Annotated in this window: 101 protein-coding genes and 2 pseudogenes (1 of these 103 running past the window's edge); 39 read left to right on the top strand and 64 right to left on the bottom strand. The window is 72.3% G+C overall.

Features of this window, described 5'->3' with window-relative positions; genetic code table 11:
- The 3 genes from EAO73_RS16285 to EAO73_RS16275 form a co-directional block, all read right to left on the bottom strand.
- Nucleotides 1–364, bottom strand: the 5' end (the start) of a protein-coding gene (locus tag EAO73_RS16285; RefSeq protein WP_191134105.1) for a carboxylesterase/lipase family protein. The gene continues 1121 nt to the left of window position 1, outside the view; only the first 364 of its 1485 coding nucleotides appear in the window; it begins with the start codon at nucleotides 362–364; the stop codon falls past the left edge of the window.
- Nucleotides 365–500: 136 nt separating this feature from the next.
- Entirely contained in the window at nucleotides 501–770 is a 270-nt protein-coding gene (locus EAO73_RS16280; RefSeq protein WP_147972269.1) for a hypothetical protein, read from the bottom strand.
- Between the two features lie 35 nt (nucleotides 771–805).
- The gene (locus tag EAO73_RS16275; protein ID WP_147972268.1) at nucleotides 806–1267 is read right to left on the bottom strand and encodes a MarR family winged helix-turn-helix transcriptional regulator; all 462 of its coding nucleotides are present in this window, start codon (nucleotides 1265–1267) and stop codon (nucleotides 806–808) included.
- Nucleotides 1268–1323: 56 nt separating this feature from the next.
- Here EAO73_RS16275 and EAO73_RS16270 point away from each other — a divergent pair, with 56 nt between their 5' ends.
- Nucleotides 1324–1731, top strand: coding sequence for a glyoxalase/bleomycin resistance/extradiol dioxygenase family protein (locus EAO73_RS16270; RefSeq protein ID WP_147972267.1), 408 nt, complete (start codon nucleotides 1324–1326; stop codon nucleotides 1729–1731).
- Between the two features lie 16 nt (nucleotides 1732–1747).
- On the opposite strand, the gene EAO73_RS16265 is transcribed toward EAO73_RS16270, so the two are convergent.
- Together EAO73_RS16265 and EAO73_RS16260 are read right to left on the bottom strand one after the other, a co-directional pair.
- Nucleotides 1748–2299 (bottom strand): glycoside hydrolase family 25 protein, encoded by a 552-nt coding sequence (locus EAO73_RS16265; RefSeq protein ID WP_147972266.1) that lies wholly within the window; start codon nucleotides 2297–2299, stop codon nucleotides 1748–1750.
- Between the two features lie 147 nt (nucleotides 2300–2446).
- A complete protein-coding gene (locus tag EAO73_RS16260; protein ID WP_147972265.1) occupies nucleotides 2447–3319 on the bottom strand; it encodes an oxidoreductase in 873 nt (290 codons plus the stop codon).
- 115 nt (nucleotides 3320–3434) lie between these two features.
- On the opposite strand from EAO73_RS16260, the gene EAO73_RS16255 reads away from it, so the two are divergent.
- A complete protein-coding gene (locus tag EAO73_RS16255) occupies nucleotides 3435–4319 on the top strand; it encodes a LysR family transcriptional regulator (RefSeq protein WP_147972264.1) in 885 nt (294 codons plus the stop codon).
- 3 nt (nucleotides 4320–4322) lie between these two features.
- On the opposite strand, the gene EAO73_RS16250 is transcribed toward EAO73_RS16255, so the two are convergent.
- Nucleotides 4323–5690, bottom strand: coding sequence for a radical SAM protein (locus tag EAO73_RS16250; RefSeq protein WP_147972263.1), 1368 nt, complete (start codon nucleotides 5688–5690; stop codon nucleotides 4323–4325).
- 220 nt (nucleotides 5691–5910) lie between these two features.
- Here EAO73_RS16250 and EAO73_RS16245 point away from each other — a divergent pair, with 220 nt between their 5' ends.
- Entirely contained in the window at nucleotides 5911–6426 is a 516-nt protein-coding gene (locus tag EAO73_RS16245; RefSeq protein ID WP_147972262.1) for an SRPBCC family protein, read from the top strand.
- A gap of 4 nt (nucleotides 6427–6430) precedes the next feature.
- Here EAO73_RS16245 and EAO73_RS16240 read toward each other — a convergent pair whose 3' ends face one another.
- Entirely contained in the window at nucleotides 6431–7303 is an 873-nt protein-coding gene (locus EAO73_RS16240) for a pentapeptide repeat-containing protein (protein ID WP_147972350.1), read from the bottom strand.
- A gap of 136 nt (nucleotides 7304–7439) precedes the next feature.
- Between EAO73_RS16240 and EAO73_RS16235 the strand changes: the two genes are divergently transcribed.
- Both EAO73_RS16235 and EAO73_RS16230 read left to right on the top strand, forming a co-directional pair.
- On the top strand, nucleotides 7440–7928 hold the full coding sequence (locus EAO73_RS16235) for a hypothetical protein (protein WP_147972349.1): 489 nt from the start codon (nucleotides 7440–7442) through the stop codon (nucleotides 7926–7928).
- 89 nt (nucleotides 7929–8017) lie between these two features.
- Entirely contained in the window at nucleotides 8018–8245 is a 228-nt protein-coding gene (locus EAO73_RS16230) for a hypothetical protein (protein WP_147972261.1), read from the top strand.
- Nucleotides 8246–8291: 46 nt separating this feature from the next.
- Here EAO73_RS16230 and EAO73_RS16225 read toward each other — a convergent pair whose 3' ends face one another.
- Nucleotides 8292–9362, bottom strand: coding sequence for an enoyl-CoA hydratase/isomerase family protein (locus EAO73_RS16225; RefSeq protein WP_147972260.1), 1071 nt, complete (start codon nucleotides 9360–9362; stop codon nucleotides 8292–8294).
- Between the two features lie 211 nt (nucleotides 9363–9573).
- On the opposite strand from EAO73_RS16225, the gene EAO73_RS16220 reads away from it, so the two are divergent.
- Nucleotides 9574–11757 (top strand): SpoIIE family protein phosphatase, encoded by a 2184-nt coding sequence (locus EAO73_RS16220; protein ID WP_224756340.1) that lies wholly within the window; start codon nucleotides 9574–9576, stop codon nucleotides 11755–11757.
- An 86-nt stretch (nucleotides 11758–11843) separates the two neighbouring features.
- Here EAO73_RS16220 and EAO73_RS16215 read toward each other — a convergent pair whose 3' ends face one another.
- The 5 genes from EAO73_RS16215 to EAO73_RS16195 form a co-directional block, all read right to left on the bottom strand.
- On the bottom strand, nucleotides 11844–12476 hold the full coding sequence (locus EAO73_RS16215; protein WP_191134101.1) for an LAETG motif-containing sortase-dependent surface protein: 633 nt from the start codon (nucleotides 12474–12476) through the stop codon (nucleotides 11844–11846).
- 200 nt (nucleotides 12477–12676) lie between these two features.
- Nucleotides 12677–13165, bottom strand: coding sequence for a GNAT family N-acetyltransferase (locus EAO73_RS16210; RefSeq protein ID WP_147972259.1), 489 nt, complete (start codon nucleotides 13163–13165; stop codon nucleotides 12677–12679).
- 30 nt (nucleotides 13166–13195) lie between these two features.
- Nucleotides 13196–14254 carry a DUF6397 family protein gene (locus tag EAO73_RS16205; RefSeq protein ID WP_412074603.1) on the bottom strand — a complete coding sequence of 353 codons (1059 nt, stop codon included), beginning with the start codon at nucleotides 14252–14254 and terminating at the stop codon, nucleotides 13196–13198.
- Between the two features lie 199 nt (nucleotides 14255–14453).
- Nucleotides 14454–14867: a roadblock/LC7 domain-containing protein gene (locus EAO73_RS16200; protein ID WP_147972257.1), complete on the bottom strand. Its 414-nt coding sequence runs from the start codon at nucleotides 14865–14867 to the stop codon at nucleotides 14454–14456.
- 116 nt (nucleotides 14868–14983) lie between these two features.
- Nucleotides 14984–16384, bottom strand: coding sequence for an LCP family protein (locus EAO73_RS16195; protein WP_147972256.1), 1401 nt, complete (start codon nucleotides 16382–16384; stop codon nucleotides 14984–14986).
- A gap of 445 nt (nucleotides 16385–16829) precedes the next feature.
- On the opposite strand from EAO73_RS16195, the gene EAO73_RS16190 reads away from it, so the two are divergent.
- Complete coding sequence (locus tag EAO73_RS16190; protein ID WP_147972255.1) at nucleotides 16830–17405, top strand: TerD family protein; 576 nt, start codon at nucleotides 16830–16832, stop codon at nucleotides 17403–17405.
- A 58-nt stretch (nucleotides 17406–17463) separates the two neighbouring features.
- Here the strand turns inward: EAO73_RS16190 and EAO73_RS16185 are convergent, their stop codons facing one another.
- A complete protein-coding gene (locus EAO73_RS16185; protein WP_147972254.1) occupies nucleotides 17464–19575 on the bottom strand; it encodes an MMPL family transporter in 2112 nt (703 codons plus the stop codon).
- Nucleotides 19576–19666: 91 nt separating this feature from the next.
- Between EAO73_RS16185 and EAO73_RS16180 the strand changes: the two genes are divergently transcribed.
- Nucleotides 19667–20176, top strand: a complete 510-nt coding sequence (locus EAO73_RS16180; protein WP_147972253.1) for a MarR family winged helix-turn-helix transcriptional regulator — start codon at nucleotides 19667–19669, stop codon at nucleotides 20174–20176.
- 25 nt (nucleotides 20177–20201) lie between these two features.
- Here EAO73_RS16180 and EAO73_RS16175 read toward each other — a convergent pair whose 3' ends face one another.
- The gene (locus EAO73_RS16175; protein ID WP_147972252.1) at nucleotides 20202–21104 is read right to left on the bottom strand and encodes an oxygenase MpaB family protein; all 903 of its coding nucleotides are present in this window, start codon (nucleotides 21102–21104) and stop codon (nucleotides 20202–20204) included.
- A gap of 109 nt (nucleotides 21105–21213) precedes the next feature.
- Here EAO73_RS16175 and EAO73_RS16170 point away from each other — a divergent pair, with 109 nt between their 5' ends.
- Both EAO73_RS16170 and EAO73_RS16165 read left to right on the top strand, forming a co-directional pair.
- Nucleotides 21214–21519 carry a hypothetical protein gene (locus EAO73_RS16170; protein ID WP_191134099.1) on the top strand — a complete coding sequence of 102 codons (306 nt, stop codon included), beginning with the start codon at nucleotides 21214–21216 and terminating at the stop codon, nucleotides 21517–21519.
- 117 nt (nucleotides 21520–21636) lie between these two features.
- Nucleotides 21637–22653, top strand: a complete 1017-nt coding sequence (locus EAO73_RS16165; protein ID WP_147972346.1) for a hypothetical protein — start codon at nucleotides 21637–21639, stop codon at nucleotides 22651–22653.
- Nucleotides 22654–22665: 12 nt separating this feature from the next.
- Here EAO73_RS16165 and EAO73_RS16160 read toward each other — a convergent pair whose 3' ends face one another.
- The 3 genes from EAO73_RS16160 to EAO73_RS16150 form a co-directional block, all read right to left on the bottom strand.
- On the bottom strand, nucleotides 22666–23196 hold the full coding sequence (locus EAO73_RS16160) for an MOSC domain-containing protein (protein WP_147972345.1): 531 nt from the start codon (nucleotides 23194–23196) through the stop codon (nucleotides 22666–22668).
- A 41-nt stretch (nucleotides 23197–23237) separates the two neighbouring features.
- Complete coding sequence (locus tag EAO73_RS16155; RefSeq protein ID WP_018105018.1) at nucleotides 23238–23420, bottom strand: hypothetical protein; 183 nt, start codon at nucleotides 23418–23420, stop codon at nucleotides 23238–23240.
- Between the two features lie 102 nt (nucleotides 23421–23522).
- Entirely contained in the window at nucleotides 23523–24566 is a 1044-nt protein-coding gene (locus EAO73_RS16150) for a fatty acid desaturase family protein (RefSeq protein WP_147972251.1), read from the bottom strand.
- A 255-nt stretch (nucleotides 24567–24821) separates the two neighbouring features.
- Here EAO73_RS16150 and EAO73_RS16145 point away from each other — a divergent pair, with 255 nt between their 5' ends.
- The 3 genes from EAO73_RS16145 (at nucleotide 24822) to EAO73_RS16135 (ending at nucleotide 29855) form a co-directional block, all read left to right on the top strand.
- Nucleotides 24822–27707 carry a DEAD/DEAH box helicase gene (locus EAO73_RS16145; protein ID WP_147972250.1) on the top strand — a complete coding sequence of 962 codons (2886 nt, stop codon included), beginning with the start codon at nucleotides 24822–24824 and terminating at the stop codon, nucleotides 27705–27707.
- Entirely contained in the window at nucleotides 27704–29041 is a 1338-nt protein-coding gene (locus EAO73_RS16140; RefSeq protein ID WP_147972249.1) for an SWF or SNF family helicase, read from the top strand. Before EAO73_RS16145 ends, EAO73_RS16140 begins: the two co-directional genes overlap by 4 nt.
- 229 nt (nucleotides 29042–29270) lie before the next feature.
- Nucleotides 29271–29855 carry an N-acetylmuramoyl-L-alanine amidase gene (locus EAO73_RS16135; RefSeq protein ID WP_147972248.1) on the top strand — a complete coding sequence of 195 codons (585 nt, stop codon included), beginning with the start codon at nucleotides 29271–29273 and terminating at the stop codon, nucleotides 29853–29855.
- A 27-nt stretch (nucleotides 29856–29882) separates the two neighbouring features.
- Here the strand turns inward: EAO73_RS16135 and EAO73_RS16130 are convergent, their stop codons facing one another.
- A complete protein-coding gene (locus tag EAO73_RS16130; protein WP_147972247.1) occupies nucleotides 29883–30440 on the bottom strand; it encodes a helix-turn-helix domain-containing protein in 558 nt (185 codons plus the stop codon).
- A gap of 113 nt (nucleotides 30441–30553) precedes the next feature.
- On the opposite strand from EAO73_RS16130, the gene EAO73_RS16125 reads away from it, so the two are divergent.
- Together EAO73_RS16125 and EAO73_RS16120 are read left to right on the top strand one after the other, a co-directional pair.
- A complete protein-coding gene (locus EAO73_RS16125; protein WP_147972246.1) occupies nucleotides 30554–31783 on the top strand; it encodes a benzoate/H(+) symporter BenE family transporter in 1230 nt (409 codons plus the stop codon).
- Nucleotides 31784–31866: 83 nt separating this feature from the next.
- Nucleotides 31867–33657, top strand: coding sequence for an ABC transporter ATP-binding protein (locus tag EAO73_RS16120; RefSeq protein WP_147972245.1), 1791 nt, complete (start codon nucleotides 31867–31869; stop codon nucleotides 33655–33657).
- A 43-nt stretch (nucleotides 33658–33700) separates the two neighbouring features.
- Here the strand turns inward: EAO73_RS16120 and manD are convergent, their stop codons facing one another.
- Complete coding sequence (manD, locus tag EAO73_RS16115) at nucleotides 33701–34915, bottom strand: D-mannonate dehydratase ManD (RefSeq protein WP_147972244.1); 1215 nt, start codon at nucleotides 34913–34915, stop codon at nucleotides 33701–33703.
- 81 nt (nucleotides 34916–34996) lie between these two features.
- On the opposite strand from manD, the gene EAO73_RS16110 reads away from it, so the two are divergent.
- Together EAO73_RS16110 and EAO73_RS16105 are read left to right on the top strand one after the other, a co-directional pair.
- Nucleotides 34997–36199, top strand: a complete 1203-nt coding sequence (locus EAO73_RS16110) for an MFS transporter (RefSeq protein ID WP_147972344.1) — start codon at nucleotides 34997–34999, stop codon at nucleotides 36197–36199.
- A 124-nt stretch (nucleotides 36200–36323) separates the two neighbouring features.
- Nucleotides 36324–36722 carry a YXWGXW repeat-containing protein gene (locus tag EAO73_RS16105; protein ID WP_147972243.1) on the top strand — a complete coding sequence of 133 codons (399 nt, stop codon included), beginning with the start codon at nucleotides 36324–36326 and terminating at the stop codon, nucleotides 36720–36722.
- 6 nt (nucleotides 36723–36728) lie between these two features.
- Here EAO73_RS16105 and EAO73_RS16100 read toward each other — a convergent pair whose 3' ends face one another.
- On the bottom strand, nucleotides 36729–39035 hold the full coding sequence (locus EAO73_RS16100) for a glycoside hydrolase family 9 protein (RefSeq protein WP_224756337.1): 2307 nt from the start codon (nucleotides 39033–39035) through the stop codon (nucleotides 36729–36731).
- 297 nt (nucleotides 39036–39332) lie between these two features.
- Here EAO73_RS16100 and EAO73_RS37110 point away from each other — a divergent pair, with 297 nt between their 5' ends.
- On the top strand, nucleotides 39333–39458 hold the full coding sequence (locus tag EAO73_RS37110) for a hypothetical protein (RefSeq protein ID WP_263576305.1): 126 nt from the start codon (nucleotides 39333–39335) through the stop codon (nucleotides 39456–39458).
- A 25-nt stretch (nucleotides 39459–39483) separates the two neighbouring features.
- Here EAO73_RS37110 and EAO73_RS16090 read toward each other — a convergent pair whose 3' ends face one another.
- The gene (locus EAO73_RS16090; protein WP_147972343.1) at nucleotides 39484–41319 is read right to left on the bottom strand and encodes a SpoIIE family protein phosphatase; all 1836 of its coding nucleotides are present in this window, start codon (nucleotides 41317–41319) and stop codon (nucleotides 39484–39486) included.
- 205 nt (nucleotides 41320–41524) lie between these two features.
- On the bottom strand, nucleotides 41525–41686 hold the full coding sequence (locus EAO73_RS35995) for a hypothetical protein (RefSeq protein WP_191134108.1): 162 nt from the start codon (nucleotides 41684–41686) through the stop codon (nucleotides 41525–41527).
- 200 nt (nucleotides 41687–41886) lie between these two features.
- Here EAO73_RS35995 and EAO73_RS16085 point away from each other — a divergent pair, with 200 nt between their 5' ends.
- The gene (locus EAO73_RS16085; protein ID WP_147972241.1) at nucleotides 41887–43788 is read left to right on the top strand and encodes an ABC transporter ATP-binding protein; all 1902 of its coding nucleotides are present in this window, start codon (nucleotides 41887–41889) and stop codon (nucleotides 43786–43788) included.
- Between the two features lie 52 nt (nucleotides 43789–43840).
- Here EAO73_RS16085 and EAO73_RS16080 read toward each other — a convergent pair whose 3' ends face one another.
- Entirely contained in the window at nucleotides 43841–44650 is an 810-nt protein-coding gene (locus EAO73_RS16080; protein ID WP_147972240.1) for a PepSY domain-containing protein, read from the bottom strand.
- A 202-nt stretch (nucleotides 44651–44852) separates the two neighbouring features.
- On the opposite strand from EAO73_RS16080, the gene EAO73_RS16075 reads away from it, so the two are divergent.
- Nucleotides 44853–45170 (top strand): hypothetical protein, encoded by a 318-nt coding sequence (locus tag EAO73_RS16075; protein WP_147972239.1) that lies wholly within the window; start codon nucleotides 44853–44855, stop codon nucleotides 45168–45170.
- 54 nt (nucleotides 45171–45224) lie between these two features.
- Here EAO73_RS16075 and EAO73_RS16070 read toward each other — a convergent pair whose 3' ends face one another.
- The 6 genes from EAO73_RS16070 to EAO73_RS16045 form a co-directional block, all read right to left on the bottom strand.
- Entirely contained in the window at nucleotides 45225–45419 is a 195-nt protein-coding gene (locus tag EAO73_RS16070; RefSeq protein ID WP_093703508.1) for a hypothetical protein, read from the bottom strand.
- Between the two features lie 197 nt (nucleotides 45420–45616).
- Nucleotides 45617–46735, bottom strand: a complete 1119-nt coding sequence (locus EAO73_RS16065; protein ID WP_147972238.1) for an acyl-CoA dehydrogenase family protein — start codon at nucleotides 46733–46735, stop codon at nucleotides 45617–45619.
- Nucleotides 46732–47919: an acyl-CoA dehydrogenase family protein gene (locus tag EAO73_RS16060; protein ID WP_147972237.1), complete on the bottom strand. Its 1188-nt coding sequence runs from the start codon at nucleotides 47917–47919 to the stop codon at nucleotides 46732–46734. Before EAO73_RS16060 ends, EAO73_RS16065 begins: the two co-directional genes overlap by 4 nt.
- Complete coding sequence (locus EAO73_RS16055; protein ID WP_147972236.1) at nucleotides 47916–48884, bottom strand: NADPH:quinone oxidoreductase family protein; 969 nt, start codon at nucleotides 48882–48884, stop codon at nucleotides 47916–47918. The genes EAO73_RS16060 and EAO73_RS16055 overlap by 4 nt, the downstream gene beginning before the upstream one ends.
- Before the next feature lie 176 nt (nucleotides 48885–49060).
- Nucleotides 49061–51724 carry a beta-N-acetylglucosaminidase domain-containing protein gene (locus EAO73_RS16050; RefSeq protein WP_147972235.1) on the bottom strand — a complete coding sequence of 888 codons (2664 nt, stop codon included), beginning with the start codon at nucleotides 51722–51724 and terminating at the stop codon, nucleotides 49061–49063.
- A gap of 174 nt (nucleotides 51725–51898) precedes the next feature.
- On the bottom strand, nucleotides 51899–52630 hold the full coding sequence (locus EAO73_RS16045; RefSeq protein ID WP_147972234.1) for a PIG-L deacetylase family protein: 732 nt from the start codon (nucleotides 52628–52630) through the stop codon (nucleotides 51899–51901).
- A gap of 136 nt (nucleotides 52631–52766) precedes the next feature.
- On the opposite strand from EAO73_RS16045, the gene EAO73_RS16040 reads away from it, so the two are divergent.
- Nucleotides 52767–53339 carry a rhodanese-like domain-containing protein gene (locus tag EAO73_RS16040; protein WP_147972233.1) on the top strand — a complete coding sequence of 191 codons (573 nt, stop codon included), beginning with the start codon at nucleotides 52767–52769 and terminating at the stop codon, nucleotides 53337–53339.
- 71 nt (nucleotides 53340–53410) lie between these two features.
- Here the strand turns inward: EAO73_RS16040 and EAO73_RS16035 are convergent, their stop codons facing one another.
- Entirely contained in the window at nucleotides 53411–54706 is a 1296-nt protein-coding gene (locus EAO73_RS16035) for an alpha/beta fold hydrolase (RefSeq protein ID WP_147972232.1), read from the bottom strand.
- Nucleotides 54707–54812: 106 nt separating this feature from the next.
- Between EAO73_RS16035 and EAO73_RS16030 the strand changes: the two genes are divergently transcribed.
- Entirely contained in the window at nucleotides 54813–55976 is a 1164-nt protein-coding gene (locus EAO73_RS16030; protein ID WP_147972231.1) for an ABC transporter ATP-binding protein, read from the top strand.
- Nucleotides 55977–56002: 26 nt separating this feature from the next.
- Here the strand turns inward: EAO73_RS16030 and EAO73_RS16025 are convergent, their stop codons facing one another.
- From EAO73_RS16025 to EAO73_RS16000, 6 genes are all read right to left on the bottom strand, one after another.
- On the bottom strand, nucleotides 56003–57151 hold the full coding sequence (locus tag EAO73_RS16025) for a serine hydrolase domain-containing protein (protein ID WP_147972230.1): 1149 nt from the start codon (nucleotides 57149–57151) through the stop codon (nucleotides 56003–56005).
- Nucleotides 57152–57237: 86 nt separating this feature from the next.
- Complete coding sequence (locus EAO73_RS16020; RefSeq protein WP_147972229.1) at nucleotides 57238–58209, bottom strand: ABC transporter substrate-binding protein; 972 nt, start codon at nucleotides 58207–58209, stop codon at nucleotides 57238–57240.
- Entirely contained in the window at nucleotides 58206–58889 is a 684-nt protein-coding gene (locus tag EAO73_RS16015; protein WP_147972228.1) for an ABC transporter permease, read from the bottom strand. The genes EAO73_RS16020 and EAO73_RS16015 overlap by 4 nt, the downstream gene beginning before the upstream one ends.
- Entirely contained in the window at nucleotides 58886–59563 is a 678-nt protein-coding gene (locus EAO73_RS16010; RefSeq protein ID WP_147972227.1) for an ABC transporter permease, read from the bottom strand. The genes EAO73_RS16015 and EAO73_RS16010 overlap by 4 nt, the downstream gene beginning before the upstream one ends.
- 76 nt (nucleotides 59564–59639) lie before the next feature.
- On the bottom strand, nucleotides 59640–60338 hold the full coding sequence (locus EAO73_RS16005; RefSeq protein ID WP_191134098.1) for an alpha/beta fold hydrolase: 699 nt from the start codon (nucleotides 60336–60338) through the stop codon (nucleotides 59640–59642).
- 35 nt (nucleotides 60339–60373) lie between these two features.
- Nucleotides 60374–60958 carry a PadR family transcriptional regulator gene (locus EAO73_RS16000; protein ID WP_147972226.1) on the bottom strand — a complete coding sequence of 195 codons (585 nt, stop codon included), beginning with the start codon at nucleotides 60956–60958 and terminating at the stop codon, nucleotides 60374–60376.
- Between the two features lie 70 nt (nucleotides 60959–61028).
- Between EAO73_RS16000 and EAO73_RS15995 the strand changes: the two genes are divergently transcribed.
- Nucleotides 61029–61418 carry a nuclear transport factor 2 family protein gene (locus tag EAO73_RS15995; protein WP_147972225.1) on the top strand — a complete coding sequence of 130 codons (390 nt, stop codon included), beginning with the start codon at nucleotides 61029–61031 and terminating at the stop codon, nucleotides 61416–61418.
- A 99-nt stretch (nucleotides 61419–61517) separates the two neighbouring features.
- Nucleotides 61518–63650 (top strand): SpoIIE family protein phosphatase, encoded by a 2133-nt coding sequence (locus tag EAO73_RS15990; RefSeq protein WP_147972224.1) that lies wholly within the window; start codon nucleotides 61518–61520, stop codon nucleotides 63648–63650.
- Between the two features lie 29 nt (nucleotides 63651–63679).
- Here the strand turns inward: EAO73_RS15990 and EAO73_RS15985 are convergent, their stop codons facing one another.
- The 10 genes from EAO73_RS15985 to EAO73_RS15940 all read right to left on the bottom strand — a co-directional run bounded on the left by EAO73_RS15985 (nucleotide 63680) and on the right by EAO73_RS15940 (nucleotide 74997).
- A complete protein-coding gene (locus EAO73_RS15985) occupies nucleotides 63680–65188 on the bottom strand; it encodes an ABC transporter ATP-binding protein (protein ID WP_147972223.1) in 1509 nt (502 codons plus the stop codon).
- Nucleotides 65185–66057, bottom strand: a complete 873-nt coding sequence (locus tag EAO73_RS15980) for an ABC transporter permease subunit (protein WP_147972222.1) — start codon at nucleotides 66055–66057, stop codon at nucleotides 65185–65187. Before EAO73_RS15980 ends, EAO73_RS15985 begins: the two co-directional genes overlap by 4 nt.
- The gene (locus tag EAO73_RS15975; RefSeq protein WP_412074602.1) at nucleotides 66057–67010 is read right to left on the bottom strand and encodes an ABC transporter permease; all 954 of its coding nucleotides are present in this window, start codon (nucleotides 67008–67010) and stop codon (nucleotides 66057–66059) included. Before EAO73_RS15975 ends, EAO73_RS15980 begins: the two co-directional genes overlap by 1 nt.
- Nucleotides 67007–68599: an ABC transporter substrate-binding protein gene (locus EAO73_RS15970; RefSeq protein WP_147972220.1), complete on the bottom strand. Its 1593-nt coding sequence runs from the start codon at nucleotides 68597–68599 to the stop codon at nucleotides 67007–67009. Before EAO73_RS15970 ends, EAO73_RS15975 begins: the two co-directional genes overlap by 4 nt.
- A gap of 62 nt (nucleotides 68600–68661) precedes the next feature.
- The gene (locus tag EAO73_RS15965) at nucleotides 68662–69456 is read right to left on the bottom strand and encodes a class I SAM-dependent methyltransferase (protein WP_147972219.1); all 795 of its coding nucleotides are present in this window, start codon (nucleotides 69454–69456) and stop codon (nucleotides 68662–68664) included.
- A gap of 10 nt (nucleotides 69457–69466) precedes the next feature.
- A complete protein-coding gene (locus tag EAO73_RS15960) occupies nucleotides 69467–70729 on the bottom strand; it encodes an MFS transporter (RefSeq protein WP_147972218.1) in 1263 nt (420 codons plus the stop codon).
- Nucleotides 70726–71805: an enolase C-terminal domain-like protein gene (locus EAO73_RS15955; RefSeq protein WP_147972217.1), complete on the bottom strand. Its 1080-nt coding sequence runs from the start codon at nucleotides 71803–71805 to the stop codon at nucleotides 70726–70728. The genes EAO73_RS15960 and EAO73_RS15955 overlap by 4 nt, the downstream gene beginning before the upstream one ends.
- On the bottom strand, nucleotides 71802–72914 hold the full coding sequence (locus EAO73_RS15950) for a PLP-dependent cysteine synthase family protein (protein ID WP_147972216.1): 1113 nt from the start codon (nucleotides 72912–72914) through the stop codon (nucleotides 71802–71804). Before EAO73_RS15950 ends, EAO73_RS15955 begins: the two co-directional genes overlap by 4 nt.
- Nucleotides 72911–73744 carry a Rossmann-like domain-containing protein gene (locus tag EAO73_RS15945; protein ID WP_147972215.1) on the bottom strand — a complete coding sequence of 278 codons (834 nt, stop codon included), beginning with the start codon at nucleotides 73742–73744 and terminating at the stop codon, nucleotides 72911–72913. The genes EAO73_RS15950 and EAO73_RS15945 overlap by 4 nt, the downstream gene beginning before the upstream one ends.
- On the bottom strand, nucleotides 73741–74997 hold the full coding sequence (locus EAO73_RS15940) for an ATP-grasp domain-containing protein (protein ID WP_147972214.1): 1257 nt from the start codon (nucleotides 74995–74997) through the stop codon (nucleotides 73741–73743). Before EAO73_RS15940 ends, EAO73_RS15945 begins: the two co-directional genes overlap by 4 nt.
- 250 nt (nucleotides 74998–75247) lie before the next feature.
- On the opposite strand from EAO73_RS15940, the gene EAO73_RS15935 reads away from it, so the two are divergent.
- The 3 genes from EAO73_RS15935 (at nucleotide 75248) to EAO73_RS15925 (ending at nucleotide 78867) form a co-directional block, all read left to right on the top strand.
- On the top strand, nucleotides 75248–76537 hold the full coding sequence (locus tag EAO73_RS15935) for a phosphoribosyltransferase (RefSeq protein WP_147972213.1): 1290 nt from the start codon (nucleotides 75248–75250) through the stop codon (nucleotides 76535–76537).
- A 222-nt stretch (nucleotides 76538–76759) separates the two neighbouring features.
- Complete coding sequence (locus tag EAO73_RS15930; RefSeq protein ID WP_147972212.1) at nucleotides 76760–77824, top strand: tetratricopeptide repeat protein; 1065 nt, start codon at nucleotides 76760–76762, stop codon at nucleotides 77822–77824.
- Nucleotides 77821–78867 carry a polyprenyl synthetase family protein gene (locus EAO73_RS15925; protein WP_147972211.1) on the top strand — a complete coding sequence of 349 codons (1047 nt, stop codon included), beginning with the start codon at nucleotides 77821–77823 and terminating at the stop codon, nucleotides 78865–78867. Before EAO73_RS15930 ends, EAO73_RS15925 begins: the two co-directional genes overlap by 4 nt.
- Before the next feature lie 45 nt (nucleotides 78868–78912).
- Here EAO73_RS15925 and EAO73_RS15920 read toward each other — a convergent pair whose 3' ends face one another.
- Nucleotides 78913–79353 (bottom strand): DUF2000 domain-containing protein, encoded by a 441-nt coding sequence (locus tag EAO73_RS15920; RefSeq protein ID WP_147972210.1) that lies wholly within the window; start codon nucleotides 79351–79353, stop codon nucleotides 78913–78915.
- Between the two features lie 89 nt (nucleotides 79354–79442).
- On the opposite strand from EAO73_RS15920, the gene EAO73_RS15915 reads away from it, so the two are divergent.
- Nucleotides 79443–80246, top strand: a complete 804-nt coding sequence (locus tag EAO73_RS15915; protein WP_147972209.1) for an AraC family transcriptional regulator — start codon at nucleotides 79443–79445, stop codon at nucleotides 80244–80246.
- Between the two features lie 10 nt (nucleotides 80247–80256).
- Here EAO73_RS15915 and EAO73_RS15910 read toward each other — a convergent pair whose 3' ends face one another.
- The 4 genes from EAO73_RS15910 to EAO73_RS15895 form a co-directional block, all read right to left on the bottom strand.
- Entirely contained in the window at nucleotides 80257–80766 is a 510-nt protein-coding gene (locus EAO73_RS15910; RefSeq protein WP_147972208.1) for a mycothiol transferase, read from the bottom strand.
- Nucleotides 80767–80863: 97 nt separating this feature from the next.
- A complete protein-coding gene (locus EAO73_RS15905; protein WP_147972207.1) occupies nucleotides 80864–83041 on the bottom strand; it encodes a discoidin domain-containing protein in 2178 nt (725 codons plus the stop codon).
- A gap of 136 nt (nucleotides 83042–83177) precedes the next feature.
- Nucleotides 83178–83498 (bottom strand): YkvA family protein, encoded by a 321-nt coding sequence (locus EAO73_RS15900; RefSeq protein ID WP_147972206.1) that lies wholly within the window; start codon nucleotides 83496–83498, stop codon nucleotides 83178–83180.
- 86 nt (nucleotides 83499–83584) lie between these two features.
- A complete protein-coding gene (locus tag EAO73_RS15895; RefSeq protein ID WP_147972205.1) occupies nucleotides 83585–83839 on the bottom strand; it encodes a WhiB family transcriptional regulator in 255 nt (84 codons plus the stop codon).
- 221 nt (nucleotides 83840–84060) lie between these two features.
- Between EAO73_RS15895 and EAO73_RS15890 the strand changes: the two genes are divergently transcribed.
- Nucleotides 84061–86118, top strand: coding sequence for a SpoIIE family protein phosphatase (locus tag EAO73_RS15890; RefSeq protein WP_147972341.1), 2058 nt, complete (start codon nucleotides 84061–84063; stop codon nucleotides 86116–86118).
- A gap of 45 nt (nucleotides 86119–86163) precedes the next feature.
- Here EAO73_RS15890 and EAO73_RS15885 read toward each other — a convergent pair whose 3' ends face one another.
- The gene (locus EAO73_RS15885) at nucleotides 86164–86625 is read right to left on the bottom strand and encodes a hypothetical protein (protein WP_147972204.1); all 462 of its coding nucleotides are present in this window, start codon (nucleotides 86623–86625) and stop codon (nucleotides 86164–86166) included.
- Nucleotides 86626–86753: 128 nt separating this feature from the next.
- Here EAO73_RS15885 and EAO73_RS15880 point away from each other — a divergent pair, with 128 nt between their 5' ends.
- On the top strand, nucleotides 86754–87656 hold the full coding sequence (locus EAO73_RS15880; protein ID WP_147972203.1) for a carbohydrate kinase family protein: 903 nt from the start codon (nucleotides 86754–86756) through the stop codon (nucleotides 87654–87656).
- A gap of 44 nt (nucleotides 87657–87700) precedes the next feature.
- On the opposite strand, the gene EAO73_RS15875 is transcribed toward EAO73_RS15880, so the two are convergent.
- Nucleotides 87701–90700 (bottom strand): carbohydrate binding domain-containing protein, encoded by a 3000-nt coding sequence (locus tag EAO73_RS15875; protein ID WP_147972202.1) that lies wholly within the window; start codon nucleotides 90698–90700, stop codon nucleotides 87701–87703.
- Between the two features lie 233 nt (nucleotides 90701–90933).
- A complete protein-coding gene (locus EAO73_RS15870; RefSeq protein WP_147972201.1) occupies nucleotides 90934–91533 on the bottom strand; it encodes a TetR/AcrR family transcriptional regulator in 600 nt (199 codons plus the stop codon).
- A 157-nt stretch (nucleotides 91534–91690) separates the two neighbouring features.
- Between EAO73_RS15870 and EAO73_RS15865 the strand changes: the two genes are divergently transcribed.
- Entirely contained in the window at nucleotides 91691–93982 is a 2292-nt protein-coding gene (locus tag EAO73_RS15865; protein ID WP_147972200.1) for a glycoside hydrolase family 3 N-terminal domain-containing protein, read from the top strand.
- A 27-nt stretch (nucleotides 93983–94009) separates the two neighbouring features.
- On the opposite strand, the gene EAO73_RS15860 is transcribed toward EAO73_RS15865, so the two are convergent.
- The 6 genes and pseudogenes from EAO73_RS15860 to EAO73_RS15835 all read right to left on the bottom strand — a co-directional run bounded on the left by EAO73_RS15860 (nucleotide 94010) and on the right by EAO73_RS15835 (nucleotide 101611).
- Entirely contained in the window at nucleotides 94010–95554 is a 1545-nt protein-coding gene (locus EAO73_RS15860) for an MFS transporter (RefSeq protein ID WP_147972199.1), read from the bottom strand.
- Between the two features lie 112 nt (nucleotides 95555–95666).
- The gene (locus tag EAO73_RS15855) at nucleotides 95667–97982 is read right to left on the bottom strand and encodes an arylsulfatase (protein ID WP_147972198.1); all 2316 of its coding nucleotides are present in this window, start codon (nucleotides 97980–97982) and stop codon (nucleotides 95667–95669) included.
- Nucleotides 97979–98911, bottom strand: coding sequence for a formylglycine-generating enzyme family protein (locus EAO73_RS15850; protein WP_412074601.1), 933 nt, complete (start codon nucleotides 98909–98911; stop codon nucleotides 97979–97981). The genes EAO73_RS15855 and EAO73_RS15850 overlap by 4 nt, the downstream gene beginning before the upstream one ends.
- Nucleotides 98908–99747 (bottom strand): annotated as a pseudogene (locus tag EAO73_RS15845) (ATP-binding cassette domain-containing protein); the annotation flags it as partial. The gene EAO73_RS15850 and the pseudogene EAO73_RS15845, both read right to left, overlap by 4 nt.
- Before the next feature lie 32 nt (nucleotides 99748–99779).
- Nucleotides 99780–100628, bottom strand: a pseudogene (locus tag EAO73_RS15840) (FUSC family protein); the annotation flags it as partial.
- 119 nt (nucleotides 100629–100747) lie between these two features.
- The gene (locus EAO73_RS15835; RefSeq protein WP_147972197.1) at nucleotides 100748–101611 is read right to left on the bottom strand and encodes a phospholipid scramblase-related protein; all 864 of its coding nucleotides are present in this window, start codon (nucleotides 101609–101611) and stop codon (nucleotides 100748–100750) included.
- A 115-nt stretch (nucleotides 101612–101726) separates the two neighbouring features.
- On the opposite strand from EAO73_RS15835, the gene EAO73_RS15830 reads away from it, so the two are divergent.
- The 4 genes from EAO73_RS15830 to EAO73_RS15815 all read left to right on the top strand — a co-directional run bounded on the left by EAO73_RS15830 (nucleotide 101727) and on the right by EAO73_RS15815 (nucleotide 104858).
- Nucleotides 101727–102146 carry a hypothetical protein gene (locus tag EAO73_RS15830; protein ID WP_147972196.1) on the top strand — a complete coding sequence of 140 codons (420 nt, stop codon included), beginning with the start codon at nucleotides 101727–101729 and terminating at the stop codon, nucleotides 102144–102146.
- Between the two features lie 95 nt (nucleotides 102147–102241).
- Nucleotides 102242–102892 carry a DUF3105 domain-containing protein gene (locus tag EAO73_RS15825; RefSeq protein WP_147972195.1) on the top strand — a complete coding sequence of 217 codons (651 nt, stop codon included), beginning with the start codon at nucleotides 102242–102244 and terminating at the stop codon, nucleotides 102890–102892.
- Nucleotides 102889–103539: a DUF305 domain-containing protein gene (locus tag EAO73_RS15820; protein WP_147972194.1), complete on the top strand. Its 651-nt coding sequence runs from the start codon at nucleotides 102889–102891 to the stop codon at nucleotides 103537–103539. Before EAO73_RS15825 ends, EAO73_RS15820 begins: the two co-directional genes overlap by 4 nt.
- A gap of 74 nt (nucleotides 103540–103613) precedes the next feature.
- Entirely contained in the window at nucleotides 103614–104858 is a 1245-nt protein-coding gene (locus tag EAO73_RS15815; protein ID WP_147972193.1) for an ROK family protein, read from the top strand.
- 70 nt (nucleotides 104859–104928) lie between these two features.
- Here EAO73_RS15815 and xylA read toward each other — a convergent pair whose 3' ends face one another.
- Nucleotides 104929–106098 (bottom strand): xylose isomerase, encoded by a 1170-nt coding sequence (gene xylA / locus EAO73_RS15810; RefSeq protein WP_147972192.1) that lies wholly within the window; start codon nucleotides 106096–106098, stop codon nucleotides 104929–104931.
- 229 nt (nucleotides 106099–106327) lie between these two features.
- Between xylA and xylB the strand changes: the two genes are divergently transcribed.
- The 3 genes from xylB (at nucleotide 106328) to EAO73_RS15795 (ending at nucleotide 110014) form a co-directional block, all read left to right on the top strand.
- Complete coding sequence (gene xylB, locus EAO73_RS15805; protein ID WP_147972191.1) at nucleotides 106328–107818, top strand: xylulokinase; 1491 nt, start codon at nucleotides 106328–106330, stop codon at nucleotides 107816–107818.
- 94 nt (nucleotides 107819–107912) lie between these two features.
- A complete protein-coding gene (locus EAO73_RS15800) occupies nucleotides 107913–109181 on the top strand; it encodes a VWA domain-containing protein (RefSeq protein ID WP_147972190.1) in 1269 nt (422 codons plus the stop codon).
- The gene (locus tag EAO73_RS15795) at nucleotides 109181–110014 is read left to right on the top strand and encodes a hypothetical protein (RefSeq protein WP_147972189.1); all 834 of its coding nucleotides are present in this window, start codon (nucleotides 109181–109183) and stop codon (nucleotides 110012–110014) included. The genes EAO73_RS15800 and EAO73_RS15795 overlap by 1 nt, the downstream gene beginning before the upstream one ends.
- Nucleotides 110015–110143: 129 nt before the next feature.
- Here the strand turns inward: EAO73_RS15795 and EAO73_RS15790 are convergent, their stop codons facing one another.
- Complete coding sequence (locus EAO73_RS15790) at nucleotides 110144–111331, bottom strand: GDSL-type esterase/lipase family protein (RefSeq protein WP_147972188.1); 1188 nt, start codon at nucleotides 111329–111331, stop codon at nucleotides 110144–110146.
- Nucleotides 111332–111382: 51 nt separating this feature from the next.
- Nucleotides 111383–111961, bottom strand: coding sequence for a TetR/AcrR family transcriptional regulator (locus EAO73_RS15785; protein WP_147972187.1), 579 nt, complete (start codon nucleotides 111959–111961; stop codon nucleotides 111383–111385).
- Nucleotides 111962–112161: 200 nt separating this feature from the next.
- Between EAO73_RS15785 and EAO73_RS15780 the strand changes: the two genes are divergently transcribed.
- Nucleotides 112162–112857 carry a DUF4232 domain-containing protein gene (locus EAO73_RS15780; protein WP_224756336.1) on the top strand — a complete coding sequence of 232 codons (696 nt, stop codon included), beginning with the start codon at nucleotides 112162–112164 and terminating at the stop codon, nucleotides 112855–112857.
- Nucleotides 112858–112877: the final 20 nt, after the last annotated feature.

The raw sequence follows: 112877 nt of genomic DNA, 5'->3' as shown, positions 1-112877 counted from the left end.
CGACGAGGCCGGTGCGGGCGAGCGCCGTCCCGTCGAAGTCCGGCTGGGCGCTCGATCCGAAGGTATAGGCACCGCCGTGGATCCAGACCAGCACCGGCAGGGGGCCGGTCGCACCGGCGGGGGTCCAGACGTTGAGACTCAGGACGTCCTCGTCGCCGGGCGACCAGGAGGGGGCGCCCGGGAGTTCGGCCGACTGCGGCGGGATCGGGCCGAACTCCGTGCAGTCGCGGACCCCGGACCACGGGGTGCGCGGGCGGGGGGCCCGGAAACGGCCGGCTCCGAACGGCGGCTCGGCGTAGGGGATTCCGAGGACGGCGACGACGTCCCCGGCCGGGGCCCGTCCGCGTACGTGCCCGCTCGCCATCTCGTACACACCGCTGTTCCTCAACGCGTTCCCACTGCCCTTCGCTCACCGCTCCCGGGCGCGGGAGCGGTGATCAGGATGGCTCACTCCGGATGCCTGCGCGAAGGGAATTCGCCGGGAGTGATCGCGGAGGCGGTCAGCCGGCCTGGCCGATGGCGCCGCGGAGCATGGCCACAGTGGTCGCCGCCGCCGCCCGTTCCGCTTCGTCGTCGGTGGCGCGCACCCGCTCCTCCAGCAGCACGACCGCCGCTTGGAGTACGCCGACGCGCACCGGAACGGACTGCATGGCCGTCAGTACGGCGGCGGCCTGTTCGGCAGGCGTGGCGGGCGCGGCCTGCGGAATGAGGGTGGAGATACCGCGCCCGAGCGCACGGTCACGAGGCGGCTGGGCCGCGGCTGTGGTCACCGGAGAAGTCTGCCGCACCCGGCGCGCCGAATCGGTCAGCGACCTGGCCGCACCTGGCCGGTCTCCCGCAGCCCTTCGTGCACGCGGAGCAACAGGGCGGTCAACTGGGCGCGTTCGCGGGCGTTCAGCGGCGTCAGCACCTCCTCCTGCACGGCCACCGCCTCGGATTCGAGGTCTTCCAGCAGCGCACGGCCCGCCGGGGTGACCGTGACCGTGACACGGCGCCGGTCGGCGGTGTCACGGGCGCGCTCCACCAGGCCGGCCGCACCGAGCCCGTCCACGATCTTCACGACGTCGCTGCGGTCGATCGAGAGCCGCGCGGCGATCTCCCGCTGCACATGCGGGCCGAAGTCGGCCAGGGCGGCGAGGACCGCCATGTGCCAGAGCCGAAGACCTCGTTCGGCCAGCCGGTCCGCGAGCCGGCCGCGAGCCGCCTTGCCGGTCTTGGACATGAGGTAGGTCGTCATTCCCAGGAGGCTGGGCGGAGTCTCGTTCATCGTGTATATCGTAGGGCCAACCCAATGATGGGTGTACACCTACTGAAGGACTCGTTGTGGACGCCTTGCACCCCCGCCTGCTGGTCGACCGGTTCGCCGACTGCTTCCGCTTCTACGACGCCGTGCTGCCGCCGCTGATCGGAGCCGTACGCGCCAGTGGCGGGGCGTCGGGCCCGTACGCCCACTGGGACGTCGAAGGCCAGGGCGTGCTGGTGCTGTTCGACCGGCGCGCCATGGCGGCGGTCGCCGGGACGGACCATCTGCCCGCTCAGGCGCCGCCGGTTCAGGACCGCTCGATGTTCGTGTGCCGCGTGGACGACGTCGACGCGGGGCTGGCGCTCTGCCTCACGCAGGGGGCCGAGTTGGCCGCAGCCGCCTGCGACCGGCCGGAGTGGGGGCCCGGACTGCGCACCGCCCATGTACGCGACCCGGAGGGCAACCTCGTGGAGTTGCAGTCGTACTGACCGGTGCGCGGAGCGGTCACTTCCGCGCCCAGGCGCGCATGGCCGAGCGCGAGGAGAAGTCGGCGACGTCCTTGTCGAGCGGCTGGTCGGTGTACTGGTGAATGCGCCAGGCCGCCTTGATGCGCGGCTTGCCGGCCTTCACGTAGTCGGCGATCCACAGGCCGTCCCCGGCGTACGACGTGGTGTCGTGGTTCAGCCAGAAGTAGCGGTTGCAGTAGAGCAGGACGCGATGGTGCGGCCGCAGCCGTTTGACCTCGCGGATGAAACGGTCCTTCTCCGCGTTGCTCGGCCGGGTGCCCTCGCCGTTCTGTTCCCAGTCCACGGCGAGAAGGTCACCGGCCTTCTCGGGGGCCTTGCTCAGGAAGTACTCGGCCTGCGCCGCGATGTTGCCCGGCCACAGGAAGTGGTAGAAGCCGACGACACAGTCCGCGTCGCGAGCCCGTTTGGTCTGGTCGGTCAGGCGTGGGTTGACGTACGACCGGCCCTCGGTCGCCTTGATGAAGACGAAGTCGAGTCCGTCCGCGTCGAACGAGGACTGATGGGCGCTGACATCGACACCGTGCAGCATGGGCACCGCCTTTACAAATGGCTGGCTCTCTTCCGCTTACCTTCCCCTCCCGCATGCGTTCCACCCCCATCGGAAGCACGAATGCGCGTGTGTGCCGGGGCGCGCGCTCCGGCACACACACGCAGATCCGTACGCGCCCGCGGCGGGTCAGTCGTCGAATCCGGTGGAGCGGCTGACCTTCTCCCAGGCCAGCACTTCGGCGCGCGAGGCGTCGAGCGCGCCCAGCACGGCGTCCGTCGCGTCGTTGCCGAGCGGCAGCCGCAGCGGGGTGTCCTCGGCGGCCAGCGCGGTGAGGATGGCAGCCGCGGCCTTGTCGGGGTCGCCCTCCTGCTTGCCGTCCGAGTCGGGCAGGCCGCTGCGGACCGGGCCGACGCTGTCCGCGTAGGCGTCCAGCGGCGCGGACTGCCGCAGGGCGCCGCCGCCCGCGAAGCCGGTGCGGAAGGAGCCGGGTTCGACGATGAGGACCTTGATGCCGTGCGGGGCCACCTCGGCGGCCAGCGCCTCGGACAGGCCCTCCAGGGCGAACTTCGTCGCCGAGTAGCCCCCGACGCCGGGGAACGTGAACCGGCCGCCCATGCTGCTCATCTGGACCACGGCGCCCGAGCCGTTGCGGCGCATGTGCGGCAGCACGGCCCGCACGAGCGCCGCGGGCCCGAAGAAGTGCAGGTCCATCAGGTCGCGCAGCTCGCGGTCGCTGGTCTCCTCGACCGCGCCGACGAGCCCCATGCCGGCGTTGTTCACGACCACGTCGATCCGTCCGTACCAGAGCACGGTGTCCGCCACAACGTCCGCGATGCGGGCGGTGTCGGTGACGTCGAGCTGGACGGCGACGGCGCGGTCGGGGTGGGCGGCGACAAGGTCGTCGAGCGCCTCGGGCCGGCGGGCCGTGGCGACGACGGTGTCCCCGGCGGCGAGGGCGGCCGCGGCAATGGAGCGGCCGAAGCCGGAGGAGGCTCCGGTGATCAGCCAGACGCGGCCCTGGGCGTTGTCACGGGCGGGGGCGGTGGGTGCGGTGTTCATGTCCAACTCCGTCTTTTCGTCGGCGCGTTGCGGTGATCCATTTATGTCACCCGCGCACATGAACGGTCCAAGACATGGATTCTTCGGAGCGATAAAGACGACTTATGATCGGGCCATGGAACTGCGTCAGCTGCACTACCTCACGGTGATAGCGGAGGAGGAGAACCTGGGCCGGGCCGCCCGCAGGCTGTTCGTCAGCCAGCCCGCTCTCTCGTACGCCCTCAAGGGTCTGGAGTCCGAACTCGGGGTGAAGCTCTTCGACCGCCATGCGGGCGGGGTGTCGGCCACCCCTGCGGGGCGCGATGTGATCGCCGAGGCGCTGCTCACCGTGCGCCAGGCCGAGCGGGTCACCGCGGCGGCCGAACGGCACACACGGGGAGAGACCGGCGTGCTGCGCGTGGGGTTCGAGGCGAGTGGGGCGGGCGAACTGACCACCCGCGCCCGTGCGGAGTTCGCCCGCCGTCATCCGGCTGTACGGGTGGCGCCCAAGCGCTACGACTGGGGCCAGGAGGCCGACGCCCTGCGCGACGGCCTGGCCGACGTGGCGTTCGTATGGCTGCCCAACGACCTGACGGGGCTGGCATACGAGCCGGTGCACACCGAGTCCCGCGTCGTCGGACTGCCCCCCGGGCACCCGCTGGCCTCCCGCTCCGGCATCTCCGTGCTGGAGGTCCGGGACGAACCCCTGCTGTGGACGCGGCGGGCGCCCCGCGCGTGGGTGGACTGGTGGGCCGTCAACCCGCGCCCCGACGGGTCGGCCCCGGTATGGGGGCCGACCAACGACAACGTCGAGGAGATGCTGGAGCAGGTGGCGCAGGGATCCGCCATCTGCTTCGCACCCGAGAGCATGGCCCGCTACTACGCGCGCCCCGACCTGGCCTGGGTGCCGCTCACCGACGTCGAACCCCTGCGCGTGGTCCTGGCCTGGGCCGACGGCGCCGACACCGCACTGGTACGGGGCTTCGCCCGCGTGGTGCGCGAACTCGCCTCGGAGGCGTAGCACTCACCCCGCTTCGGGAGCGTCCTCCGGGGCTGCCGGCAGGCTGTCCATGAAGGAACTCACGGAGAACACGGCGTTGCCGGCGCCGGGAGGACCGTAGCCGGGAGGCGAGCTGAGCCCGAACTCCTCCATCGTCGCCCGGTAGGACTCCAGCAGCCGGATGTGGTACTCCAGCGGCGCCCCGTCCGGGTTGGTCTTTCCGAGCGGAGTCGTCGGCTCCGGGCACCAGGTGGTGAAGCGCGGGGTGATGCCGTGCGACATGAAGAAGCGCAGGCCCTCGGTGGTGGAGTCGATGGCCTCCTTCACCGTGGTGAAGCCGAACGGCTCGGCCATCTCCACGCCGGCCACGAAGTTGGGGATCACGTTGCGGGCGCCGAAGACGTCGGCGGAGTCCAGGATGCGGCGGTGCCACTCGTCCCGGCCGACATAACGCTCCTTGCCGGGGCAGTACAGCTCGAACAGCCGCCGGTCCCACACCTCGTAGTTGGGGTGGTAGATCTGCACCCCGTAGTCGTGGAAGCGCTGGACGTCGTCCTTGGGCAGGGCCTGGGCGACGACCTTGCCGATCCAGCGGCCCGGGAAGCGGTCCTCGATGGCCTTGGCGTACTGGCCGTAGAAGTCCGCCTCGTCCCGGCCCCCGATGTGCGAGGTGATGGCGCCGCCGGTCAGCGTGTACGCGGTGGAGGTCTTCGCCGTGTCGTACCGGTCGATGATCTCCAGCGCCTCCAGCACCTCCTCGACGGGCTTGACCCCGGTGTACGGGCGGCCCGCCGCCTTGTGCTGGCGCCAGTTGTGGTTGATGTCGCAGTACTGGCACTCCTCCTTCGCACCGAAGTACTGGCAGACGCGGAAGACGGTGAGGTAGACGAGGTAGCCCCACTGGATGGTCGGGGCGACCTCCATCACGGACTTCCCGTTGGCCAGGGTGTGCCGGTAGTAGTCCGGCATGGGCGGCAGGCCCACGTCGGAGATCCGACGGCCGTCGAGGTAGAGCCCGAGCATCCCGTCCGCGTCCGCCGCGACCCGGTACGGGGACGCGGGATTGACGCGGACCGAGACGACGGTGCGGCGCAGCTCGTACGGACCGCCGGTGAGCACGATCTCCTCCGGCGGGCGGCGCAGCGCGGCCGCTCCCAGCTCGGGCAGGGTGCCGTGGTCGAACGAGAAGATGAAGTACGACTTCGGTTTGACGTCGCCGTCCTCGTTGTCGCTGAGCGCCGACTCGTCGAAGGCCAGGCCGCCGCGCAGCAGGTCCTCCTTGATGACGGCCTCCCGCGGCACGTGCGGGAACTGCTCCATCAGCCGTTCGATGAGCCGGGTGCGGTCTCCGGTGCCGGGCTCGGTGCGGCTGGGGTCGGTACGGCTGGGCATGTGCGGGCTCCTCGGTCGGTCGTCGGCGTGTTCCGGATGCGACGTCTGTGCAACGAACCACGGCCGCGGGGCGTTCTCGTCCCGGCTGCCGGATGCGTCACTCCCCGGTTCCGGATCCTATGTGACCCGTCAGTAAGGTGTGGGTGCGGGAGCCCGTCGGCCGTGCGGCCGGCCCGGCGCCCAGCGGTGACAACAGCCGGCCGAGGAACGGAAGTGCCCCATGCCCCGCACCCCCCGCACCATGTCCGTGTCGGACAGCATCGTCGTGTTCGCCGATCCGTCCCAGGTGTACGAACGGTTGAGCGACCCGACGGCGATGGGCCGCTGGAGCCCGGAGAACCTGGGCGCGCGGGTGCGGGGGGAGCGCCGGGAGGCGTACGTGGGCATGGTCTTCGACGGCCGCAACAAGCGCGGGCCGGTGAGCTGGACGACCCGGTGCACGGTAACGGCGGCCGATCCGGGGCGGCGCTTCGCGTTCCGGGTCCACGCGATCGGTGCGCGGCGGCCGTTGCTGCGCGGGCCGATCGCCACCTGGGAGTACCGCTTCGAGGCGGTGGAGGGCGGCACCCGGGTCACGGAGACCTGGACCGACGACCGCCGGGCCTGGCCGGACGTCGTGGCGAATGCCTTCGACCGGCTGGCCACCCGGGGCCACACCTTCGCCGTGTTCCAGCGTCGCAACATCCACACCACGCTCGAACGCCTCAAGGCCGCGCTGGAGACGCCGGACGGCTGACGGATCAGCTCGCCCAGTGGGCGGGGCGGCCGAGCGACGCCGGGAGCCGGGTGGAGCCGCTCCCCTTGGCGGCGTTCACCTGGGCCTGCGTCAGGAACAGCGCCCCGGTCAGGTCGGCGCCCGACAGGTCCGCGTCCCGGAAGTCGGCGCCGATGAGGTCGGCCAGGCGCAGGTCGGCGCCGCTGAGGTCCGCCGCGATGAGGTAGGCGCCGCGCAGGTCGGCGCCCCGCAGGTCGGCGCCCTTGAGGCGGGCACCGATGAGGTCGCCGCCTCGGTGGTTGCGCTTCTTGCGGCCGGGTGCCGTGGCGCGTACGAGTTCGCTCACGCGTCCCAGCAGCACGGCGACCCCGCCCCGGTGTGCCGCCACGTCCAGGCCGGACAGGGCGGAGGCGTCGAGGCGCGTCAGGGCCTCGGTCGCGTCGAGGGTCTTCCGTATCTCGCCGCTCAGAGGGCGGGCCGGGGTCAGAGCGGCCGCCTCCGTGAGATACCAGAGCAGTTCGTGGAGCTGCCGGACGACCGGGAAGACCTGGAACATCTCCTGCGCGGTCTCCGGGTCTCCGCGCCAGTCGCGGCCGCCGTAGATCTCCACCGACACCTTCTGGCCGGCCCCGAAGCAGTCGTAGACGGTGCAGCCGGGGAAGCCCTCGATGCGCAGCCGGGAGTGGATGCCGCAGCGGAAGTCGTCCTGGAGGTTGCGGCAGGGCGTGCCGGCCGCCTTGTTGACGGCGAAGTCCGCGGAACGTGTCAGCGTGAGCGCGACGCAGCACAGGGCGAAGCAGTTGCCGCAGTCGGCACGCAGGGCTGCCCGGCCGTCTCCGTCCCGGACGGGGGTGCCGTGCGCCCGGTCGTTTCCGTGCGGGCGGTCGTTGTCGGGCACGGTGCGGGGATCCTCCGGGAGCGCGGTGTTCGTGAGCAGCACCGGAGCCTACCGGCTCCACGCGCGGCTCCCGTTGTCGGTGGGGCGGCGCACACTGGCAGCAGTGCGGTACGGCGATGTGACGGAGGGGCTGCGGATGGGCGGCGAGGAGGAGCGCGGGTTCGAGCCGGCCACCGGGGACGGGCCGTCGGACCCCGGGCAGGTGCGGGGGCGCGCCGCTTCGGTCAGGTCGGCGTTCGCCGGGCTGCTGCAGATCCGGCGCCTGACGAATGGCGGGGCCGCCCCGGAGTCCGTGCCCGCGCCCTGGGAACTGCACCGTCCGGTACGGGCCGTGGCGCTGGCGCTGGAAGCAGCCGGGCTGCCCGCCTCGGCCGTCGGCCCGTCAGGGGGCCGGACGGAGAAGGGATACCGGGTGGCGGCCGGGACTTCGCGGGGCACGGTTCGGGTGGAGTGGCTGGGGCCGTCCGGCAGCGGGGCGGCGTACGAGGAGGAGAGCGAACTGCCCCGGTGCGCGGCGGCCCTGCGGGAGTTGGGCTGGACCGCTCTGCTGTACCGGGGACCGCGCGGCCGCCGGTTCCTTGAGGTCGAGCCGCCTGCGGGCGGGGGTCGGCCGGACGGCCGATAGATGCCGTGCCGCGCCCGTCGCCGGCGGCCACTGTCAGACCCATGAGGGATGCTGGTGGGTCCGCAATCCTCTGACCTGGAGATGCTGAGATGCGCAAGGACGAACTCGCCGCGGCACAGGCGTATGTCCGTTTACTGGAGGCCACCCGGGCGGCTCTCTCCGACCCGGACGACGCCCCGCTGTATCTGCCGTTGCTCACCTCGCCCATGGAGGAGGCCGACGGCGCACTGCGGCGCGCGGGGCTCTCGGGCAACGAGACGCGGCTCTTCGAGCTGGTCGGCTCGCTCCGGCCGAGTCTGACGCGCAGCGGCCACTGAGGCGGTCGCGGCAACGGCCCCGGACGGCCCGGCGGCCGTCCGGGCCTCAGCCGGCCTCCGGGAGCGGTGCGAGGCCGAGTTCGCGGTCGCCCAGGGGCGTGAAGTGCCTGATCACATCCTCGTCGGTGACCTGGGAGAGCTCCGCGGGCTGCCAGCGGGGCGAGCGGTCCTTGTCCACGATCTGGGCCCGCACGCCTTCCACCAGGTCGGGCCCGGCGAAGGCGGCGGTCGAGACGCGGTACTCCTGGTCGAGGACGGCTTCGAGGCCGCCGAGACGGCGCGCCCGGCGCACGGATGCGAGGGTCACCTTGAGCGAGGTGGGTGCCTTGGCGAGGATGGTCGCCGCGGCCTGCTTGGCGGCGGGGTCTCCATGCCCGGCGAGGCGGTCGACGATCTCCTCGACCGTGTCAGCCGTGTAGCAGGAGTCGATCCAGCCGCGGTGGGTGGCGAGCAGACCGGCGGGAGCGGGGCGGGCATGCCGCTCGGCCGTCGCCGTGACGGCCTCGGGGGTCGTGCAGCCGGCCAGCTCGGTGACCAGGGCGGCGAGGCCGTCGGCGGGCACGAAGTGGTCGGCGAGTCCGCAGAGCAGTGCGTCGGCGGCGCCGACCGGCTCTCCGGTGAGGGCCAGGTGCGTACCGAGTTCACCGGGCGCGTTCCCCAGCAGGTGCGTTCCGCCGACGTCGGGGACGAATCCGATCCCGGTCTCCGGCATGGCGACGCGGGAGCGCTCGGTGACGACGCGGAGGGAGCCGTGGGCGGAGACGCCCACGCCGCCGCCCATGACGATGCCGTCCATCAGCGCGACATACGGCTTGGGGAAGCGGGCGATCCGTGCGTTGAGGTGGTACTCGTCCCGCCAGAAGTCCAGTGAGGCGCTACCGCCGGCGAGGGCGTCGTCGCGCACGGCGCGGATGTCGCCGCCCGCGCACAGGCCACGCTCCCCCGCCCCGGTGAGCAGCACGGCGACGACCGCGTCGTCGTGCTCCGCCGCGTCGAGCGCGTCGGCCATGAGCCGCACCATGGCGTGGTTCAGCGCGTTCAGGGCGCGGGGCCGGTTGAGCGTGAGGTGGCGGACGCGTCCCTCGGTGTGCGTCAGGACGGGGTCCTCGTGGTTCATGCGCGCGCTCCGGTCAGCCCTGGTGCCGTACCGTCCGCCGGTCGGGGGACGGTCTTCCCGCTGCCATTGTGCGCGGCGTCCCCGGGAGCGGGCCGAGGGGGTGGGGGCGCGCGGTAGGCGGGCAGGTCTCCGCTGTGGCAGGCGTGCCGGACGGGCCGGACAATTGAGGCACGCCGTACGGCGGACCCGCCGGACGATCCTCGGAGCTGGAATGACCGATCAGAACCGGCCGCCGGTCGTTCCCGGGCCGCCCGGCCGGCCGGGCGGCCCGACGCCCGTCGGCGAGACCGGTACGGCGGAGCGGCTTGCCCTGAACCGGACCGGCAGTTTCGAGTGGGACCTCGATGCCCGGACGCTGGACATCGACGAGGCGGGCCTGCTGGTCTTCGGCCTGGACCCGGCCTCCTTCGACGCACGTCCGGATTCGCTGGCCGCGCTCCTCGACCCCGAGGAGCGCGCCCGCCTGAACGTGGCGACGGACGAAGCGTTCCGGAGCGGGGACAGCTCGTACAGTGTCCACTTCCGGATTCCGCTGGCCGACGGCCGGGACCAGTGGACGCACATCCAGGGGCGCATCCTGCGCAGCGAGGACGGCAGGGCGCGCCGGGTGATCGGTCTGGTGCGGGACGCGACGGCCGAGGTCACCCATTCGGCCTTCGTGCTGGAACTGGAAAAGCGCCGTCAGCGACAGACCGACATCGTTGAACGAACAACGAGCGCCCTGTCGCGGGCCGTCACGGTGGACGACGTGACCGCCGTCCTGACGGGGCCCGGCGGACTGGCCCGGCTGGGTGCGGACGGGCTGGCGCTCGGGCTGCTGGACAACGCGGCGCTGAACGTCATCGCGGTGAGCGGCGAGTCCCTGGAGGTCATCGACGAGCTGGGGTCGGGCCGCCTCGACCCGAAGCTGCCGCTGGCCGACACCGTGCTGAGCGGGCGGCCACGGTTCGTGAGTTCCCTGGCGGCGCTGACCCGACGCTACCCGGCGCTGGAGCCGTATGTCGGACGCATGGAGTTCCAGGCGGCGGCCTATCTGCCGCTGGTGGCGCAGGCGCGGTCGCTCGGCGGGCTGGCCCTCTTCTATCGCGAGCGCACCGCTTTCACTCCCGACGAGCGCATTCTCTGCCTGGGGCTCGCCGCGATCGTCGCCCAGTCGCTGCAGCGGGCGAAGCTGTTCGACGAGGAGCGCGAGTTCGCCACCGGGCTCCAGTCCGCGATGCTGCCGCGCCGCATCCTCGACATCGAGGGGGGCGAGATCGCCGTCCGCTACCACGCGGCGTGGAGCGGGCGCCAGGTCGGCGGTGACTGGTACGACGTGATCGCCCTGCCGAACGACCGCGTCGGGATCATGGTGGGCGACGTCCAGGGCCACGACACGCACGCGGCGGCGATCATGGGACAGCTCCGGATCGCGCTGCGCGCCTACGCCTCCGAGGGCCATCCGCCCTCGACGGTACTGGCCCGTGCCTCCCGGTTCCTGACCGAACTCGACACGGACCGGTTCGCCACCTGCACATACGCCCAGGTCGACCTGGGGACCGGGACCGTGCGGGTCGTACGGGCCGGCCATTTCGGGCCACTGATCCGGCACATGGACGGCAGGGTCGGCAGCCCACGGGTGCGTGGCGGCATGCCCCTGGGCATCTCCACCGACTTCGGTGACGAGGAGTATCCGGAGACCCGCCTCGACCTGGTTCCGGGCGAGACGCTGGTCCTGTACACCGATGGTCTGGTGGAGGAGCCGGGCGCCGACATCGACGCGGGGGTGCGCACCCTCATCACCGAGGTCAGCGCGGGTCCGGCGGGCGCCGAGGCGCTGGCCGACCATCTGTCCGACCGGCTGTGGGAGCGCTGGGGCTCCGGGGACGACGTCGCGCTGCTGGTGCTGCGCCGCAGCCCGGATCCGGGTTCGCCCCGGGCGCCGCGGCTGCACCAGTACATCCATCAGGCGGACCCGGAAGGGCTGTCCGAGGCACGGACCATCGTGCGCCAGGCCCTGACCGACTGGGACATGGCCGAACTCGCCGACGACGCCGAGCTGGTGACCGGAGAGCTGCTGGTGAACGTGCTGCTCCACACGGAGGGCGGCGCCGTGCTCACCCTGGAGGTGCTGCCGGAACCGGTGCGCCGGGTGCGGCTGTCCGTGCAGGACCGCTCCAGCGCCTGGCCCCGACGCCGCTCACCGGGCGAGACCGCGACCTCGGGCCGGGGGCTGCTGCTCCTGGACGCCGTCGCCACGCGGTGGGGCATCGAGCCCCGGGGAGAGGGCAAGGCCGTCTGGTGCGAGATCGGACCGGCGACACCGCCCACCACGCCCCCCGCGCACCGGCGCACCGGGCAGCGGTCCGGGGCCGCCCCCGACAGCGCTCCGCGAAGCGGGGACGCACAACGGTGAGGGGCGCACCACCACGCCGTGCGTGGTGGTGCGCCCCTCCGCCCCGCCTCCCCGGGCGCGGTGCGCGCCCGGGGAACGGAACTACGTCAGTGCTGCGCGGTACGGCGCTTGCGCACCGACCACATGATGCCGCCACCGGCCAGCAGGACGGCAACGGCCGCGCCACCGATGATCGGCGTGGCGGACGAGGAACCGGTCTCGGCCAGATCCGGCGAGCTGGGGCTCGGCGTGGCTGCGGCGGGCGCAGACGGCGAAGCGGACTCGCTCGGCGTGTCGGACGGGCTGGGAGACGCGGTGGTGGGCGTCTCGGACGGCTTCGTCTCGGTCGGAGTCGGCGTGGGCGTCGCCGGCGGCGTGGTCTTCTCGCAGACCGGCGCCTGCTTGGTGTCGTCCTTCGAGTAGCGCTCGCCGTCACCGGCCTTGACGACCAGGCGCACCGTGAGGGGCTGGTCGTGGTCCGGCAGGGCGATCGTCTTGTCGAACTCCTTGCCGAACGTCTCCGTCGGCAGCAGGTCCTTGCCGTCGACGGTGACGGTCACCTCGTTGGTGACGCCGGCGTTGTACTGGGTGAGGTGCAGGCTCACTTCGTCACAGGTCACGTCCCAGGTGGGGGTGTGAGCTGCGGCCGGACCGGCGGTGAGGACCGCGCCGGACAGGCCGACCACCGCGGCAGCGGCGAGAGTTCCCGCAGCGCGCCACGATCTCCTGGGTATGGTCATGGATTTTTCCTCCGCAGATGTTTCGCGCCCGAATGGGCGGTGCAGCGCACAGTACTGCCCGCATCCCCGATGTGTGCACCCACCCCACAACCGATTCTGTGTCACAACCACCCCCACATCATCACTGGTTGGGGCATGCCGGACATCGGGCTGCGCGGGGCGGCCGCCGGACCGTGGCGCGAAGTGAGCGCCCCGCGCCGTCAGAGGCGGCGGTGCATGATGTGGATGCCTACGAAGCCCTTGGCCGGGTGGTTGAAGCCCTCGGGCAGGGTGCCCAGGATCTCGAAGCCGAGCGAGCGGTACAGCTTGACCGCCGCGATGTTGCTCTCCACCACCGCGTTGAACTGCATGGCCCGGTACCCGGCCGTGCGCGCCCAGTCGATGGTGTACTCGCACAGCGCCCGTCCGACGCCCTGCCCGGAGTGCTTGGGGTCGACCATGTAGCTGGCGCTGGCGATGTGGGATCCGTTGCCCATGTGGTTCTTGTTCATCTTCGCCGTGCCGAGGACGGTCCCGTCGTCGGCGACCGCGACCACGGTCCGGTTGGGCGGCTTCAGGAGCCACCAGTCGGCGGCGTCCTCGTCCTGGAGGTCGAGGGGGTAGGTGAAGGTCTCGCCGGCGGCGACGATTTCGTGGAAGAACGGCCAGATGGCGGGCCAGTCCTGGGGGGTGGCTTCCCTGATCAACATGGCGCACAGAATGCCTGGTCGGCCCGTGGATCACCAACCCTTATCCGGGCCGCCCCGCCGCGGTCGCGTCCTGGGGGCCGCCGCACGGTGCCGTGGACGGCGCAGCCCGAGCCCCCTGGCCGCACCCAGCCGAAGCCGGGCCAGCAGGCCCGCCGGGGCTCCGGGAGAGGCGTGGTGGGCGGGCGCGGGTGGCACGACGGGACTTTGAGACTCCTCGGTCAGGGAGGTCTCTCCCGGCCCGGACGGCGGTTGGGCCCTCGCGGGCCCGGAGAGCCTTGCCGAGGCGGTGGGCACGGCAGGTGCGCCCACCGGCTCCGGCCACCGCGCCTCTCCCGGTCGTGGTGCCGGGCGCAGCTCGCGGGCGGCGTCCAGCTCCGCGATCAGGCTGATCCGGCGCCAGAGGATCTCGTCCGGCCCGTCGGCGATCATCAGCCGCGCCATCGCCTCGCGCCCGGCGACCGATCCCCTCCGGCCGGACTCGGCCGCCCGCCCGACCCTGGCGAAGTGGACCCGCTCATAGGGGTCGTCCACCACCTCGGCCAACTGGACGGGGTCCAGGCTCTGGGCCACGATCGCCACACGCAGCCAGGGGTCCTCGGTGAGCGCCAGCAGGCGTTCGATCCGGCGCGAGCGCCAGTTGCGCGGCCGCCAGTCGCCCCCGGTCTCCAGCCGGTCGCGCATCCAGGGCGGGCTGTTGCCCACCAGCAGCTCCGGCGACCGGACCACCAGCGCCTCGACCTCCCGCGCGAGGTAGACCCACACCACCGCCCGGTAGCGGTTCAGGTAGAAGGCAACCGGTGTCAGGCATCCGGCGCGCGCCAGCCGGGTGAAACGGACCGGGCTGATCCCCAGCAGCCGGGCACCTTCGGCCGTACCCACCGTTCTCACCAGTTCGCGGAGCTCGTCGGGGAAGCCGTCCCGGGCCCGCAGGCGGTCCATCTCCTCCCGGTGGACCTTGGGCCGCCCGTCCGGTCCGCTCCGCACCCTGACCGCCCCCAGGTGCACCGCCAGATCGAACTCCCTCCGCTTGAGCCCCAGTTCCGTCGCGGCGCGGCTCGGGGCGACAGCGGACGCGACACTGTCACGCACAGTGTCGACCTCGGGCACCGCATCCACGCGCGATTCGACCATAAATGCCTTGCCTGCAGATACTTTCGGCGTCGCCATGACGTCACTCCCCCACAAAGCGCGAATACTCTCTGTGATCAGAGTACTGCGGGAAAGTCAACCGCCGCCGGGCCTGTGGACAACTCCACGGGCCCGGCGGCGGCGGTCGCTCCCGGTCTTGTCAGAGCCGGTTGACTCCCCCGCTCCCGTCCTGCCGCGAATCCACACCGAGATGCTGTCCCACCCGGTTGACCAGAAGCGTCATCTCGTACGCCACCTGACCGACGTCCGACTCCGCCTCACTCAGCACGCACAGGCAGCTGCCCTCCCCCGCCGCCGTCACGAAGAGCAGTGCCTCGTCGAACTCCACCATGGTCTGCCGCGCCTTTCCGGCACGGAAGTGCCGGCCCGACCCGCGGGCCAGGCTGTGCAGTCCCGACGAGACGGCCGCCAGGTGTTCGGCGTCCTCACGGGCGAGCCCGGCGCTCGCGCCGGTCACCAGGCCGTCGTTCGACAACACCAAGGCGTGCCGTATGTGCTCCACCCGGCTGGTGAGATCGTCAAGGAGCCAGTCGAGTCCCCTGTCCAGCGCCATTCTGTTTCCTCCCCGTTCACGCGTTCCCCGTTCCTCACTCGTGTGCAAGCCTTGCGCACGGGTCACGTACGGGCAAGCACCCCTCTCCCCCACCGGCCGGGAAGCGGCCGCCGCGCTCAGCCGTAGGAGAGGTTCTCGCAGGGGTCGTCGTCGGCCGAGCGGGCTCCTTCGGCGATGTCGGCCGGTACACCTGCCGCCGGTGCGGCGGTGTCCTGTGCGGCCGAAGGCTCGTCCGCGTAGTCCTGACCGACGGTCACCTGGATTCCCGTTCCCGCGCCGGCGGACTCGGTGATGCGTGCGCCCGGGAAGAGCTTCGCGGTCGTACGGGCCTCCTCACGCAGGCCGGGGCCGTACGTGACGACCGTTCCGGAGCGGCTCTGGTCCTGCGCGGTGGCCGTGCCGGTGACGGTGAAGTCGTGTGCGCGCAGGAGCTCGGCGGCCCTGGCCGCGAGTCCGGTCACCGTGGTGCCGTTGTAGACGGCGACCTCGATGCCCGTACCCGCGACGGGGGACTCGGAGGTCTTGGGTGCCCCGGCGTCCTTCGCCTTGGCGTCGAGGGGCCGGTCGGCCTTCAGTGCCGCCCACAGCGCGTCGGCGTCGGGTTCCACGACGGCGACGCGTTCGCCCTCGTAGCGCCAGGGGACGGTCACGAACTTGGTGTTGTGCAGGTCGATGTTCTTCATCGACAGCCCGAAGGAGAGCAGCTTGTCGGCCGATCCGAGTCCGGGGTCCACCGTCATGGCGTCGGTCGCGGCATTGGCCAGCGGCAGCAGGGTGGTGGGGTTCATGCCGCGGGACTTGATCTTCTTCACCAGGGCGGCGACGAAGGCCTGCTGCCTCTTGATCCGCCCCAGGTCGGAGCCGTCGCCGATGCCGTGGCGCAACCGTACGTAGTCGAGTGCGCGTTGTCCCGAGACGTTGTGCGGGCCCTTGGCGAGGACGAGGGAGCCCCGGGTCGTGCGCTTCGGGTTCAGATCGCGCTGGTACACGTCCTGCGGGACACAGACCGGGACTCCGCCGACGGCCGAGGTCAGGGCGGAGAAGCCGGCGAAGTCGATGACGACCGTGTGGTCGACGCGCAGCCCGGTCAGATGCTCGACGGTGTTCTGGGTACAGGCCGGGTTGCCCTCGGTCGTCTCCCCCACCGAGAACGCCCCGTTGAACTGGCTGTGGTGCTGCGGTGCGGTCCAACTGCCGTCGGGCTTCCGGCAGGTGGGGATGTCGACCATCGCGTCCCGGGGCACGGAAACGGCGACGGCGTGTTCACGGTCGGCGTAGACGTGAAGAAGCAGCACGGTGTCCGAGCGGCCGACCGCCCCCGTTCCGCCACCGAGCCCCTTGTTGTTCCCCGAGCGCGTGTCCGAGCCGATGACGAGGACGTTCTGCCCGCCGGACGAGCCCGGCGGCCGGTCACCGGAGACGCCGTCGGAGCTGAACGTGTCGATGCTGCCGGTCAGTTTCAGGTAGCCCCAGCCGACCCCGGCGACCAGCAGGACGAGGAAGGACAGTGCGGACACCGCCGTCCGCCGCAGGCGGCTTCCCCTCCCACCCGTCCCTGTCCCTCTGTTCCTGCTTGCCATGGGCCACCCCGTTCGTACGGCTGCCGTGCGGGGGCGGCCTCCCGGCCGCCCCCGCACGGTCGTGCGGTTGTGCGGTTTTCTGGTCGTGACGTGCGGTGGCGTGCTGCGCCACCACACGTCACCATCGTCGATCCGATCCCCTGTCCTCACAGGACCACGGGAAACATTGACCGGAAGAGACCGGCTCAGGACGAAGTACGGGTGTCTTCCCCGAGTGCCGGCCGGGCAATCGGGCCGGAGACCGCTCACGCCCTGGGCAAATCCTCGCGATTCCGGAAGAGTGAGGCACAGCCGCCGTCCGTTCCGGGCGACGGCCGGACCGTCGCCCGCCGGGAACGCGCGAGCACCGGTCGGTGAACCACTGGATCATTGGAGGAAGTTCATGGGTGTGACCCTGGCCAAGGGCGGCAACGTCTCCTTGTCGAAGGAGGCGCCCGGCCTGACCGCGGTGACGGTCGGCCTGGGCTGGGACGTGCGGACGACGACGGGTGCCGACCACGACCTCGACGCCAGTGCGCTGCTGTGCGGGGAGCACGGCAAGGTTGTCTCCGATCTGCATTTCGTCTTCTACAACAACCTCAACAGCCCGGACGGCTCCGTCCAGCACACCGGGGACAACCTGACGGGTGAGGGCGAGGGCGACGACGAGTCCATCAATGTGAATCTGTCGGCGGTTCCCGTCGAGGTCGCGAAGATAGTCTTCCCGGTCTCCATCCATGACGCGCAGAGCCGGGGGCAGAGTTTCGGCCAGGTGCGCAACGCGTTCATCCGTGTCGTGAACCAGGCCAACGGTGTGGAGCTCGCCCGGTACGACCTCAGCGAGGACGCGTCGACGGAGACCGCGATGGTGTTCGGCGAGCTGTACCGGCACGGTGGCGAGTGGAAGTTCCGCGCGGTCGGCCAGGGATACGCCTCCGGCCTGGCGGGTATCGCGAAGGACTACGGCGTCAACGTCTGAGAACGACCGGCCCGGCCCCGTCTCCACGGTGGCCGGGCCGGCTCCGTTTCCACAGCCGTCAGCTGGAGACCGACGGCTCCGTATCCCGTGAGGTGCGGCTGATGGCGCTCGGCCACCAGGCCTTGGGCCCGATGTCCACGACCAGCGCCGGGGCCAGCAGCGACCGCACCACCAGCGTGTCCAGCAGGACGCCGAAGGCCACGATGAACGCGATCTGCGCGAGGAAAGCGAGCGGGATGACGATCAGCGCGGCGAAGGTGGCGGCCAGCACCACGCCCGCCGATGTGATGACACCGCCGGTGCTGACCAGGCCCCTCAGCATGCCCTGGCGCGCCCCGTGTTCCAGCGCCTCCTCGCGGACCCGCGACATCAGGAAGATGTTGTAGTCGACGCCGAGGGCCACCAGGAAGACGAATCCGTACAGGGGCACCGAGGCATCCGTGCCGCTGAAACCGAAGGCGTGCTCGAAGACCAGCGCCGAGACCCCGAGGGTCGCGAGGAAGTTGAGGCCGACGGTGGCCACCAGCAGCACCGGCACCAGGACGGACCTCAACAGGCCCATGAGGATCAGCAGGATGATGACGAGCACCACCGGGACGATGATCGAGCGGTCGCGCTCGGCCGTGCGCTGGGTGTCGTACTGCTGCGCCGTGTAGCCGCCGACAAGTGCGTCCGCGCCGGGCACGGCGTGGACCGCGGTACGCAGGCGCTTGACGGTCCCGGTGGCCGCGTCGCTGTCCGCCGCGTCCTTCAGGGTGACGTCGACGCGCACCCGGCCGTCCACGACGAGCGGCTTCCCCCCGCCGGGCCGGCCGGACGCCGTGACGGGCGCGGCGGACGCCACACCGGGGGTCGCCTCGGCGGCGGCGGTCACCTCGTCGGCCCGGCCGGCCGAGGCGACGACGACGGCCGGGTTGCCCGAGCCGCCCGGGAAGTGCTTGCCGAGCGTGGCCTGCGCGGAGACGGACGGGGCGTCGTTCACGAAGATCTCGTCCAGCGGAACGCCCTGCGACTTCAAGGTGGGCGCGAACGCGGCGCAGGCCACCAGGACCACCATGCAGGACATCCACACCTTGCGCGGGGACCCGTCGACGCGCGCGGCGATCCGGCGCCAGATGCCGTGCCCGCCGGTCGCCTCGTCGACGGCACGCGGCTTGGCCGGCCAGTACGCCGCGCGGCCGCACAGCACCAGCACGGCGGGCAAAAACGTCATCGTGCTCAGCACCGCGCAGACGATGCCGATGGCACCGACCGGTCCCAGGGCGCGGTTGTTCGTCAGGTCGCTGAGCAGCAGTGCGAGCAGCCCGAGGGCCACCGTGGCGGCACTCGCCGTGATCGCGCCGAAGGAGCGGCGGAGCGCGGAGAGAGCGGCGGTCGTCCGGTCGCCGTGAGCTGCCAGCTCCTCCCGGAAACGCGCGGTGAGCAGGAGGGCGTAGTCGGTGGCCGCCCCGATCACCAGGATCGACAGGATGCCCTGGACCTGGCCGTCCACGAGGACGACGTCGTGGTCCGCGAGGACGTAGACAATCGCACAGGCCAGGGCGAGCGCGAAGACTGCGCTGATGATGATCAGGAAGGGCAGCAGCACACTGCGGTAGACCAGCAGCAGGATCACGAGCACGGCGGCCAGCGCCACCCCCAGCAGGAGCCCGTCGATTCCGGCGAACGCGTCCTTGAGGTCGGCCTGGGTGGCGGCGGGTCCGGCGATCTCGGCGGTCGTGCCCGTCACCGACCGGGCCGCGTCACGCACCCGGTCGAGCGTGTCCGGCAGTTCGTCGCCCAAGTCGGAGCGCAGCTGCACGACGCCCGACAGGGCCTCGCCGTCCTCGGACGGCAGCGCGGGCGAGGGCGTGCCGACCACGCCGGGCTTTCCGGACAGGGAGGCGAGTGCCTCGGTCGCCGACGCCCTGGCATCACCTGGGAGTCCGTCCGTGCCGCCCGTCCATACGACGATCGCGGGCACGGTCCCGGACCGCTGGAAGGCCTTCTGTTCGTCCGCGACCCGGGTCGACTCGGCGCTGCGCGGCAGGAACGCCGCCCGGTCGTTGGTCGCGACCTCGCCGAGCTTCCCGGCGAAGGGACCGAGGGCCCCTCCGATGCCGAGCCAGACGACCAGGAGCGCTACAGGTACCAGCCATCGGACGACGCGGTGCCTCGGTGGGGGCTTCATTGCTTCCTCAGGGGTCGACACATGACACACATGGCCCGAAATCTCTCGGTCATTCATTATCTCAATGATTGAGAGATATTACTGTAGGGGCATGCGCACCGCAGACGAAGGCCCGGACAGAGGCGCGGACGGCGGGCCCACGGGCCTCCAGTCGTTCGCCGTGCTGCTGCGCCGCATGAACAGCGAGTTCAACCGCATCACGCACGAGTTCGCGCAGAGCCAGGGACTGCATCCGACGGATGTGCAGGCCCTCGTCGCCATCCTCGACGCGGACCGGGGCGAGGAGGGGCGCGCCATGACGCCGGGGCGGCTGCGCGAGCAGCTGGATCTCACCTCGGGGGCGGTGACCGCGTGTCTGGACCGGCTGGAACGCGCGGGGCACATCCGCCGGGTGCGGGACGGGGGCGACCGGCGGGTGGTGCATCTTCACTACGCGGCGGCGGCGAAACACGTGGCGCGGGACTTCTTCAAGCCGCTGGCGGCGGGCACGGAGGCGGCACGCCGGCAGTTCGACGAGGACGAACTCCTCGTCGTGATCCGGTTCCTGCGGGCGATGAACGAGGAGCTGGGGCAGCTGCGCCGCACGGAACCCCGGCCGTAGGGCGGGGCTCCGTGCGGCTCCCACTTCACTCCGCCGGGGTCTCCGAGCCGGCGAGATCGCGGACCGGGCAGCCGCGGACGCCGGGGGTGGGGTACGTGCCGAGCGCGGCCACCTCGTAGCCGCCCGGGTACCCCTTGATCTCCGGGTTCTGCCGTGCGTAGTGCGGCTTGGTGCGCGGCGGCAGGAGGCGTACGGCGCGGGCGCGCAGCCGCAGCGCGCCCCGGGTGATGTTCCGGGCAACCGGTGCCGGGCGCTCGTAGCGGAAGGCGCGCAGCAGCGAGTCGTCCAGGAGCGAGAGGCTCGCGCCGCGCACGAGCGGCGCGAGGGCTCGGGGGTACCAGGAGGCCATCAGTTCCAGCGTGGCGTCCGAGACCGCACGCGCACCCTCGTCCCAGCCGAAGTGCGTGTCCTCGTAGGTGTCGAGGGTGCGCTCGAAGTCCTCGTACGTCTGAGGAAGGTCCTTGATGCCCATGCGCGCGCCGAGCGTCCTGTAGTACGCCGCGAACGCCCGCAGTTCGTGGTCGCAGAGCCGGCGCCAGCCGTAGGCGTCGAGCCACCGCTTCGGGGTGACGACGAAGGTGCACAGGACATAGCGCATGTCGTCGTTGCTGATGTCGTAGGCGGCGTGCATCCGGTTGATCCGGCGCAGGGCCGTGCGCCCCGGATCGCTGTCGAAGCCGCGCTCGACGACGGTGTCGAGGAGCAGCGCGGTGTCGTCGTACCGCTTCTGCGAACGGTCCGTCAGCTCGGCTGTCTCGGCGAGCAGTCGGCCGATGCTCGGGACGGCATAGGTGCGGTACAGGGCAAGTTCGAGGGCGCGGGTGATGTCCCATGGGAACTCGTAGGTCACGGTGATCCGGTAGATCTCCAGGAAGTCCCGCTCCGGATCGAGGCGTTGGATCTCCTTCAGCCAGTCGTAGCGCTTCACCGCACTGTCTCCCTTGTCCAGGTCGAGTGTCCCAGCGTACGTCCGGGGGCAGGACGGTGAGTACGAGCGACGCAGGCGCGTCGACGCGTTGACGGAAGGCGGTTCCCCCATGACCGAGATATTCGGTGCCCTGCGCAGAGCAGTGGCCCCGGGCCGCAAGAACGGTCGTACGGCGGTGCCGCCGGTCGCCGTGCGCCGGCAGCACAATCTCTTCGAAGCGGCGGCCGTCTTCGTCGCGGCGTCGGCCGAGGACGACGAGGAACGGATGGACGAGGCGAGCGGCTGGGTGTCGCCCGAGCAGCTGTCCTTCGGTGTCGGTGAGCTGGCCTGCCGGGCGGTGATCGCACTCGCCAGGGAGCGGGGAGAGTCCCCGCAGACGGTGGCGCGGGAGCTGTTGGGGCTGTCCGACGGCTGAGGCACGCGCGGAGGAGCCGTCCCGGGCGGGCAGTCCTGCCTTGTCAGGGCCTCGACGAGGGGGTTACCCACTGGTTAGGGTGCGCCGACGGAATCCATGACGGACGAGGAGGGTGCAGTGGCCGGGACGGACGACACAGTCGCCGACGACGACGCACTGTATGTGCTGACCGCGGTCCTGCTGACCCCCGCGCAGTTCCCCAGCGTGCTCGGTGACGACTATCCGGCGGCGTGCGCGGCACTGCGGCTGGAGCCGTACGCGGAGGGGTACGGGCTGGTCCTGGGCCAGGACGGCGACGGCTCCCGCTGGACCGTCGTCGTCGACGACGTGTCCCTGGTCGCGGTGGCCATCGCGTCCTGGGACTGCGGCATGGAGTACGACCTGTCGCCGGACGACCGCTCGGTGGTCTGCGCGCTGCCCGGCTGGCCCCTCGCCGTCGCCGTCGCCGCGCCGGGGGTGCCCGCGCCGCACGACCCCGTGCACGATCCGGAGACGGACGGCGTGGAGGCGGTGGTTCCGCTGTCGCCGCCGGACACCGAGGCGTGGGGACCGGCCCAGCGCCGCCTGGGAGCGGATGCCATCGCCTCGCAGTGGGCCGACTGGCGCGGCCAGATGGACGACGAGCAGGATCCCGAACCGGCGAGCGGGTCGGACGGGTCGCCCGCGGCGACGGAGACCGGGGGCGACGCGGAGGCCGACGGGGACGGCGGGGCATCCGGGACCGCGGGCGCGAAAGCCGGCGACGAGAGCGCGCCGGCCGCCGTGAACGGTGACGACGGCGAGGGCTCCGGCTCAGCCGCCACCGACGCCGACCGCACCCCCGACGGCGCCCCGCAGGAACCGGACGCCGAAGGTTCTTCCAGTGCGCACCCCGGCATCCGGCGGGCGCTGGCCGAAGCCCGCGGCTACCTGGACGATCCGCCGCCGCCCGGCCGTGTCCGGTCCTCCTTCGCGCCCGGGGATGCCCGGATGATCCGGGCCGACGGGCCCGGCTGGTCGCTGGTGGCCAGGACCGACGACATCGCCTTCCTGCTCCTGGACGAGGCTCCGGGCGAGATCCTGCCGGTCGGGCGCGGACCGAAACTGCCGGGGCTCCTCATGTCGCTGGAGGCGATGGCCGTACGGCCGTCGTGACCGTCGGCGGCTTCAGACGCGTTCGAGCGGACGGTGGGGTCCGGCGGGGAGTTCTGCCCTGACCGCGTCGCCGGGTCCCACTGTGCCGCCCACGACGACGACGCTCATGATTCCGGCTTTGCGCACGACCTTGCCCGCCTCGTCCCGGCCGACGACCTGCTTGAGAAGACCGCCCTGGAAGGTGTCGATCTGCAGGCACGGGTTGCGCAGCCCGGTGACCTCGACGACCGCCTCGTCACCGAGATGCAGCCGGGTGCCGACGGGCAGGGCGAGCAGATCGATGCCGCGCGTCGTGATGTTCTCCCCGAGCTCGCCGGGCGCGACCTCGAAGCCCGCCGCGCGGACCTCGTCGAACAGCTCCTCGTGGATCAGGTGGACCTGGCGCAGATTCGGCTGTGTGGGGTCCTGGGCCATCCTGGAGCGGTGCTTGACCGTCACGCCGGCGTGCACGTCGCCCTCCACGCCGAGGCCGGCCAGCAGCGTCACGCTGTCCCGGTTCGGCTTGGTGAAGGTGTAGGTCTCGTTCCTGCTGACGGCGGACACGGTGCCACCCACGGCGGGACTCCCCTCTCAGCGGCCGGCCATCAGCGGCCGATCTCCTTGCGCGTGATCCTACGGAGCCGCCGGCGCTGGGCCGGGTCCAGGGCGAGATAGGCGAGCGTGGGTACTCCGACGAGCACCAGCAGGGACAGCCAGAACCCGATGAACGGCATCAGGACGACTGCGACGACGACTCCCCCGATGGCTACCTTCGCGCTGTTCGACATCGCCATGCCTCCTTCGCGGCCCGTGGCCGCCTCTGATGGAGAGAACGTCTGCGCGTCCTCATCGGTTCCTGGTTTCCGCTTCCTCGTGTGTGGCGCGGCCGGTCACCGCAGCGGCGCACCGACCTCGTGCATATGGGCGAGCGCCTGCCGGTAGGACTCGACGAGTCCGGTCTCCGCGTACGGCAGGCCGAGCGCTTCGCAGTGAGCCCTGACCAGGGACTGGGCCAGGCGCAGGTGCGGGCGGGGCATGGACGGGAAGAGGTGGTGTTCGATCTGGTAGTTGAGGCCGCCGAGGAACCAGTCGGTGAGGGCCGCGCCCCGTACGTTGCGCGAGGTGAGGACCTGGCGCCGCAGGTGGTCCCAGCGGTCCTCGTCGGGGTCGGGCATCTCCATGCCCTTGTGGTTCGGCGCGAAGGCCATGCCGAGGTGGAGGCCGAAGAGCGCGTGGTGCACCAGGGCGAAGACGACCGCCTTGCCCGGGGACATCACGGTGAACAGCAGAGCGGCGTAGAGGCCGAGGTGGGCGGTGAGCAGGAAGGCGGAGAGGACGCGCTCGCGTGCGGGCTGCTGCTTGAGGTACTGGAATCCGGAGATCTTGAGGGCGATGCCTTCGAGGAGCAGCATCGGGAAGAACAGCCGGGCCTGATTGCGGGTGAGCCAGCGCGCGAAGCCCTCGCGCTGCGCGGCCTGCTTCTGGGTCCAGACGAGGGCGCCCACGCCGACGTCGGGGTCCTTGTCGACGTGGTTCGGGTTGGCGTGGTGGCGTACGTGCTTGTCGTTCCACCAGGCCTCGTTCATGCCGAGCAGCAGGTTGGCATGGACCAGGCCGATGACGCGGCTCGCCCGGCGGTTGCCGGATATCTGCGCGTGCCCGGCATCGTGGCCGACGAACGCGGTGCGGGCCCAGACGAGGGCCAGGGGCAGGGCGAGCGCCAGGACCCACCAGGTGTTGCCCAGGAGGACGATGCCGGTGACCACGGCCGCCAGTGCGAGCAGGTTGACGGTGATGCCCGCGGCGTACCAGCCGGTGCGCCGTTCGAGGAGTCCTCGCGCCTTGACCGCGCGCAGCAGGGGCGCGAAGTCGCTTCCTGGTTTTCCGGCTCCGTCGCGCGTTCGTTCCGCGACGGCAAGGGTGGCCTGGGGCATGGTGTCTCCGGTCTCGAATCCGCTCCGACCTCAGGAAACGTACGGTGGGAGAGGTCTGGGGAACCATGGCGCCACCACCCGGGGTGGGGTGGTGCCAGCCCCCTGCCGGCCCGGGGGTCCACCCGTACCGGCACGCACCACCACGGCGCCATCGAGTGGCACAGGTCACAGATGAAGGAAGCCCCTCGCTGTGCGAGTTGGGGTACCCTCGGCGACCTCGGCCGACTAGTCAAATTTGAGGACTCTGACATCGCTGTGCACAGCCTCTCCCCCGCTTCGCTCTCCGAGATCTCCGCACTCGCCGGCTGTTCCGCGGTCTTCCTGCCCTCGGACCCCTCCCGCACCGGCCGCCTCGCCTTCTGGCACCCCGACGGCAGCAACCCGCCCGACGGCCCCGGCGAAACGGCCGGTCTGACGGTGGCCGGTGCCGATGCCCTGCCGTACGAAGTTCCGGCGCGGCTGCTGTCGGTGGGTGAGGCGCTGCCCGTGCTGACGCGTGCGCGAGCAGCGGCCCACGCCTCCGAAGCCGTCGCGTTCTGGGGCGCGGCAGGGCTCCTGGCCCTTCAGTTCGCCGCCCGGGGTCTGCTCCTGCCGGGCCTGAGCGCGACGGACCACGACACCTGGCGGGCCGCGCCCCTGACCGCGGGCGACCTCGCGCGCATCCGCGACCTGGCCGCCTCCATGCCGCCCACGGCCCACGCCGTGCCCCTGGACGCGGCGGCCCGCCCGCTGCTCCTGCCCGAACCCGAGCGGCTGGTACGGGCGTTCCTCGACGCGGTCGCCGACTGCCTGCCCCGGAGCCCCGCCGCGCCGCTCGCCGCGGGCTCCGACGCGTTCACCGCACCGGAGCCGCAGCGGCTGCCCGGCCACCGTGCCTGGGCCGCCGACGTCGCGGCCGGCCATGACGCGGGCGTACGCCTGTCGCTGCGCGTCGAGGTGCGGGGACTCGACCGGGACGACGAGGGGCAGGCCCTGCCTTCGTTCCGCGTGGTTCCGCAGATCCACAGCGTCAGCGATCCGGCCGTGGTCGCCGACGCCGCCGAGATCTGGGCGGGCGGCGGTCCGGCAGCGGCGGCCTTCGGCCCGCGTGCCCGGATGGACGCCCTGCTGATGCTGCGCCGGGCGGCCCGCGCCTGGCCGCCGCTGACCCCGCTGCTGTCGGCGGCCGTGCCCGACGCGGTGGAGCCGGCCGACGAGGAGATCACCGAACTGCTGGGCGGCGCCGCGCGGGCGCTCTCCGCGACGGGGGTCCAGGTCCACTGGCCCCGGGAGCTGACTGCCCGCAAGCTCACGGCGCGCGCGGTGATCGGACCGGACGGCGAGGAGGAGGACGGGGGGGCGCCCCGGGGCCTGGCGCGGACCGCGTCGGACGCGGCGCCGCTGCTCTCGTCCGATGCCCTGCTGACCTTCAACTGGTGGTTCGCGCTCGGGGACCACCAGCTCAGCCGTGAGGAGCTGGACCGGCTGGCCGAGGCGGGAAGGCCGCTCGTACGGCTGCGCGACCAGTGGGTGCTCATCGATCCCGACGAGGCGCGGCGCGCCCGGGAGACCCAGGACCGCAAGGTCGCCCCGATCGACGCGCTGGGCGCGGCCCTGACGGGATCCGCCGAGGTGGACGGCCGACGGGTCGAGGTCCGGGCGACGGGCTGGCTGGAACAGCTGCGCGAGCGGGTCGCCGACCCCGCCGCCCGGCGCGAGGACGAGCCGGCGGTCGGTCAGCCGGCCGCGCTGACGGCGACCCTGCGGGACTATCAGCTCCGCGGTCTGAACTGGCTGCACACCATGACCTCGCTCGGACTGGGCGGCTGCCTCGCCGACGACATGGGGCTCGGCAAGACGATCACCCTGATCGCCTTGCACCTGCACCGCCAGACCCTCGAAGGCGGCGCCGGGCCCACCCTCGTGGTCTGCCCGACCTCGTTGATGGGCAACTGGCAGCGCGAGATCGAGAAGTTCGCCCCCGGCACCCCGGTACGCCGCTTCCACGGCGCCTCCCGCAGCCTGGAGGACCTCGCGGAGAACGGCTTCGTCCTCACCACGTACGGCACGATGCGGCTGGACGCGCCGAGGCTCACCGCGGCGCGCTGGGGCATGGTCGTCGCGGACGAGGCGCAGCACGTGAAGAACCCGTACTCGGCGACGGCCCGCGCGCTGCGTACCATCGGCGCCGGGGCGCGGGTGGCCCTGACCGGCACCCCGGTCGAGAACAACCTGTCCGAGCTGTGGGCGATCCTCGACTGGACCACGCCCGGACTGCTGGGCCGGCTCGGCACGTTCCGCACCCGGTACGCCCGTGCGGTGGAGGGCGGCGACCCGGCGGCGGCCGAGCGGCTCGGCGCGCTGGTGCGTCCGTTCCTGTTGCGCCGGCGCAAGTCCGACCCCGGCATCGCCCCGGAGCTGCCGCCGAAGACGGAGACGGACCGGGCGGTGTCGCTGACGCCGGAGCAGGCGGGGCTCTACGAGGCGGTGGTGCGCGAGACGCTGGCGGCGATCGCGGAGTCCGACGGCATGGCCAGGCGCGGCCTCGTGGTGAAGCTGCTGACCTCGCTCAAGCAGATCTGCAATCACCCTGCGCAGTACCTCAAGGAGGAGGAGCCGCGCATCACAGGCCGTTCCGGGAAGCTGGAACTGCTCGACGAACTGCTCGACACCATGGTGGCCGAAGGCGCCGGAGTCCTTGTGTTCACGCAGTACGTCGCGATGGCCCGGCTGCTGGAGAGGCATCTGGCGGTGCGCGGCATCGGGACGCAGTTCCTGCACGGCGGCACACCGGTCGCCGCGCGGGAGGCGATGGTGAACCGGTTCCAGGCGGGTGAGGCGCCCGTGTTCCTGCTGTCGCTGAAGGCCGCGGGCACGGGGCTCAACCTGACCCGGGCGGGCCATGTGGTGCACTTCGACCGCTGGTGGAACCCGGCGGTCGAGGCGCAGGCCACCGACCGCGCGTACCGGATCGGGCAGACGCAGCCGGTGCAGGTCCACCGGCTGATCGCCGAGGGGACGATCGAGGACCGGATCGCGGACATGCTCGCACGCAAGCAGGGGCTGGCGGATGCCGTGCTGGGGTCCGGCGAGAGCGCGCTGACCGAGCTGAGCGACGCAGAACTGGCCGATCTGGTGGAGCTTCGAGGGGGGACGCGATGAGGGACGGATACGAGGCCGACGATTTCGCCGACGGCGGCGAGGAGCGGGAGAACGCGGTATCCGAGCAGGAGCGGACCTTTGCCGCCCTGCCCCCGGCCCCGGGCCGTGGTTTCGCCACTTCGTGGTGGGGCAGGGCGTGGCTGAAGGCGCTGGAGGACACCGCTCTGGACCTCCAGCAGCTGAAGGAGGGGCGCAGGCTCGCCCGCGAGGGCCGCGTCGGCGCCGTTTCGGTGCGTCCCGGCCGGATCACGGCCGTGGTGAGCGGCCGGGACGGGAGCACGTACCGCAGCGATGTGCTGCTCCAGGAGCTGGACGGGCAGGAGTGGGACCGCTTCCTGGGCATGGCGGCCGAGCGGGCGGGGCACATCGCGGCGCTGCTCGACCGGGAGATGCCACCGCATCTGGTCGAGGACGCCGCGGCGGCCGGGATGGATCTGCTCCCGGGCATCGGTGACCTCGAACCGGAGTGCACGTGCGAGGCGTGGGACCACTGCCCGCACACCGCCGCCCTGTGCTACCAGGTCGCGCGGCTGCTCGACCAGGACCCGTTCGTGCTGCTGCTGATGCGGGGACGCGGTGAGCGCAGGCTGCTGGACGAGCTGCAGGAGCGGATCGCGGCACCGGCCGGGGCGCAGGACGACACGGACGGTGCCGATGAGCGGGCGACGGTCCCGGAGGCGACCGGCGTACCGGCGGCGCAGGCGTACGCCACAGGCGGCATCCTGCCCGCGCTGCCCGCGCCTCCGGAGCTTCCCGCGGCACCGGGCGCGGCCCCTTCGCTCGACACGGAGACCGAGCCCGGGTCGGGCGTGGACCCGACCGCGCTGGAGATGCTGGCGAGGGACGCGGCGGCCCGCGCCCACCGGATGCTGGCCGAGGCGCTGGCACCGGGCCACGGACAGCGGCCGGTGGCCGAGGGGCTGACCGTGCGCCAGGACGCGGTCCGGCTCGCCGCGGACGCCCGTCCCGAACCGTGGATAGTGAACCGGCTGGCGACCGGCTCCGGGCGTGCGCGCGCCGGGCTCCCGGCCGCCGTCGCGGCCTGGCGGTACGGCGGCGCGACCGCGCTGTCCGTGCTCGACGAGGACCGGCCCCTGGAGGGCGAGGCCCTGGCGCGGGCCAGGACGCGGCTGGCCGCGGCGTGGGAGGAGGACGAGGCGCCCCGGCTGCGGGCCGAGCACAACCGCTGGACCTCCGCGGACGGCGGCCTCCAGCTGCGGTACGGCCCGGACGGGCGCTGGTACCCGTACCGGAGGGAGAGCGGTCAGTGGTTCCCGGCGGGGCCGGCGGACGACGACCCGGCGGCCGCGTGGGCGGAGGCGGAAGGCGTCTGACGGCGGGAGGACGGTGCTCCGACACCCCGTCACATCCCTTTCCATGAACAGGATTTGGGTATCCTGCCGTCTTCCGTGACATGCGGGCCGCCCGTACGGTGGGCCCCGCACAGGACTCGGCCGCACTTCGGACAGCCCGTTCCGGTCACCGGACGGGCCGCCCGGCGGCCGTACACGGCACCGCACCATCCGTATCCCCCTGCCCGCCCCACCCCCCACAGGAGTACGCATGGAACGCAGACGAATCCTCCAGGGCGCCGTGGTCGCCGCGGCCGGAGCGCTGCTCCCCGCCCCCGTCCGGGCCACCGCCGCGACGACGGCCGCGACGGACTACCCGGCGGCGCACTGGGTTCCCGCTTCGACGTCCAACTACACGGCGTCCTCCCGGCCCTCGGCGTACCCCGTCCAGTTCGTCATCATCCATGTCACCCAGGAGACGTTCTCCGAGACGGTGTCGATCTTCCAGAACCCGGCGAAGCAGGTCTCGGCGCACTACGTGGTGCGTTCGGGCGACGGTTACATCGACCAGTGCGTACGGGAGAAGGACGTCGCCTGGCACGCGGGGAACTGGGACTACAACACCCGCAGCATCGGTATCGAGCACGAGGGGTGGGTGGACCAGCCCTCGTACTTCACCAACGCCATGTACGAGCAGTCGGCGCTGCTGACGGCCAACATCTGCAACCGGTACAAGATCCCCAAGGACCGTGCCCACATTCTCGGGCACGTCGAGGTGCCGGGCACCGACCACACCGACCCCGGTCCGAACTGGGACTGGGTCCGCTACATCCGCCTGGTCAACCTGCTCGGCTGAGCGGCGCTCCGGCGGGGGCGACGGCGGTCACTTCCGCCGCTCCCCCGCCACCGGGCTGCGCACGAAGAGGATGCCCTGCACGTCACCGTCGGGCGCGCTGTAGACATGGGGTGCGTCGGCTTCCCACCGCGCCGAGTCCCCGGGCCCGACCGTGCCGAGGCCGCCGGGCAGCCCGACGACCGCGGTGCCCGCCAGCACCATCAGGCTCTCGGTCGTGCCCGGCACATGGGCCTCCGACTCCTGGACCGCACCGGCGCGAATGGTCACCCGGAACACGTCGGTGACCGCCTCCCCCTCCTCGTACCGTTCCAGCAGGACCGCCGTGACGGCGCTGCCCGAGACGCCCGGCCGGTTCTCGACGGGGGCACCGCCGGGCAGCGGGTCGCTCAGCACGGCGCTGAGGGGGCGGCCGAGGGCGGTGGTGAGGGCGTACAGGGTCTCCAGCGTGGGGTTGCGCCGGCCGCCCTCCAGCTCGGAGAGCGTGCCCTTGCCGACTCCGGAGCGCCTGGCCAGCTCCGACAGCGACACGTCCATGCCGTTCCGCAGCGCCCGCAGCCTGCGTCCGACGTCTTCGTTCAGCCCCATCGCCGCCCGCTCGCTTTCGTGGTTGACGGGCACCGGCCCGCATCTCTAGTGTTCCACATACAGAACGTTCCGTATACGGAACACCGCATCGCATTTCCGGAAGTGGCTCACTCATGTCCGCGTTGACCCGTATACGTTCGGCCGCGCCTCCCTCCGCCGTAGCCGCCGGGCTGATCGCCGTCATGGTCGGGGTCACGAGTTCGGCGGCGCTGGTGTTCACCGCCGCGAAGGCGGCGGGGGCCGACGCGCGGGAGATCTCCTCCTGGATGCTCGCGCTCGGCCTCGGCCTGGCCTGCACCTGCGCCGGCCTGTCGCTGCGGTACCGGGCGCCGGTGGTGACGGCGTGGTCGACGCCGGGCGCGGCCCTTCTGACGACGGGTCTGGCCGGGGTGTCCATGCCGCAGGCCGTCGGTGCGTTCATCTTCTCGGCGGTGCTGATCCTGGTGAGCGGTGTCACGGGGTGGTTCGCCCGGGTCATGAGCCGCATCCCCGTGCCGCTGGCCGCAGCCCTGCTCGCCGGAGTGCTGCTGCGGTTCGGCATGGGCCTGTTCAGCACCATGCACGACAGCTTCGCGGTCGCCTTCCCGATGTTCGTCGTCTATCTGCTGGGCCGCCGTCTGCAGCCGCGCTACGCAGTGCTGCTGGCCCTCGCCGTCGGGGTGGTGGCCACGCTGTTCACCGGTGGCTGGCAGCCGGACCGGGTCCAGCTCTCCCTGGCCACCCCGGTCTTCACGGCGCCCGAGTTCGACTGGAAGGTGCTCGTCAGTGTCGGGGCTCCGCTGTTCGTCGTCACCATGGCCTCGCAGAACCTGCCCGGTGTCGCCGTGCTGCGCGGTTCCGGTTACGACGTGCCGGTGTCACCGCTGATGACCTGGACCGGAGCGGCCAACGCGGTGCTGGCGCCCTTCGGCGCGTTCGGGCTCAACCTCGCCGCCATCACGGCAGCGATCTGCACGGGTGACGAGGCCCACCCCGACCGGGACAAGCGCTATCTGGCGGCGATGTGGGCCGGGTTCTTCTATCTCTGCGTGGGGCTGCTCGGGGCGACCGTCGCCTCACTCCTCACGGCCATGCCGCACGAACTCGTCCTGGCGATCGCGGGGATCGGGCTGCTCGCGACGATCGAGTCCTCGCTGGCCTCGGCGCTCGCGGAGAAGGAGTCACGCGAGGCGGCCGTGGTCACCTTCCTCGCCACCGCCTCGGGTGTGACGCTGCTGGGCATCGGCTCGGCGTTCTGGGGCCTGCTGGCCGGCCTCGTCACCAGCGCGATCGCCTCCGTGGGACGCCCCGGCCGTACCGCCCCTGCGCCGGAGGAACAGCCCCGCGAACTCCCTGTCCGCTGACGGTTTCCCAACCCCCACGCGCCCCGTGTCCTGTCCGTGGAACACGGTTGCCCCGGGCATCGGTCGCGCGGTGGGATGGTTCCATGCAGAAAGCGGTATCCCCACCCTCCGCCGAATCCCTGGCGCCCTTCGACCACCTGGACCACCGCTACCGCGGCGAACACCCGGTCCGCACGCTCGCCCTCCTCCTCCGCCCGGACCGCGGCCGTCTGGCCCTCGCCGTCGTCCTCTTCACCGTGAAGCACAGCCCCATATGGCTGCTGCCGCTGATCACCGCGACCGTGCTGGACGTGGTGGTCCAGCACGGCCCGGAGTCCGAGCTCTGGAAGGCGACCGGGCTCCTCCTGTTCATCCTCGTCCTCAACTACCCCCTGCATCAGTGGTACGTACGGTGCCTCGGCGGCAGCATCCGCCGCATGGGCATCACCCTGCGCTCGGCCCTGTGCCGCCGGATGCAGCAACTGTCCGTCGGCTACCACGCCCGGGTCAGCTCCAGCGTGCTGCAGGCCAAGGTGGTCCGCGACGTCGAAGCCGTGGAGCAGATGGTGCAGCAGAGCGCCGACATGGGGCTCGGCGCCGTCGTGACCCTGGTCGGCGGGCTCGTGGTCATCGGTCTGCGGGTGCCGTCCTTCCTGCCCGTCTTCCTGGTCGTCGTCCCCGCCGCCGGGTTCCTCGTGATGAGGCTGCGCGGCCGGCTCCGCAGCCACAACGAGTCCTTCCGCCGCGAGGTCGAGCAGTTGTCCTCCCGCGTCGGCGAGATGACCACCCTCATCCCCATCACCCGCGCCCACGGCCTGGAGCGGACCGCGCTGGGGCGCGTGGACGGCTCGCTGCGTCAGGTGTTCGCCGCCGGGCTGCGCCTGGACATGCTCAACGGCCGCTTCGGCTCACTGGCCTGGGTGCTCCTCAATACCCTCGGCGTGCTCTGCCTGACCGGGTCCGCGCTGGTCGCGTACCACGGCTGGATGCCGGTCACCGCCGGTGACGTCGTCATGCTGAGCGCCTTCTTCACCGTGCTGACCGGCTCGGTGACCACCCTTCTCGGGCTCGCCCCCATCCTCACCAAGGGGCTGGAGTCGGTGCGTTCGGCGGGCGAGGTGCTCCAGGCGCCCGACCTGGAGCACAACGCGGGCAAGGCGCAGGTGGAGCGGGTCACCGGCCGCATCGACTTCGAGGACGTGGCCTTCGCGTACGACGACGCCCCCGCCGTCGACGGGTTCACGCTGTCCGCGCGGCCGGGCGAGACGATCGCCCTGGTCGGCGCCTCGGGGGCGGGCAAGTCGACCGTCCTCAACCTCCTGATCGGGTTCATCCGGCCGACCTCCGGCCGCATCCTGCTCGACGGCACCGACATGGCCGGGCTCGACCTGCGCAGCTACCGCCGGTTCCTCTCGGTGGTGCCTCAGGAGTCGATCCTCTTCGAGGGCAGCATCCGCGACAACGTCACCTATGGTCTGGGGCACACCGACGACGCGACCCTGCTGAGCGCGCTGGAGGACGCCAACGCCATGGAGTTCGTGCGCCGCCTGCCCCAGGGCCTGGACACGGTGGTCGGTGAGCGCGGCGCCCGGCTCTCCGGCGGCCAGAAGCAGCGGCTCGCCATCGCCAGGGCGCTGATCCGCGATCCGAGAGTCCTGGTGCTCGACGAGGCGACCTCGGCGCTGGACAACCGTTCCGAGGCGCTGGTGCAGGAGGCGCTGTCCCGGCTGGTGCACGGCCGGACCGTCTTCGTGGTCGCCCACCGCCTCTCCACCATCCAGGGCGCCGACCGCATCGTGGTCATGGAGGGCGGCCGGATCGCGGAGGTCGGTACGCACGAGGAGCTGCTGGGCCGTCACGGGGTGTACGCGGGCCTCCAGCCCGCCTTCCCGTAGAACACGGAGGGGGCCCCGGACATCCCGGGGCCCCCTCCCCCGGTCACCAGTCGTGCACGGTGCCGTCGCGGAGCCGGTTGACGGGCAGATAGGTCTGCTCGTACGGGTGCGCCGCGGCGAGTTCCTCGTCGAGCTCGACACCGATGCCGGGCTCGTCTCCGGGGTGCAGGTGCCCGTCGGTGAAGGTGTACGCGTGCCGGAACACCTCCCGGGTGAGGGCGTTGTGCCCCGAGTACTCCTGGATGCCGAGGTTGTGGACGGCGAGATCGAGGTGGACGGCCGCGGCCATCCCGACCGGCGAGATGTCCTCCGGACCGTGGATGGCGCTCTTGATCTGGTACTGCGCGGCGAAGTCGAAGAGCTTGCGCAGCGGGGTGACCCCGCCGAAGTGGGTGACCGCGGAGCGCACGTAGTCGATCAGCTGCTCGGTGATCAGCGTCTGGTAGTCGTACACCGTGTTGAAGACCTCGCCGGTCGCGAGCGGCGTCGTGGTGTGCCGGCGGATCAGCCGCAGCGCCTCCTGGTTCTCGGCGGGTGTGCAGTCCTCCAGCCAGAAGGGGCGGTAGGGCTCCAGGTCCTTGCCGAGGCGGGCCGCCTGAATGGGCGTGAGCCGGTGGTGCGCGTCGTGGAGCAGCGGTATCTCCGCCCCGAACTCCGCGCGTACCGCCTCGAACACGCTGGGGGTGTGCCGCAGGTAGGCGTCCGTGTCCCAGTCCTCGACCAGGGGCCGGGTCTGCTGGTGGAGGACGCGCGCACCCTGCTCGTCGGTGGTGTGCACCCCGTAGACGGCCTTGAGGCCCGGGATGCCCGTCTGGATGCGGACGGCGGGGTAGCCCTCGGCCAGCCGCGCCCGTACGGAGTCGAGGAGTTCGGGGATGTCCCGCCCGTTGGCGTGGCCGTAGGTGGCGACGCGGTCGCGGGAGGCGCCGCCGAGCAGCTGGTAGAGCGGCAGGCCCGCGGCCTTCGCCTTGATGTCCCAGAGCGCGACGTCCACGGCGGCGATGGCCGCCATCGTGACCGGGCCGCGCCGCCAGTACGCGCCCCGGTAGAGGTACTGCCAGGTGTCCTCGATCCGGTGCGGGTCCAGACCGATGAGCAGGGGCGCCACATGGTCGGTGAGGTAGCTGACGACGGCGAGCTCCCGGCCGTTGAGCGTGGCGTCGCCGAGGCCGGTGATGCCTTCGTCCGTCGTCAGTTTCAGCGTCACGAAGTTGCGGCCGGGGCTGGTGACGACGACCTTCGCGTCGACGATCCTCATGGTGGCTCTCTTTCGGGCTGCGGCGCGCGGCAGCCCGTCGCTCCGACCGGGGGCCGCCCGCTGCATAGAGTGGCGTGCGTGATGGTGCGTGAGGATACGGGACGGGTGAACGGACGCCGGGCGGGGTATGCGGCGGCGGCCGTCGTGTTCGCCATCGGCATGGCCGGCACCACACTGCCGACCCCTTTGTACGGGCTCTACCAGAAGGAGATCGGTTTCTCCGAGCTGATGGTGACCGTGGTCTTCGCCGTGTACGCGGTCGCGGTCATCTCCGTGCTCCTGGTGGCGGGCAACTACTCGGACAAGGTGGGCCGCAGACCCGTCCTGCTGGCCGCCATGGCGCTGTCCGCCGCGAGTGCGGGCTGCTTCCTGCTGGAGAGCGGGCTGCCCCTGCTCTTCGCCGGCCGTGTGCTGTCCGGAGGCGCGGCCGGACTGCTGAGCGGCGCGGCGACGGCGGCGGTCATCGAACTGGCGGGCCCCGGGCAGCGGGCGCGTGCCGGATTCGCCGCCACGGCCGCGAACATGGGCGGCCTGGGCTGTGGCCCGCTGCTCTCGGGTGTGCTGGCCGAGTACACGCCCTGGCCGCTGTCCCTGCCGTTCTGGGTCCACCTGGGTCTGGTCGCCGTGGCGTGCCTCATCACCTGGCGGCTGGCGGAGACGGTGGCCGAGCCGCGCCGGTGGCCCCGCCTCGAACCGCAGGGTGTCAGGGTGCCCGCGGAGGTGAAGGGCGTGTTCGTACCGGCCGGGCTGGCCGCCTTCGCAGGGTTCGCGCTGCTCGGCCTGTTCACCGCGGTGGCGCCGAGCTTCGCGGCCACGACGCTGGGCGTGCACAACCTGGCGGTCACAGGCGCGGTGGTGTTCTCGGTGTTCTGCGCCTCGACGATCGGGCAGTCGCTGGCTCCGCGTATCGGGGCGCGTCGTGCGCTGCCCATCGGGTGCGCCGTGCTGATCGTGGGGCTCGTGCTGGTGGCGTCGTCGTTGCTCGCGAAGTCGCTGCCGCTGCTCGTGCTCGGCGCGGTGTGCGGAGGCATCGGGCAGGGGCTCGCGTTCCGGGCCGCCCTCACCCTGGTCGGCGAGGCCGCTCCCGCCGAGCACCGGGGCGGCACCATCTCGGCGTTCTTCGTCGTCGCGTACACGGGGATCTCCGTGCCCGTGGTGGGCGTGGGCGCGCTGGCCACGGCGGTGGGACTGCGCGATGCCGGGCTGGTCTTCACCGGGTGCGTGATCCTGCTGGCGGCGGTCTCGGGAACGTACGCGGCGCTCAGGACACCGACCCGTTCGTGACCGCCGGAGCGTGACCCATTCGGGCGTAAGGGCCACATTCCCCCATTCGGGCTATATTTATGTCTTCGCGACTTTGTCTTCGCAGGGCTCGGGGGTCCGCTCCGATACGAGGAAGGTGTGTCCGATGACCGCTTCCATCCGAGTCCGCCGCCTGCTGGCCGGCGCCGCCGCGACCGGTCTGCTCGCCGGCGGGGCCGCCCTGGGCACCGCCGGGGCTGCCGAAGCCGCCCCGGCCCCGGCCGCAGCGTCCGCCGTCACCACCCACCACCACGACCACTGCACCTGGCAGCCGGGCCACTGGCAGAAGCAGTGGGTCAAGGGCCACTGGGCGAAGCACTGGGTCAAGGGCCATTACGCCGACCAGAAGGTGTGGCACCCCGGGCACTACGACCGGCACGGCCACTGGCAGCCCGGCCACTGGACCCACCACCCCCAGTGGGTCAAGGGTCACTGGACCAAGGTCCACGTCCCCGGCCACTGGGACACCCACTGGGTGAAGGGGCACTGGAGCTGCCACCGCTGAGCGGACTCAGCCGCAGTCCTTCCCGTTGAGCGTGAAGGAGTGTGGGGCCGCGCCCGGCGCGCCGTTCGCCTGGAAGCCGAACGAGGCACTGCCGCCCGCCGGGACGGAGCCGTTGTGGCCGGCGTTCTTGACGGTGACCCGGGTGCCGCTCTGCGTGGCGGTCGCGTTCCAGGCGTTGCTGACGCTCTCGGCGCCCTGGAAGTCGAAGGCCAGCTGCCAGCCGTCGAGCGGGGTCGGCCCCGTGTTCTTCACCGTCACGTCGGCGGTGAAACCGCTGCCCCACGCCTGGCTGACCCGGTAGGTGACGTCACAGGCCCCCGGTTCGGGAGCGGGCGTGTCCGTCGGGTCGGGCGTCGGGGACGGCTCGGGGGTCGTCGTCGGGGCGGGAGTGGTCGCCGGGTCGGAGTCCGTGCCGTCCGGTGCGCTCCCCCACTGCGGCGCCGAGCCCTCCAGGAGGACCATGTGCGGGGCGTCGACCGGCGTGCCGCCCGGGGTCGTCGCCGTAGACGGGTAGGACCAGTCGTTCGACGGGTCCCAGGCACCGGCCGAGCTGATCCGGAACTGCACCTCCTTGCGGTACGCGGACTGGCCGGCCGGCGCGATGTCCGTACCGGAGCAGTCCACCGTCGCGTAGTAGACGTCACCCGTCAGATGCGTCGGGCCCGTCACCTCGCCGCACTGGTTGTAGTTGGTGGTGAAACCGATGTCGCCGGGTGCGACGCCCGGCTCCAGCGTGAAGTAGTAGCGCATCGAGGCGTCGGTGAGGGCGCGGGCGGGCCACGCGGAACGGTTGATCAGGTACGCCTTGATCTCGGTGAAGTTCGCCCCGGCCGCGTTCACCGACGCCTGGACGGACATCTCCGGCCCGTCCGGCTCCTCCGGCTGCGGGAAGCCGGCGAGCGGGCTCCCCCCGTACTCGGCGTAGAGCCGGGCCAGCGCCCCGGTGAAGGCGGCGTTGTAGTCGGTCGCGACCTCGTTGTTGACGTAGTTGCCGCGGTCGTCGGTGTACGTGTCGTCGGGTGCGCTCGGACCGCCCACCAGCGCCCCGTACAGCGTGTGCCGTGTCTCCACCGGGTTGGTCATCTGGTCGGTCCACGAGCCGTGGGCCGTGCGGTGGTGCGGCTTGGTCGGCGGGTTCTCGCCGAAGCCGACGACATAGCTGGACCCGCGCGGGTTGTCGCCGAGCGCGTAGTCGATCTGACGGACCGCGAAGTCGTGGTAGCGAGCCTTGCGGATGGCGTCACCGGTCAGCCAGTCGGAATAACTCAGCGCGGCGAAGGCGGTGTTCGCGGCGTACCTGAGGGAGCCCCAGCTGTCCAGCACAGCCTGGCCGCCGGGTGAGTACGGCACCCGCTGCCCGTTGACGCCGACCGTCCACCAGTCCAGCCAGCGGTTCGCGTCGTCGATGTACTTCTGCTTGCCCGTCAGCTGGGCGAGCAGCACGTAGGCCCCGTAGGAGGTGTCGTCCCAGGAGAGCGTCCAGCGGTAGGAGCGGGTGGTGGTCTGCGGCTCGGTGGAGAGATTGTCGTAGTACGACTCGGCCTTGGCGAGGTACGAGGTGTCGCCCGTCGCCTTGTACAGCCAGATGGCACCCCAGACGAGCTCGTCGTTGTACCCGCTCCAGGAGTTGTAGTAGCTCTGCGCGTCGGTGATGCAGTCGCTGTACTTGCCCCGGTAGGTGTCGGCGAAGGTGTACAGCTGCTTCGCGTGGGTGATGAGCTTCGCCGCGTACGCCGGGTCGCTGTCGGAGAACACCATCGAGGAGGAGGCCAGGGCCGCGGCCGTCTGGCCCGCCAGGTCGCTTCCGGGGCAGGAGGTATCGATCTTGTACGCCGGGCGCTTCATCGGCATCACCTCGGCGGGGCCCCACCACTTGTGGTCGTCGCCGCCGTTGCCGACCTGGCCGTACAGCACATCGGGCGAGGGGTGGGCCTTCAGGAGGTAGTCGTCCACGAAGCGCAGGTTGTTCCGCAGGTAGGGAAGCTGGCCCGACGCCTCGTAAGCCGCCCTCTGCTCTGTACCGCCCCAGGCGAGCATCGTCGCCGAGTAGGCCATGGGGAGGCCGAACTTCACATGGTCCCCGGCGTCGTACCAGCCGCCCGTCAGGTCCAGGCCGGCGTCCTTGCCGTCGTCCAGTGCGGAGTCACCGCGCCAGGAGACGCGGTTGGTGTCGGGCAGCTTCCCGGACTGCTGGGCCTCGTAGAAGAGGACGGACTTCTGCAGCGCCTCGCCGTAATCGAACGCGGGGGCGGCCGCGGCTCCGGCCGGCAGGGACAGCGGGACCAGCAGGCCGGCGCCGACGGCGAGTGCCAACGCGACGGCTGCTACGGGACCTGGCCTTCGGGACCGCCTTCGCAGGGCGGTGAGGATGAGCGAGCGCAACGGACTTTCCCTTCGTCACGTCGGTGGGGATGCCGGGTGTGTGCGGGGGTGCGTGCGTGACCCCCGGAAGCATGGGAGCGCTCCCAAAGGCGTTGCTCATGAAGCCAGTTCCCGGGAGAGCTGTCAACGGTTGCGGCACAGGCTCTTCAGCGCGATGTCCACCCGTAAACGCCGTATCAGCCACCCGTTCGGGTGGCCCCGCGCGCGGACACGCGCAATCCCGCGGCCTTGGCGGGCGGGTACGCGATCGAGGGCTTCCGCGACCTCACGGAGCTGATCACCCTGGTGACCGCCATCGGCACCGGGCTGCTCCTGGGCGCGGTCCTGGCGCAGCGGCCGGGCGACAGCGCCTGACCCTCCGGGCCGGTCGCCCCCGCTCTCAGATGCTCGGCGCGTCCACGCCGTCGGCCGGGGCCGCCTCGTTGAGCGCGAACCAGGCGGTCTTCCCCTCGGGCTCGGGCCGTACGCCCCACTGGTCGGCGAGGATGTCCAGCAGGAGCAGTCCGCGGCCCGAGGAGGCGAGTTCGCCCGGGGTCCGCTGATGGGGCAGTTCGTCGCCCCGGTCCATGACCTCGACGAGCAGCCGGCGGGTGCCGGTCTCACCGGAGACCGTGGCGTTCAGGGCGCCGTCCTGGTCGGTGTGCACGAGGACGTTGCCGAGGAGTTCGGTGGCCAGGAGCACCGCCGTGTCGACCTGGTCCGGGCGCGCCCAGTCGTGCAGCAGCGCCTTAAGTTCGGCGCGGGCCTCGGCCAGGCCCTCGCCCTGGTCCTGGCCCACGGTCAGCATCAGCCGGCGCTGGCTGACCTCGGCGCGGGCGTGAATGGCGTCGCGGCGCAGGAGCAGCAGGGCGATGTCGTCGCCGTCGCGTGCGACGGCGTCCTCGCGGGCGTCCGGACCGGGGCTGAGGACGGCCGCCATGAGCCGGTCGGCGATGCCCTCCAGGTCATCGGTGGGGCCGGGCGAGAACGCGTCGCGCACCCGCACCCAGCCGGTGTACATGTCGTGGCCGCCGTTCTCGATGAAGCCGTCGGTGCAGAGCATGAGGATCTCGCCCTCGTGCAGGCGCACGGTGTCGACGGGATAGTCCTCCTCGCCGGGCATCAGTCCGAGCGGCAGCCCGCCGCTGACGTGCTTGAGCATGCAGGTGCCGTCCGGCATCCGCAGGACGGGGTGCGGGTGTCCCGCGCGCGCGATGTGCAGGTCGCCGGTGGACGGGTCGGCCTCGATGTAGAGGCAGGTCGCGAAACGGTCCTCGTCGAGGGTGGTCAGGAAGCGGGAGGCCCGTGCCAGCACGGCGTCCGGGCCGTGCCCCTCGGCGGCGTACGCGTGCACGGCGGTGCGCAGCTGGGCCATGAGCCCCGCGGCGTGCACGTCGTGCCCCTGGACGTCGCCGATGACGACGGCCATCCGCCCGTTCGGGAGGTCGATGCTGTCGTACCAGTCCCCGCCGACCATGAGGCCGCCGCCGGTGGGCACGTAGCGGGTGGCGACGGTCAGGCCGGTCGGGGCGGCGCCCGCGGTGTGCATGCTGCGGCGCAGGCCCCGGGACAGTTCCAGCTCGGCGCGACTGGCGCGGGCCCGTTCGAGCACCTGGACGATCATGCGTCCGGTCACGGTGAGCAGGGCGCGCTCGCTGGCCGTGAAGTCCATCCCCGTGCGGAAGGCGGCCAGCCAGACCCCGACGACCCGGCCGGCGGTCACCAACGGCAGGAAGGCCCATGACTCGCGTCCCTTGCGGGCGGACATGTGCCAGGTGGCCGGGAAGCGGCGCTGGTACTCGTCCGTGGAGCCGAGGTAGACGGCGCGCCCGGTCCGGGCCACCTCCGCGGCCGGGTAGCCGGTGTTCATGGGCATCCTGAATCCGCGGCCCGCGCCGCCGGGCCGGAATCCGTACTGGCCGAGCGCCGTGAGGTTGCCGTCGGCGACGCCGAAGACGCACTGGCCGTCCAGCGGGAAGTCCGGGGCGTACAGGCCGGCGACGAGCCGCAGGGCCTCGTCGAGGGTGTCGGCGGCGGCCACCGCGTGTCCGGCCGAGAGCAGCAGGGAGTCCCGGCGCCGGGACTCTTCCGGTGTGCCGGCGGACCGGGTCCCGTTCTCCGGTCCCGGGGGCACCGCGGGGTCGTGGCCGGGCGCCTGCATCCGGTTCAGCGCTTCGATCTGGTCCAGCTCGGCCTCGAACGCGTCGGTCGGTGGCTCATGCCGTTCACCACCCATCCGGCTTCCCTTCGTCCCGAAGTCGTCGGCGACTGTTCGTTCCATGCTCCGACGGGAGAGCCGGGTCCGCAGTGCGAGACGTCACCGAAAAGCCGCCCGGGTGTGCCGGACGAGGGAGGGGGCGGGCCGTCCGCGCGGGCCGGTCCGGGGTCACCGGAGGCTCGGCGGGCGGTCGGGCGCAGGCCCCGGCAGAGGACCTCGGGGATTACCGGTAAGCCGCCGACCTGCGGATATCGCTGAAGTCCACGGCCAGGTCGGCCTCGCGCATGGTCTCTTCAGCCACCCGGCGCACCTCGGCCATCACATCGCCGTGCTCCTCCACGAGACCGGCGTAGATCGGTGCTTCGGAACTGTCTGTGAAACTCACGTCGAACTGCCTCAATCGGTCGTGTCTGCCGTCGTCCGGCCGGAAACAGGGGCCGATTCTACGCAGGTCCGACTCCGGGCCCGCACGGGGCCCGGAGTTTGACCTCAAGTTCGCTTGAGCTTCTAGCGTTCTGTTCCGCGCCCCGATCCCGTACCGGCCGTCGGGGGCCGTACCGATCCGTCCTGCCCGGGAGGCACCGCATGAGCATGGAAGTCACCGCCTGGTCGTCGCTGCAGAGCGCGATCCACGCACAGGCGGACCGCAGACCGTTCTCCCGGGCCACCTTGCGCCGGATCGCCTCCTTCGCCCGGCCGCGCCGCCGGCAGCTCTACAGGTTCCTGCTCCTCAGCGTGGTCACGGCGATGCTGGCCGTGGCGACACCGATGCTGGCGGGCCGGGTGGTCGACACGATCGTGCAGGGGAAGGAGAGCGGCACCGTCGTCCGTCTCGCCCTGCTGATCGCGGTGATCGCCGTGGCGGAGGCCGGTCTCGGGCTGCTGATCCGGCTGCTGTCGGCGACGCTCGGCGAGGGCCTGATCCTGGACCTGCGCACCGCGGTGTTCGACCACGTGCAGCGGATGCCGGTCGCCTTCTTCACCCGGACCCGCACCGGGGCGCTGGTGAGCCGGCTCAACAACGACGTCATCGGTGCGCAGCGGGCGTTCAGCAACACCCTGTCCGGGGTGGTCTCCAACGTGGTGACGCTGTTGCTGACACTCGCGGTGATGCTGACCATCTCCTGGCGGATCACCCTGCTCGCCCTGGCGCTGCTCCCGGTGTTCGTGGTGCCGGCCCGCCGGATGGGCTCGCGCATGGCCCGCATGCAGCGCGAGGCGGCCGCGCACAACGCGGCGATGAGCACACAGATGACGGAGCGGTTCTCGGCGCCCGGCGCCACCCTGGTCAAGCTCTTCGGCCGGCCAGCCGACGAGTCCGCCGAGTTCGCGGCGCGGGCCGGGCGGGTACGGGACATCGGCATCCGTACGGCGATGGCGCAGTCCACGTTCATCACGGCGCTGACCCTGGTCTCCGCGCTGGCCTTGGCTCTCGTCTACGGGCTGGGTGGCTTCTACGCGTTGCGCGGCAGCCTGGAGCCGGGCGCGGTGGTGACGCTGGCTCTGCTGCTCACCCGGCTCTACGCCCCGCTCACGGCCCTGGCCGGCGCCCGGGTCGAGGTGATGAGCGCGCTGGTGAGCTTCGAGCGGGTCTTCGAGATCCTGGACCTGAATCCGCTGATCGCGGAGAAGCCGGACGCCCGCACGGTGCCGGAGGGTCCGGTGTCCGTGGAGTTCGACGGGGTCTCCTTCGGCTACCCGTCCGCCGACAAGGTCTCCCTGGCCTCGCTGGAGGAGGTCGCGACGCTGGACTCCCGGGGCGGTACGCGCGTGCTGCACGGCGTCTCCTTCCGGGCCGAGCCCGGCCGGATGGTCGCCCTGGTCGGATCGTCGGGCGCCGGCAAGTCGACGATCGCCCAACTGCTGCCCCGGCTCTACGACACCGACGAGGGAGCGGTCCGGCTGAACGGCATCGACGTACGCGATCTGACCGCCGAGTCGATCCGTGACACGCTCGGCATGGTCACCCAGGACGGCCACCTCTTCCACGAATCGGTGCGCGCCAACCTCCTGCTGGCCAGGCCGGGCGCATCCGAGGACGAGATCTGGGACGCGCTGCGGCGCTCCCGTCTCGACGGCCTGGTGGCCTCGCTGCCCGACGGGCTCGACACGGTCGTGGGCGAGCGCGGCTACCGCCTCTCCGGCGGTGAACGCCAGCGGCTGACCATCGCCCGGCTGCTCCTCGCCCGGCAGCGCGTGGTCATCCTGGACGAGGCGACCGCGCACCTCGACTCCACCTCGGAGGCTGTCGTGCAGGAGGCCCTGGCCGAGGCGCTGGAGGGGCGCACCGCCGTGGTGATCGCGCACCGGCTGTCGACGGTGCGGGCCGCCGATCTGATCCTGGTCGTCGAGGAGGGCCGGGTGGTGGAGCGGGGCACGCACACCGAACTGCTGGCGGTGGGCGGGCGGTACGAGGAGCTGTACCGGACGCAGTTCTCCGCACCGGACGCGCCGGAGGGGCGGCAGGAGTCCGTGCGGTCCGCCTGACGCGGGCGACCCCCGGTCCGTACGGACCGGGGGTCGCCGGGAGCGGGGCCGCTCAGTCGCTGTCGGTCTCCTGATGGGTGACCGAGCCGTTGGACGCGTCGATGTCGAAGGTCGTCTTCTTCCAGTCCTTGGTGACGACATCGGTCTTCCAGACGAGGACGTCCTTGTCGTTGTCGTCCAGGTCGAGGGAGGTCACCGTGCCCTTCTGCTTCGCCAAAGCGGCCTTCGCGGCCTGCTGCGGCGTCTGCTTGGCATCCGTCAGCCGCTTGGCCGTCTTGGCCTTGCCGGCGGTGTCCTGGCCGGACTCCTCGGCGGAGCTGATGACCTTGCCGGAGACGGCGTCGATGTGCACCTTGCTCTTCGTGCCGGTCTTGGTGGCGACGGTCGCGACCCACTGCGGCGCGGAGCCGGGCGTGGGGCTGCCGGTCGGCGAGGGGCTGCCGGTGGGGGAAGGGCTGCCCGTCGGCGAGGGGCTGGGGCTCGCGCTCTCGTCGTCGGCCGCGTCCTCGGCGCTCTTGAGTTCGAGCTCGATGACCTTGCTGTTCTTCACCGCACCCTCGGCCGTGGTGATGGCCGTGTCGTAGGTGACCTTGGTGGCGGAGATCAGCTCCTTGCGTTCCTTCTGGTCCTCGGTCATCTGGCCGGGCGAGGCGCTCTCGCTCCCGGTGGGGGACGGACTCTTCGTCGCCTCGGGCACGGCGCGGGCGGCCTCCGAGGTCTTCGTGGCCGTGGAGGTGCTGCCGCTGTCCTGGCCGCAGCCGGTCAGCAGGGCCGCGCTGATCGCGACGCAGGCGACTCCCGCCGCGCGCAGGCGGTGGGCACGGAGGAATCCGGTGTTCTTGGAGCGGGAATCATGTGTCATGCCCGCATGCTTAACCGGCGCGCGGCTCCGGCATGTGGACCGACCGGGCAGTGTCACCCGATCGACCGCGATCCCGCCCCGGCCCGCGCGGCGGGACGGGGAATCCGGGGAATGTGTGTACGGCGGGCGAAGATGCGACGACAGTCCGAATTCCCTGCTCACGCGGCTCGCGATCCGGCCGCTTTGGTGCGAGCCTGAAAGCATGACTTGGGCGTCCTGGACAACACGCGGAGTGTATTCGGGGCACGGCGGCGTGCTCACCGAAGAGGTCGGGCCGCTGTCCGGTGACCTGACCGTCCACACCACTTGGGCCGAGGGCACGGCGCAGGTCACCGTGCAGTACACCGACGCGGCCGACTGGTTCACCATGGCGGGCAGCCCCGTGCCCTGTCCGTCGGAGGAAGCGAGCCGTGCGCTGCACGCGGCCGCCGTGGAGGCGGTACGGCAGGGCTCCGCGGCCACGGTTCCCCAATCGCTGCCCGGCCCCGAACACGCCGCGGGCGAAGCCGCCGCCGAGTGACACGGGCCCCTTCCCGTACGGGCCCGGTCACCGAACAGGCCTGCGCGCGGGCGGTCAGGGCCTGATGCTGCTCACCACGTCGGCGGTGGCCATGATGCCGTCCTGGATGGTGGGGGCCATGCTCGTGCCGGCCAGGAAGAATCCGAGCAGTCCGCACACCAGCGCGTGGGAGATCTTCAGTCCTCCGTTGCGGAGGAAGATCACCGCGAGAATCAGCAGAAGCAGCACCACTGAGATCGAAATAGCCATGGCCACCCTCCTCCGCCGCGCCCGATGTGCGGCATTCGGCGTCAGTGTGGCGTAGCCCGGCGGCCGTCCGGCGCATCGGCGTGTGCGCCAAACGGGTAGGCCTTGAGTCGAACCCCGTGAAGCGGGGAACGTGTGCGGCGCTCACGTGGCAGGGGGTGGGGGTGCCTGTTCGTTGCCCCACCCCCTGCGCCGAAACCTCAGGGGGCCGGCAACTCCATCAGCGCTGCGACGGTTTCGCGGTGCCGTCCCGCCGTGCCGTACGCGGTGGCGTCGGCCTTGGCCCGCTTCAGGTAGAGGTGGGCGGGGTGCTCCCACGTCATCCCGATCCCGCCGTGCAACTGCACGCACTCCTCGGCGGCGTGGACCGCGACCTTGGAGCAGTACGCCTGCGCGACGGCCACGGCCAACGGCGTGTCGGGGCTGCCGGTGGCCAGGGCGTCGGCGGCGTTTCGCGCGGCGGCCCTGGCCGAGACGACCTCCAGCCAGAGCTGCGCCATGCGGTGCTTCAGTGCCTGGAAGGAGCCGATCGGCCGGTTGAACTGGTGGCGCTCGCGGGTGTGTCGCACCGTCTCGGTGAGGCACCACTCGGCGAGTCCCAGCTGCTCGGACGCGAGCAGACCGGCGCCGGCGAGCAGCCCTCGCTCCACCGCGCGCCTCGACGTCCCGGCGTCCGCGAGACGGGTTCCTGACGCGCCGTCCAGCGTGACGGTGGCGAGCGGGCGGGTGAGGTCGAGTGCGACGAGCGGTTCGATGCCGACCCCGGGCGCGTCGGTGGCGACGGCATGGAGCCCGTCGGCGGCGGGCACCAGGAGGACGTCGGCGGCCGCCGCGTCGGCGACCGGGCCGAGCACCGCGTCCAGGGCGCCGGCGCCGGCCGGTGCACCGGCCGGCGCGGCGGAGAACGGGACGGCGAGCACCGCGACCTTGCGCCCCTCGGCAAGCCCGGCGAGGAGTTCGCCGGCCGGCCCGTCCGGTGCGCCCAGCGCCAGCAGCGTCTCGGTGGCGACGACGGAGCTGGTCAGGTACGGCGCGGGCGCCACACTGCGGCCCAGCTCCTCCAGGACGACGGCGGCCTCGCGGTGCGTGGCGCCCTGGCCGCCCAGTTCCTCGGGCACCAGGAGCCCGGTGGCGCCGATGCCGGTGGCGAGCGCCTTCCACAGCTGCGGGTCGTACGGCGTGTCGGACTCGGTGCGGGCGATCACCGACGGCGCGTCGGCCCGGTCGGACAGCAGGGAGCGGACGGCGGCGCGCAGGTCCTCCTCGGCCTCGGAGTACAGGAGATCGGGCGCCCCGCCCGCTTCGGTCTGTGCGGTCATCGGGAGAGGTCCTTCCAGGCGACGTCCTTGTCGTTGCGCGGCTCGGAGGGCAGACCGAGGACGCGTTCGGCGACGATGTTGAGCAGTACCTCGCTGGTGCCACCCTCGATGGAGTTGCCCTTGGAGCGGAGGTAGCGGTAGCCGGCGTCGCGGCCGGTGAAGTCGACGAGTTCGGGGCGCCGCATCGTCCAGTCGCTGTAGAGCAGGCCCTCGTCGCCGAGGAGTTCGACTTCGAGGCCGCTGATCTCCTGGTTGAGCCGGGCGAAGGCGAGCTTCATGCCGGAGCCCTCGGGGCCGGGCTGTCCGGCGACGAGCTGCTGGCGCAGCCGCTCACCGGTGAGGCGGGCGACCTCCGCCTCGACCCAGAGGGTCAGCAGGCGCTGGTGCAGGTCGTGGGTGCGCAGTTCGGGGCGTTCGCGCCAGGTCCGGGCGACCGGGCCGATCATGCCGCCCTCACGGGGGATGCGGGAGCCGCCGATGGAGACGCGTTCGTTCATGAGGGTGGTCTGCGCGACCTTCCAGCCCTCGCCGACGGGCCCGAGCCTGCGGCTGTCGGGGATGCGCACGCCGGTGAGGAAGACCTCGTTGAACTCGGCCTCACCGGTGATCTGGCGCAGCGGCCGGACCTCGACGCCGGGGTCGGTCATGTCGCAGATGAAGTAGCTGATGCCCCGGTGCTTGGGCACGTCGGGGTCGGTACGGGCGATGAGGATCGCCCAGCGCGCGAGGTGGGCGCTGGAGGTCCACACCTTCTGCCCGTCGACCACCCAGTCCTCGCCGTCGCGCACCGCGCGCGTACCGAGGGCGGCGAGGTCGGAGCCGGCACCGGGTTCGCTGAACAGCTGGCACCAGACCTCCTCCCCCACCCACAGGGGCCTCAGGAACCGCTGTTTCTGTTCGTCGGTGCCGAAGCCGAGGATGGTCGGAGCGGCCATGCCGAGGCCGATGCCGATGCGGCGGGGGTCGTTGTCCGGGGCGTCGGCGGCGGCGAGTTCGGCGTCGACGACGGGCTGGAGCGAGCGCGGGGCGTCCAGGCCGCCGAGCCCCACCGGGTAGTGCACCCAGGCGAGTCCGGCGTCGAAGCGGGCCTTGAGGAATTCGGTGCGGCCGGTGCTCGCCGGCGGGTGAGCGGCGAGCAGTTCACGGGTGCGGCGGCGCAGGCCGGCCGCGTCGGGTGCGGTCATCGGGCGGCTCCTGACGGGAGGACGACGATGCGGCCGGTGCTGGTGCCGTCGGCGACGCGCTGGGCGGCGGCCGCCGCCCCGTCCATCGCGACCCGCTCGCTGATGAGCGGCTTGATGACGCCCTCTGCGGAGAGCCGGGTCAGCTCCTGGTGGCAGTCCCGTACCGCCTGCGGGTCCTTGGTGTTGTACAGGCCCCAGTGGAGTCCGAGGACGGAGTAGTTCTTCACGAGGGCGTGGTTGAGGGCGGGCGCGGGAATCGTGCCCGAGGCGAAGCCGACGACCACGATCCGCCCCTCGAAGGCGATGCACTTCACGGACTTGGCGTACGCGTCGCCGCCGACCGGGTCGTAGACGACGTCGGCACCGCGGCCCCCGGTGAACTCCTTGACCGCGGCCACGATGTCCTCGGTGCGCCGGTCGATGACCAGGTCGCATCCGAGCGCGGCGGCGGTCTTCGCCTTTTCGGGTCCGCCGACGACGCCGATGACGGTGGCACCGGCGGCCTTGCCGAGCTGGACGGCGGCGCTGCCGACCCCGCCGGCGGCGGCGTGCACGAGCAGGGTCTCGCCCGCCTTCAGGTGCGCGCGGCGGTGGAGTCCGAACCAGCCGGTCTGGTAGCCGATGTGCAGCGCGGCGGCCTCCGCGTCGTCGAGGGCTTCCGGGGCCGGCAGCAGGGCGGCCTCGTCGGCGACGACGTACTGGGCGAAGCCGCCGTGCGGCAGGGCGGGGGTCGCGAGCACCCGGCGCCCGTCCTCGGTGCGCCCGCAGATCTCGACGCCGGGGGTGAACGGCAGCGGGGGCCGCACCTGGTACTGGCCCCGGCAGAGCAGCGCGTCGGGGAAGTTGATGTTCGCCGCGAGCACTTCGACGACCACCTGCCCGTCGCCGGGCACCGGCCGGTCCGTCTCCTCCAGCCGCATCACCTCGCTCGGCTCGCCGTTCCGGTGCACTCGCCATGCCTGCATGAGGGGCCTCCACAACACTGTCGGCATTACCACTGCTCCGGCGCATACTAAGCGGTCGCTTGCCTCTGTGGGAACAACCCCGGGGCGATGGTTTCGGCCGGCCCGGCAGACGCCCGTGCGCCCGGCCCCGCACGCGGAGGTCGCGGGGGCGCCGGGCGCACGGATATACGGCGGGGCTACCTGCCGACCACCACCTCGGCGACCTGCGGCGCAGCCTCCCCGGCCCGCCAGGCGAGGCGCACCGCGTCGGCGGTCCGCCCGGCCGTGTCGATGGCGGTGTAGGCGCCGCGCAGCCTGCCGACGGTGCGCCAGGTCCCGTCCGCCGTGCGCAGCTGGACGTCGGCGGTGCCCTCGGAGCCCTCGGGCCGCAGTACGGTCACCGAACCGACCGGGCGCTCGGCGATGAGGTCCACCTCCAGCGACTCGCCGTTCCCGGCCGCACGCGCTGCCCGGTACACGGTGCCCGGATCGCCGTCGGCGGCGGCACGCAGCGAGGAGCCGGTGGCGGCGGGCGGGTTCCCGGTGACCGCGCCGTCCGTGGTCGTGACCTGGAACTCGCGGACGACGACCCAGCTGTTCTGCCCGGCGGTCGCGCGGGCACGCACATAGCGGGCCTTCGTACCGGCGGGCGGGGTCGCCGTGACATCGGGCCTGCCGGAGAAGTCCGCGAGCTTCTGCCAGCTGCTGCCGTCGGCCGAGTACTCCAGGACGCCCTCGTGGAGGTAGTCGTCGGTGCTGCCCGGCTTGGCCATGGCGAGGGTGACGTCACCGATGGCCCGGGACTCGCCGAGGTCGACGGTCAGCTGATCCCCGGCGGCGGGCGCGCCGTCGCTCCAGAAGTAGGTCGAGTCGTCGCCGTCGAGCACCCGGGCGACGGTGTTGCTCTGGTACGTGCCCAGGCTCGTGGAGGCCGTGGGCCTGCCGCTCACACCGAGCAGCCGGTCGTACTCGGCGGTGGCCGCATCGACGAACCCGTCCAGCTGCCCGTCCCCGACCAGGACCGGCACCTTGCGGCCGTCGAGCCCGGTGTACGTGAACGAGGCGGCGCGCTCGACCTGCGCGGGCAGCTGCTGCCGGAGCTTCCATGCCTGGGCGCCCTTCCCCGCGCGGGCCGCCTCGACCATGCGCAGCGCGGTACGCGTCGCGGTCGCCCAGGATGCGGTGGCGTCCAGCCAGGGGCCCGAGTCCTCGATGAAGCCCCGGTCGGGGAGTGCCGCGCGCAGCCGGGCGGGGGCCGCGCCCAGCGAGGCCAGGACGGAGTCGAGCCGCCTCGCGTCCCCGGACTCCCAGTACCGGGTGAACGCGGCGGACAGCTCGGGCGCCTTGTCGGTGTTGAGCGCGGAGCTGTAGTTGACGTCGGCGAAGGCCCGCAGCGCCTTCGCGGTCCGGGCGTCGCCGCCCGCGTACTCCTCGATGCCCTTGCCCCAGGAGGCGCGCGGGTCGTAGGCGGCGTCGTTCCAGGCGTAATCCGCGACGGTGTAGAGGGAGAGCTTGGAAGCGTACGACTGGATCATCGGATTGGCGGTGATCCCGGCGAGGCGACCGGGGAGGCCCTTCTCGCGGCCGTTGAACGGGCCGAGGAGGAGGCGGTCGGTGGCGTAGTCGTTGACCGGGTAGTTGTCCCAGGTCAGGATCGGGTGGCCGAACACCTTCCGCGCGGCGTCCGCCTGAGCGACCGTCATGGTGGGGGCGACGACACCGACGCCGGTCCACTCGACGAGCACATTCGGGTCGAGCTGTTCGGACAGGGCCGTCTTGTACGCCGACGAGCTGACGTTGTAGTACTCGGTGGGCACCATCTGGAGCGGCTGGGCGCCGGGGTGGGTGGCGATGAACTCCTGGTTGACCCGGTTGAGCAGATGGGCCTGGGCGGCGCCCGCCGCACCGCCGCCGGTCCCCCACTTCGCCTTGTCGGCGTCGCAGTTCCAGTCGGTGTAGCTGATGTCGTCGAGGGGGACCGCGAACGTGCGCACGCCGATGTCCCACATCGTCCGGAACTTCTCGATGAGCGCCTTCACGTCCGCGTCGGAGCTGTAGCACACCGACAGGCCGGGCGAGAGCGCGTACGTGAACTCGACGTGCCGCAGTGCCGCCCGGTCGGCCAGGTCCTTGATCTGCGCCAGCCGGTCGGCGGGGTACGGGTCGCGCCATTTGGCGCGGAGGTAGTCGTCGTCCTTGGGCGAGTACACGTAGATGTTCATCTTGTGCTCGCCGTAGTAGTCGAGCTGGTCGAGGCGGGCCTCGTGCGACCACGGGGTGCCGTAGAACCCCTCGATGACCCCGCGCAGCGCGGTGCCGGGCCAGTCGCGCACGGCGAGTCCGGCGACCTTGCCGCCGGGCTGCCCACGGTGCGGCAGGGCCTGACGGAGGGTCTGGGCCGCGTAGTAGGTGCCGGTGGTGTCCTTGCCGGCGAGGACGATGCGGCCGGCGCCGATCCCGAGGACGTAGCCCTCGGCGGGCAGTGCGGCGGGCCCTTCGAGCTTCTGGGCGTCCAGGGCGGCACTGTCACCGGCGTACACGGTGAGTCTGCCGGGTGCGGGCCGGTCCGCGCGGACGACGTGGCGGGCGCCGGCCTTGCGCAGGGCCGTCTCCACCACGTCGAGCGTGGGTCCGTCGGCGGTCTCTCCGGCGACGAGGGTGACGGTGGGGGTGATGGTCACCCGGTCCGGGCGGTTCTCGACCGACTGCGGGGTCGGGGTGATGGCGGGGGTGTCCTGGGCCTTGGCAGGTGCGGGCGGGGCACCTGCCGCCTCGGCGGACGGTCCGGCGGCGAGCATGCCGCCGGCGAGCAAGGTCGCCGCGGCGGTGAGTGCGGTGATGCGGGGCGGGCGAGGCGTCACAGATCCTCCATTGGTCACTCAAGTCACCAGAGTCGCGCAACACAACGAGACTGAATTCAACATCCTGGCGCTTGCATGTCAATGGTCTGGACAACATCAATGCGCGGACCTGCGGTTATGTCGCCAGAAACCGCAGTTATGCATCACTCAGGGGCGGCCACCACCCCCGCACGGCTATCGGGCGAAGAGTTCGAACGGAACGGCCGGACGCCCGCCGAAGCGGTCCGCGGCCGCCTCCGCGTTGCCGGTGAGGAAGGAGCGGCAGTACGTCTCGGGGTCCTCGTCCGTGAGGACTTCGATGTACGTGCGGTGGGCCAGGAGGGACCGCACGGACCGTTCGAGTCCGGCGGTCGCGTCCACCGCGTGCGTGGGCGTGGACGAGCCCGCCACAGCCACCCAGCGCACCCCGTCCCACGGTTCGAGGCCCTGCTCCTTCAGCTCCGGGAAGATCCAGCGGTTGCCCGCGTCGGCCGCCGCGTCGAGGGTGGCGCGGCCGACCGCGCGATGGTCGGGCGTGTTCCAGGCGACCCCGCCCCAGGTGTCCCGGTGGTTGAGCGTGATCACCAGCTCGGGCCGGTGCCGGCGGATGGCCGCCGCGATGTCGCGGCGCAGCGGGATGCCGTACTCGATCACCCCGTCACGATGGTCCAGGAACTCGACGCGGGAGACGCCGACGGCCTCCGCGCTCGCGCGCTGTTCCCGCTCGCGCAGCGGCCCGCACGCCTCCGGTTCCAGCGTGTCGATGCCGGCCTCGCCCCGGGTGGCGAGCAGATACGTGACGTCGCGTCCGCCGTCGGTCCACCCGGCCACCGCTGCCGCGCAGCCGTACTCCAGATCGTCGGGGTGGGCGACGACGGCGAGCGCGCGCCGCCAGTCCTCGGGCATGGGCTTCAGCTGCTCGGTCATGTTCGCAGGCTAACGGGCAAGGCGGTGGGGAGACCCGTGACACGACGGGCCTTCATACCCAGGGGGGTATCCTGGGCCGTCCGGGGCAGGAGAGCCGAGACCCGCCCCGTACCGGTGAACGAAAGGACCACACCTCGTGACCAGCCCCGTAATCCTCTCCCCCGCCCAGGCCGCCGCCCGGCTCGCGGAGTTCACCGTGATCGACGTGCGGGGACCCGGCGAGTACGCCGCAGGACATGTGCCGGGGGCGCTGAACATACCGCTCGACCGCCTCGACGACGCGCTGCCCGCCCTGAAGTCCGCGTCGGCACGCGGCGCGCTGCTCATGGTCTGCGCCTCGGGCGTCCGCTCGACGCGCGCCTGCGACATCCTCTCGGCGGCCGACATCGACGCGGCGACGCTGAGCGGCGGCACCTCGGCCTGGGAGAGCGCGGGCCACAGCCTGGAGCGCCCGGAGGGTGCGCGGGCCGTCTGGCCCATGGAGCGCCAGGTCCGACTGGCGGCGGGGTCGCTCGTCGCGGCCGGGGTGCTCGCGGGCGTCCGGTTCCCCGCGGCGCGCTGGGTGTCGGCCGGTGTGGGCGCCGGTCTCGTCTTCTCCGCCGTCACCAACACCTGCGGCATGGCGGCCGTCCTGTCGAAGCTCCCGCACAACCGTACGCCGCACTCGGCGGCGGACCTGGACGCGACGCTGGAAACGCTCCAGGCCTGAGCGACAGCACGCCTGGGACGGCACGACGCGCGGGGCCGGCCGCTGATCCGCAGCCGGCCCCGGGCGCTGTGTCACACCTCGTCGCGGACCAGCGCGAGCAGCCGGTCCAGGACGCGCGGTCCCCCGGCGCGCAGCCCGTCGTGCTCGAACTCGTCGGTCACCCAGGTGCGCAGGCCGCGGATCGCGGACGCGGTGCGCAGGGCGTGGGCGGTGTCCACGTACATGTCGTCGTGGTAGACGGCGGCGGCCACCGGCACCTCGTTGGCGGCCAGGCGCTCGGGGTCGTACAGCGGCTCCCAGTCGGTGCGGTCCGCGAGGAGCGCGGCCGTCTCGCGCAGCGGGCGCAGGGCGGGGTCCACCTCGAAGTGCCAGGGGTGGATCGTCTCGCCCGTGAACAGGACCGGGCCCTCGCCCGCCAGCGCCGTCGCGGCGTCGAACTGCGGGAACTCCGCGCGGACCCGCTCGGCCGCCCAGGAGGTGGCGCGCCTGCCCTGGCCGTAGATGGCCTCGTGCAGGAGGGCGTACAGGGGGTGACCGGCGAAGGAGGTCGCGGTGCGCACGGCCTCCTGGAAGGTGTCGGAGAGCTCGGTGCCGTGCGGGGTGCGGACGAAGGCGTTCTCCAGGAGGTAGTGCAGCTGGTGGCTGCCGCTGCCGCCGCCGAGCAGGATGCCGAGGGACTGGAAACTCTCGGGTGTCAGCCGGTGCCCGGCACTCTCGGGACGGTGCTCCGCGAGGTGAGCGGTGATCTCCCGGACACGTTCCACGTCCTGCGGGTAGCGGGCGTAGTGCGCGGCGACCTTGCGCTCGATCCTGGGGTACGCGGCCCGGTAGACGTCGTCCGCGTGGGCGTCCAGGGAGGGCAGCCCGCCGGTGATCAGGACGGTGCTCAGGCCCTCGGGCGCGGCCGAGAGGTAGCGCACGGCACAGAAGCCGCCGAAGGACTGGCCGAGGACCGTCCAGGGAGCTCCGCCGGTCAGCTGCGGGCGGATGAACTCGCAGTCGCGCACGATGCTGTCCGCACGGAAGTGCGCGAGGTAGCCGGCCTGCTCGCGCGGCCCGCCGCGCAGCGGCAGGGTCTGGCGGTTGGCCGGGGTGGACAGGCCGGTGCCGCGCTGGTCGAGCAGGAGCACCCGGAACTCGCGCACCGCCCGGCCGAGCCATGCCTCCGGGCCGGTGAAGCGCCGGGCACCGAATCCGGGGCCGCCCTCCAGGTAGAGCAGCCAGGGCAGCTCCTGGCCGGCCTTGGACGCGGACACGATCTCCCGGCCGAAGATCTCGATCTGCTCACCGCCGGGGTCGGCGTGGTCGAGCGGGACGGTGAAGCGGTGGTCGGTGAGGACGAGGCCGGGCTGCCGGTAGCTGTTCAAGGGTGCTCCTGGATCGGACGGTTCCCGGACAGTTCAGCACACCGGTGTGCCCCGGACGGTCGCGGCCCGTGTGCGCCCGGGGCGTCCTGCTCCTACCGTGCAGTGCATGATCCGGTTCGAGCAGGTCGGCAAGGTCTATCCGGACGGCACGACCGCGGTCGACGAGCTGTCCTTCGAGGTCGGCGAGGGGGAACTGGTTACCCTGGTGGGCCCATCGGGCTGCGGCAAGACCACCACGATGATGATGGTGAACCGGCTGATCGAACCGACCTCGGGCCGCATCCTGGTCGACGGCCGGGACATCATGAGGACCGACCCGGTGAAGCTTCGGCGCGGCATCGGCTACGTCATCCAGCAGGTGGGGCTCTTCCCGCACCGGACCGTCCTCGACAACACGGCGACCGTGCCGTCCCTGGTCGGCTGGAAGCGGTCCAGGGCCCGGGAGCGGGCGGCCGAGCTGCTCGACCTGGTGGGCCTGGACCCGTCGACGTACGGCTCCCGCTACCCCGCGCAGCTCTCCGGCGGTCAGCGTCAGCGCGTCGGCGTGGCGCGGGCGCTGGCGGCCGACCCGCCGGTGCTCCTGATGGACGAGCCGTTCGGCGCGGTGGACCCGGTGGTGCGGGAGCGGCTGCAGAACGAGTTCCTGAAGCTCCAGTCGAGGGTGAGGAAGACGGTTCTGATGGTCACCCATGACATCGAGGAGGCGGTGCGGATGGGTGACCGGATCGCGGTGTACGGCCAGGGGCGCATCGAGCAGTTCGACACACCGGGCGCGGTGCTCGGCTCACCCGCGACGCCGTACGTGGCGCAGTTCGTCGGCGCCGACCGGGGGCTCAAGCGGCTGTCGGTCACCGCGATCGAGCCGGACGATCTGGAGCAGCCACCGCAGGCACGGCTGGACGAACCGGCCGGGGTGGCGGCGGCGCGGCTGGCCGCGGCCGGTGCGCGGTGGGCGGTCGTGCTGAACGAGGAGGGCGAGCTGCACGGCTGGGTGTCGGCGGACGCGCTCCGGATCGCCGGGGACCAGGGCACCGTGGGTGAGCTGGCCCGCCGGATGGACGCGTGGGTGCCGGTCGGCGCGCCGTTGAAGCGGGCGTTCAGCGAGATGCTCCAGCACGACGCGGGGTGGATCGCGGTGCTGGACGGGGCGCGTTTCCTCGGGGTGCTGACGCCGGCGAAGCTCCATGAGGCGCTGCGGCGTTCGGTGGACGCGGACGCGCAGGGCGTGGGGCGCGACGAGGTGCGGTTCGACTCGGTGGCGGACGCCTGAGGGGAACGGCCGGCTCCGGCCGCCGGTCAGGCGTCCGCGGCGTACTGCCAGAAGTCGCGCATCGGCCGCGGCGGGGTGGGGCCGGTCAGCTCCACCTGGCTGAGCATGATCGCGGCCGTGCCGGTGGCCGGGACGATGTGCGCCGTGGTGCCGGTGCCGCCGACCCAGCCGTAGCGCCCCGGCACGTTCCACGGGGCGGTCCTGTCGATGTCCACCGAGCCTCCGAAACCCCAGCCCTGTCCCTCGGTGAACAGTCCGCTGGCCTCGCGCTGCGCGGGGGTCAGGTGGTCCGTCGTCATCTGCCGCACCGACGCGGACGTCAGGAGGCGCTTGCCGCCCGCCGTGCCCTCGTCGAGCAGCATGCGGGCGAAGGCGTACAGGTCGTCCACGGTGGAGACCAGGCCGCCGGCTCCGGACGGGAAGTCCGGCATACCGCTCCACTGCCCGGCCGGGGTGTCGATCAGCTCCAGGCCGCCGTCCGCCGTGGGCCTGTACAGCGCGGTGAAGCGGCCGAGCTTCTCCGCCGGGACCGCGAAGCCGGTGTCGCTCATGCCGAGCGGGGCGAAGATCCTTTCGGCGAAGAACTCCGGCAGCGGCTGCCCGGCGACCCGGGCGATGAGCACGCCCAGGATGTCGGAGCAGGTGTTGTACAGCCACTCCCGGCCCGGCTGGGAGAGCAGCGGGATGCGCGAGAGCGCCTCCATCCAGGCGTCCGGGGGAAGGACGCCGCTCTGCAGCGGTGAGCCCTGTTTCAGCTCACCGGACAGGAGCGCGACGGCGGGCAGCGAGAAGTCGGACGGGAATCCGTACCCGGCGCGCGACGTCATGAGATCGAGGAGGGTGATGGCGCGGGACGCCGGGACCACGTCGTCCACCGGGCTCTCCGGGGTGCGCACGACGACGGGTGCCGCCAGCTCGGGCAGCCAGGGGGCGACCGGGTCGTCCAGCGCGATCCGGCCGTCCTCGACCAGCATCATGACCGCGGCGGCCGTGACCGGTTTGGTGACCGAGGCGATCCTGAAGAGCGAGTCGCGGGCCATCGGGGTGCTGTCGTCCGTGCCCGCGCTGCCCGCTGCCGCCACGTCCACGTGCCGGCCGCGCGCCACCAGGCCCACGGCGCCGGGGACCGATCCGTCGCGGACCTGCTTCTCGAGAACTTCGCGCAAGGTGCTCATCGCTCCGCCTTCTCCGGTGGTGTCGACATACTGACTGGGGCCGCGGCGCGGACTCATCGGTCCGCACCGGGACGGGCTTCGCGGTCTCAGCCCTTCGCTTCGGGGACGAGGTGTTCGGAGCGGAGGTAGGCGCGGGCCACGTCCTCGGGGAGCCGTCGCCAGCTGTCGACCTGTTCGTTCAGCCGGGCCAGGTCCGCCGTGGTGAGGACGGTGTTCAGCTTGCCCAGCGCCTTGCGCACGCCCTCGCCGCCGGCCCGGGAGCGGTTGACGACGGGGACGAGGTAGTCGGCGTTCTGGAGGTGCTCGTCGTCGGCGAGCAGGACGAGCCCGAAGTCGTCCAGGGTCGCGTCGGTGGTGGTGGTCAGCACCATCTGGTCCCGGCCGCTCTGCACGGCCTGCTTGGCCTGGGTGGTGCCCACACCCTTGGGGTCCACCGCGGTGATGTCGATGCCGTACGTCTTCTTCAGGCCGGGTGCGCAGTACGGGCGCTGCACGCACTCGTCGCCGGCCGCGAGCCGTACGGGCAGTCCGGAGCGGCCGAGGTCGCTGAGGGTCTTCAGGTGGTGTTCGCGGGCGTAGGCGGCGGTGACGGCGAACGCGTTCTGGTCGACGGCCTTTCCGGGGTCCAGGACGGTGAGGCCGCGGGGTGCGGCGAGGGTGCGCAGGGCCTTCATCGTGGCGGCGAGGTCGGGTGAGCCGACGGGGGTCGCGTCGGCGCCGTGCTCCTTGGCGTTCAGCCAGTCGGCGAAGGTCGCCGCGTACTCCGGGACGACGTCGATCTGGCCGTTCTCCAGCGCGGGTTCGTAGATCTCCCGGTTGGTGACGGAGATGATCTTCGTGGAGTATCCGGCGCGGCCGAGCAGCAGGGCGTACATCTGGGCGAGCAGGTCGCTCTCGGTGAAGCCCGCGGAGCCGATGGTCAGGTGCTTGCTGTCGCCCGGCGGGGCGGTGACCTCGCCCTGGTTCTCCAGACTGGGCCCGGTACCGCAGGCGGTGGCCGCCAGCAGCAGGAGTACGGCGAGCGGGCGGCCGGCCCGTACGCGGGGTCCCGCCCTCACGCGGTGTCCCCCACGCGCAGTCCGAGGCGGCTGGGCGCGAGCCGCTGTGCCGTCTCGAACAGGCCCTCGACGATCAGCGCGAACGCGGCGACGAGGACCGCTCCGGCGACCACCTGCGCGGTGGAGGCGAGGTTGAACCCGGCGGTGATGATGTGGCCGAGGCCGCCGCCGCCCGCGAGGGCCGCGATGGTGGCCGTGGCCACGAGCTGGACGGCCGCGATGCGCACACCGGTGAGGATGAGGGGCAGGGCGAGCGGTACTTCGACGCGCAGGAGCAGCTGCCGGCCCGTCATCCCCATGCCCCGGGCGGCCCGGACGACGTCCTGGTCGACCTCGCGCATGCCGACGTAGGCATTGGTGAGCAGCGGGGGCACGGCGAACAGGACGAGCGCCACGATGGTCGGCCCCTCGCCCCAGCGGCCGACCGGGGTGAGCAGGAGCAGGACCAGGACGGCGAAGGTGGGCACGGCCCGTCCGACGTTGGAGATGTTGACGGCGAGCGCCCCGCCCTTGCCGATGTGGCCGAGGAACAGGGCGACGGGCAGCGCGATGAGGCAGCTGATCAGGAGGCAGACGACGGTGAGGTAGAGGTGCTGGCCGAGCCGGGTCCAGATGCCGTCCTGGCCGTGCCAGTGCGCCGAGGTCGTGAGCCAGGACCAGGCGTCCGTCAGGGTGTTCACGACCGGCTCCTGGTCCACGGGGTCAGCAGGCGTTGCAGCAGCAGGAGGAGCAGGTCGGCGGCGACGGCGATGACGACGCACAGCACGGACGCCGTGAGCACCTGGGCCTTGAAGTAGGTGTTCATCCCGGCGTAGATGAGGTTGCCGAGTCCGCCGTAGCCGACGATCGCGCCGATGGTGACCAGGGAGACCGCGGAGACGGTGGCGATGCGCAGCCCGGCCATGGCGGCGGGCAGGGCGAGCGGGAGCTCCACGGCCACGAGCAGCCGTACGGGGCCGTAGCCCATGCCCCGGGCGGCCTGCCGGGTCTCCTCGGGCACGGCACGCAGCCCGGCGAGGATGTTGCGCACGAGCAGGGTCAGCGAGTACAGGACGAGTCCGGCGACGACGAGCGAGGCGGAGAGCCCGTACACCGGCAGCAGCAGCGAGAACATGGCGAGCGACGGGATGGTGTACAGGATCGTCGTCACGCCGAGCACGGGTCCGGCCGCCCACTGCCAGCGGCGGGCGGCGAGGGCGAGCGGCAGTGCGAGGACGAGGCCGATGAGCACGGCGACCGCGGTCAGCTGCACATGCTGCAGGGCCGCGTCCCAGAGGATGTGCCGGCGGCTGCTCAGATAGGCGCCGCAGACCCACTCGTTGCGCGCGAGGCAGTCGTCGGGGGGCGCGGTCACCCGTCCATTGCAGCCCGTACGGCGCGGGGGCGCGCGCCCTGATCGTCCGATCGGGCCGCCGCGCCCCCCTGGGCCGTCAGGCGGCGGCCGCCTTGTCGAGGATCGCCGCGAGTTCGTCCGGGCGGGAGATCATCGGCCAGTGCCCGGTGTCCATCGTGACCAGCTCCCACCGCTCGCCGGTCAGCAGACGGGCCACGTCCTCACTCGGTTCGGGACCGTCGAGGAGGCACTTGATGTACGTCGCCGGCAGCTCGCCCAGGGGGCGGTCCAGCACGGCGGGGTCGGCCAGCGCGGCGCCGGGGTGCGGCGTCGCGCCGGACCGGAACCGCGCGATCTGCTCGTCGGTCAGGTCCTGGCCCTCGAACTCGGCGGCCTCCGGTACGGCCCAGAGGCCGCCGTTCCCGTCGAGCTGTGCCTGGAGCGCGTCCGGCCCCTGCCACCAGGCCGAGACGAACGACTCGCCGTCGGCGGGCACGCAGGCGTCCACGAAGACGACCCGGGACAGCCGGTCGCCCAGACGCGCGGCGGCCTGACCCACGGGAATGCCCGAGTAGCTGTGGCCGACGAGGACGATGTCGCGCAGGCCGAGCCGCTCCACCTCGTCGACGATGTCGTTCACATGGGTCTGCCGGCCGACCTGCCGCTCCCGCTTCTCACCGACTCCGGACAGGGTCACCGCATGGACGCCGTGCCCGGCCGCACGCAGGCGCGACGCCACGTCGTCCCACACCGATCCGTCCAGCCAGGCACCCGCCACCAACACGAATTCAGTCATGCCGGGGACCCTAGCCGAGGGGTCTGACAATGCCGTCAGACCGTGTCCCCGCCGCCCACCGCCCGTGCACTGGAACGGAGTTCAAGGATCTCCAGGACGCGCAGCCCCCAGCGCAGGTTCTCCTCCTCGAAGGACCGGCCGCGCATCAGGGTGAGATAGGGGCCGACGCGTTCGGTCTCCGCGAGGAAGGCAGCCTCGTCGCGGCCGTCCAGGAGGCGCAGGCGCAGCCGTTCGTAACGGGCGAGCTTGGCGCGCGCCCACTCCATACGTTCCTCGACCGAAGCGCGTACCGCCTCGGGATCGCCGATGTCCACGGCCTGGATCATCACGAGCAGTTCGTCCCGGATGGCGGTGGGCCGGGGCGCCTCGGCGGTGAACGCGCCGAGCGCGCGGCGGCCTTCCGGTGTGAGGGTGAAGAGCCGTTTGTTCGGCCGGCGCAGTTGCTCGACCACGCGTGCCTCGATCAGGCCGCCCTCCGCGAGCCGGTCCAGTTCCCGGTAGAGCTGCTGCGGTGTGGCGGACCAGAAGTTCGCCACCGAGACGTCGAAGACCTTCGCCAGGTCGTATCCGGACGCCTCGCCTTCGAGCAGGGCCGCCAGGACCGCGTACTTGAGTGACATCTGGACACGCTAGCACCGGTGTGATTAATCTCGTCGGCACCTATTCAACAAATTGACTATGGAGGCCGGGATGCTCGCTTTCCGCAAGGCGGTCGAGGCGCACGACATGGCGGCGGCCGAGGCGGCACTGGCCGACGACGTCGTCTTCACCAGTCCGGTGGCGTTCAAGCCCTATCCGGGGAAGCCGGTCACTGCCGCGATCCTGCGGGCCGTCTCCGAGGTGTTCGGCGACTTCCGCTACGTACGGGAGATGGCGAGCCCGGACGGGCGCGACCACGCGCTCGTCTTCACGGCGAAGGTCGGCGACCGGGAGATCACCGGCTGCGACTTCCTCCACCTGAACGAGGAGGGCCTGATCGACGACCTCATGGTGATGGTCCGCCCCCTGTCGGCCGCGCAGGCGCTGGCCGCGGAGATGGGGGCACGGTTCGAGCAGATCAGCCGGGAGGCGGCGGGCTGATCCCCGCGCGCCCAGGGTCGCCCGAACGGGTCCTGGGAAGCACGTCACGGCGGGCACCATCACGGTGTCGAGCGCGAGGAGCGGGCGTATTGTCCGGTTATGGACACTGTCGGGCCCGCCATGGACTCTGCGGAGGACCGTCTCGACGCGGCGGTGGCGTGTGCCCTGCGGGAGACGGGCGCCGCCGTGGTGATGCTCTATCTGCTCCCGCCCGGCGAATCGACGCTCCGGCTCGCCGTGCTCGCCGGGATTCCCGGGGAGATGGCCGATCCCTGGGTACGGGTGCCGTTGTCCGCACCCATACCGGTGTCCGACGCGGTGAAGGACCGGCACCTGGTGTGGCTGGGCAGCCAGGAGGAGCTGGCCAGACGGTATCCGCGCCCCGCGCTCGTCCTGCCGTACCGCTTCGCGCTGGCCGCCGCGCCCCTGGTCGGTGAGACGGAGGCGCTGGGCGGCCTCGTCCTGCTGTGGCCGGGCTCCCACCCGGCCCAGCTGTCGCCACAGGAGCGCGCGGCGGTCGACGGCTGCTGCGACGACGCGGTGCGGGTGCTGCGCGAGGAGCGGGAGCGGGGCCGTCCGGTGGCCGCCGGCACCGGGCCTCGGGTACTGCCGCCGGTCACCGCACCGCGGCCCGCCCCCACCGAGGCCGTCGCCGCCGCGGACTTCGTCGCCCGGCTCCCGGGCGGCTGCTGCACCCTCGACATGCACGGGAGGATCACCTTCCTCACGGAGACCGGGGCCGAACTGGTCGGGGGGCGCGTGGAGGATCTGGTGGGGACGCTCCCCTGGGAGTCGCTGCGCTGGATGGCCGATCCGCTGTTCGAGGACCAGTACCGGGGCGCGATGATCAGCCGGGAGCCGATGTCCTTCGTCGCCCTGCGGCCGCCGGACCAGTGGCTGTCGTTCCGCCTCTACCCCGACGCGTCCGGCATCAGCGTGTACATCACCCCCGTCAGCGGGCCGCACACGTCGGCGCTGCCCACGGCCACCGGAGCCGCCGCCTCGCCGAGCGCCCCGGGCCGGGCCGTTGCGCTCTACCACCTGATGCATCTGGCCGCGACGCTCACCGAGGCCGTGAGCATCCAGGACGTGGTCGAGCTGATCTCCGAGCAGCTGGCGCCCGCCTTCCGGATCCAGGCGCTCGCCGTGCTGACGACGGCGGAGGGACGCCTGCGCATCGAGGGGCACCGGGGTTTCAGCGCGGAGCTGATGGAGTGCTTCGAGGGCGCGCCACTGACCTCGCACGCCCCTGTCACCCATGTCCTGACGACCGGCGTGCCCGCCTTCTACCGGTCCTTCGACGAGTTCCTGCGCGCCTTCCCGCCCGCCTCGCTCCAGGAGGGACTGGCCGCTCACGCCTTCCTGCCGCTCCTCGCCTCGGGCCGCCCGGTCGGCACACTGGTCCTCGGCTACGACCGCAGGCGCGCCTTCGAGCCGGAGGAACGGGCGCTCCTCACGTCGATCGCCGGCCTGATCGCGCAGGCCCTGGACCGGGCCCGCCTGTACGACACCAAGGAGCAGCTGGCCCACAGCCTCCAGGCCCATCTGCTGCCCCACACCCTGCCCCGGATCGGCGGACTGGACGTGGCCGCCCGCTATCTGCCCGCCACCCGCGGCATGGGCATCGGCGGTGACTTCTACGACGTCATCCCCCTCGACGCCACCACCGCCGCCGCGGCCATCGGTGACGTCCAGGGCCACAACGTGACGGCCGCCGCCCTGATGGGGCAGGTACGCACGGCGGTGCACGCCTCGGCGGGGGCACCGCCCGCAGAGGTGCTCGCGCGCACCAACCGGCTGCTCGCCGATCTCGACCCCGGCCTGTTCACCAGCTGCCTCTACGTCCATCTGGACCTGGCAGGCCACCGCGCCCTGCTGGCCACGGCCGGCCACCCTCCGCCGCTGCTGCGCCACCCCGGCGGGGACACCGAGGTGCTGCGGCTGCCGCCCGGTCTGCTGCTCGGCATCGACCGGGACGCGCGGTACCCGACGACCGAGATCCCGCTGCCGCCGGGCGCCGCGCTCGCGCTGTACACGGACGGGCTCGTGGAGGTCCCCGGCACCGACCTCGACGAGTCGACGGCCGCGCTCGCCCAGCAGTTCACCCGCGGCTCCGGCCGTCCCATGGACGCGGTGGCGGACGACCTGGTGCGGTACGCGAAGGAGGTCACGCCCGGCAGCGACGACATCGCGCTGCTGCTGATCGAGGCGCTGGCGAGCGGGGGCGGCTGAGGGGGGTGACCTCCGCGACGTGCATCGCGTCAGCCCCCGGGTACGGCGAACGCCCCGTCCGCCGCCACGAGTTCCCTCGTGAACGCGTGCTCCGGCGAGCCCAGTACCCGGCCCGCCGCCCCCGCCTCCAGCATTCTGCCGCGGTCCATCACCGCGATCCGGTCCGCCAGGGCGGCGGTGCCCAGGTCATGGGTGATCAGGACCAGCGCGTTCATGCGGCCGGAGCTCAGCAGCCCGCCGAGCAGGGAGAGAACCGCGCCCCGGGCCGGCGGATCGAGGCCCGCCGTGATCTCGTCGCACACCAGGACCCGGGGACGGGCCAGGACCGCGCGGGCGAGCGCCGCCCGCTGGAGTTCGCCACCGGACAGGTGCGCGGGCAGCCGCTTCGCCATCGTCTCCGTGAGGCCCAGGGCGTCCAGCAGTGCGAGCGCCTCGTGCCTCGCCACGGCCGGGGCCGCCCCGCGCAGGCGTACCGCTGTCCGCGCGACCTGGCCGAGCACGGGGCGGTACTCGTCGAAAGCCGCCTTCGCGTCCTGGAAGACGTACTGCACACCGGCCACCTGGGTCCGGGAGCGGTCGCGCAGACCGGCCGGCAGGGACGCACCGTCGAGCAGCACCTCGCCGGCATGGCGAGGGTGCAGGCCGCTCAGGCAGCGGGCCAGGGTCGTCTTGCCGCTCCCGGACCGGCCCACGACGGCGAGGCATTCACCGGCACGGACGGTGAGCGAGACGCGGTCGAGCACCGGCGTCCGGCCGTGCCGCGCGTCCATCGCGCGCACGTCGAGCACCACCTCGTCCCGCCCCGCACCGCCCAGCGGGGTCCGGCAGGGCGCGTCCACCGGCCCCGGATCCCGCACCCGGCCGTCGTGCAGGACGACCACCTCGTCGGCCAGCGCGCGGACGACGCCCGGGTCATGACTGAGCAGGAGTACGGCGATCCCCTGCCGGGCCGCGTCGGCCAGCAGGTCCACGACTCCCCGCTTCGTCAGCGGGTCCTGTCCGGTGGTCGGTTCGTCAGCGACGACGACGCGGGCGCCGAGAAGCAGGACCTGGGCGAGCACCACGCGCTGCTGCTGCCCCCCGGAGAGCTGGTGCGGGAAGCGGCGCAGCAGCCGGCCGTCCGCCGGCAGCCGGACGCGGGCGAGCGCGTCGAGCACCCGTTCCCGCGCCGCCGCCCGGCGCCGGGAGCGCGGCAGGTGCCGCACCCGGCCGCGGGCGATGTCCAGGAGCAACGCGCCGATGCGGCGGGCCGGGTTGAGCACGGCTGCCGGGTGCTGCGGCACGTATCCGATCAGGCCCTGCGGCACCCGTACGCTGCCGGTCACGCGCGCTCCGGGCGGGTACTCGCCGAGCAGGGCGCGCCCGGTGGTCGTCTTGCCGCTGCCCGAGGCGCCCGTCAGCGCGGTGATCCTGCCGGGCAGCAGGCGCAGGTCCACACCGTCGAGGACGGCGCGTCCGCCGGTCTCCACCCGTAGCCCCTCGATCACGGCGACCGGCTCCCGTGCGGAGGTCGCGGCGGTGCGCGAAAGTGTGTTCATCGGTTCTTCTCCGTGCGGTGCGGGCGGGTGAGCGCGGCGTCGACGAGCAGGTTGCCGCCCAGGGTGAGTGCGACGATCAGCAGGGCGGGCACCACCGCGGCCCACGGCTGAACGGACAGTCCGGTGCGGTTGCGGTCCACCATCACCGCCCAGTCGGAGGCGTCCGGTGCCACACCCACGCCGAGGAAGGCGGCGGTGGCCACGAGGTAGACCGCGCCGGTGAGGCGTACGCCGACGTCCGCGGCAAGGGTGCGGCCCACCGACCGTCCGACATAGCCGAGGGCCAGCCGCGCCCAGCTCTCGCCCTGCATGCGCAGGGCCTCGACGGCGGGGCGCGACGCGGCCTCCGCTCCGGCGGCGCGTACGATCCTGGCCGCGTCCGGGATCGCGACGAGGGCGACCACGGCCGCGAGACCGGCCGGGCCCGGCCGTACGGCGGTGGCCACCAGCAGGACGACGAGGAGCGAGGGCACGGCGAGCAGGACGTCCAGCGGGCGCATCAGCACCTCCTCCAGCCAGGCCCGGCGGGTCAGGGCGCAGACGAAGCCGACGGGCAGCGCCACCGCGTAGGTCAGGGCCGTGGCCGCGACGGCCACGGTGACGACGGACCGGCCCCCGAGCAGCACTTCCCGCAGTACATCGCGGCCGGTGAAGTCGGTGCCGAGCACGTGGCCGGCTCCCGGGGTCAGTGAGGTGCCGCGCGGTCCCGCGTCCCCGGCGAGCAGCGGCCCGGCCAGGGCGAGCAGCAGGGGTATGCCGAGGACCAGGAGACCGGGGACGAAGCGCGACGCGCCCCGCGGGCCGGAGTGCGCGCGGCCGACGACGATTCTCTTGAGCCCGCGCCGGGAGCGGGCCACGGCGACGGCCATCACGCGGCCACCTCCGTCCGGGGCGCGAGGCGGTGGGTGACCAGGTCGGCGCCGAGGTTGAGCAGAACGGTGGCGAGGCCGAAGACCACCGCGAGCCCCTGCACCGTGGGCAGATCGCGCTCGGCGACGGCGTTCATCAGGACGGTGCCGAGCCCGGGGACCACGAACAGGGCCTCGACGACGACCACCCCGCACAGCAGCCAGTCGATCGTGCGGGCCAGTTGCTGGGCGGCCGGGGCGAGGGCGTTGGGGAGGGCGTGCGCGTAGCGGACGCGGGTGCGGGAGAGGCCGTACCGGCGGGCCTGAGCGACGTACGGGGAGGCCAGCGCGTCGAGCATGCCCGCGCGGACGAGCCGGGCGAGCGAGCAGACCGGGCGCGCGAGCAGGACGAGGACGGGCAGGACGAGTGCGGCGGGGTGGGAGGCGAGCTCGGTGCCGTACCCCACCGCGGTCGGCGGGAACCACCCGAGCCGCAGCGCGAAGACTGCCACCAGCAGTGCTCCCAGGGCGAATTCGGGAACGGCGTAGAGACTCAGCAGCACCGCGCTGATGGACCGGTCCACCGCCCCGCCCTCGCGCCGGGCCGCCAGCACGCCGAGGCCGATCGCGGCCGGCACCAGCAGCAGGACCGTTGGCACAGCGAGCAGCAGGGTCGGGCCCAGGCCGTCCGCGAGCGCGGCGGCGACGGGCCGACCCGAGGTCAGCGAGACGCCGAGGTCTCCGTGGAGCAGCCCGGCCGTCCAGTCCAACAGGCGTTCGTGGGCCGGCCGGTCCAGACGCATGGCTGTGCGGACGGCCTCGATGCGTGCCGGGTCCGGCTGGTCGCCGGCGAGGGCGACGGCGGCGTCGCCGGGCAGGGCCTCGGTGGCGGCGAAGACGAGCACGACCACGGCGGCGGTCTGCACGCCCCCGAGCAGCAGCCGGCGCGCCACCCAGTGTCCGGGCGCCTTCACGCCAGCCACACCTTGTCGAAGCGGGCCCAGTCGAGGGTGTTGGCCGGTGCCGTGCGCGCGATGCCCCGGACGTTGCGGGCGGTGCCGAGTATCCAGTCGGCGAAGCCCCAGATGAGGAACGGGCCCTCGGTGTACAGACGGCGCTGCATCCGGGCGTAGACATCGGCGCGCTGCTTCGGGTCCCGCGTGGACTGGGCCTGCTGATACAGCGCGTCGAAGTCGGGGTGGCGCCAGTGGGTGGCGTTGGTGGTGGAGTCGGTGAGCAGGCGCTGGGAGAGGTGCGACTCGATGGGCATCGCCCCGGACCGGTAGCAGCACAGTGTGCCGGTGTCGAGGATGTCCTTCCAGAACGTGTCCTTGCTGCCGGTCCGTACGCGGACGGTGATACCGGCCTTCGCCGCCTGGTCGCGGAAGACGGCGGCGGCCTCGGTGAACCCGGTGGCGACCGGTGAAGTGTCCAGGGTGATCCGCAGGTCGTCGGCTCCCGCCTCCTTCAGCAGCCGGCGGGCGCGGCCGAGGTCCTGCTCGCGCTGGGGGAGACCGTCGGCGTAGTACTCGTACCCCTTGCCGAAGAGGTCGTTGCCGATCTCACCGGCGCCGGAGAGGGCGCTGCGGACGAGCTCCGCGCGGTCGGCGACGAGGAACAGCGCCTGGCGGACACGGCGGTCGTCGAAGGGCGGCCGGTCGGTCTTCATGGCGAAGGACTGCATGGCGCTGTTGCGCAGCCGCACGATGGACACGCGCCCGCCGTGCTCGTGGGCGCGGGCGGTCGCGGGGTTCAGCTCGTGGGCGTACTCCACCTGGCCGCCGAGCAGGGCGTTGACGCGTGCGGACTCCTCGTCGGCGACGACGAATTCCAGTTCGTCCAGGTGCGGGGCGCCCTCCCAGTAGTCGTCGTGGCGGCGCAGCAGGGTGGAGCGGCCCGGCGTGAAGGAGACAAGGCGGAACGGTCCGCTGCCGACGGGCGCGTGGTCGAAGTCGCCCTCGCGTGCCGACGCCGGGATGATGTACGCGCCGAACGCGGCCATGACGTTGGGGAATTCGGCCGTCGGGCGCTTGAGGACGAACTCGACGGTCCGCTCGTCCAGGGCCCGGCTGGCGGCCAGGTCGATCGGTTCGAGCGACGCCCTGGCCCGGAAGGCGCGCTTCGGGTCGGCTATGCGCCGGTAGCTGTGCAGGACGTCGGCTGCCGTCACGGGCTTTCCGTCGTGGAAGACGGCGTCACGCAGCGAGACCTTCCACCGCTTCAGGGTGGTGTCCGGTTCCCAGGAGGCGGCGAGGCGGGGCCGCGCGGAGAGGTCGGCGCCGTAGTCGGCGAGCTTGTCGTAGAGGGCCTTGGCGCGGGCCGCGTCGGCGAACAGGTTGCTCAGATGCGGGTCCAGGGTCTCGCTCGCCCCTCCCCCGGCGAAGGCGGCCCGCAGCCGGCCGCCGCGCCTGGGGGTGCCTTCGTCGCCCTCGGCGTCGGAGCGCCCCGGGCCGGAGGCGCCGGCGCAGCCGGAGAGGGCGAGGGCTCCGGCTGCCGCTCCCGATGCGATGAGGAAGCCGCGGCGGTACAGGCCGGGGAAGCGGCCGTGATGGTCGTCGTGCATGACGGATGTCCTTGCTGTGTGGTGGGTTTCGCGGGCCGGGTGCGGCTGTGGTGGACCCTGTGTCAGGCGTGCGGGGCCGTACGCCGCGCGACGAGGTGGAGCCGGTCACCGGCCGTGGTGCCCGTCGGCGCGTCGCCCTCGCACCAGGCGGGGTCGGTGCGGGGGCCGGGCCCGTCATGCAGGGCCAGCACCTCGAATCCGGCCTCGGTGATGGTGCGGCGCAGTTCGTCGGGCAGCAGCAGGCGCCAGGCCGAGCGCTGTTCGACCGGGGGCGCCCCGTCGTCCGTGGTCCAGGCGCGGGAGCGGTGCAGGAGGCGTGCGGCGGGGTCCACGCGCAGCCGGGTGACGGAGCGGTAGGTGACGCCTTCGTGGGTGAACGCGTGGGTGGCGGGGGCGGCGGTGACGTGCGCGCGGCCCAGGAAGTAGGCGCCGTTGCGCATCTCCGCGACGAGCAGGCCGCCGAGGGCGAGCGCCCGGTGGCAGGAGGCGAGGAAGCCGTCGAGTTCGGCGTCGGTCCGGCAGTACAGCAGCGCGCTGTCCAGGCAGACCACGGCGTCGAAAGCCCCCGCCCCCAGGTCGAAGCGGCGCAGGTCGGCACGGACGTGGCGGGGGCCGGGGTGGTGCCGGGCCGCGTACCGGAGCATTGCGTCGGAGAGGTCCGCGCCGGTCACCGTACGGCCCGCCGTGTGGAGATGGGCGGCGTCGCGGCCGGTGCCGCAGCCGATGTCCAGGACGCGGGCGCCGCTCCCGTGGGTGCGCAGGCACTCCTCGGTCCAGCGTCCGGCGAGCCGTTCGGTGTCGGGGAAGCGCGCCTCGTACAGGGCCGGGTTGTCGGTGAGCAGGTTCCTGTTGTTCACGACGGCCTCCTCACGCGCGGGCCGGCACGGGGGCCGGCCCTCCGGGCAGTGCCCCGACACGGTGGAGCCGGGCGACGGCGGCGGCGGAGGCGAGGCCGAGACCGAGGCAGCACGCCCAGGGCAGCCACCCGGCGCCTGTGCGCCCACCGGTGTCCATGGCCCAGCCGACGGCCGCGTTGCCCAGGGCGGCCGCGATGCCGGAGACGACGTAGAAGATGCCGAAGTAGGTGCCGGTGAGCCGGGAGCGGCCGAAGGCGGGCACCAGTTCCATCACGAAGGGCTGGGCCATCATGAGACCGGTCTGCAGGAGCAGGGCCCCCATCAGTACCGGGGTCAGGTGCAGCAGGGAGCCCGGCAGGTCCCCCGCGCCGGCGGACGGTCCGGACGTCACGAGCATGGGGGGAACGAAGGCCGCGCCCATGAGCGCGAGGCCGCCGCTGATCCAGCCCGCCCGGCTGCCGCGCCGCTTCAGCGCCCGTGTGATGCGCAGTTGGAGGCCGAGACCGGCGAGCGTCGCCACGAGGAGGACCGGGCCGGCCGCACCGTCCCATCCGGTGGCCCGTCGGGCGCCGTCGGGCAGCAGCAGATAGAGCTGGCTCTCCAGCGCGATCATGGCAACCATGGCCAGGGCGAACGCCATGAATGCCCGGTTCCCGACCACTTCGCGCCAGTCGGCGAGCACGCTCTCCTTGGCCGGGGTGACCTGACCGGCGGGCAGCATCAGGGCCTGGGCGACGGTGAGGAGGGCGAAGAGCCCGGCCGCCGTCAGGGCCGCCGCCCGGAAGTCGACGAGAAGGAGCGCGCTGCCGAGCAGGGGGCCGATGAGGGCCCCGGTCGTCGCGAACACGTTGAACAGGGCGAACGCCTCGGCTCTGCGCTCCCCGGCCTCCTGGGCGAGATAGGCCCGCACGGCCGGGTTGAACAGGGCGCCGGCCAGTCCGCTGAGCACCGAGGCGGCCAGCAGCACCGCCGTCCCGTCGCCCAGGGCGAACAGGCCGAAGCCCACGGTCCGCAGGGCGCAGCCGGTGATGATCACCCCGCGCGCGCCCAGCCGGTCCGCCGCCGAGCCGCCGATGACGAAAAGCCCCTGCTGGCTGAGGTTGCGCACCCCGAGCACGGTGCCGACGGCAGCGGCGGACATGCCGAGATCGCGGCTCATATGCACGGCGAGGTAGGGGATGAGCAGGTAGAAGCCCGTGTTCACACCGAGTTGGTTGACCAGCAGGAGGCGAACGGCCGGGCTGAAACCACGGATCTCGCGCCATGTCGTCACGGCCGTGCCTCCGCTTCGGGGGCCGGCGTCCGAGGGTGGTCGAACGGTGTGCTCGGGCGTACGCCGAGTCCGGGCCGCGCACTCGCGCGTACGGTGCCGTCATCGCCGCCGATGCCGGTCCAGGGGTCGTGGGAGAGCAGAAGATGCCCGTCCAGATCGGTCCACCGGGCGCGGTCGGCGAGGTGGACGGCCGGCGCGATGCCGAGTGAACTGGCGGTGAGGCAGCCGAGCATGAGGTCCGTTCCGCTTCCGGCGAGCAGTCCGGCGATGCGCAGGGCCGCGCCGGCTCCGCCGCACTTGGCGAGCTTGACGTTGATGCCGTGGACACGGCCGGTGAGGCGGCGGGCGTCCTCGAAGGACACCGCGTCCTCGTCCGCGACGACCGGCAGCGGTGAACGCGCGGCCAGGCGGGCCAGCCCTTCCGGGTCGCCCGGCGCGACGGGCTGTTCGACGGCCTCGACGCCCAGTTCGGCGAAGCGGCCGAGCAGCCGGGGCGCGGCGGACGCGCTCCAGCCGCCATTCGGGTCGAGCAGCAGGCGTGCCCCGGGAGCGGCGGCGCGGACGGCGCGGACCCGTGCGATGTCGTCCTCGGGGTCCGCCGATCCGGCTTTGACCTTCAGGACCGTGAACCCCTGGTCCGCGAGGCGGGTGGCGAGGGCGGCGGCCCGGGACGGTGTGGTGATGCCGATGGTCCGGGCGGTCGCGGCCGTGGGCGCGTCGGTCGCGCCCAGGAGCCGGTACACAGGCTCTCCGGCGCGCTTGCCGACGAGGTCGAGCAGCGCGGACTCCACAGCGGCGGTGACCGCCGGTGGCGCGCCGGTGGTGTCCTCGGGCAGGGCGGCGAGGGCGGTCTCGGGGTCGGGGAAACGGGCGAGTGCCTCCGAGCAGCGGTGCAGCCACTGGTGCAGGGCGCCGGTGTCCAGGCCGTAGTACACGCTGGTGACAGCTTCGCCGTGGCCGTGGAGCCCCTGGTGCTCGACGGACAGCCGGACGGCGTGCCGGGCGGTCGTGGTGGACCGGCAGATCCGCAGCGGCTCGGCGAGCCGGAGCTCCGTGGTGCGTCGGGTGCACTTCATCGGCTCTCCCGGGGTGCGTGCGGCAGGTGGGCCGCGCCCGCCCGCGCACCCGCCCGCGGATCGACAACGGTCGTACAGCGGGTCCACCCCGTGGCCTCCGCCGCTCGGGGGTGGGAGATCTCGACGGGCCGGGTCGCCGGCGTGCCCGTCCGCAGGCCGTGCAGGGCGTTGAAGCCGTCGTCGAAGACGCTGCCGAGGTAGCGGTGGGGCCCGTCGGGGAAGACGGTGGCGACGACCGCGTCCGGGTGCACGCGGGCCGCCCAGGCGGCGACGAGGGCGACGGCGCCGGTACTCCAGCCGCCGCTGACGAAGTTGCCCCGGGCGAGCCGGCGGCAGCTGTCGGCGGCCTCGGCCGGGCCGACCCAGTGCACCTCGTCGAAGCGGTCGTGGGCGACGTTGCGGGGATGGATGCTGCTGCCCAGGCCGCGCATGAGCCGGGGGCGGGCGGGCTGGCCGAAGATCGTCGAGCCGGTGGAGTCGACGCCGATCAGCCGCAGCGCGGGCCAGTGGCGGCGCAGCCAGGCGGCCGTTCCGGCGCTGTGCCCGCCGGTGCCGACGCTGCACACCAGCACGTCCACCCGGTCGAGCCGGCCGGCGATCTCGGCGGCGAGCGAGGCGTAACCCGCCGTGTTGTCGGGGTTGTTGTACTGGTCGGGCCAGTAGGCGTGCGGCAGCGTGGAGAGCAGTTCGCGGAGCCGGGCGAGCCGGGCCGCCTGCCAGCCGCCCCGCTCGGCCGGACGGTCGACGAGCTCCAGCCGGGCACCGTGGGAGCGCAGCAACTGCCGCATGGACGGTTCGAGTTCGGTGTCGCCCACCAGGACGACGGGGTGGCCGAGTGCCTGGCCGGCGAAGGCGAGCCCGATGCCGAGCGTGCCGGACGTCGACTCCACGACCGGGGCGCCGGGCAGGAGTTCGCCGCGCGTCTCGGCCCCCTGGAGCATCGACACGGCGGCACGTGCCTTCATGCCTCCCACGCCGAAGCCTTCGAGCTTCGCCCAGAAGCCGGGATGCGGACAGGGCAGGGGCGCGGTGATACGGGCGAGCGGGGTGCGCCCGACCAGGCCGAGCAGTTCGCGGTTGCCTGCGGGACGCAGAAGTGCCGTGGTCACCGGGTGCCTCCGTACTGGTGGATGGTGCCGGGACCGCCGTCGAGCCAGAAGAAGGGGTACGGCTCCGCGGACACGGCGGTCACCCCGGAGCCGATGAACCGGGGCAGCACCGCGCTGCCCGTCTGGGCGAACATCACGAGCGGCTTGCCGTACCGCAGCGCATGGGTCCTGAACTGCTCGAAGCTGCCGTTGCCGAGCGTCATTCCGGAGGCGAGGACGGCATCGCAGCGGGTGAGCAGGTCCGAGGCGTTCTCGCGCACCGGCTCGCCCCACTCCGTGGTGCCGCCCTTGAGATCGCAGGGCACGTAACGCAGCCCGCGCTCCCGCAGCGCCTCCAGGAGCGAGTTGACCACCCCGACGACGAGGACGGTCCGGCCGGGCGGGAGGTCCAGCAGGCCGACGACGGCGCGTGCCCTGGCCCGGGACTTCTCCAGTGAGGTCCCCGCGGGCAGCGGCTGCGGCCGGGCGCCCGAGGCGGGGCCGTGGGGCAGGACGTGCATGAGGAAGGCGTCCAGCGCGGCGATCCGTACCGGCCGCAGCGGGTGGGCGAGCAGGGTGGCGGCATCGGTACCGACGCAGTCGTCGGCCGCGCCGTCCGGGAGTCCGCCCGGCTCGACCGCGCAGGAGCCGACGGCTGCGGCAATGCGCAGGCTCAGCACCTCGTTGCGGTAACCGCCGGTGCGTCCCGTGTGGCTGACGGACTGGCGGGTGGTGAAGGCGGTGCTGACCCGAAGCGTTCTGGGGTTGTGCCCGAAGGCTCCGGCCAGGACCCGGGACACGAGGTCCTCGCACGAGCCGGGGGCCGGGGCGATGGCGGTGTGTGCGGTCATCGGGACACCACCCGGGGGCGCAGGCCCGACAGAAGTGCTTCCACGCGGTCGCGGGCGCCCGGCCCGTCGGTGTCGCCGGCCATCACATGCCCGAGGTATTCGTTGTTGCTGCCTGCGGCGGTGACCCGGGTGCCGGGCGCGGCGAGGCTCAGCTCCAGCACGTCCGGGGCCTCCCCGACCGTGTCGCCGCCGTCGATCGCGTCCAGCACTCCCCCGGCGCCGGGCACCAGGAAGCCGATGGCGGCGCTGCGCAGTCCGGTGTCGTGGCGGCGCAGGTCGGGCTCCCGGCCGAGGGCGACGTCGACACAGGCGGCGGCGATGTCGATGCCGGTCACATGCCGGACGAGTTCGGTGATGCGGTTGCCGGCGGGGCGGGGATTGACCTCCACCACACGGGGGCCGGCGGGCGTCAGTTTGATCTCGGTGTGCGCCACGACGTGGTCGAGGCCGAGCGCCTCGACCGCCCGGACCGCGGTGTCCCGGGCCGCGCGGGCGTCGTGCTCGGTGAGGGCCGCCGGAAACATGTGTCCGGTCTCCACGAAGGCCGGTGCGCCGCCGATGCTCTTGTCGGTCACCCCGACCACCTGGGTCCGTCCCCCGTGGGTGACGGTCTCGACACTGACCTCGGGACCGTGCAGCAACTCCTCCAGCAGGACCACGGGGGAACGCCGCTGGCCCCGCGCGTTGACCGGGAAGTCGGCGAGGGCCCGGTGGGCATCAGCGAGCTGTGCCTCGTCGTCGACGCGGCGCACCAGCATCCCGGCACACAGGTCGACCGGCTTGACGACCAGCGGCAGGCAGATCCGCGCCGCCGCCTTCGCGGTCTCGGCCCAGTCGGCGCAGACCGCGTAACGCGGCCCGGGGACTCCCGCACGGGCGAGGACGTCCCGGGTGGCGTCCTTGCGGCAGGCGTTCTCCATCGCCTCGGGAGCGGGACCGGCGAGGCCCAGCCGGGCCGCGACGCGGGCGGCCGACGGCAGGTAGTAGTCACAGGACGAGACCACCCCGTCGAACCCCAGGGCCGCGTGGGCCCGTTCGGCGAACGGCAGCAGCCGGCCGGGGTCGTTGGTGGGAGCCGTCAGCACGTGGCGTGCCGAGAGCAGCGGGTGGCGGGCTCCCTCGGGCGCCGAGCGCAGGTAGTGGTGCAGGTCTCGGGTGAGGAAGGTGAATTCGTGCCCGCCCTCCCGGATCGCTCTCGGCAGCAGTCTGCTCATCGACCCGACCCAGCTCTCGACCATCAGCAGATGAGCCACAACTCCCCCTCTTGACCGCACGGTTGCAGGACGTCGGGCGCACGCCGGCCCGGTCGGCAGGCCGTGCGCCCGACCCCGCATACGTTAACGACAATCGTTTTCATTGTCACCTGGGTCGCGGATCCGGGAGTTCGTCCGCCGCCGATTTGCGCACGTCCGGCGCGCGGGGACGATGGAAATGAGGTAGGTGCGTCGCCCGGCACGAGGCGGGTGACTGCCGCGCGTTTCTCTCCGATGTGAGGTGAGTCCCGTGCTGTTCGCCGACCGGGCCGACGCGGGCCGGCGGCTCGCCGAGGCCCTCGGTCCCCTCGCGCAGAGCGACCCGGTCGTGCTGGGTCTGCCGCGCGGCGGTGTGCCGGTCGCCTTCCGCGTCGCACAGGAACTCGGCGCGCCGCTCGATGTGATCGTGGTCCGCAAGCTGGGCGTCCCGCATCACCCGGAACTCGGCTTCGGCGCCATCGGCGAGGGCGGCGTCCGCGTCATCAGCGAGGACCTCGTGCGCCGGGCCGGCGTGTCGGAGTCCGAGGTGGCCTCCGTCCAGCAGGCCGAGGAGGTCGAACTGGCTCGCCGCGCCCGCACGTTCCGGGGTGAACGGCCGCGCATCCCCCTCGAAGGGCGCACGGTGGTCCTCGTGGACGACGGCATCGCCACCGGCGCGACCGCCCTAGCCGCCTGCGCGGTGGCGCGGGCGCAGGGCGCCGCCCATGTCGTGCTGGCCGTGCCCGTCGCGCCACCGTCCGCCGCGGCCCGGCTGCGTGAGGAGGCCGACGAGCTGGTGTGCCTGTCGGCGCCGTCCGGGTTCTCGGCGGTGGGCGAGTGGTACCGGGACTTCGACCAGACCCCGGACGAGGAAGTCGTCGCGCTGCTGACCCGCGCGCGGCAGGCGGGGCCCCGGCTCACCAGCGATGTCCTGGTGGAGGCGGGCGGAGTGGATCTGCCCGGCGCCCTGACCCCGGCCAGGGACTCCGGGGCGCTCGTGATGTTCGCCCACGGCTCGGGGAGCAGCAGGCACAGCCCGCGCAACCGGTCGGTCGCGGCGGCACTGAACAGGGCCGGCCTCGGCACGCTGCTGTTCGACCTGCTCACCGCCGACGAGGAGGCCGAGGGCGGCCACGTCTTCGACATCTCGGCCCTCGCCGGCCGCCTGGTGGACGCCGCTGCCTGGGTGCGGGAGCACTCCCCGGGTCCCCTCGGCGTGTTCGGTGCCAGTACGGGCGCCGCCGCCGCGCTCCAGGCGGCGGCCGTCGTCGGCGCGGACCGGGACACGGGGATCGGGGCGGTCGTCTCGCGCGGCGGCCGGCCGGACCTCGCAGGCGCCCGTCTGGGCGAGGTCCGCTCGCCGACGCTGCTCCTCGTGGGCAGCAGGGACACCGAGGTGCTGGACCTGAACCGCCGGGCCCAGGCGGAACTGCGCTGCGAGAACCGGCTCGACGTCATTCCCGGCGCGACGCATCTCTTCGAGGAGCCGGGGACGCTGGACGAGGTCGCCGAACGGGCCCGCGCGTGGTTCGTCGGCCACCTGACCGAGGGCGCCACCTGACGCGCACCCCGGCCACCGGTTCCGACGGCTTTTTCCGGCACGAGGCAACCCCGGGCACCGATCCGTGGTCTTGATCCACAGCAAGGCGGCACGCCGCACACACGACGACCCTCGCCCCACCCCCCTGAGCACGGACCGGAACACCGGCCCACTATGCGCTATGTGTATACATGCACTGCATAGTCATGCCCGGGACGGCCCGTGCCCGCGCGAAAGGCACCCATGCACAGCAAGGCACTGGCGCCCGAATACCAGGGCGCCCTCACCAAGATGTCCGTGAACGCCTCCCTCACGGACGTACTCGCCGAGGGCGTACGCCACTTGGAGGAGGCCGAGCGTGCCGGATCCGCCCGGGAAGTGGCGCGCGCCGGTCTCGCCGTGGCCGAGGCGCACCGCAGGCTCGGCCAGGTGCGGGAATCCGACCTCGCGTGGAAGGCGAGCTACCGCGCCGCACGCTCGGCGGACGACGCCGGGGCGATGGCCTGGGCCCTGTGGAGCGGCGGCACGCTGGCCCGCCAGCGCGGGCGGCTCCGGCTGGCCTTCCGGCTCCTGGGCCTGGCCGCGGACATGGGCAAGAAGGGCGGGGACGTCGTCGCCCGGGGCTACTCACTCGCCGGCCTCGCGGAGACCGGGCGCATCCAGGGCGACTACGGGACCGTCGCCGCGCTGCACGAGCAGCTGCTCGCCGAGGCCCGGGTCCGCGGCGAGGCGCGTCACACCGTCTGGGCCCTGGAGGGCATCGCGCAGATCCACCGCAACACCGGATCCTTCGACACCGCCCTGGAGATGTTCGAGGAGGCGGCGCAGCTGGCCGGTGACGCGGACGACCGGCGGGGCCGGGCCTGGGCACTGCGTGGCATGGCCGACATCATCTCCGTCCGCGACAACGACCCGGACCGCGCCCTGGACCTGCTCGCGGAGGCCGAGGTCACCTGCCGCGAGATGAGGTTGTCGAGCGCCCTGGCGTACAACCACAAGATGCGCGCCAATGTGCTCTACCGGGCCGGACGTCACGAGGAGGCCCGGCAGGGCTATGCGGGGGCGCTGGAGGAGTTCCGGGCGATGGCGGAGCCCCGGGGCGAGGCGCTGGCGCGGCTCGGGCTGGTGAAGTCGCTCGCCCGGCTCGGGCGGGACGCCGGGGAGACGGCCGCCGATCTGGACGCGCTGCGGGCCACGCTCGACCGGATCGGGCTGCTCAACGCCCGCGACATGGTCGACCGGGCGTACGCGGAGCTGGGCGTGGAACCGGCCGGGGACACGGCGGCGGACGCGGGCGGCGGCCGATGACGTCTCCCACGGCCTCCCCGGCCACCGCACCGCGGATCCTGGCCCGCTGCCGCGCCCTGGTCCGCCCCGCCCTGTCCCGGGCTGTACGCCAGCTCCACCCGTGGCACGGCGAGATCACCGCATTCTCGCTGGGGTGGGACGGGGTGGACGGCGGCGATGTACCGGGCGCGCAGGGCAAGGGCGTACGCCAGGCGCTGGCGGTGCTCGGCGCGGAGGCCGTCGGGGCCCGGGCCCGGGACGCGGTCCCCGGAGCGGTCGCCGTCGAGCTGATCCACACCTTCTCCCTGCTCCACGACGACATCATGGACGGTGACGAGACGCGCAGGCGGCGGGCCACCGCCTGGAAGGCCTACGGAACCGGTCCGGCGGTCCTCGCGGGGGACGCGTTGTTCGCCCAGGCGGTGCGCACCCTGACCGACGCGCCGGGCGGGCAGTGCGTGCCGGCGGTGCGGCTGCTCGCCGGAACCCTCACCGACCTGGTGCACGGCCAGGCCGACGACCTGCTCTTCGAGTCGCGACCCTGGACCGGTCCCGACGCCGTGCGGCCGCACGAGTACCGGCTGATGGCCGAGCGCAAGACCGGTGCGCTGCTGGGCTGCGCCACCGGTCTGGGCGCCCTGCTCGGCGGGGCGGGGCGCACGGAGGCCGACGCGCTGGCCGCGGCGGGACGCCACCTGGGGGTGGCGTTCCAGGCGGCGGACGATGTGCTGGGTATCTGGGGCGATCCCGCGGTGACGGGCAAGCCGGTCCACGGCGATCTCGGGCGCGGCAAGAAGACCTACCCGGTGCTCGCGGCGCTCGCCGCCGGCGGACCGGCCGCGACGGAGCTGGCGGCGCTGCTGCGCGGCGGCCCGCTCGACGAGGACGCCGCAGGGCGGGCCGCCGCGCTGGTGGAGGAGGCCGGCGGGCGGGCGGCCGCCACGGCGGAGGCGCACCGCCACCTGGAGCGGGCGCGGGCCTGCCTGGAGAGCGTGCCGCCGGCGCCCGGTGCCCTGGAGGAGATGCTCACGCTCTTCCCGTACGTCGTGGACCGCGCCCTGTGACGCCACCGCGCCGCCCTCTTCAAGGCGGGCGGCGCGGACGCGTCCTCACCGGTGCATCGACGCCCCCTTGAGAACCTTGTCCACGGCGTTGCGGGGGCCGTGCACCGCGATCCCGACCAGGTCCAGCGCGTCGCGGTGCACCGCGCGCACCGCGGCGCGGTTGTCGCGGTCGTTGCCCGTCGCAAAGAGGTCCGAGGTGAACACCGACAGGGCCACGCCCCGGCCGACCGCACGGGTGTGGGCGGTGGTGAGCATCTCCTTCGTCCCCTCGAAGACCATGACCGGCTGGCGGAACATCGGCAGGTACGGGGTCTCGTCCGCGTCGGCGTAGGGCTCGCCGATCACCTCGGGGGCGACCGTGCCGAGACCGCTGACCAGGAAGGCCGTGACGTTCAGCCGCTGCCAGGTCTCCAGGTCGTTGCGGAGCAACACGGCGATCTTGGTGTCGAAGCGGACGGGAGCGGGGGCGGTGGTCTCAGCTGTCATGCCCCGAGCCTGCCCGGCCGCCCGCCGGCCGGTCTTGTACGAACTTTGCGCATCGGGGCGCGCGGCGCCCCCGGCGTACGATCGGGCGCATGGCCGCAGCACGTCCGGAGATCACCGCCTGGTCCCCACCGGTGGCGGGGATCGCCGAGGTCTTCCACGCGCACTTCACCGACCACGCCTACCCCATGCACACGCACGACGCCTGGACGCTGCTCGTCGTGGACGAGGGCATGGTGCGCTACGACCTGGACCGCCATGAGCACGGTGTGCTCACCCACACGGTGACGCTGCTGCCGCCGCACGTTCCGCACAACGGCGAGGCGGCCACCCCCGAGGGCTTCCGCAAGCGCGTGCTGTACCTGGACACGGACCAGGTCGACGAGCGGCTGATCGGCCGGGCGGTGGTCAGCCCCGTCGTGCACGACCGCGCGCTGCGCGACCGTATCGACCGCCTGCACCGCAGCCTCGCGGGTCCGGGCGACGAGCTGGAGGCGGCGAGCCGGCTCGCCCTGGTCGCGGACCGGCTCGAACAGCATCTGCGCGACCGCGCCGACTCCGCCCCGTACGTCCACGACGGCAAGCTCGCGCACCGGCTGCGCGAACTGCTCGACGCCACCTATGTCGAGGGCATCACGCTCCAGGAGGCGGGCGCGCGGCTGCACGCCCACCACGCCCATCTGGTACGGGCGTTCAGCCGCGAGTTCGGCATGGCACCGCACCAGTACGTCACGGGCCGGCGGGTCGATCTGGCGCGGAGGCTGCTGCTGCGCGGGCTCCCGGCCTCGGCCGTGGCCGCGTCGGCGGGCTTCTACGACCAGTCCCATCTGACCCGCCACTTCAAGCGCATCGTGGGCACGGGGCCGGGGCACTACGCCCGGACGCGCAGGGCGTGAGCACGGCGTCCTAGCGGCGTTCCAGCACTCCTCGCACGAAGGCGGCCTGGCCCGCGTGCTGGAGGTCGTCCGAGAGGACGCTGACCAGTCGAACCCCGAGGGTGACGGGCGGGTTCCACGCCTCGTCGACGACGCGGTCGAGCGCGTGTCCCTCCAGGTTCCGGATGAAGGCCAGGGTGTGCTCGTGGACGGCGTCGTAGTAGCCGAGGAGCAGGTCCGCCGAGCCCACGCGGACGGCGGCGACCTCCTTGGGGCTCTGCCCGTACCCGGTGGCGTCGTCGGGGAAGGGCAGGTCGAATCGGCCGGCCCAGTCCTGTGCGGACCAGAGCTGTTCGGTGCCGGCCGCGTCCGCGATGTGGTCGTCCTGGACGCGGGTCAGATGCCACACCAGCCAGGCGATCGAGTTGGTGCCGTCGTCGAGCCGGGCGTGCAGGTCGTCGGGGCCGAGGCCTTCGACGGCCGCGTGCACGGTCTGCTGGATGCGGGAGTAACCATCCGTCAGGATGTCAGCGACGTTCATATGTTCACCATGGCCGCTGCCCCGCCCGGGGGCGGCCACCGACACGCGCCGGGGCGGGTGCCGGCGGGGACGTACCCCGCCGGCACCCGCCCGGTGCTCAGCTGTAGATACCGAACTCCCAGAGCGAGTAGCCCCAGGCCGTGCCCCGCTGGGTGAGGTTGAGCTTCACGTAGCGGGCGGTCTGCGCGATGTCGAGGTCGTCGGCGTCGCCGTCACCGCTGGTCGTGGTGTACACCGACCGCCAGTTGCTGCCGTCGTCCGAGACCAGCACCTCGTAGGACCTGGCGTACGCCGGGTCCCACACCAGCTGGAGGTGGCGGAAGGACTTCCGCTCCCCCAGGTCGACCTGGATCGACTGCGGGTCGCTCCAGTCGCTGGCCCACCGGGTGTCCAGCCGTCCGTCGGCCGCCATCGCCGCGGTGCAGGGGCAGCCGCTGCTGCCGGCCTGGGCGGAGGAGGCGGTGGCGGGGCGGCCGAGCGCGATGTTGGTGCCGCTGACCGGGGGCACCACGACCTTCACCGACTTGGTCTCGATGCCGGCGTTGCCGTGCCCGTCCTCGGCCTGGATGTACACCTTCCACACGCCGAGGCGCGCGGGCGCGGTCACCGCGAAGGTGCCGTTGCCGGTGGACCGCCAGGCGGCCTCGACCAGGGCCTTGTCGCCGGTGGCGTAGTTGCCGCTCAGGTAGATCTTGTACGTGACCGGGTCGTTGTCCGGGTCGCGGACGTCGGCCCGGACGGTGAACTCCTTGCCCGCGGGGGCGCCGCCGGCGTTCTGCACCGTCATGTTGCTGATGACGGGCGGGGTGTTGTCACCGGCCGTGGAGCCGCTGTACGCCTTCTTCAGGGCGTAGTACGAGAGCCGCTTCTTGCCGTCCGGCACCACGTTGAACCAGACCCCGCCGAAGTCGTGCTCCGTGCCGTAGTGGAAGAAGGTGGCGCCCAGTGCGACGCCCTGGTGGGCGGTGACGCAGTTCCACGCCTTGGTGTAGCCCTCGGCCTTCTGTACGTCGGTGGGCTCGTCCGGGACGCCGTTGGCGTCGTCCGGGACCTCCCACTCACCGGCCGGGCCGCCCTCGGTGATGATGTAGGGCTTGGTGTAGCCGCCGGACTCCCAGGCGGTGCGGACCCCGCAGATGTCCCCGTAGGAGTTCATCGAGTACAGGTCGAGGTCCGGGGCGTTGCGCTTGTAGTAGGGCCAGGCACCGGTCCAGGCGTCGGTCGACGTCACCGGGTGGTCGGGGTCGATGGTGTGGATCTTCTTCGCCACGTCGTTGACGAAGGTGGTGTACGCGTTGCGCTGCTTCTCCAGCTCGTCACCGCTGTAGCAGTTCTGCAGCCCGAGCACCGACTCGTTGCCGACGTTCCACATGAGCACACCGGGGTGGCTCTTGTACGTGTCGACCCACTTGGCGAACTCGGTGAGCGACGAGGACTTGTAGGCGTCGTCGGTCACGTAGTTGACGCAGCCGCCGCTGCCCGGACCGCCGCCCGGCTGCAGCCAGAAGCCGCTGACCACCCGGATGCCGTTGGCCGCCGCCGCGTCGAGCAGCGGTTTGGAGGTGCCGTCGGTGCCCCAGGTCCGGATGGTGTTGACGCCCATGGACTTCAGGTCGGGCAGGTAGCGCGCCGCGTCGTTGACGGACGGGCCCCAGGTCAGTCCCTTGACCTGGTAGGGCTTGCCGCCGACGGTGAGCTGCCAGTTGCCCTGCGATCCGGTGACGCGGACGGCGCCGCCGGTGCCCGGGTCCGGGTCGGAGGGGCCGGTGGTGCCGTACACCTGGAACTCCCACAGGGAGTAGCCGTAGCCGCCGGGGCGGGCCGTGCCGTACATGCGGACGTAGCGGCCCGAGCCGCTGACCGCCAGTTCGTCGGTGCCGCCGTCGCCGTTGGTGACGGTCTTGAGGGTGCGCCAGTCGGTGCCGTTGTCGGAGGCCTCGATCCGGTACGCCTTGCCGTAGGCGGCCTCCCAGGTCAGGACGACCCTGCTGAGGTCGGCGGTGGCGCCCAGGTCCACCTGGAGCCACTGGGGGTCGCCCCACTCGCTGGCCCAGCGGGTGCCCGTGAGGTTGCCGTCCACGGCGGCCGATGCCGCGTAACCGGCGCCCTCCGACGAGGAGGCGGTGGCGGTCTTCCCCTGCGACAGCAGGGATTCCGCGGCCCGTGCGCCGGTCGCGGTCAGCATGACCAACGAGGACGCGATCAGGGCGAGAAGGGTGATCAGCAGCGTGCCCGTGCGGGGTCTCACGGGCAGGGCTGAACCGGCTCTGTGCACATTCTCTCCTGGCGGAAGAGTGCGGGACGGGGATCCCGCGGCGGGTTGGGAGAGCGCTCTCCCAGGAGAGTGACGTGTACCCGTCCAGCTGTCAACGATCAGAACGTGCCGGGTTCCCCGGAATGTGCGTATGGGGCTACGGAACGAGGCTGCGACCGGTGTCGGCCGCCTTCTCCGGACGGACACCGACCCCCGCGGCCCGCGCCGCGGAGTGCAGCGAGCGCAGGGCCAGCAGGAGGAAGCCGATGTCGTCGAGGTAGACGGGATCCGGCAGCAGGTCGACCGGCGACACGGTGTACAGCACCGCCGCCCAGACCAGCGCCTTGTTGTGCAGCGGGACACCGGCCTCGGCCAGCAGTTTCCTGGCCTTCAGGACCCGCACCACCAGGACGCCGGCGACAGCCAGCATGAGCAGCACGAGAACCGCGCCGACGATGATCCAAGCCTTGGTGTCCATGCTTCATCCTCCACCAGCGAGCCGGTGAAACGCTATGAAATCGGGCATGTGCCGCTGTGACACTGCCCTCGTGCCCGTCGGCGGTCTCATCCGGAACGGTGGCTCTGACGGCGGCTGCGGCGCTTCAGGGCACGCCGCTCGTTCTCGCCCAGACCGCCCCAGACGCCGGAGTCCTGGTTGTTCTCCAGGGCCCATCGCAGGCATTCCTCCTGTACGGGGCAGCGTCGGCACACCGCCTTGGCCTCCTCGACCTGGACGAGCGCCGGTCCGGTGCTCCCGATGGGGAAGAACAGGTCCGGGTCCTCGTCGCGGCAGGCCGCGTGCATGCGCCAGTTCTCCATGGACTCTCACTCCTGACGGTCGTGTACGTCGCGTTTGCCTCGGTACGCTGCGGGTGACCGGCATTTCGCCTCCGAAACCCCCGAAGGCCGTCCCGTTCGTGTCCCGTCGCCTCCTTCGAAGCTGCGGGGGCGGTGGCTCAGGGGCGACCATGGGAGACGGCGGGCGTGCGTCGGGCACGGTGGCGGCATGGGAAGGATCGTCCGTGGGCGGCACTGATGACATGCGGAACGACTGGGGCGAGGTCCGCCGCGCGGGCGCGCGCCGGGCGTCCGAGAGCGGTCTGCTCGACGTCCTCGGCGTCGCCGCGCTCGTCCTGGACACCCAGGGCCGCATCGTCCTCTGGAGCCCGCAGGCCGAACGGCTGCTGGGCTACTCCGCCGAGGAGGCGCTGGGCCAGTTCGCCGCACGGGTGCTGGTCGACGAGGAGCAGTTCGAGCTGGTGCTGGGCCTCTTCGGCCAGGTCATGAGCAGCGGCGAGGCGTGGGCGGGGGTCTTCCCCGTACGCCACAAGGACGGCACCACCCGGCTGCTGGAGTTCCGGAACATGCGGCTGCAGGACGACCGGGGCGACTTCTTCGCCCTGGGGCTGGCTGCCGACGGGGAGGTGCTGCGCCGGGTCGAGCGGGATCTCGCGCTGTCCGTGGGCCTGGTCGACCAGTCACCGATCGGTCTCGCGGTGCTGGGCCCCGATCTGCGTTTCATGTCCGCGAACGCCGCGCTGGAGCGGATGGACGGCATGCGCGCCGGGGAACACCTGGGCCGGCGCATGGGCGAGGTGCTGCCGTTCCTCGGCTGGAAGGGCATGGAGAGCGCCGTGCGCGAGGTGCTGGACAGCGGTGTGCCGCTGGTGTCGCACCAAGTGGTGGGCCGAAGCCCCACCGCCCCGGAGAGCGACCGCGCCTGGTCGGTGTCGCTGTACCGGCTGGACGACTCCGGTGGCCGGGTGCTGGGCATCGCGGTGTCGCTGATCGATGTCACCGACCGCTACCGGGCGGCCGCCGAGGCGGAGCGGGCCCGCCGGCATCTGGCGCTGATCGCCGACGCCTCGGTGCGGGTCGGCACCACGCTCGACCTGGAACAGACGGCCCGGGAGCTGGCCGAGGTCACCGTGCCGCAGCTCGCCGACGTCGCCGCGGTGGATGTGCTGGACAGTGTGCTCAAGGGGCGCCCGGGTTCGAGCGAGGGCCCTCTCCTCATCCAGGCCCTGGCCGTCGTCGCCGCCCGGCCGACCCCCGTGGTGGAGGCGGCCGACCCCCCGGGCCGGGCCGCCCACTACGGCGCCGACCGTCTCGTCACCCGGTGCGTGCGGACGGCCCGGCCGGTCCGGGAGCCGTATCTCGACGCGGAGAAGCTCGCCCGCATCGCCCGGGACGAACGCTCGGCGGCCCTGCTGGCCGAGGCCGGTGCCCACTCCTACCTGGCGGTGCCGCTGATCGCCCGGGGCGAGGTGCTGGGCGCCATCGACCTGATCCGGACGGACAACCCGCTGCCGTTCACCGCCGAGGACGAGGCGCTGGCGGCCGAGCTGGCCAACCGGGCCGCGGTGGGCATCGACAACGCCCGGCTCTACCGGCAGCAGCAGGAGACCGCGCTGACGCTCCAGCGCAGCATGCTGCCGCGCAACCACCACGACCCGGTGGGCCTCGATGTGGTCTCCCGCTACCGGCCGGCCGCCTCGCGGTACGAGGTCGGCGGGGACTGGTTCGACGTGATCGGGATGCGGGGCGGCCGGACCGCCCTGGTGGTGGGCGATGTGATGGGCAGCGGGATCAACGCGGCCACCACGATGGGCCGGCTGCGCACCGCCACCCAGACGCTGTCCCGGCTCTCCCTGGAGCCCGCCGAGGTGCTGGGCCACCTGGACGAGATCACCGCCGGTCTCGACCCGTGGTTCGCCACCTGTGTCTACGCCGTGTACGACCCGGGCGCGGGGCGATGCCGGGTGTCCACCGCCGGGCATCTTCCGCCGGTGCTGATCCCGGAGGGCGGCGCGCCGGTGCTGCTGGATCTGCCGGCCGGGGCGCCGCTCGGGGTGGGCGGGGTGCCGTTCAGCGACGTCACGGTCCCGCTCGGTCCGGGCGACCGGCTGGTCCTGTACACGGACGGGCTCGTGGAGACCCGCGAGGACGACATCGACAGCAGGCTGGAGACGTTGCTCGGGCTGCTGCGGACCCCGGACGCGACGCTCGACGCGACGTGCGACCGGCTGCTGCGGGAGCTGCGGGACCCGGACGACCACGACGACGTGGCGCTGCTGATGGCCCGGGTCCACGCATGACGGCGGGCGGCGGCGCGTGCTGCGCCGCCGCCCGCCGCGGTGGGGTCAGCGACAGCACCCGCGCCGGGTGCGGCACTTCCCCGAGGCGTGGACGCGGTGGCCGCCGGCGCCCAGGAAGCCGAGGCCGATGCCCAGCATCCAGGAGTCCTTGGCCAGTGCGATCCCGTCCTGCGTCGGCCGCAGGCTGCCGGGCTCCCGCATGCCGGGGGTGCGCAGATAGAGACCGAAGAGGCCGCCGGAGAACCCGGTGAGGGCGAGCCCGGCGAGCCTGGTCGGCACGAACGGGGCCAGCAGGCTCGCGCCGACCGCGATCTCGGCGTAGGCGAGCAACCGGGTGAACTTGGCGGGTTCCAGCTTGCCGAGGAACGGATAGGCGTTGGCGGCCATTCCGTGCAGCCCCTGGGCGGTCGCCTCGTCGGCCTTCAGCTTGCCGAGGCCGGAGTTCAGGATGAACGCACCGGTGGCCAGGCGCGGCGGGATATCGCGCGGTTCGGGCAACGGCATCATGGCGTGAGCCTCCACACATCAGGTTGTCGGCCCCCGGTCGAGCCTAGCCAGCGGGTGTCCCGGGCGCGCGTCGAGAGGCCGGGGCGGTGGGCGATACTGGGCGCGGCGGGAACACGAGAGGGGGCTCAGTGGTCCGACAACAAGCAGAATTCGACGTCGTGGTGGTCGGCGGCAGCGGGGTGGACACGATCGTCCGTGTCGATGCCCTGCCGGTCCCGCTCGCCGACGCGGTCATGGTCGGCCCGATCCAGGAGTGGCCCGGTCAGACCGGGGGCAATGTGGCACTCGGCGCCCGCGCGCTGGGGCTCGACGTGGTGTTTCTCGACTGCGTCGGTGACGACTGGATCGGTACGCAGGTGCGCGAGCGCCTGGCACATGGCGATGTGGAGTTCCACGCGGTGATCTCGCCGGCCGGGACCCGGCGCGCGGTGAACCTGGTGGACGCGACAGGCCGGCGGATGTCGTTCTACGACGCCCGGGACCCCGAGGACCTGCGGATGCCGCGGGACTTCTATCTGCCCCGGCTTCAGCGGGCCCGGCATGTCCATCTGTCGATCACTAACTTCACCCGGTTCCTGTACGACGACATCGAGGCGCTGGGCGTGCCGGTCTCCACGGATCTGCACGACTGGGACGGACTGAGCGAGCACCAGCGGGAGTTCGCGCTCCGGTCCGATCTGGTCTTCTTCAGCGCGGCGACGACGGGCGAGCGCGCCCCCGCGCTGATGCGGGAGATCCTGCGCTTGGGCCGGGCCACAACGGTGGTCGCCACGGCGGGCGCCGGGGGCGCGTACCTCCTCACGCGCGACGGCGGTGAAGAGCCGGTGCACGTCCCGGCGGTCGTGCCGCCGGCCCCGGTGGTGGACAGCAACGGGGCCGGCGACGCGTTCGTCACCGGCTTCCTGTACGGCCGGCTCGACGGCCGGAAGCCGTTGGAGTGCGCCCGGCTGGGGGCGGTCGCCGGTGCCTACGCCTGTACGGCCCCGGGTTCGACGGCCATGATCGGCCGGGCGGAGCTGCTGGGCGCGTAACGGTGTGCGGGTGCCCCGGCTGCCGGGGCACCCGCACGGTCGGACTACTTCAGGTAGGGACCCGCGGTGCCGATCTTGCCGGGGCCGTTGAGCACGTAGACGCGCATGTTGCCCTTGCCCGGGGCGTCGACGGTGAGCTTTCCGTCGGTGACGACCCGGGTGTCGCCGGTGACGGCGTCCTTGTAGGTGCCGTTGGGGATGCCGGTATACGAGGCGCCGCCCGTGACGGTGACCAGGGCGAAGCTGTCGGTCGTCCCGCTGGTGTAGCGGCGCTTGTACGCCATCTGGCCCGTGATGCCCTCCGTGGAGTACTGGCCCATCTGCAGGGCGGGAACGGCACGGCGGATCTGGTTGAGCCGCTGGAGGTGCTTGACCAGGGGCTTGGCGAGGGTGTTGGCGACCTCGCCGGACGCGGAGTCGACCTGGGAGAACTCCGAGGCGGTGACGCTGCCCGCGAGGTGGTCGCCGTAGTAGGCGCGGCCGGTCGTGGCGAGCGGGCAGGTCGGGCCGCAGTCGATCTTCTTGCCGGCCTGGAACTCGATCTCCGAGCCGTAGTAGAGCGTCGGGATGCCGCGGAACGTCCACATCAGGGCCATGTTCTCTGCCCAGGCGTCGGTGCCGCCCGCGTAGCGCTCGCTGCTCTTGTTGGGCCCGTAGTCGTGGCTGTCGACGTAGACGACGTTGTAGGTCGCGTCGTTGGTCGAGTCGTCGGAGTCCTTGCCGTTGTTGTACGCGTTGGTGGCATCACCGAAGTTCATGTGCATACGCATGTCGATGATGTTCATTCCGGAGAACCGGCTGTGGTCCGGGGTGTGGTACGTGTTGCCGTCGAGGAAGGCGTTGGTGGAGGTCGGCTGATTTCCGGTGCCGAGCTGCTCCTCGTAGTCGTACATCTCCAGCGCGGCCTTGGCGTCGTCGGCGTCGTACTCCTTGCGTTCCTTCCAGGTGAAGAACTGGGCGGAGTGGTTGACCGAACCGCGGTTCCACTTGTCGTTGACGAACGCGCCGACCTCTCCGAAGACAAGGAAGTTCTTCGCGGCCTCGGCACCGAACCGCTGGGTGACCCGCTCCTGGATGGCGGGCAGGAAGCGGCGGTTCCAGGTGGTGCGCGGGATGTGCACCGCGGTGTCGATGCGGAAGCCGTCCACGCCCATGTCGATGTACTTGTCGTAGGCGCCGATCAGGTAGTTCTGCACCGGGGCGGACTCGGTGTTGAAGTCGGCCAGGTCCTCGTGCAGCCAGCAGGAACGGGAGTCCTCGCCCTCCCAGTTGCCGAGCCAGCAGGTGTGGTAGTACGCCTTGGGGAACATGCCCGATGTGGGGTTGGGCCACTGACAGTTGTAGATCGTGTACCCCTCGGCGGACTTCCCGCCGGTCGGCTTGCCCCAGTTGAGGCAGGTGTTGCCCGAGGGTTCGGCCGTGGACCACATGTCGCCGTTGTAGTAGGACTTGCCGCTCTTGGACTCGACGGTGAGTCCGTCGTACTCGAAGCCCTCGTTCTTCTCGTCGTAGTACCAGCTCCACTGGGTGTCGCGGACGCCGTAGACGGTGGGGGTGAACAGGCCCTTGGCGCCCCAGCGCGAGGAGTGGTTGTAGACGACGTCCTGGTAGATCTTGATGCCCTTGGCGTGGGCCGCGTTGATGAGGTCCTGGTAGGAGGCTCCGGCGGACTCCAGGCGGGGGTCGACCTTGTAGAAGTCGTACCCGTGGTACCCGTGGTAGTCGTAGTCGGACCGGTTCAGGACGACCGGGGTGATCCAGATCGCCGAGAAGCCGAGCCCCTTGATGTAGTCGAGCTTGTTGACCAGGCCCTTGAAGTCGCCCCGGAACATGGGGTCGTTGTTGGCGGCGTTGCCGGACTTGACGTCCTGGCTGCCGCCCCGGTTGTTGCTCGTGTCCCCGTCGTTGAAGCGGGCGGTGAGGACGAAGTAGATGGGGTCCTTGCGGGGGTCGGTACCGAGCGGTGTGCCCTGGGCCGCCGCCGGCGGTTTGTCACCGGTGGTCGCCTTCGCCGGTGCGGAGGCGGCGGAGGTGTTGCCCGCCGCGTCGATCGCCTTGACGGTGTACGTGTAGGCGGTGTTCTCCTCCAGGCCGGATTCGGAGAGCACGGTGGACGTGACATCGGTGACGACGCTGCCCTTGGTGCCGCCGGTGCGGGTGACCTGATACTTCGTCACCTCGGTGTTGTCCGTGGAGGGTTCCCAGCTCAGGACGACCGCCACGCCGTCGGCCTTCGCCGTCACTCCGCCCGGTACGGTCGGCGCCTCGGTGTCGGCGGGTTCGGCGGCGCAGGGGTCCCCGGCGTCCTTGACGACCGCCCGGTCCTTCACGGTGCTGCGGCCGGCCGGGATGGTGTAGTCGCTGCCGTTGTTGTTGTCCCAGACACCGTTGCCGTTGTTGAACGCGGCCTTCATCGAGGTCGCGGAGCCGAGGTCGACCGTCTTCCTCACCCAGCCGGTGCAGGCGGGCTCCATGCCGACGCCGGGCACGGCCGTCCAGGAGCCGCCGGCGGGCTGGTAGTGGAGGTTGGTGGTCGTCCAGCCGACGGTGGCGGTGGAGTAGTACACCGACGCGGTGTGCGCCTCCTCGGTCGGAGTGGGGCTCGGGTCGGGGTCACCGCTGCCCGCGCACGGGTCGCTGTGGGCGACCACGCCGTCCTTGACCGTGATGTTCCCGCTGCCGAGGTCGTAATTCTTGCCCCCGTTGTTGTCCCAGACGCCCGAACCGTTGTTGAAGGTGGCCTGGATTCCCGCGGCGCCCGAGAGCGGGACCGTCTTCTTGACCCAGTCGGTGCAGGCGGCCTCCATGACCACACCGGGCACGGTGGTCCACGCACCGCCGTCGGGCGCGTAATGCAGGTTGTAGGCGGCCCAGTTCTTCGTCTTGGTGTAGTAGAAGACGGTCGTGGTGGTGTCGGAGGACGCGACGGGCCGTGCGTCGAGGCCGGTGCCCTGCGGCAGCGCGGTGAGCAGTCCGCACACTGCGGCGGCGGCAGCGGCGGACGCCAGGGTGCGTCTCAGCAGCCGGTGAGGATTGCGTTTCATGGTGTCTCCAGGGAAGGGCCACGGCGGCGGCGAAGCCGTGGCGTCCGAGGCGCGGGAAAGTGGGGACCCGCGCCGTCCCGCCGGAGACCCTGACGCGCCTCAAGGTCCGAGCAAACGGGGAATCGTCCGCCTGTAAAAACAGCCGGAATGTTGCTGCAATCTTTTGCAGCAAGGAAGTTACCGGCACATGACAACCCCGTAAAGAGGTGCGGCGGCCCCGACCGCGGACCCGCTCAGAAAGGAACCGTCAACTGCGCCTGTACGTGCGCCTGGAGGACACCGGCCATGTCGGTCGTACCGCCGCTCAGCAGCCACTGGGTCTGCAGGCCGTCCATCAGCGCGATCAGCTGCTGGGCCGCCTCACCGGGGTCGATGTCCTCGCGCAGCACACCCTTCTCGCGGGCCTCCGTGTAGGAAACGGCCGTGGACAGCAGCGAGCTGCGGTACCGCTCGACGAAGTACGCGTGGGCCGGGTGCTCGGCGGAGGTCGCCTCGGCGGACAGGACACAGAACAGCTCGACGATGCCGCGCCGCTGCGCGTTGAGCGCCGCGAGGCCCACCAGCCGGCGCAGCCGGTCGACACCCGTGGGGCGGCCCGCCTCCAGCCACTGGCCGTCCACGGCGTCGCGGTGTTCCAGGACCGCGAGCAGCAGCGACTCCTTGGTCGGGAAGTGGTGCAGCAGTCCGGGATGCGAGATGCCGCAGCGGGTGGCGATCACCCGCAGCGAGGCGCCCCGGTACCCTGCCTCGCCGAACATGGCCATGGCCTGATCGAGGATCTCCTCGCGTTTGGCCCGGCCCTTGGCGTAGCCACGCCGCTCCTCACCGGTCACTCGGCACGCTCCCCGGTCGTCTCGGCAGGCACCGCTGCGTAGGTTTGCATATTACTTACTTACCACTAGGTCGGTATTCGGCGTACGGTGGTCCCCGGAGCGCAGCCTCCGCGTACCGCCCGATGAGTACGTCGCCGACGTCGTGAAAGGAACTCCCGTGGGCTCCTCCCTGCCCTATCTCGACCCCCGCCTGTCCATTCCGGAGCGCGTCGCCGACCTGCTCGGCCGGATGACGCTGCCCGAGAAGGTCGGCCAGATGCTCCAGCTCAACGGCAAGGACGGGGTGCGGCAGCACATCGAGGACATGCACGCGGGCTCGATCCTGCACGCCTCGCCCGAACGCGTCCTGGAGGCCGCCGAGCTGACCCGGCGCACCCGCCTCGGCATCCCCCTCCTGGTCGCCGAGGACTGCATCCACGGCCACTCGTTCTGGGAGGGCGCCACCATCTTCCCCACCCAGCTGGGCATGGCCGCGAGCTGGGACCCGGAGCTGCTGGAGCGGGTGGCGCGGGCGACCGCCGTCGAGGTGGCGGCGACCGGCGTGCACTGGACGTTCTCGCCGGTGCTGTGCATCACCCGCGACCTGCGCTGGGGCCGGGTGAGCGAGACGTTCGGCGAGGACCCGTTCCTGATCGGCGAACTGGCCTCGGCGATGGTGCGCGGGTACCAGGGCGAGGGGCTCGACGACCCGACCGCGATCCTCGCGTGCGCCAAGCACTTCGCCGGCTATTCCGAGACCCAGGGCGGCCGGGACGCGAGCGAGGCCGACATCTCGCGGCGCAAGCTGCGCTCCTGGTTCCTGCCGCCGTTCGAGCGGGTCGCCAAGGAGGGCTGCCGCACGTTCATGCTGGGCTATCAGTCGATGGACGGCGTCCCCATCACCGTCAACAACTGGCTGCTGGGCGAGGTGCTGCGCGGCGAGTGGGGCTACACCGGCACCCTGGTGACCGACTGGGACAACGTCGGGCGCATGGTGTGGGAGCAGAAGGTGTACGCCGACCACGCGCAGGCGGCGGCCGCCGCGGTCCGGGCGGGCAACGACATGGTGATGACGACTCCGGACTTCTTCGAGGGTGCGCAGCAGGCCGTGGCGGGCGGGCGGCTCGACGAGGCGGACATCGACGCGGCGGTCGCACGCATCCTCACGCTCAAGTTCGAGCTGGGCCTGTTCGAGAACCCGCGCCACCCCGACCGGGCCCGGCAGGAGGCGGTCATCGGCAGCGCCGGGCACGCCGAGCTGAACCTGGAGGTGGCCCGCCGCTCGCTGGTGCTGCTGGCCAACGACGGCACCCTGCCGCTGGACGGCGGTTTCACGGCCGGGGCGGACGGGCGCGCGGTCGCGGACACCGCCGCGCCGCCGCGTACGGTCGCCGTGATCGGCCCCAACGCGGATGACGCGCAGACCCAGCTCGGGGACTGGGCGGGTTCCTCCGGCCAGGCGGACTGGCTGCCCGACGGCCATCCGCGCGCCATGATCCGTACCGTGCTCGACGGCTTCCGGGAGCATGTGCCCGCCGGCTGGACCGTCACCCACGCGCGGGGTGCCGACATCCTGACGGTGGGCCCGGACCCGGAGGGTGCCTTCTTCCCGGACGGGCAGCCGCGCCCCGAGATCGTCATGCCGTGCGAGCCGTCCGAGGAGCTGATCGCGGAGGCGGTCGCCGCCGCGGAGGCCGCCGATCATGTCGTCGCCGTGGTGGGCGACCGCATCGAACTGATCGGTGAGGGGCGCTCGACCGCGACCCTGGAGCTGATCGGCGGACAGATCGCGCTGCTGGACGCGCTCGCCGCGACGGGCAAGCCGTTCACCGTGGTGGTCATCAGCTCCAAGCCGCTGGTGCTGCCGCCGTCGGCGTACCGCGCGGCGGCCATCGTCTACGCGTTCAACCCGGGCATGCTCGGCGGTCGTGCGGTGGCCGAGCTGGTCCTCGGTCTCGTGGAGCCGTCCGGGCGGCTGCCCGTCTCCTTCGCGCGTCACGCGGGCCAGCAGCCCACGTACTACAACCAGCTGCGCGGCCAGCACGGCACGCGGTACGCGGACCTGACGCAGCGGCCGGCGTTCGTGTTCGGGGAGGGCCTCAGCTACACGACCGTCGCCTACTCGGACCTGGAGGTGCTGACCGACGTCCTGGGCGCGGGCGACACCCTGCGGGCGCGCGTCGTCGTCGGCAACACCGGTGAACGCCCGGCGCTGGAGACCGTACAGGTGTATGTCAGCGACTCGGTCACGTCGGTGACGTGGGCGGAGAAGGAGCTCAAGGCCTACCGGCAGGTGCCGTTGGCCCCGGGCGAGTCGCGCGAGGTGGTCTTCGAACTGCCGGTGTCCGTGTGCAGCCTGGTGGACGCGGAGGGCCGCCGGGTCGTCGAGCCGGGGGCGTTCGAACTGCTCGTCGGTCCGTCGTCACGCGACGACGACCTGCTGCGGGCGGGTTTCACCGTCAAGGGCTGACCGGCCGCGCCGGCGGGCGGCCGGGGATCACGGTCCCGGCTGCCCGCTGCCGCGCAGCCGTTCCAGGTCGGAGGGGCGGACCTGGATGACGAACAGCGCGATCAGGGCCGCGGCGACGGCGAAGGCAGCCGCGGCGAGGAACGCGGTGGAGACGCCGGATGCCAGGACCTGGTCGCCCCAGTGCCCCGGGAGCTGCCCAGTCCTGCGGAACTGCGCGAGCTGCGCCGGTGTCGCCTCGGCCATGAACTTGGGCACCTGGTCGGTCGCCTCGTTGCGGCTGGCCGTGCCGAAGACGGTGACCAGGATGGACAGGCCGAGCGATCCGCCCACCTGCTGGGTGGTGTTGAGGATGCCGGAGGCCGCGCCCGACTCGTGGGGCTCGACGCCCGAGAGCGCCATCAGCGTCAGCGAGACGAACTGCAGGCCCATGCCGAGGCCGAACACCAGCACCGGGCCCAGGAGACTGCCCAGGTACGTGCTGTGGACGTCGGTCTGCGTGAGCCAGCCGAGTCCGACGGCCGCGAGGACCGCGCCCGTCACCATGAAGGGCTTGGGACCGAAGCGCGGCAGCAGCCGGGAGGTGAATCCGGCGCCGATCGCGATGATGACGCTGACCGGCAGGAAGGCGAGGCCCGTGCGCAGGGGGCTGAAGCCCAGGATGTTCTGCACGAAGAGGGTCAGGAAGAAGAACATCCCGAACATCGCCGCCGCGAGGCTGAGCATCATCCCGTAGGTGCCGGCGCGGTTGCGGTCGCGGAACATCCACAGGGGTGTGATGGGCTGCCGGGACCGGCTCTCGATGGTGATGAACAGGCCGAGCAGCACCACCGCCGCGGCGAACGCGACCAGGGTCAGGACGTCGCTCCAGCCCTCCTCGGAGGCCCGGATGAAGCCGTAGACCAGGCACACCATGCCCAGCGTCGCCGTGAGCGCGCCGATGACGTCGAAGTGGCCCGGGTGGCGTTCGGACTCCTGGATGAAGCGGCGGGTGGCCAGCACGATCAGGATGCCGATGGGCACGTTGACGAAGAAGATCCACCGCCAGTCCAGCCACTCCACCAGCACACCGCCCGCGAGCAGCCCGATGGCGCTGCCGCCGGCCGAGACCGCCGCGAACACGCCGAACGCCCTGTTGCGCGCGGGCCCTTCACGGAAGGTTGTCGTGATCAGCGCGAGCGCCGTGGGCGAGGCGATGGCGCCGCCGACGCCCTGGAGGGAGCGGGCGGCAAGCAGTTGCCAGGACTCCTGCGCGAGGCCGCCGAGCAGGGAGGCGAACACGAAGAGGGCGACGCCGGTCATGAAGACCCTGCGCCGCCCGAGGATGTCTCCGAGCCGTCCGCCCAGCAGCAGCAGACCGCCGAACGTCAGTGTGTAGGCGTTGATCACCCACGACAGGTTCTCGGTGGAGAAGCCCAGTGCGGTCTGGATGTGCGGGAGGGCGATGTTCACGATGGTGATGTCGAGAACCACCATCAGCTGGCAGGAGCAGATGACCAGCAGGGCGATCCCGCCGCCTCGACCCTTCCTGGGGGTTTCGGTGGCCTGCGGAGGTGTCGCTGAGGAGTCCGTCATCGGATCATCGGCCGCTCGTGCTGGCAGTGAACGCGGTCGTTCACTCCCCCGACGTTAGACCCGCCCGCGGGCCGTCGCCAATCGATCTCCGGTACGGCGACGGCCCCCGCGGTCACTCGAACGCCGCCGCGGCCTCCTTCAGCGCCTGCGCGACGGCCTCCGGCGAGTCGGGGCCGGGCTCTCCCGGGATGTAGGTCACCGACCGCAGCCGGCCCCGGTAGCGGAAGGAGCGGTGGCGCTCGAACAGCGGCCAGGAAACGGGCGACTTGCGGTCGACGCCGACGCTGATGCCCTGGAAGGGGGCCATCCCGATGAGCTGGTGGACGCTGGGCGGGGTCGCCCGCACCTCGCCGTCGACATCGATCGTGAAGGCCCAGCGCAGCCCCTTCTCGGCGGTGGCCACGAGCCGGACCAGGTGCTCGCCGGGTGACAGCGGCCCGGCGTCGCTCTCGTGGAGCACGCCGTACTCGTTGTACGCGAAGTGCAGGCGGCCGTCCTCCACGTACAGGCTGTAGCCGCCGCCCTGGTCACCGTGCGAGACGAGCACCCCCTCCCCCGTCTCCTCGACGGCGACGGTGACCTCGAAGGAGCGCAGCGAGACCAGCCGCGAGGAGCGGTAGCGCTCCAGCTCCGGGGTGCCGGGCAGCAGGGTCAGCGGACGCGACAGCCGGCGCTCGGCCGGGTTGCGCCGGGCGAGGGCGCCGCTGCCGTCGGGGAGCGGGAAGACCCCGTTGCGCCAGGCCGCCGTCTCCCAGGCCGCCGAGAGTTCCTTGACCAGGTCCGGGTGCTCGGCCGCCAGGTCGTGGATCTCGGTCGGGTCGGTCCTGATGTCGTACAGGGCCCACTCGGAGTCGTCGTAGGGCGCGCCGGGGCGGTGGAGGGTGACGAGCTTGTGCCCGTCGCGGTAGTAGCTGCGGTTGCCGGTCATCTCGCAGTACTGCTCGGGGTGGGTGGAGAGGTGGTCCGGGTCGGTGAGCACCGGGCCGAAGGTGACGCCGTCCGGCTCCTGGAGCGTGACGCCCCGCCGCTGCTCCGGCCGCTCCAGACCGGCCAGCTCCAGCAGGGTCGGGGCGATGTCGGTGACGTACTGGTACTGCGGGCGCACCCCCGGGGTGAGCCGTCCGTCGCGCGCGCCCCGGTGCCAGGACAGGACGAACGGGACACGCACCCCGCCCGCGTAGGTGTGGCCCTTGTAGAGCCGGAAGGGGGTGTTGGACGCCATGCCCCAGCCGCACGGGTAGTGCACCAGGCTGCGCGGGCCGCCGATGAGTTCGGGGTCGCGGTCGACGTCGGGGGTCCAGTCGCCGGGCAGTGCGGGGTGGTGGACGAATCGGCTGAAGTAGGAGCGGGTCCCCTCGGCGCCGCCCTCGCCGGTGCCTCCGTTGTCGGAGGTGAAGACGATGATGGTGTTGTCGAGTTCGCCGAGCGCGTCGAGGGTCGCGGTGAGCCGGCCCAGGTTCTGGTCGATGTTGTCGACGAGTGCCGCGTACACCTCCATGTAGCGGGCGTACAGGCGCTGTTGCTCCTCGGTGAGGCTGTCCCAGGCGGGCACGTCCTGCCCGGCCTCGCTGTTGCGCTCGGGGAGTTCGGTGCCGGGCGGGAAGAGACCGTCGGCGATCTGGGCGGCGAAGCGGCGTTCGCGCAGCGCGTCCCAGCCCTCGTCGTAGCGTCCCCGGTGGCGGGCGATGTCCTCCTCCTTGGCCTGGAGGGGGCCGTGGACGGCGTTGTGCGCGAGGTAGAGGAAGAAGGGTTTGTCCGGGTCGTGGGCGCGCAGCGACTTCACCATGGAGATGGCCTGGTCGGTGATGTCGTCGGTGTAGTAGTAGTCGTCGGGGAGCTCGTCGATGTCCAGCGGGCTGTTGTCGCGGACGAGCTGGTGCGGGTGGAAGAGGCTGGTGAGGCCTTCCAGGACGCCGTAGTACTGGTCGAACCCCTTGCGCAGCGGCCAGTTGTCGCGGTCGTCGGCGGCGTTGGACGCGGAGTCGCGGACGAGGTGCCATTTGCCGACGGCGTAGGTGGCGTAGCCGGAGTCGTGGAGGAGTTCGGCGAGGGTGGGGATGTCGTCGGCGATCTCCATGCCGTAACCGGGGAAGCCGGGGTCGGAGTTGGCGACCATGGCGTAGCCGACGCGGTGCGGGTTGAGGCCGGTGAGGAGGGCGGCGCGGGCCGGTGAGCACAGCGGCATGGTGTGGTAGTTGCTGAGGCGTACACCGTCCTCGGCCAGACCGTCCAGGACGGGTGTGGCGATCTCGGAGCCGAAGGGGCCGATGTCGCTGTAGCCCATGTCGTCGACGAGGACGACGACGATGTTGGGTGCCTTCTCCCCCGGGGTGCGGGGCGCCGGCCAGGCCGGCTCGGAGGCGGCGAAGGTGCGGCCGATCCGGCCGGGGAAGCCGTCGTATGGGTCGCGGCGGGTGCTGGTGGTCATCGGCGGGTGGCTCCGTGGTGGGTCGGGGCGGGCGGGGTGAGGTCGCGGGCGCAGCGGAAGCCGCCGTGGCCGGTGGAGGAGTCGGGGCTGTTGTGGGAGCGGGCGGCGACGCGGTAGCGGTTGCAGTACGAGGCGTGGCACAGGTAGGAGCCGCCCCGGATGACGCGTTCGCCGGGTCCGAAGGCGTCGGCGCACCACTCCCAGACGTTGCCGGAGGTGTTGTGGAGGCCGTAGCCGTTGGGGGCGTACGCGGTGACGGGGACGGTGCCGGTGCGGCCGCCCGGACGGTCCGAGCGGTGCGGGAAGGTGCCGCGCCAGATGTTGCACATCTCGCTTCCGCCGGGGGTGAGTTCGTCGCCCCACGGGTAGCGGGCGCCGTCGAGTCCGCCGCGGGCGGCGTACTCCCACTCGGCCTCGGTGGGCAGGCGCAGCCCGGCCCAGTCGGTGTAGGCGCGGGCGTCGTCGTGGGAGATGTGGACGACGGGGTGGTCGGCCCGGTCCCCGAGCCCCGAGCCCGGCCCCTCCGGGGCGTTCCAGCAGGCCCCCTCGACGCCGAGCCACCAGGGCGCGCCGGGCACCCGGCCGATGACGTGGCGTGCGGCGGCCGGGGCGAGGAGCAGGTGGAACACGTAGGAGCTGCCGTACCGTTCGGCGTCGGTGCGGTAGCCCGTGGCGTCGGCGAACAGGGCCCAGTCGGCGTTGCTGACGGCGGCGATGTCGATGGCGAAGGGGGCCACGGTCACCTCGCGCACGGGCCCTTCGCGGTCGGCGGGGTAGCCCTCCCCGAAGGCGTCGCCCATCCGGAAGACACCGCCGGGCAGTTCGGCCATCGCCCGCCGCGCGAGGGCCGACGGCGGGCCCGCACGGCGCACCGACGGCAGAGGCAGTACGCCGGTGCAGGGGCGGCCGGGCGTGCAGCACGTGCTCACGCGAGCGCCCCCGTCTTCTCGGCCTGCTCGCTGCGGGCCGCCGGGGGTACGGGTTCGGGCGCGGCGGCGAGCAGGGCGCGGGTGTACGGGTCGCGGGGGTGGTCGCACACCTCGTCGGCGGTGCCGGTCTCCACGATGCTGCCCCGGTGCATCACGGCGATGCGGTGGCTGACCTGCCGGACGACCGCGAGGTCGTGGGCGATGAAGACGAGGGAGAGACCCAGGTCGCGCTGGAGGTCGGTGAGCAGGCCGACGATCTGGGCCTGGACGGACACGTCGAGCGCGGAGACGGGTTCGTCGCAGATGAGGACGGAGGGTGCGGGGGCGAGCGCGCGGGCGATGCCGATGCGCTGGCGCTGGCCGCCGGAGAAGGAGCGCGGGTGGCGTCCGGCCACGGCGGGGTCCAGGCCCGCCAGCTCCAGGAGCTCCGCCACCCGCGCCCGGCGTGCGTCGCGGTCGCCGATGCCGAACGCGATGAGGGGTTCGGCGACGATCTCCCCCACGGTCATCCGGGGGTTGAGCGAGGCGTACGGATCCTGGAACACCATCTGGACCTGGCGGCGCACCCCGTGCAGCGCGCGCCGGGAGGGCCGGGTGACGTCCTCGCCGCGCAGCCGCAGGGTGCCGCCGTCGGCGGTGTGGGCGTGGGCGAGAATCCGGGCCAGGGTGGACTTGCCGGAGCCGGACTCCCCCACGATGCCCAGGGTCTCGCCCTCCCTGAGCGTCAGCGACACCCCGTCGAGCGCGGGCACCCCGCGTCGCCGGGCGCCGCGTCCCCCGTACGTCTTGGTGAGCCCGTCCGCCTCCAGGACGACCGCGCCGGGTGCGGGGCGGTCGTCCTGGAGGCGGACGGGCTCACCAAGACGTACGGGGGACGCGGCCCCACCCCGGCACGCCGCGCCCTGGAACGCCTGGTCGTCCACGCCGAGACCTCGGTCCTGGGCAGCGCGTCGGCGGGGTCCGCCGCGCTGCCCAGGACCGAGGTCTCGGCGTGGACGACCAGGCGTTCCAGGGCGCGGCGTGCCGGGGTGGGGCGGCCGGCGGCGAGGAGGGTCTGCCAGGCGGCGTGCACGGCGGTGACGGCGGCGCGCCGGGTGGCGTGACCGGGGGCGGCGGCGTGCGCGGCGGCGGCGTTCAGGGCGCGGGCGGTGGCGCGGCGCTCGGGTCCGTCGCGGCGGACGAGCGCGGGGGCGACGACGGCGACGAGCCAGGCGACCGCGCCCGCGCCGAGCGTGAGGGCGAGGTGGCCGGGGACCTGCCCGAGCGTCTGGGGGACGAAGAGGGCGGCGGAGCTGACGAAGGTGAAGATCACCGGTCCGGGCGGGCCGATCCGGGTCGCGTCGCAGAGCAGCTTCTGCGTGGCGGCCAGGAGCGCGCCGACGGCGATCAGCACGGCGGCCGATCCGGTGAGCGAGGCGACGACGAGGGCGGCGCCGAGACCGGCGGTCATGCCGAGCACCACCCCGGCGACGGTGCCGGCACGGCGGGCGTACGGGAGGTTGTGGCCGTACAGCGCGCAGAGCGAGCCGGCCATCGTGTACATCACCAGGTCGAGCCGGCCGAGGGCCAGCAGCACCAGGTTGGGTACGGCGGTGGCCACGACGACGCTGGTGGCGGGCTTGAACCACATGTCGGACGGCCGGTTCAGGCGCAGCGGGCCGGTCAGCGGGAGTCTGCGGACGGCGGACCTGGAGGACCTGATGGTTGTATCGCTCACTCATATACTTTAACAGGTATTACACAAGTAAAACACCTGGATCGAAACTGGCCCCGGGAGACAGCACCGCCCGCGCTCCTCAACGAGGGGCGCGGGCGGTCGGGCGTACGGGACCGGGCTCAGCCGAGGCCGCGGGCGTCCTGCTTGAGGGCGGTGTCCACGGTCAGGGCTGTAGCCACCACCAGGCTCAGCAGCGGCTCGGGCAGCTGATAGTGGATCTGGAGGACGTAGTTGTCCGCCGTCGTGAACAGCGTCTTCGCGAGCCCTTCCCAGGTCTTGGTGATCCGGGCGACCTCCTGGTCGTTGTGGTCGACGATCGCGAAATTCCAGGCGCGCCAGTTCTCGGCCTTGATGGCGCCGATCTGCTGACCATTGGCCATGATCGCGAAGTTGATCTTGCCGATGGCGTTCTGCTGGATGATCTCGCCGACCGGTTGACCGTCCGGGCGCTGCACGATGACCTTCGACTTGATGAACTTCGCCGGGCGGGTCAGCAGCAGCTGCGGCTGGCCGTAGGCGTCGCGGATCTCCAGCCGGTGGGTCAGGTACTGGTCGATGCTGGTGAGGAACCGCAGCACCTTGCGCAGGGCGCCCTGGCCGACCTGGACGACCGAGCCGACGGTGTTGCCGTGCTGGTCGAAGACGCTGTACTCGTTCGTCAGCTCGATCAGCTTGGCCTTCTGGTTCACGACCAGGACCTGCTGGCTGAAGAGCGAGCCGCCGCCGGGGACGCCGCCCTGCTGAGGAACGCCGCCCTGCTGGGGAACAGCCGCCGGCTGCTGCGGCGTCTGGGCCTGCGCGGGGGCCTGCGGCTGCGCCGGAACCTGGGCGGGGGCCTGAGCCTGGGCGGAGGCCTGGGCCTGGTCGCCGCCGGCCGGGTTCGTGTGCTCGGTCCACTGGGACCCGTCCCAGTAGCGCAGCAGCTGGGGGGCGCCGTGCGGATCGGGATACCAGCCCGCAGATACGTTCGAGTGCGTTGTCACCGGGGCACACTATCTCGCCATGGCCGAAACGGGATCGCTCGTCCATGGATCCACAGGTTCACCGGATTGCGTCCCGCACTGCTTGAATCTTCAACGCACCAGTACGATGTGCGGGATGAACAGGGTGAGCGAGGGTGCGGGACGGGTGCGAGGCACCGGTGCGTCCCTCGTGCTCACCTGGGTGTTCGTCCTGGTCGCGCTCGTCGTGTGCTGCTCGCCGCAGTCCGTACGGCCGCACTCCTCCCCCGAGTTCGCCCCCGCGTCCGCCCTCGCGACACTGACCGACCTCACGGTGGTCCGGGTCGTGGTGGCCGACGCCCCCGGCGACCGGGGCGTGGGCGACTCCTGCCACGACGCCTCGGAGCACTCCGCGCCCGTCGTGCTGCCCGGCCGGCCGGGACCGGCCGCCGTCCCCACGGCCGCCGTGACGCTCCTTCCGGCCCGGCCCCTCACCTGTGGTGCCTCGATCCGGGGGCCCTCCAACGACGCGGTCGGCGAGGTCGACCCCCTGCGCCTTCAGGTTCAACGGATCTAGGACGGCCGGGGATGCCGCGTACCCGCTTCCGGGACGCCGGCTCCTCCTGCCGTACGCAGTCCGTCTTGCCGATCCGATGAACCGAAGGACCCGTCATGGCTTCCACCAAGAAGCAGAACACCCCTGCCGCCGCCCGCCGCGCCAAGCTGGAGGAGGCGCGCCGTCAGGAGCGGGCCCGTGAGCGCCGCTCTCGCATCATCACGCTGACCGTCGGCGTCCTGGTGGTCGCCGGCCTCGTCGCCGGGGGCGGCTATCTGATGAACGCCGCCGATGAGCAGGACAAGGCGGAGGCCCAGGCCAAGATCTCGCCCGTCACCGGCGAGAAGAGCTGGGACAAGCTCACGCAGAACCATGTGGAGAAGACCGTCGACTATCCGATGAACCCGCCGGTCGGCGGCGACCACAACCCGGTGTGGATGAACTGCGACGGTGACGTCTACACCCAGGCCATACCGAAGGAGAACGCCGTCCACTCGCTGGAGCACGGCGCGGTGTGGGTCACGTACACCGGCAAGGCGAAGCCCGCCGATGTGAAGAAGCTGAACGAGCGGGTGTCGTCCACGCCGTACTCGCTGATGAGCCCGGTCGAGGACCAGGAGGCCCCGCTGATGCTCAGCGCCTGGGGGAAGCAGCTCACCGTGAAGAGCGCCACCGACGCCCGCGTCGCGCAGTTCTTCACGAAGTACGTGCAGGGCCCGCAGACCCCGGAGCCGGGCGCCGCCTGCACCGGCGGGATCGCCAAGTGACGTCCGCCCCGCGCACCTCGCGGCCCCTGGTGCTGGCCGGCGGTGCGGTGCTGCTGCTGGCACTCGCGCTGATCGCGCTGACGTTCGTACGCCCGTCGACGTCGGCGCCCGCCGCGCCGGCGTCCGCGTCCGCGCCGGCCGAGTCGTCGGCCGATGTGGGGTTCGCCCGCGACATGGCGGTCCACCACCAGCAGGCGGTCGAGATGTCGTTCATCGTCCGGGACCGCACCTCGGACGAGGCGGTGCGCCGGCTCGCGTTCGACATCATCAACACCCAGGCCAACCAGCGGGGCATGCTGCTGGGGTGGCTGGAGATGTGGGGGCGGGCGAAGAGTTCCCCCGGGCCGCCCATGGCGTGGATGGGGCACTCGTTCACCCCGCGCGGTGACGGCGCGCTGATGCCCGGCATGGCGACCGACGCCGAACTGGACGCCCTGCGGGCGGCCAAGGGCAAGGCGGCCGAGGTGCTCTTCCTGAAGCTGATGACCGCACACCACAAGGCCGGCGCGGAGATGGCCCAGGCCGCCGCGTCGGCGGCGGGCACCAAGGAGATCAGGAGCCTGGCGTCGGGTATGGCCCTGGCCCAGAAGTCGGAGATCGCGCTCATGGCGGACATGCTCAAGGAGCGGGGAGCGTCCGCGTCCTGAGGCGGGCCGGGGCCGTCCGCCCCGGCCCGCCACGACCGTACTGGCGTACGGAATCGCATAGGCTCAGGACCGATATGAAGAGCAACCTCACACCGCTGGGGCCCAAGGCCGACAAGGACACCGTCCGGCGCAGCAATCTGAGCCTCGTGCTGCGGGCCGTCCGCGACGAGGGCGAGGGGGAGGCGACCCGGGCCGGTGTCGCCGCGCGCGTGGGGCTGACCCGGGCCGCCGTGTCCTCGCTGGTCGAGCAGCTGCTGGAGAGCGGCTTCCTCACCGAGTCCGGCAAGACGTTCAGCGGGCAGGCGGGCCGCCCCGGGACCGCGCTGAAGACGGCCCGCACCGGACCGGCCGGGCTCGGGGTCGAGGTCAACATCGACTACGTCTCGGTGTGCGTCGTCGATCTGGCCGGCACCGGCCGGGTCCGCCTCACCGAGCACCTCGACAACCGGGGCACCCCGCCCGACGAGGTGCTCGCGCGCGCGGCCCGGATCGCCGCGCGCACCCTCGACTCGGCGCGGGAGCAGGAGCTGTACCCGGTCGGTGTGGCGCTGGCGCTGCCGGGCCTGGTCTCGGGCGGCGCGGTCCGCCAGGCGCCGAACCTGGGCTGGAACCAGGTCCCGGCAGAGGAGCTGTTCGCCGCCGCGCTGGCCGCCGAGCACCCGGAGCACCGGGCGCTGCCGGTCCGCTCGGAGAACGAGGCGAATCTGGCGGCCCTGGCCGAGCTGTGGTTCGGCGGCCTGGAGCGCATCCGCAGCTTCCTCTATCTGACCGGCGAGATCGGCGTAGGCGGCGCGGTGGTCATCGACGGCGAGCTGTTGCGCGGGGCGCACGGCTTCGCCGGCGAGATCGGGCACGTGGTGGTGGACGCGCAGGGTCCGCAGTGCCGTTGCGGTTCGCGGGGCTGCCTGGAGCAGTACGCCGGACAGGCCGCGCTGCTGCGGGCGGCCGGGATCGACGGGGGCGGCGGCGGGCTCGGGGTCGCGGAGCTGGAGAAGCGGGTGCGGGCGGGCGACGAGCGGGCGGTCGGCGCGGTCGCGGAGGCCGGGCGGATGCTGGGGCGGGTGCTGTCGGGGGCGGTCAACCTGCTGGACCCGGACGCGGTGGTGCTCGGCGGGATCTACCGGAACCTGATGCCGTGGCTGTCGCCGCCGGCCGACGAGGAGCTGACGGGCCGGGTCGTGTCCGGGCTCTGGGCTCCGCGCGGGGGCCGGCTGCGCGCCTCGTCCGTGGCGGGTGACGCGGCGCGGGGCGCGGCGGCGCTGGTGATGACGGACGTACTGGCCGACCCGGTGGCGTACGCGCGCCCGGCGATGGCCTGAGACGTAGGGAAAGAACGGAGGGGGCGGACGCACCGAGCGTCCGCCCCCTCCGTCGTGCCCTGCGGTGTCCTCAGCGGACGCCGAGCAGGTGGTCCATCGCCAGCTGGTCCAGGGCCTCGAACGCCATGCCGCGTGCGGCGGCCGCGTCCACGTCGAACTCCTCGAAGGCGGAGCGGTCGGCGAGCAGCCCGGCCACGCCGTCCTCGGCGGTGCGCTGCGCCAGCTCGTCCAGGCGGGAGGCGCGCAGGGCCTCCTGGACCGCCGGGTCGGCACGGAAGGCGGCGGCGCGCTCCTTGAGGATGAGGTAGTTGCGCATGCAGCCGGCGGCGGAGGCCCAGACGCCGTCGTAGTCCTCGGTGCGCGGCGGCTTGAAGTCGAAGTGGCGCGGGCCGGCGTAGTCCGAGTTCTCCAGGAGGTCGACGAGCCAGAAGGCCTGGCGCAGGTCGCCGGCGCCGAAGCGGAGGTCCTGGTCGTACTTGATGCCGGACTGGCCGTTGAGGTCGATGTGGAAGAGCTTGCCCGCCCACAGGGCCTGCGCGATGCCGTGCGGGAAGTTCAGCCCGGCCATCTGCTCGTGCCCGACCTCCGGGTTGACGCCCACCATCTCGGGGCGCTCCAGGCGCTCGATGAAGGCGAGGGCGTGACCGATGGTGGGGAGCAGGATGTCGCCGCGCGGCTCGTTCGGCTTGGGCTCGATGGCGAACTTGAGGTCGTAGCCCTGCTCGGTGACGTAGTCGCCCAGCAGGTCGAAGGCCTCCTTCATCCGGTCGAGCGCGACGCGGATGTCCTTGGCGGCGCCGGACTCGGAGCCCTCGCGGCCGCCCCAGGCGACGTAGGTGGTGGCGCCCAGCTCGACGGCCAGGTCGATGTTCCGGATCGTCTTGCGCAGGGCGTAGCGGCGGACGTCCCGGTCATTGGCGGTGAAGGCGCCGTCCTTGAAGACGGGGTGCGTGAAGAGGTTCGTCGTGGCCATGGGGACGACGAGACCGGCCGCGTCGAGCGCCTGGCGGAAGCGCTTGACGACGCTCTCGCGCTCGGTGTCCGTGGAGCCGAACGGGATCAGGTCGTCGTCGTGGAAGGTCACGCCGTAGGCGCCGAGCTCCGCGAGCCGCTTGACGGAGTCGACCGGGTCGATCGCCGTGCGCGTCGCGTCACCGAACGGGTCGCGGCCCTGCCAGCCCACGGTCCACAGACCGAAGGTGAACTTGTCTTCGGGGGTCGGTGCGAAGCGTTCCGTCATGGTGGTGCCGCCTTAGGGGCCGGGGTTCCGCAGCCGGTCGGGCGGCCGAACCTCTATTTGTTCACTGTCATGACTAATCATGCACGGACAGCCCGTGCGGCGTAAAGCCCCCGGAGCGCAGACGTCCCCTCGTCGCCGCCGGGCGTCCGGAGCAGGCCCTGTTCCGGGCGGACCCGATCGCGTAATTTGTTTTGCGCACGATCAAATAAACGAGCGAATGAGGTCAGCCATGCCGCCGCATACCGTCGTCATCGGTGTGGACAGCTCCACCCAGTCCACCAAGGCGGCGTTCACCGACACCGCCACCGGCCGGCTGCTCGCCGTCGGCCGCGCCCCCCACGTCGTCACGGGAGAGGGCGGTGCGCGCGAGAGCGACCCCGAGATCTGGTGGCAGGCCCTGCGCGACGCGGTCGCGGCCGGACTGAAGGAGTCCGGAATCGCGGCGGCGGACGTCGTGGGGATCGCGGTCGCCGGCCAGCAGCACGGCCTGGTCGTCCTGGACGCCGAGGGCCGCCCGCTGCGCCCGGCCCTGCTGTGGAACGACACCCGCTCCGCCCCGCAGGCCGCCGCCCTCACCGCCGCGCTCGGCGGCCCCGACGCCTGGACCGCGCGCACCGGTTCGGTCCCGGTGGCCGCGATGACCGCGTCCAAGTGGCAGTGGCTGCGGGAGAACGAGCCGGAGACCGCCGAGGCGGCGGCCGCGGTGCGCCTCCCCCACGACTTCCTGACCGAGCGGCTGTCCGGCCGGGCCGTCACCGACCCGGGCGACGCGTCGGGCACCTGCTGGTACTCCACCGCGACCGGCGCCTACGACCCCGAACTGCTGGCCCTCATCGGCCTCGACCCGGCGCTGCTGCCCGAGGTCGCGGAGAGCGGCGCGGCCCGCGTGGGCTCCCTGACGGAGGCGGCCGCCAAGGCGCTGGGGCTGCCCGCCGGGATCGCCGTCGCGGCGGGCACCGGGGACAACATGAGCGCCGCCGTCGGGCTGGGCCTGGGCGGCGCCGGACTGCTCGACCACCCGGTGCTGAGCCTGGGCACCTCGGGCACGGTCTTCGCCGCGTCCGCGACCCGGCCGGCCTCCGCCGCCCTCTCGGGCTTCGCGGCGGCGGACGGTACGTACCTCCCGCTGGCCTGCACCCTCAACTGCACGCTCGCCGTGGACAGGGTCGCCGCCCTGCTGGGCCTGGACCGCGCGGACGCGGCGCCCGGCGGCGAGGCCGTGCTGCTGCCCTACCTGGACGGCGAGCGCACCCCGGACCTGCCCACCTCCGCCGGTCTCCTCACCGGACTGCGGCACGACACGACCCCGCGGCGATTGCTCGGTGCCGCCTACGAGGGCGCGGTGTTCACCGTGCTGCGGGCGCTCGACGAGCTGCTGCGGGCGTGCGGCCTCGACCCGGCCGACCCCGAGGTGGCGGGCCGTCCGCTGCGGCTGATCGGCGGCGGGGCGCAGGGCCGCGTCTGGGTGGAGACCGTACGGCGGCTCTCGGGGCGGCCGGTGATCGTGCCGGGGGCCGGGGAGCTGGTCGCCCTCGGCGCGGCGGCGCTCGCCGCCGCAGCGGCCACGGGGGCGGACCCGGTCGCCGTCGCCGCCGGCTGGGACACCGGCGAGGATCTGCTCCTGGAGGCCGTGGAACGGGATCTGACGGCGTGGGACCGGATCGGCTCCGTACTGGAGCGGGCGGCGGGTCCGCTGCTCGGCGGGGACCGTCACGCCTGATCCGCCATCAAGGGCCGCTGTACGTGAGGCGGGTGCGCGTACAGCGGCCACCAGCCGTTTTGGATAGCGAACTGATGTTCACTACTATCCGGCGATGATCATAAGAAGAAGGCTGACGGTCGGGGTGGGCATCCTGCTCGCCACCCTGACCGCCGGGCTCGGCTCGGCGCTCCCCGCATCGGCCGATGAAACCCCCACGAAAGCCTCCCCCAAGGTCGAACTGGTCCTCGACGTCAGCGGTTCCATGCGGACGCGCGACATCGACGGCCAGTCCCGGATGAGTGCGGCGAAGCAGGCGTTCAACGAGGTCCTGGACGCGGTGCCGGAGCAGGTGCAGCTCGGCATCCGCACCCTCGGCGCCGACTACCCGGGCGACGACCGCAAGGTGGGCTGCAAGGACACCAAGCAGCTGTACCCGGTCGGCCCGCTGGACCGCACCGAGGCGAAGACCGCCGTGGCCACGCTCGCCCCCACCGGCTGGACCCCGATCGGCCCCGCGCTGCTCGGCGCCGCCGACGACCTGGAGGGCGGCGACTCCACCCGCCGGATCGTGCTCATCAGCGACGGCGAGGACACCTGCGGCCCGCTCGACCCGTGCGAGGTCGCCCGCGACATCGCGGCGCGCGGCATCCACCTGGTCATCGACACGCTCGGCCTGGTGCCGAACGCCAAGATCCGCCAGCAGCTGACCTGCATCGCCGAGGCGACCGGCGGCACCTACACCGCCGTGCAGCACACCGATGAACTCTCGGGCCGCGTCAAACAGTTGGTGGACCGGGCCGCGGAGCCCGTCGTCACCCCGGTCGCCACGAAGGGCGCCGACAGCTGCACGGACGCGCCCGAGCTGAAGCCCGGCCTCTACACGGACCGCGAGAAGTTCGCCGAGCACCGCTGGTACAAGGTCGAGGTGCTGCCCGGCCAGGAACTCCGCGCCTCGGTCAGCGTGTTCGCCGACCGCGCCGTCAACAACGACTACGGGATGCTGCTGCGCGCGGTGACCACGCACGGCCGCGAGATCGTCCGGGGCTCCGAGTCCGGGACGGGGCGCACCGACGCCATCTCGTCCGGGCTGCGCTACCCGAAGGCCGAACAGGAGGACGACAACAAGCCGGCCGCGGAGACCGTCTGCCTCCAGGTCAGCAACTCGTTCTCGGCCCCGGCCTCGGTGAAGACCTCCCCCGGCATGCCGATCGAGCTGACCGTCGACCTGGTGGACGGCCCCGACGAGGCGGCGGACGTCGCCGCGTTCGGCCTCGGCCACGGCTGGTGGCTGCTGGGGCTGCTCGCCCTGACCGGTCTGATCGCGGGTCTGCTCTTCGGCTGGATCTCGCGCTGGCGCGTCGCTGTCTGGAGGACCAACTGATGTCCCGTACGAGACGCGTGCTCGCGGGCGCGCTGCTGACCGGCCTCGCCCTGCTGACGGGGGCGTCGGCCGCCGCGGCCGACGACGCCTCCCCGAGCCCCAGCGCCTCCGGCGACGGCTCGGGCCCCACGGAGGCGGGCACCACCTTCCGTACCGCCACCGCGATCCAGCAGGGCGAGACCGCCACCGCCGGGGCCTCCACCGGCGACTACCTGTACTGGGTCTTCCCGGCCGACGCCGGGCAGCGCGCCACGGTGACGGCGAAGGTCACCCTGCCCGAGAGCGCCGCCCGGCACGGGGCGCAGACCTGGCAGGTCGACGTGTACGACGGACTGCGCCGCCGCCAGGCCTGCATGTACGGCAAGCAGACCGGCACCGCCGCGACCGACGCCGCCGCGGTCGAGCTGACGTGTGTGCTGCGCACCGTCCGGGCCGACGCCGAGCCGTGGGCCAACGACCCGCTTCCGGGCAGCTACTACGTGCGCCTCACGGTCGTCGGCCTGGCCCAGGCCGATCTCGGCCTGCCGGTGCACACCGAGGTCGAGGTCAACTCCAAGGACCAGGGCGGGGCCGCCGACGTGGACGGCAGCCTGTCCAAGCCGCTGGTCCCCGGGGTGTCCTCGGCCGAGCAGGCGTCGGACGACGGCACGGACGCCTCGGCCGAGCCGGTCGCGCTCGCCGGTGAGCCGGAGGACGGCTGGTCCTCGGGCTGGTGGACGAGCCGCTGGCTGTGGACGGCCGGCGGCGGCGTGCTCGCCGCGCTGGCCGCCGTCTTCGGCTACTCGGTGACGGGCGGCCGCGGCCGCCCGTCCCACGTGCCGCCGGGCGTCTGACGTCCTGCCCGCAGTCGGACCGGCCCCTGCCCAGGGTGCCGGTCCGACTGCGTTACGGGGGCCGAGTGCGGGCGGTGGGCGTCACGCGGCTGCGCACGGGCCCACTCGGCCGGCCGGTGCCGAGCACCGTCACGAACCCGCGAACGCGCCGCCCTCCCCGAAGGCCAGTGCCGCGAAGCGGTCGCCCATGCGCAGGTGCGTGGCGGCGTCCGGGTGGAGGGCGTCGGGGAGCGGGAGTTCGGACGCGTCTGCCTCGCCGTACAGTTCGCGGCCGTCCAGGTACCGCAGGTGCGGGTCGTCGGCGGAGCGCTGTTCCACCAGCCGGGCCAGTTCGTCGCGGATGACGCGGAGCGTCAGTTTTCCGGCCGCGCGCTCGTCGGGGTCACCGACCGCCGCGAAGCCGACCTTGCCCTCACCGAGGCGGCTGAAGTCGGGGATGCTGGGTCCGGGGGTGTCCTCGTGGATGGGGCACAGCACGGGCGAGATCACCAGGAGCGGTGTGTCCGGGTGGCCCTCACGGATGGTGTCGAGGAAGCCGTGCACCGCCGGGGCGAAGGCGCGCAGCCGCATCACGTCGGCGTTGACCAGGTTGATGCCGATCTTGACGCTGATGAGGTCCGCGGGGGTGTCCCGCATCGTGCGGGCCATGAACGGGTCGAGCAGGGCGCTGCCGCCCAGGCCCAGGTTGACCAGCTCGACACTGCCGAGCAGGGCGGCGCGCGCGGGCCAGGTGGCCGTCGGGCTCGCGGCGTCGGAGCCGTGGCTGATCGAACTGCCGTGGTGCAGCCACACCTTGCGCCCCCGGTCCGGGGCGGGCGTGACGGGCGCGTCGGTGCGCAGGGCGACCAGTTCGGTCCGCTCGTTGTACGGCAGCCAGATCTCCACGTCCTTGTCGCGGTCCGCGAGGCCGTCGAACCGTACGGTCCCGACCGGCCCGGTGCGGAATTCGGTCGAGCCGGTGGACATGTCGACATCGAGGACGTTGCCCCCGCTCACCGAGCCCTGGGCGGCGAGGGCGCCGTCCACGAGGAGGTCGTACAGGCCGTCGGGCCTCGGCGGGACGCCCTGGTACGCGGTGCGGGTGCGCCGGGCCGTCAGCTCGACGACGGTGGCCCGGGTCCGGAAGACCAGGCGCACGCCGGACGGCTGGGCCTCGGCCAGGGCGATCTGGCCGTCCGGGGCCTGGGCACGGGCGTCGGCGGGCAGGCGGTGCGGCAGCAGGCCGGCCTCGGTGCCCTCCGCTTCGAGCGCGCCGCGCAGGAGGTCCGTGGTGACGGGGGTGGTGAAGGAGAGGGGTACAGGGGTGTCGGTGCTCATGGCTCCACCTGGGGTCGCGGGGTGACGAGGGCCGGGGCTCCGGGTCCGGGGTTACGAGGGCCGGGGCGCCGGCCAGTTGCGGAGGAGGGCGTCCAGCGCGTCCAGGGTCCGGTCCCAGGACTCCTGCGAGCCGGGGGCGCTGTGGCTGAACCCGCCCTGGGCCTCCAGGGTGGTGAATCCGTGGAACACGCTGCCCAGGAGCCGTACGGCATGCGTCTGGTCCGGCTCGGTCAGGTCGTAGCCGCGCAGGATGGCGCGGGTCATCCGCGAGTGCCGCAGGCCGGCACTGGCGGCCGCCGTTTCGGGGTCGAGCGTCATCTGGGCCGCGGCGTAACGGCCGGGGTGCTCGCGGGCGTAGTCCCGGTACATGTCGCCGAGGGCGCTCAGCGCGTCCTTGCCGGCCCGTCCGACGAGGGCGGCGGCGCCCCGGTCGGCCATCTCCTCCAGGGCGAGCAGGGCGATCCGGGTCTTCAGGTCGTGGGAGTTCTTCAGGTGCGAGTAGAGGCTCGCCACCTTGACGTCGAACTGCCGCGCCAGCGCGGACACGGTCACCTGGTCGAAGCCGACCTCGTCGGCCAGTTCGGCGCCGGCCCGGGTCAGGCGTTCCGCGGTCAGGCCCGCACGCACCATGGTCGCCTCCTCGTCCTGGGACGACCATCATGCGCCTGCCTAAGACCTATAGGCAAATCCTGAATATCTCAAGGAAACCCGGGCGGTTATCGGCCGACGACACGTTGCCGGATCGATATGCCTGATTTATCGCCGCTCGTCCGGCAAACGGTTCAGACTGTCGGAGACTGGTACTCACCGGCTTCAAGGGGAGAAACACCATGCGTCTGCGCACCGCTCTCACCGCCGCCGTCACCGCTGCCGCCGCGGCGGCCCTGACCGCCCCCGCCGCCTCGGCCACGACCGCCGCCCCGGCGGCGGCCCGCGCGACCGCGCCCTGCCAGGAGAAGGACCTCCGTATCTCCGCCGGGCCCGGGGCGGGGCAGAACACCGCCCGGATCTCCGTGGTCAACAAGGGCGGCCGAGCCTGCGCCGTGGACCGTATCCCGACCATCACGTTCCGGGGCCTGGACGGCTCGGCGCAGCCCGTACCGCCGGCGACGAGCGGGCCGTATGTGCTGTCGCCGGGCGAGCACGGGTACGCGGCGGTGCGCACGGCCGCTCCGGGGACGGCCGAGGGCCATGTCGTGCGCAGCCTGTCCGTCGCGGCGGACCCGGCGCACTACGGGGTGACGTTCGGGGCGGCGGCCGTCGGCATGGCGGACGGGATCAGGGTGTGGGAGCCGGTGACGACGCTCTGGCACGCCTCGCGGGGCGCGGCGGACCGGGCGCTTGCGGCGGTGAGAGCGGTGCGCAGACGCATGGTGTTTCTCCCCTTGAAGCCGGTGAGTACCAGTCTCCGACAGTCTGAACCGTTTGCCGGACGAGCGGCGATAAATCAGGCATATCGATCCGGCAACGTGTCGTCGGCCGATAACCGCCCGGGTTTCCTTGAGATATTCAGGATTTGCCTATAGGTCTTAGGCAGGCGCATGAT

The sequence above is a fragment of the Streptomyces sp. col6 genome, from assembly GCF_008042035.1.
Classification (GTDB): Bacteria; Actinomycetota; Actinomycetes; order Streptomycetales; family Streptomycetaceae; genus Streptomyces.
This window is presented reverse-complemented; position numbering and strand designations above follow the sequence as displayed.

Excerpts from the sequence above, each read along its gene's own strand:
- EAO73_RS16275 (WP_147972268.1), bottom strand. The coding sequence starts at position 1,267 with ATGAACGAGACTCCGCCCAGCCTCCTGGGAATGACGACCTACCTCATG.
- EAO73_RS16265 (WP_147972266.1), bottom strand. The coding sequence starts at position 2,299 with ATGCTGCACGGTGTCGATGTCAGCGCCCATCAGTCCTCGTTCGACGCG.
- EAO73_RS16260 (WP_147972265.1), bottom strand. The coding sequence starts at position 3,319 with ATGAACACCGCACCCACCGCCCCCGCCCGTGACAACGCCCAGGGCCGC.
- EAO73_RS16255 (WP_147972264.1), top strand. The coding sequence starts at position 3,435 with ATGGAACTGCGTCAGCTGCACTACCTCACGGTGATAGCGGAGGAGGAG.
- EAO73_RS16250 (WP_147972263.1), bottom strand. The coding sequence starts at position 5,690 with ATGCCCAGCCGTACCGACCCCAGCCGCACCGAGCCCGGCACCGGAGAC.
- EAO73_RS16245 (WP_147972262.1), top strand. The coding sequence starts at position 5,911 with ATGCCCCGCACCCCCCGCACCATGTCCGTGTCGGACAGCATCGTCGTG.
- EAO73_RS16235 (WP_147972349.1), top strand. The coding sequence starts at position 7,440 with ATGGGCGGCGAGGAGGAGCGCGGGTTCGAGCCGGCCACCGGGGACGGG.
- EAO73_RS16230 (WP_147972261.1), top strand. The coding sequence starts at position 8,018 with ATGCGCAAGGACGAACTCGCCGCGGCACAGGCGTATGTCCGTTTACTG.
- EAO73_RS16225 (WP_147972260.1), bottom strand. The coding sequence starts at position 9,362 with ATGAACCACGAGGACCCCGTCCTGACGCACACCGAGGGACGCGTCCGC.
- EAO73_RS16220 (WP_224756340.1), top strand. The coding sequence starts at position 9,574 with ATGACCGATCAGAACCGGCCGCCGGTCGTTCCCGGGCCGCCCGGCCGG.
- EAO73_RS16215 (WP_191134101.1), bottom strand. The coding sequence starts at position 12,476 with ATGACCATACCCAGGAGATCGTGGCGCGCTGCGGGAACTCTCGCCGCT.
- EAO73_RS16210 (WP_147972259.1), bottom strand. The coding sequence starts at position 13,165 with ATGTTGATCAGGGAAGCCACCCCCCAGGACTGGCCCGCCATCTGGCCG.
- EAO73_RS16200 (WP_147972257.1), bottom strand. The coding sequence starts at position 14,867 with ATGGCGCTGGACAGGGGACTCGACTGGCTCCTTGACGATCTCACCAGC.
- EAO73_RS16190 (WP_147972255.1), top strand. The coding sequence starts at position 16,830 with ATGGGTGTGACCCTGGCCAAGGGCGGCAACGTCTCCTTGTCGAAGGAG.
- EAO73_RS16185 (WP_147972254.1), bottom strand. The coding sequence starts at position 19,575 with ATGAAGCCCCCACCGAGGCACCGCGTCGTCCGATGGCTGGTACCTGTA.
- EAO73_RS16180 (WP_147972253.1), top strand. The coding sequence starts at position 19,667 with ATGCGCACCGCAGACGAAGGCCCGGACAGAGGCGCGGACGGCGGGCCC.
- EAO73_RS16170 (WP_191134099.1), top strand. The coding sequence starts at position 21,214 with ATGACCGAGATATTCGGTGCCCTGCGCAGAGCAGTGGCCCCGGGCCGC.
- EAO73_RS16155 (WP_018105018.1), bottom strand. The coding sequence starts at position 23,420 with ATGTCGAACAGCGCGAAGGTAGCCATCGGGGGAGTCGTCGTCGCAGTC.
- EAO73_RS16150 (WP_147972251.1), bottom strand. The coding sequence starts at position 24,566 with ATGCCCCAGGCCACCCTTGCCGTCGCGGAACGAACGCGCGACGGAGCC.
- EAO73_RS16140 (WP_147972249.1), top strand. The coding sequence starts at position 27,704 with ATGAGGGACGGATACGAGGCCGACGATTTCGCCGACGGCGGCGAGGAG.
- EAO73_RS16135 (WP_147972248.1), top strand. The coding sequence starts at position 29,271 with ATGGAACGCAGACGAATCCTCCAGGGCGCCGTGGTCGCCGCGGCCGGA.
- EAO73_RS16130 (WP_147972247.1), bottom strand. The coding sequence starts at position 30,440 with ATGGGGCTGAACGAAGACGTCGGACGCAGGCTGCGGGCGCTGCGGAAC.
- EAO73_RS16125 (WP_147972246.1), top strand. The coding sequence starts at position 30,554 with ATGTCCGCGTTGACCCGTATACGTTCGGCCGCGCCTCCCTCCGCCGTA.
- EAO73_RS16120 (WP_147972245.1), top strand. The coding sequence starts at position 31,867 with ATGCAGAAAGCGGTATCCCCACCCTCCGCCGAATCCCTGGCGCCCTTC.
- manD (WP_147972244.1), bottom strand. The coding sequence starts at position 34,915 with ATGAGGATCGTCGACGCGAAGGTCGTCGTCACCAGCCCCGGCCGCAAC.
- EAO73_RS16110 (WP_147972344.1), top strand. The coding sequence starts at position 34,997 with ATGGTGCGTGAGGATACGGGACGGGTGAACGGACGCCGGGCGGGGTAT.
- EAO73_RS16105 (WP_147972243.1), top strand. The coding sequence starts at position 36,324 with ATGACCGCTTCCATCCGAGTCCGCCGCCTGCTGGCCGGCGCCGCCGCG.
- EAO73_RS16090 (WP_147972343.1), bottom strand. The coding sequence starts at position 41,319 with ATGGGTGGTGAACGGCATGAGCCACCGACCGACGCGTTCGAGGCCGAG.
- EAO73_RS16085 (WP_147972241.1), top strand. The coding sequence starts at position 41,887 with ATGAGCATGGAAGTCACCGCCTGGTCGTCGCTGCAGAGCGCGATCCAC.
- EAO73_RS16080 (WP_147972240.1), bottom strand. The coding sequence starts at position 44,650 with ATGACACATGATTCCCGCTCCAAGAACACCGGATTCCTCCGTGCCCAC.
- EAO73_RS16075 (WP_147972239.1), top strand. The coding sequence starts at position 44,853 with ATGACTTGGGCGTCCTGGACAACACGCGGAGTGTATTCGGGGCACGGC.
- EAO73_RS16070 (WP_093703508.1), bottom strand. The coding sequence starts at position 45,419 with ATGGCTATTTCGATCTCAGTGGTGCTGCTTCTGCTGATTCTCGCGGTG.
- EAO73_RS16065 (WP_147972238.1), bottom strand. The coding sequence starts at position 46,735 with ATGACCGCACAGACCGAAGCGGGCGGGGCGCCCGATCTCCTGTACTCC.
- EAO73_RS16060 (WP_147972237.1), bottom strand. The coding sequence starts at position 47,919 with ATGACCGCACCCGACGCGGCCGGCCTGCGCCGCCGCACCCGTGAACTG.
- EAO73_RS16055 (WP_147972236.1), bottom strand. The coding sequence starts at position 48,884 with ATGCAGGCATGGCGAGTGCACCGGAACGGCGAGCCGAGCGAGGTGATG.
- EAO73_RS16045 (WP_147972234.1), bottom strand. The coding sequence starts at position 52,630 with ATGACCGAGCAGCTGAAGCCCATGCCCGAGGACTGGCGGCGCGCGCTC.
- EAO73_RS16030 (WP_147972231.1), top strand. The coding sequence starts at position 54,813 with ATGATCCGGTTCGAGCAGGTCGGCAAGGTCTATCCGGACGGCACGACC.
- EAO73_RS16025 (WP_147972230.1), bottom strand. The coding sequence starts at position 57,151 with ATGAGCACCTTGCGCGAAGTTCTCGAGAAGCAGGTCCGCGACGGATCG.
- EAO73_RS16005 (WP_191134098.1), bottom strand. The coding sequence starts at position 60,338 with ATGACTGAATTCGTGTTGGTGGCGGGTGCCTGGCTGGACGGATCGGTG.
- EAO73_RS16000 (WP_147972226.1), bottom strand. The coding sequence starts at position 60,958 with ATGTCACTCAAGTACGCGGTCCTGGCGGCCCTGCTCGAAGGCGAGGCG.
- EAO73_RS15995 (WP_147972225.1), top strand. The coding sequence starts at position 61,029 with ATGCTCGCTTTCCGCAAGGCGGTCGAGGCGCACGACATGGCGGCGGCC.
- EAO73_RS15990 (WP_147972224.1), top strand. The coding sequence starts at position 61,518 with ATGGACACTGTCGGGCCCGCCATGGACTCTGCGGAGGACCGTCTCGAC.
- EAO73_RS15985 (WP_147972223.1), bottom strand. The coding sequence starts at position 65,188 with ATGAACACACTTTCGCGCACCGCCGCGACCTCCGCACGGGAGCCGGTC.
- EAO73_RS15980 (WP_147972222.1), bottom strand. The coding sequence starts at position 66,057 with ATGGCCGTCGCCGTGGCCCGCTCCCGGCGCGGGCTCAAGAGAATCGTC.
- EAO73_RS15970 (WP_147972220.1), bottom strand. The coding sequence starts at position 68,599 with ATGCACGACGACCATCACGGCCGCTTCCCCGGCCTGTACCGCCGCGGC.
- EAO73_RS15955 (WP_147972217.1), bottom strand. The coding sequence starts at position 71,805 with ATGAAGTGCACCCGACGCACCACGGAGCTCCGGCTCGCCGAGCCGCTG.
- EAO73_RS15945 (WP_147972215.1), bottom strand. The coding sequence starts at position 73,744 with ATGACCGCACACACCGCCATCGCCCCGGCCCCCGGCTCGTGCGAGGAC.
- EAO73_RS15930 (WP_147972212.1), top strand. The coding sequence starts at position 76,760 with ATGCACAGCAAGGCACTGGCGCCCGAATACCAGGGCGCCCTCACCAAG.
- EAO73_RS15925 (WP_147972211.1), top strand. The coding sequence starts at position 77,821 with ATGACGTCTCCCACGGCCTCCCCGGCCACCGCACCGCGGATCCTGGCC.
- EAO73_RS15920 (WP_147972210.1), bottom strand. The coding sequence starts at position 79,353 with ATGACAGCTGAGACCACCGCCCCCGCTCCCGTCCGCTTCGACACCAAG.
- EAO73_RS15915 (WP_147972209.1), top strand. The coding sequence starts at position 79,443 with ATGGCCGCAGCACGTCCGGAGATCACCGCCTGGTCCCCACCGGTGGCG.
- EAO73_RS15910 (WP_147972208.1), bottom strand. The coding sequence starts at position 80,766 with ATGAACGTCGCTGACATCCTGACGGATGGTTACTCCCGCATCCAGCAG.
- EAO73_RS15900 (WP_147972206.1), bottom strand. The coding sequence starts at position 83,498 with ATGGACACCAAGGCTTGGATCATCGTCGGCGCGGTTCTCGTGCTGCTC.
- EAO73_RS15895 (WP_147972205.1), bottom strand. The coding sequence starts at position 83,839 with ATGGAGAACTGGCGCATGCACGCGGCCTGCCGCGACGAGGACCCGGAC.
- EAO73_RS15890 (WP_147972341.1), top strand. The coding sequence starts at position 84,061 with ATGCGGAACGACTGGGGCGAGGTCCGCCGCGCGGGCGCGCGCCGGGCG.
- EAO73_RS15885 (WP_147972204.1), bottom strand. The coding sequence starts at position 86,625 with ATGATGCCGTTGCCCGAACCGCGCGATATCCCGCCGCGCCTGGCCACC.
- EAO73_RS15875 (WP_147972202.1), bottom strand. The coding sequence starts at position 90,700 with ATGAAACGCAATCCTCACCGGCTGCTGAGACGCACCCTGGCGTCCGCC.
- EAO73_RS15860 (WP_147972199.1), bottom strand. The coding sequence starts at position 95,554 with ATGACGGACTCCTCAGCGACACCTCCGCAGGCCACCGAAACCCCCAGG.
- EAO73_RS15855 (WP_147972198.1), bottom strand. The coding sequence starts at position 97,982 with ATGACCACCAGCACCCGCCGCGACCCATACGACGGCTTCCCCGGCCGG.
- EAO73_RS15830 (WP_147972196.1), top strand. The coding sequence starts at position 101,727 with ATGAACAGGGTGAGCGAGGGTGCGGGACGGGTGCGAGGCACCGGTGCG.
- EAO73_RS15825 (WP_147972195.1), top strand. The coding sequence starts at position 102,242 with ATGGCTTCCACCAAGAAGCAGAACACCCCTGCCGCCGCCCGCCGCGCC.
- EAO73_RS15815 (WP_147972193.1), top strand. The coding sequence starts at position 103,614 with ATGAAGAGCAACCTCACACCGCTGGGGCCCAAGGCCGACAAGGACACC.
- xylA (WP_147972192.1), bottom strand. The coding sequence starts at position 106,098 with ATGACGGAACGCTTCGCACCGACCCCCGAAGACAAGTTCACCTTCGGT.
- xylB (WP_147972191.1), top strand. The coding sequence starts at position 106,328 with ATGCCGCCGCATACCGTCGTCATCGGTGTGGACAGCTCCACCCAGTCC.
- EAO73_RS15800 (WP_147972190.1), top strand. The coding sequence starts at position 107,913 with ATGATCATAAGAAGAAGGCTGACGGTCGGGGTGGGCATCCTGCTCGCC.
- EAO73_RS15795 (WP_147972189.1), top strand. The coding sequence starts at position 109,181 with ATGTCCCGTACGAGACGCGTGCTCGCGGGCGCGCTGCTGACCGGCCTC.
- EAO73_RS15790 (WP_147972188.1), bottom strand. The coding sequence starts at position 111,331 with ATGAGCACCGACACCCCTGTACCCCTCTCCTTCACCACCCCCGTCACC.
- EAO73_RS15785 (WP_147972187.1), bottom strand. The coding sequence starts at position 111,961 with ATGGTGCGTGCGGGCCTGACCGCGGAACGCCTGACCCGGGCCGGCGCC.
- EAO73_RS15780 (WP_224756336.1), top strand. The coding sequence starts at position 112,162 with ATGCGTCTGCGCACCGCTCTCACCGCCGCCGTCACCGCTGCCGCCGCG.